This is a genomic window from Desulfovibrio intestinivivus, from assembly GCF_053570665.1.
Map to the genome: position 1 here is coordinate 2,853,751 of NZ_JBRBQT010000001.1, position 115,343 is coordinate 2,969,093.

The 115,343-nt window shown below is 56.8% G+C and carries 85 protein-coding genes, 1 tRNA gene, 1 other RNA gene, 1 pseudogene and 1 CRISPR repeat array (2 of these 89 only partly in view); of the genes and pseudogenes, 37 read left to right on the forward strand and 51 right to left on the reverse strand.

Going from position 1 to position 115,343, the window contains the following annotated elements:
- The 10 genes from lpdA to ACUZ9P_RS12255 all read left to right on the forward strand — a co-directional run.
- Positions 1-31, forward strand: the end of a protein-coding gene (gene lpdA, locus ACUZ9P_RS12210) for a dihydrolipoyl dehydrogenase (protein WP_449249914.1). Its footprint begins 1,334 nt before the window's first position; the window shows 31 of its 1,365 coding nt (coding positions 1,335-1,365); its start codon lies off the left edge, out of view; it ends in the stop codon at positions 29-31.
- A 106-nt stretch (positions 32-137) separates the two neighbouring features.
- Positions 138-1,727 carry a lipoyl synthase gene (lipA, locus tag ACUZ9P_RS12215; RefSeq protein ID WP_449249915.1) on the forward strand — a complete coding sequence of 530 codons (1,590 nt, stop codon included), beginning with the start codon at positions 138-140 and terminating at the stop codon, positions 1,725-1,727.
- A 10-nt stretch (positions 1,728-1,737) separates the two neighbouring features.
- Positions 1,738-3,717, forward strand: coding sequence for a cytochrome c3 family protein (locus ACUZ9P_RS12220; protein ID WP_449249916.1), 1,980 nt, complete (start codon positions 1,738-1,740; stop codon positions 3,715-3,717).
- Positions 3,718-3,748: 31 nt separating this feature from the next.
- Positions 3,749-4,174 carry a glycine cleavage system protein H gene (locus ACUZ9P_RS12225; RefSeq protein ID WP_209819309.1) on the forward strand — a complete coding sequence of 142 codons (426 nt, stop codon included), beginning with the start codon at positions 3,749-3,751 and terminating at the stop codon, positions 4,172-4,174.
- A 3-nt stretch (positions 4,175-4,177) separates the two neighbouring features.
- The gene (locus ACUZ9P_RS12230; protein ID WP_449249917.1) at positions 4,178-5,446 is read left to right on the forward strand and encodes a (Fe-S)-binding protein; all 1,269 of its coding nucleotides are present in this window, start codon (positions 4,178-4,180) and stop codon (positions 5,444-5,446) included.
- A gap of 144 nt (positions 5,447-5,590) precedes the next feature.
- Positions 5,591-7,171 carry a lipoyl protein ligase domain-containing protein gene (locus ACUZ9P_RS12235; RefSeq protein WP_449249918.1) on the forward strand — a complete coding sequence of 527 codons (1,581 nt, stop codon included), beginning with the start codon at positions 5,591-5,593 and terminating at the stop codon, positions 7,169-7,171.
- Positions 7,172-7,175: 4 nt separating this feature from the next.
- Entirely contained in the window at positions 7,176-8,246 is a 1,071-nt protein-coding gene (locus ACUZ9P_RS12240; protein ID WP_449249919.1) for a geranylgeranyl reductase family protein, read from the forward strand.
- Positions 8,233-9,270, forward strand: a complete 1,038-nt coding sequence (locus tag ACUZ9P_RS12245) for a hypothetical protein (RefSeq protein WP_449249920.1) — start codon at positions 8,233-8,235, stop codon at positions 9,268-9,270. Before ACUZ9P_RS12240 ends, ACUZ9P_RS12245 begins: the two co-directional genes overlap by 14 nt.
- Positions 9,271-9,341: 71 nt before the next feature.
- The gene (locus tag ACUZ9P_RS12250) at positions 9,342-10,430 is read left to right on the forward strand and encodes a radical SAM protein (protein WP_449249921.1); all 1,089 of its coding nucleotides are present in this window, start codon (positions 9,342-9,344) and stop codon (positions 10,428-10,430) included.
- Between the two features lie 96 nt (positions 10,431-10,526).
- Positions 10,527-11,123 (forward strand): GDSL-type esterase/lipase family protein, encoded by a 597-nt coding sequence (locus ACUZ9P_RS12255; protein ID WP_449249922.1) that lies wholly within the window; start codon positions 10,527-10,529, stop codon positions 11,121-11,123.
- Here ACUZ9P_RS12255 and ACUZ9P_RS12260 read toward each other — a convergent pair whose 3' ends face one another.
- From ACUZ9P_RS12260 to ACUZ9P_RS12270, 3 genes are all read right to left on the reverse strand, one after another.
- The gene (locus ACUZ9P_RS12260) at positions 11,124-12,008 is read right to left on the reverse strand and encodes a MerR family transcriptional regulator (RefSeq protein WP_449249923.1); all 885 of its coding nucleotides are present in this window, start codon (positions 12,006-12,008) and stop codon (positions 11,124-11,126) included.
- A gap of 167 nt (positions 12,009-12,175) precedes the next feature.
- Entirely contained in the window at positions 12,176-12,445 is a 270-nt protein-coding gene (locus ACUZ9P_RS12265) for a hypothetical protein (protein ID WP_449249924.1), read from the reverse strand.
- A gap of 6 nt (positions 12,446-12,451) precedes the next feature.
- Positions 12,452-13,540 (reverse strand): hypothetical protein, encoded by a 1,089-nt coding sequence (locus ACUZ9P_RS12270; RefSeq protein ID WP_449249925.1) that lies wholly within the window; start codon positions 13,538-13,540, stop codon positions 12,452-12,454.
- 571 nt (positions 13,541-14,111) lie between these two features.
- Between ACUZ9P_RS12270 and ACUZ9P_RS12275 the strand changes: the two genes are divergently transcribed.
- Positions 14,112-15,218 carry a 1-propanol dehydrogenase PduQ gene (locus tag ACUZ9P_RS12275; protein ID WP_449249926.1) on the forward strand — a complete coding sequence of 369 codons (1,107 nt, stop codon included), beginning with the start codon at positions 14,112-14,114 and terminating at the stop codon, positions 15,216-15,218.
- Between the two features lie 121 nt (positions 15,219-15,339).
- On the opposite strand, the gene ACUZ9P_RS12280 is transcribed toward ACUZ9P_RS12275, so the two are convergent.
- From ACUZ9P_RS12280 to ACUZ9P_RS12345, 14 genes and pseudogenes are all read right to left on the reverse strand, one after another.
- Positions 15,340-17,445 (reverse strand): right-handed parallel beta-helix repeat-containing protein, encoded by a 2,106-nt coding sequence (locus ACUZ9P_RS12280; protein WP_449249927.1) that lies wholly within the window; start codon positions 17,443-17,445, stop codon positions 15,340-15,342.
- Between the two features lie 3 nt (positions 17,446-17,448).
- Entirely contained in the window at positions 17,449-18,483 is a 1,035-nt protein-coding gene (locus ACUZ9P_RS12285) for a glycosyl hydrolase (protein WP_449249928.1), read from the reverse strand.
- Positions 18,484-18,561: 78 nt separating this feature from the next.
- Positions 18,562-23,484 (reverse strand): hypothetical protein, encoded by a 4,923-nt coding sequence (locus tag ACUZ9P_RS12290; RefSeq protein ID WP_449249929.1) that lies wholly within the window; start codon positions 23,482-23,484, stop codon positions 18,562-18,564.
- Positions 23,484-25,481: a hypothetical protein gene (locus tag ACUZ9P_RS12295; RefSeq protein WP_449249930.1), complete on the reverse strand. Its 1,998-nt coding sequence runs from the start codon at positions 25,479-25,481 to the stop codon at positions 23,484-23,486. The genes ACUZ9P_RS12290 and ACUZ9P_RS12295 overlap by 1 nt, the downstream gene beginning before the upstream one ends.
- A 3-nt stretch (positions 25,482-25,484) precedes the next feature.
- Positions 25,485-27,317: a glycosyltransferase gene (locus ACUZ9P_RS12300; protein ID WP_449249931.1), complete on the reverse strand. Its 1,833-nt coding sequence runs from the start codon at positions 27,315-27,317 to the stop codon at positions 25,485-25,487.
- A gap of 143 nt (positions 27,318-27,460) precedes the next feature.
- Positions 27,461-28,198 carry a hypothetical protein gene (locus tag ACUZ9P_RS12305; RefSeq protein WP_449249932.1) on the reverse strand — a complete coding sequence of 246 codons (738 nt, stop codon included), beginning with the start codon at positions 28,196-28,198 and terminating at the stop codon, positions 27,461-27,463.
- Between the two features lie 96 nt (positions 28,199-28,294).
- Positions 28,295-29,059: a malonyl-ACP O-methyltransferase BioC gene (bioC, locus tag ACUZ9P_RS12310; RefSeq protein WP_449249933.1), complete on the reverse strand. Its 765-nt coding sequence runs from the start codon at positions 29,057-29,059 to the stop codon at positions 28,295-28,297.
- Entirely contained in the window at positions 29,056-29,724 is a 669-nt protein-coding gene (locus ACUZ9P_RS12315; RefSeq protein ID WP_449249934.1) for a pimeloyl-ACP methyl esterase BioG family protein, read from the reverse strand. The genes bioC and ACUZ9P_RS12315 overlap by 4 nt, the downstream gene beginning before the upstream one ends.
- On the reverse strand, positions 29,714-30,883 hold the full coding sequence (locus ACUZ9P_RS12320; RefSeq protein ID WP_298994182.1) for an aminotransferase class I/II-fold pyridoxal phosphate-dependent enzyme: 1,170 nt from the start codon (positions 30,881-30,883) through the stop codon (positions 29,714-29,716). The genes ACUZ9P_RS12315 and ACUZ9P_RS12320 overlap by 11 nt, the downstream gene beginning before the upstream one ends.
- Before the next feature lie 341 nt (positions 30,884-31,224).
- A complete protein-coding gene (locus tag ACUZ9P_RS12325; protein ID WP_449249935.1) occupies positions 31,225-32,715 on the reverse strand; it encodes a 4Fe-4S dicluster domain-containing protein in 1,491 nt (496 codons plus the stop codon).
- Between the two features lie 3 nt (positions 32,716-32,718).
- Entirely contained in the window at positions 32,719-34,128 is a 1,410-nt protein-coding gene (locus tag ACUZ9P_RS12330) for an aldo/keto reductase (RefSeq protein ID WP_449249936.1), read from the reverse strand.
- Positions 34,129-34,357: 229 nt separating this feature from the next.
- Positions 34,358-35,122 carry a nickel pincer cofactor biosynthesis protein LarB gene (larB, locus tag ACUZ9P_RS12335; protein ID WP_449249937.1) on the reverse strand — a complete coding sequence of 255 codons (765 nt, stop codon included), beginning with the start codon at positions 35,120-35,122 and terminating at the stop codon, positions 34,358-34,360.
- Between the two features lie 120 nt (positions 35,123-35,242).
- Positions 35,243-36,079: pseudogene (locus tag ACUZ9P_RS12340) on the reverse strand (LarC family nickel insertion protein); the annotation flags it as partial.
- Between the two features lie 161 nt (positions 36,080-36,240).
- The gene (locus ACUZ9P_RS12345) at positions 36,241-36,777 is read right to left on the reverse strand and encodes a flavodoxin family protein (RefSeq protein ID WP_449249938.1); all 537 of its coding nucleotides are present in this window, start codon (positions 36,775-36,777) and stop codon (positions 36,241-36,243) included.
- A gap of 343 nt (positions 36,778-37,120) precedes the next feature.
- On the opposite strand from ACUZ9P_RS12345, the gene ACUZ9P_RS12350 reads away from it, so the two are divergent.
- The 5 genes from ACUZ9P_RS12350 (at position 37,121) to ACUZ9P_RS12370 (ending at position 44,111) form a co-directional block, all read left to right on the forward strand.
- Positions 37,121-38,074 carry an AraC family transcriptional regulator N-terminal domain-containing protein gene (locus ACUZ9P_RS12350; protein WP_449249939.1) on the forward strand — a complete coding sequence of 318 codons (954 nt, stop codon included), beginning with the start codon at positions 37,121-37,123 and terminating at the stop codon, positions 38,072-38,074.
- A 234-nt stretch (positions 38,075-38,308) separates the two neighbouring features.
- Positions 38,309-39,301: a MoxR family ATPase gene (locus tag ACUZ9P_RS12355; protein WP_449249940.1), complete on the forward strand. Its 993-nt coding sequence runs from the start codon at positions 38,309-38,311 to the stop codon at positions 39,299-39,301.
- A gap of 3 nt (positions 39,302-39,304) precedes the next feature.
- Complete coding sequence (locus ACUZ9P_RS12360) at positions 39,305-40,738, forward strand: vWA domain-containing protein (RefSeq protein WP_449249941.1); 1,434 nt, start codon at positions 39,305-39,307, stop codon at positions 40,736-40,738.
- A gap of 73 nt (positions 40,739-40,811) precedes the next feature.
- The gene (locus ACUZ9P_RS12365; protein ID WP_449249942.1) at positions 40,812-41,294 is read left to right on the forward strand and encodes a hypothetical protein; all 483 of its coding nucleotides are present in this window, start codon (positions 40,812-40,814) and stop codon (positions 41,292-41,294) included.
- Positions 41,295-41,657: 363 nt separating this feature from the next.
- Positions 41,658-44,111: a response regulator gene (locus tag ACUZ9P_RS12370; RefSeq protein ID WP_449249943.1), complete on the forward strand. Its 2,454-nt coding sequence runs from the start codon at positions 41,658-41,660 to the stop codon at positions 44,109-44,111.
- A gap of 614 nt (positions 44,112-44,725) precedes the next feature.
- Here ACUZ9P_RS12370 and ACUZ9P_RS12375 read toward each other — a convergent pair.
- The 10 genes from ACUZ9P_RS12375 to ACUZ9P_RS12420 form a co-directional block, all read right to left on the reverse strand.
- Positions 44,726-45,745, reverse strand: a complete 1,020-nt coding sequence (locus tag ACUZ9P_RS12375; protein WP_449249944.1) for a hypothetical protein — start codon at positions 45,743-45,745, stop codon at positions 44,726-44,728.
- Between the two features lie 240 nt (positions 45,746-45,985).
- Positions 45,986-46,062: transfer RNA gene (locus ACUZ9P_RS12380), tRNA-Arg, on the reverse strand.
- Positions 46,063-46,141: 79 nt separating this feature from the next.
- Positions 46,142-46,618, reverse strand: a complete 477-nt coding sequence (locus tag ACUZ9P_RS12385) for a hypothetical protein (protein ID WP_245170857.1) — start codon at positions 46,616-46,618, stop codon at positions 46,142-46,144.
- 198 nt (positions 46,619-46,816) lie between these two features.
- The gene (locus ACUZ9P_RS12390; protein ID WP_209819273.1) at positions 46,817-47,275 is read right to left on the reverse strand and encodes a PTS sugar transporter subunit IIB; all 459 of its coding nucleotides are present in this window, start codon (positions 47,273-47,275) and stop codon (positions 46,817-46,819) included.
- 1 nt (position 47,276) lies between these two features.
- Complete coding sequence (locus tag ACUZ9P_RS12395; RefSeq protein WP_022657414.1) at positions 47,277-47,720, reverse strand: PTS sugar transporter subunit IIA; 444 nt, start codon at positions 47,718-47,720, stop codon at positions 47,277-47,279.
- 33 nt (positions 47,721-47,753) lie between these two features.
- Positions 47,754-48,704, reverse strand: coding sequence for an RNase adapter RapZ (gene rapZ / locus ACUZ9P_RS12400; RefSeq protein ID WP_449249945.1), 951 nt, complete (start codon positions 48,702-48,704; stop codon positions 47,754-47,756).
- Between the two features lie 184 nt (positions 48,705-48,888).
- Positions 48,889-49,428, reverse strand: coding sequence for a ribosome hibernation-promoting factor, HPF/YfiA family (gene hpf / locus ACUZ9P_RS12405; protein WP_298994224.1), 540 nt, complete (start codon positions 49,426-49,428; stop codon positions 48,889-48,891).
- A 36-nt stretch (positions 49,429-49,464) separates the two neighbouring features.
- Positions 49,465-50,889 carry an RNA polymerase factor sigma-54 gene (gene rpoN / locus ACUZ9P_RS12410; RefSeq protein WP_449249946.1) on the reverse strand — a complete coding sequence of 475 codons (1,425 nt, stop codon included), beginning with the start codon at positions 50,887-50,889 and terminating at the stop codon, positions 49,465-49,467.
- Between the two features lie 47 nt (positions 50,890-50,936).
- Complete coding sequence (locus tag ACUZ9P_RS12415; protein ID WP_449249947.1) at positions 50,937-51,170, reverse strand: hypothetical protein; 234 nt, start codon at positions 51,168-51,170, stop codon at positions 50,937-50,939.
- 13 nt (positions 51,171-51,183) lie between these two features.
- Complete coding sequence (locus ACUZ9P_RS12420; protein ID WP_449249948.1) at positions 51,184-52,827, reverse strand: CTP synthase; 1,644 nt, start codon at positions 52,825-52,827, stop codon at positions 51,184-51,186.
- Between the two features lie 274 nt (positions 52,828-53,101).
- On the opposite strand from ACUZ9P_RS12420, the gene ACUZ9P_RS12425 reads away from it, so the two are divergent.
- The 14 genes from ACUZ9P_RS12425 to ACUZ9P_RS12490 all read left to right on the forward strand — a co-directional run bounded on the left by ACUZ9P_RS12425 (position 53,102) and on the right by ACUZ9P_RS12490 (position 70,074).
- Positions 53,102-53,911, forward strand: coding sequence for a phosphoribosylformylglycinamidine synthase subunit PurQ (locus ACUZ9P_RS12425; protein WP_227118514.1), 810 nt, complete (start codon positions 53,102-53,104; stop codon positions 53,909-53,911).
- Between the two features lie 365 nt (positions 53,912-54,276).
- Positions 54,277-55,068, forward strand: a complete 792-nt coding sequence (locus ACUZ9P_RS12430; protein ID WP_449249949.1) for a Nif3-like dinuclear metal center hexameric protein — start codon at positions 54,277-54,279, stop codon at positions 55,066-55,068.
- Positions 55,069-55,087: 19 nt separating this feature from the next.
- On the forward strand, positions 55,088-55,864 hold the full coding sequence (locus ACUZ9P_RS12435; protein WP_298994231.1) for a zinc ribbon domain-containing protein: 777 nt from the start codon (positions 55,088-55,090) through the stop codon (positions 55,862-55,864).
- 59 nt (positions 55,865-55,923) lie between these two features.
- Positions 55,924-56,286, forward strand: an RNA gene (rnpB, locus tag ACUZ9P_RS12440) — RNase P RNA component class A.
- Positions 56,287-56,303: 17 nt separating this feature from the next.
- The gene (ispD, locus tag ACUZ9P_RS12445) at positions 56,304-57,515 is read left to right on the forward strand and encodes a 2-C-methyl-D-erythritol 4-phosphate cytidylyltransferase (RefSeq protein ID WP_298994233.1); all 1,212 of its coding nucleotides are present in this window, start codon (positions 56,304-56,306) and stop codon (positions 57,513-57,515) included.
- A 48-nt stretch (positions 57,516-57,563) separates the two neighbouring features.
- The gene (locus ACUZ9P_RS12450) at positions 57,564-59,327 is read left to right on the forward strand and encodes a long-chain-fatty-acid--CoA ligase (protein ID WP_449249950.1); all 1,764 of its coding nucleotides are present in this window, start codon (positions 57,564-57,566) and stop codon (positions 59,325-59,327) included.
- A complete protein-coding gene (dtd, locus tag ACUZ9P_RS12455) occupies positions 59,327-59,809 on the forward strand; it encodes a D-aminoacyl-tRNA deacylase (RefSeq protein WP_298994236.1) in 483 nt (160 codons plus the stop codon). The genes ACUZ9P_RS12450 and dtd overlap by 1 nt, the downstream gene beginning before the upstream one ends.
- Before the next feature lie 33 nt (positions 59,810-59,842).
- A complete protein-coding gene (locus ACUZ9P_RS12460) occupies positions 59,843-60,196 on the forward strand; it encodes an STAS domain-containing protein (RefSeq protein ID WP_298994238.1) in 354 nt (117 codons plus the stop codon).
- A 41-nt stretch (positions 60,197-60,237) separates the two neighbouring features.
- Complete coding sequence (locus ACUZ9P_RS12465; RefSeq protein WP_449249951.1) at positions 60,238-61,371, forward strand: FapA family protein; 1,134 nt, start codon at positions 60,238-60,240, stop codon at positions 61,369-61,371.
- Positions 61,368-63,158 (forward strand): CgeB family protein, encoded by a 1,791-nt coding sequence (locus ACUZ9P_RS12470; protein ID WP_449249952.1) that lies wholly within the window; start codon positions 61,368-61,370, stop codon positions 63,156-63,158. The genes ACUZ9P_RS12465 and ACUZ9P_RS12470 overlap by 4 nt, the downstream gene beginning before the upstream one ends.
- The gene (locus tag ACUZ9P_RS12475; RefSeq protein ID WP_449249953.1) at positions 63,148-64,563 is read left to right on the forward strand and encodes a glycosyltransferase family 9 protein; all 1,416 of its coding nucleotides are present in this window, start codon (positions 63,148-63,150) and stop codon (positions 64,561-64,563) included. The genes ACUZ9P_RS12470 and ACUZ9P_RS12475 overlap by 11 nt, the downstream gene beginning before the upstream one ends.
- A 123-nt stretch (positions 64,564-64,686) precedes the next feature.
- Positions 64,687-66,717, forward strand: a complete 2,031-nt coding sequence (locus tag ACUZ9P_RS12480) for a flagellar hook-length control protein FliK (protein ID WP_449249954.1) — start codon at positions 64,687-64,689, stop codon at positions 66,715-66,717.
- 24 nt (positions 66,718-66,741) lie between these two features.
- Positions 66,742-67,494: a flagellar hook assembly protein FlgD gene (locus tag ACUZ9P_RS12485; RefSeq protein WP_449249955.1), complete on the forward strand. Its 753-nt coding sequence runs from the start codon at positions 66,742-66,744 to the stop codon at positions 67,492-67,494.
- A 99-nt stretch (positions 67,495-67,593) separates the two neighbouring features.
- Positions 67,594-70,074 (forward strand): flagellar hook-basal body complex protein, encoded by a 2,481-nt coding sequence (locus tag ACUZ9P_RS12490; RefSeq protein WP_449249956.1) that lies wholly within the window; start codon positions 67,594-67,596, stop codon positions 70,072-70,074.
- Between the two features lie 189 nt (positions 70,075-70,263).
- Here ACUZ9P_RS12490 and ACUZ9P_RS12495 read toward each other — a convergent pair whose 3' ends face one another.
- The 18 genes from ACUZ9P_RS12495 to rimI all read right to left on the reverse strand — a co-directional run bounded on the left by ACUZ9P_RS12495 (position 70,264) and on the right by rimI (position 97,666).
- Positions 70,264-71,289, reverse strand: coding sequence for a hypothetical protein (locus ACUZ9P_RS12495; protein ID WP_449249957.1), 1,026 nt, complete (start codon positions 71,287-71,289; stop codon positions 70,264-70,266).
- A 13-nt stretch (positions 71,290-71,302) separates the two neighbouring features.
- Positions 71,303-73,492 carry an HD domain-containing phosphohydrolase gene (locus ACUZ9P_RS12500; protein ID WP_449249958.1) on the reverse strand — a complete coding sequence of 730 codons (2,190 nt, stop codon included), beginning with the start codon at positions 73,490-73,492 and terminating at the stop codon, positions 71,303-71,305.
- A gap of 99 nt (positions 73,493-73,591) precedes the next feature.
- A complete protein-coding gene (locus tag ACUZ9P_RS12505) occupies positions 73,592-74,695 on the reverse strand; it encodes a transglutaminase-like cysteine peptidase (protein ID WP_449249959.1) in 1,104 nt (367 codons plus the stop codon).
- A 258-nt stretch (positions 74,696-74,953) separates the two neighbouring features.
- Positions 74,954-76,105, reverse strand: a complete 1,152-nt coding sequence (locus ACUZ9P_RS12510; protein WP_449249960.1) for a (Fe-S)-binding protein — start codon at positions 76,103-76,105, stop codon at positions 74,954-74,956.
- Position 76,106: 1 nt separating this feature from the next.
- Positions 76,107-77,486 carry an FAD-binding oxidoreductase gene (locus ACUZ9P_RS12515; RefSeq protein ID WP_449249961.1) on the reverse strand — a complete coding sequence of 460 codons (1,380 nt, stop codon included), beginning with the start codon at positions 77,484-77,486 and terminating at the stop codon, positions 76,107-76,109.
- Positions 77,487-77,798: 312 nt separating this feature from the next.
- Positions 77,799-79,904, reverse strand: coding sequence for a methyl-accepting chemotaxis protein (locus ACUZ9P_RS12520; RefSeq protein ID WP_449249962.1), 2,106 nt, complete (start codon positions 79,902-79,904; stop codon positions 77,799-77,801).
- Positions 79,905-80,357: 453 nt separating this feature from the next.
- Positions 80,358-85,404: direct repeats of the CRISPR family, unit length 32 nt; unit sequence GCTTCAATCCACGCTCCCGCACGGGGAGCGAC.
- Positions 85,405-85,673: 269 nt separating this feature from the next.
- On the reverse strand, positions 85,674-85,964 hold the full coding sequence (gene cas2, locus ACUZ9P_RS12525) for a CRISPR-associated endonuclease Cas2 (RefSeq protein WP_022659420.1): 291 nt from the start codon (positions 85,962-85,964) through the stop codon (positions 85,674-85,676).
- Positions 85,965-85,968: 4 nt separating this feature from the next.
- Positions 85,969-86,988 carry a type I-C CRISPR-associated endonuclease Cas1c gene (cas1c, locus tag ACUZ9P_RS12530; protein ID WP_209819254.1) on the reverse strand — a complete coding sequence of 340 codons (1,020 nt, stop codon included), beginning with the start codon at positions 86,986-86,988 and terminating at the stop codon, positions 85,969-85,971.
- Positions 86,985-87,626, reverse strand: coding sequence for a CRISPR-associated protein Cas4 (cas4, locus tag ACUZ9P_RS12535; RefSeq protein ID WP_449249963.1), 642 nt, complete (start codon positions 87,624-87,626; stop codon positions 86,985-86,987). Before cas4 ends, cas1c begins: the two co-directional genes overlap by 4 nt.
- A gap of 454 nt (positions 87,627-88,080) precedes the next feature.
- The gene (locus ACUZ9P_RS12540; RefSeq protein WP_449249964.1) at positions 88,081-88,233 is read right to left on the reverse strand and encodes a CRISPR-associated protein Cas4; all 153 of its coding nucleotides are present in this window, start codon (positions 88,231-88,233) and stop codon (positions 88,081-88,083) included.
- A gap of 8 nt (positions 88,234-88,241) precedes the next feature.
- Positions 88,242-89,093 (reverse strand): type I-C CRISPR-associated protein Cas7/Csd2, encoded by an 852-nt coding sequence (gene cas7c, locus ACUZ9P_RS12545; RefSeq protein ID WP_449249965.1) that lies wholly within the window; start codon positions 89,091-89,093, stop codon positions 88,242-88,244.
- Positions 89,094-89,095: 2 nt separating this feature from the next.
- Positions 89,096-90,964 carry a type I-C CRISPR-associated protein Cas8c/Csd1 gene (gene cas8c / locus ACUZ9P_RS12550; protein WP_449249966.1) on the reverse strand — a complete coding sequence of 623 codons (1,869 nt, stop codon included), beginning with the start codon at positions 90,962-90,964 and terminating at the stop codon, positions 89,096-89,098.
- A complete protein-coding gene (cas5c, locus tag ACUZ9P_RS12555) occupies positions 90,954-91,697 on the reverse strand; it encodes a type I-C CRISPR-associated protein Cas5c (protein ID WP_449249967.1) in 744 nt (247 codons plus the stop codon). Before cas5c ends, cas8c begins: the two co-directional genes overlap by 11 nt.
- Before the next feature lie 31 nt (positions 91,698-91,728).
- The gene (gene cas3 / locus ACUZ9P_RS12560) at positions 91,729-93,885 is read right to left on the reverse strand and encodes a CRISPR-associated helicase Cas3' (protein WP_449249968.1); all 2,157 of its coding nucleotides are present in this window, start codon (positions 93,883-93,885) and stop codon (positions 91,729-91,731) included.
- A 969-nt stretch (positions 93,886-94,854) separates the two neighbouring features.
- Entirely contained in the window at positions 94,855-95,913 is a 1,059-nt protein-coding gene (locus ACUZ9P_RS12565) for a Smr/MutS family protein (RefSeq protein ID WP_449249969.1), read from the reverse strand.
- 80 nt (positions 95,914-95,993) lie between these two features.
- A complete protein-coding gene (gene secG / locus ACUZ9P_RS12570; RefSeq protein WP_209819245.1) occupies positions 95,994-96,377 on the reverse strand; it encodes a preprotein translocase subunit SecG in 384 nt (127 codons plus the stop codon).
- Between the two features lie 51 nt (positions 96,378-96,428).
- Positions 96,429-97,193, reverse strand: coding sequence for a triose-phosphate isomerase (gene tpiA, locus ACUZ9P_RS12575; RefSeq protein ID WP_449249970.1), 765 nt, complete (start codon positions 97,191-97,193; stop codon positions 96,429-96,431).
- Between the two features lie 14 nt (positions 97,194-97,207).
- Positions 97,208-97,666 (reverse strand): ribosomal protein S18-alanine N-acetyltransferase, encoded by a 459-nt coding sequence (gene rimI, locus ACUZ9P_RS12580; protein WP_225529810.1) that lies wholly within the window; start codon positions 97,664-97,666, stop codon positions 97,208-97,210.
- Between rimI and ACUZ9P_RS12585 the strand changes: the two genes are divergently transcribed.
- Positions 97,665-98,180 carry an NUDIX hydrolase gene (locus ACUZ9P_RS12585; RefSeq protein WP_298994287.1) on the forward strand — a complete coding sequence of 172 codons (516 nt, stop codon included), beginning with the start codon at positions 97,665-97,667 and terminating at the stop codon, positions 98,178-98,180. The two genes, rimI and ACUZ9P_RS12585, sit on opposite strands and share 2 nt — an antisense overlap.
- A gap of 90 nt (positions 98,181-98,270) precedes the next feature.
- On the opposite strand, the gene ACUZ9P_RS12590 is transcribed toward ACUZ9P_RS12585, so the two are convergent.
- The 3 genes from ACUZ9P_RS12590 to ACUZ9P_RS12600 all read right to left on the reverse strand — a co-directional run bounded on the left by ACUZ9P_RS12590 (position 98,271) and on the right by ACUZ9P_RS12600 (position 101,244).
- Entirely contained in the window at positions 98,271-99,059 is a 789-nt protein-coding gene (locus ACUZ9P_RS12590) for an inositol monophosphatase family protein (protein WP_449249971.1), read from the reverse strand.
- A 119-nt stretch (positions 99,060-99,178) separates the two neighbouring features.
- Positions 99,179-100,204, reverse strand: coding sequence for a rod shape-determining protein (gene mreB / locus ACUZ9P_RS12595; RefSeq protein WP_022659408.1), 1,026 nt, complete (start codon positions 100,202-100,204; stop codon positions 99,179-99,181).
- Positions 100,205-100,206: 2 nt separating this feature from the next.
- On the reverse strand, positions 100,207-101,244 hold the full coding sequence (locus ACUZ9P_RS12600) for a GAF domain-containing protein (RefSeq protein ID WP_022659407.1): 1,038 nt from the start codon (positions 101,242-101,244) through the stop codon (positions 100,207-100,209).
- A gap of 274 nt (positions 101,245-101,518) precedes the next feature.
- Here ACUZ9P_RS12600 and ACUZ9P_RS12605 point away from each other — a divergent pair, with 274 nt between their 5' ends.
- From ACUZ9P_RS12605 to ACUZ9P_RS12620, 4 genes are read left to right on the forward strand one after another with little or no spacing between them, the layout of a single operon-like run.
- Positions 101,519-103,237, forward strand: coding sequence for a hypothetical protein (locus ACUZ9P_RS12605; protein WP_449249972.1), 1,719 nt, complete (start codon positions 101,519-101,521; stop codon positions 103,235-103,237).
- Positions 103,234-103,992 (forward strand): 16S rRNA (uracil(1498)-N(3))-methyltransferase, encoded by a 759-nt coding sequence (locus ACUZ9P_RS12610; protein WP_449249973.1) that lies wholly within the window; start codon positions 103,234-103,236, stop codon positions 103,990-103,992. The genes ACUZ9P_RS12605 and ACUZ9P_RS12610 overlap by 4 nt, the downstream gene beginning before the upstream one ends.
- Entirely contained in the window at positions 103,989-105,212 is a 1,224-nt protein-coding gene (locus ACUZ9P_RS12615) for a replication-associated recombination protein A (protein ID WP_298994295.1), read from the forward strand. Before ACUZ9P_RS12610 ends, ACUZ9P_RS12615 begins: the two co-directional genes overlap by 4 nt.
- 2 nt (positions 105,213-105,214) lie before the next feature.
- Positions 105,215-106,039 (forward strand): lysophospholipid acyltransferase family protein, encoded by an 825-nt coding sequence (locus ACUZ9P_RS12620; protein ID WP_449249974.1) that lies wholly within the window; start codon positions 105,215-105,217, stop codon positions 106,037-106,039.
- 152 nt (positions 106,040-106,191) lie between these two features.
- Here ACUZ9P_RS12620 and ACUZ9P_RS12625 read toward each other — a convergent pair whose 3' ends face one another.
- The 3 genes from ACUZ9P_RS12625 to ACUZ9P_RS12635 all read right to left on the reverse strand — a co-directional run bounded on the left by ACUZ9P_RS12625 (position 106,192) and on the right by ACUZ9P_RS12635 (position 113,226).
- A complete protein-coding gene (locus tag ACUZ9P_RS12625; RefSeq protein ID WP_449249975.1) occupies positions 106,192-109,512 on the reverse strand; it encodes an EAL domain-containing protein in 3,321 nt (1,106 codons plus the stop codon).
- Between the two features lie 247 nt (positions 109,513-109,759).
- A complete protein-coding gene (locus tag ACUZ9P_RS12630) occupies positions 109,760-111,202 on the reverse strand; it encodes a diguanylate cyclase domain-containing protein (protein WP_449249976.1) in 1,443 nt (480 codons plus the stop codon).
- A gap of 332 nt (positions 111,203-111,534) precedes the next feature.
- Positions 111,535-113,226: a bacteriohemerythrin gene (locus tag ACUZ9P_RS12635; RefSeq protein WP_449249977.1), complete on the reverse strand. Its 1,692-nt coding sequence runs from the start codon at positions 113,224-113,226 to the stop codon at positions 111,535-111,537.
- Between the two features lie 843 nt (positions 113,227-114,069).
- On the opposite strand from ACUZ9P_RS12635, the gene ACUZ9P_RS12640 reads away from it, so the two are divergent.
- Positions 114,070-114,981: a glutamate/aspartate ABC transporter substrate-binding protein gene (locus ACUZ9P_RS12640; protein ID WP_298994301.1), complete on the forward strand. Its 912-nt coding sequence runs from the start codon at positions 114,070-114,072 to the stop codon at positions 114,979-114,981.
- 106 nt (positions 114,982-115,087) lie between these two features.
- Positions 115,088-115,343 carry the start of an amino acid ABC transporter permease gene (locus ACUZ9P_RS12645; RefSeq protein ID WP_449249978.1) on the forward strand. The gene runs 494 nt beyond the window's last position, so 256 of the gene's 750 nt are visible here — the first part of the coding sequence; it begins with the start codon at positions 115,088-115,090; its stop codon lies off the right edge, out of view.

Below are 115,343 nucleotides of genomic sequence, written 5' to 3' on the forward strand. Positions count from 1 at the left end.
GTGGGCCTTGTACCTGCCCAAGCGGGGCTGACGCCATTGAAGGAACCGGCGGGGGCGCCGTTGGGCCCGGGGTACAGGCCTCCCCGGCCCCCCGCCGTAAACAAGCCGAATCTGTTCTGCATTACAAGGAAGCAGCCATGTCCGCCTTATCCCTTTGCCAGCAAGATACCGATGCCAGTTCCGCGCCCGGCCAGCATGTTCCGCTGGAGGTGCTGGATCTTGGGCGCATCGAATACGGCGAAGCCCTGAACTTTCAGAAGCGCCGCGTGGAGTCGCGCATCAGCGACGCCGTGGACGATACCCTTCTGCTGCTTGAGCACGACCCCGTCATCACCATGGGGCGCGGCGGCACAACGGCCCATCTGCACGTGACCGAGGAACAGTTGCAGCGTCAGGGCGTGGGCCTCTACTGGGTGGAACGCGGCGGTATGGCGACCTTTCACGGCCCCGGCCAGCTTGTGGCCTATCCCGTTATCCGCCTGCGGCAAAAAGACCTGCACCTGTATATGGAAAAACTGCTGGCCGCCATTGCCTCGGTGGTGCGCTCCTTCGGGCTTGAGCCACAGCTGGGCGTTCACGGCCCCGGCGTGTGGGTAAACGGCGGCAAAGTCGCCAGCGTGGGCGTGGCAGTGCGCAAGTGGGTGACTTTTCACGGCATGGCCCTGAATGTGAATACCGATGTGGACTGGTTCCGCCTCATCACCCCCTGCGGCAACCCTGCGGAGCGCATTACCTCCATAGCTGCCGAGCTGGGAAGTCCGGTTGATTTTGCTGAGGTTTCACGCCGCTTTGTGCAGGCATTTGCCCATGAATTTGATTTTGCGCCCCGCACCGGGCTGGCTGCAAGCCGACCGGCCTGGCTGACCGTCTCCCTGCGGCCTGATGCCGGGATACGCCCGGTGGAGAACATGCTGGCCGACCTCAATCTGCACACAGTGTGTCAGGAAGCCCAGTGCCCCAACAAGGGTGAATGCTATTCGCGCGGCACTTCAACTTTCATCATCATGGGCGACAGATGCACCCGAGGCTGCCGCTATTGCGCCGTTGCCAAGGGACATCCCGCGCCTCTCGATACCAACGAGCCGGACAACGTTGCGCAGGCCGTGCACAGACTGGGCCTGCACCATGCGGTCATAACGTCTGTTACGCGGGACGACCTGCCGGACGGCGGCGCGGATCATTTTGTGCGCACCATCAAGGCCATACGCCACAAAAGCCCGCAGACCAGCGTTGAAGTGCTGGTGCCGGATTTTCAGGGCGACCGCAACGCTCTTGATGCGGTGTGCGATGCCCGCCCCGATATGTTCAATCATAATCTTGAAACCGTGCGGCGGCTTTTTGCTCAGGTGCGCCCTGGGGCCAGTTATCAAACTTCACTGGAAGTGCTGCGCTACGCCGCCGATCAAGGCTTGCGCGTAAAATCCGGCATCATGCTGGGCCTTGGCGAAACATGGGGCGAAATTCGCCTCGCCCTGGCCGATCTGCTGGCGCATGGCTGCCGTTCCCTGACCCTTGGGCAATATCTTGCGCCCTCTGGCGCGCACGTGCCTGTGGCGCGGCATCTGGCCCCTGACGAATTTGACCACTGGAAGGCAATAGCCCTTGCCATGGGCTTTACGGGCGTGGCTTCCGCCCCGCTGGTGCGCAGTTCGTACCGCGCGGAGGCCATGCTGACCAGTCTGACAGACGCGGCCCAGCTGGCTGCCCATACTTGCGAAGCGTGCTGAGGAGAATGGTATGAAGCTGAGGATGCGCAAACGCGGCCCAACCATGGCCGCCCCGATGTTTCCGGCGGCCCGTACGCTGACGACCCATGCGGTTGCGGCCTGCATGATAGCGGCCTGTATCGTGCTGTTGGCGGCTGCGCTGCCCGCCCAGGCGGCTGACGGCCAGCAAAACACCGCCGTCAGACCGGGCAGAACGTGGTTTATAGATGAAACGGGCTTCCATGCCTCTGCCCACGCCAACATGTCGTGCGCAGACTGCCACGCCGAGCAGGCCGACCACCAGCACCCATGTGCAGACAAACTCAACAAGCCCGCCAGTACGGCATTTGACCGGGAGACCTGCCTGCAATGCCACGGCGAAATTGAAGAAAATCTGGCAAAGGGGATGCACGGCGGCAAACCGGTAATGAAAACGCAGGACTATAACAACTGCGTTACCTGTCACAACCCGCACTATGTTCTCGCGCCCGAGGCCAGAGCCAAGGGTCTGCGCCCTACGGGCGACATGAGCCAATCCTGCGGCGTGTGCCACAAGGCGCAGACAGACCTGCCCAAACCAGCGCCCGATGTGGCCGATTGCCTTTCCTGCCACGGTCTCAAAACCGGCAAGGGCATAGCCGCTGGTGTCTCTGCCGCAAATCCTCAGGGCGGCACAGCAGCGCCTGTGGCGTTCAAAAAGGACAAGGAGCCGCAGGGGCCGGTGATGTGCCTCTCTTGCCACGGGCCGGAATCAAGCGCTGCCGCGCCTGCCGGGAGCATGCCCAGAATCTCCGCCGAGGGCATGAAATCCATGACCCACGGTGACATGAACTGCCTCACCTGCCACAAGGATGCGGCACGGTATCCTCACAACAGGCAGGAGCGCGTCAACTGCCTCACCTGCCACTCACGACATGACGAAAAGAAAATCCACGATGTCCACAGCAATGTGAGCTGCGGCGCGTGCCATCTTTCCGGCGTTACGCCGGTGCTCAAAGACGGCAAGGTTGATTATGTCATCAATTCCGGGCCGCTCAGCGTGCACTCCATGACGCTTGCCAGCGGCACAGCCTCCTGCGTGCGCTGCCACAGCGCCGGCCCCGCTGCTGCTGGCGGCTCCACAAACGGATTTGCGGGCAACGGCAAGGTTGGCGCTGCCAACGCCATTCTGCCGCCCAAGAGCGTGCTGTGCATGGGTTGCCACGCGGCTACGTTCAGTGTGCAGGATACCCCCGGTCAGATCGGTCTTGGCGTATTTGTGCTGGTATTTGCTGGGCTGGGATTGTTCTGGCTCTCCTGCGCCAATCTGGGCAAGGGTTCGCCGCAAAAGCCGCAGGCTGCTGATGCCGCAACGGGCCAGAGCCACGGCTGCCCCGCGCCGCACCAGCACGCAACTGCGGAAAACCGCTGGGCTGCCCTGTGCTGCGATGTCTTCCTGCAACGGCGGCTCTACCGGGAGTCACCCCTGCGCTGGGCCGTGCATGCGCTCATATTCTTCCCCTTCCTGTTCCGCTTTGTCTGGGGCCTGCTTGGCCTGACGGGTTCGCTCCTGTCGCCCGCGCAGGAATGGCCCTGGCTGCTGCTGGACAAAAACTGGGGTGCTGGAGCCTTCCTCTTTGATCTGAGCGGGCTTGCCCTGTTGTTGGGCCTGTTGCTGGCCGCCGTGCTGTGGCGGCGCGAAAAGAGCGCGGCTGCAAACGCGCCGCGCCACGACTGGCCTGCGCTGTATCTGCTGCTGGGCATCACGCTTACGGGCTTTGTGCTTGAAGGCATGCGTATTGCCCTCACAGGCATGCCCGAAGGCAGCGGCTATGCCTTTGCCGGGCATGTGCTGGCGCTGGGCCTTGCTCCCCTTGGGCAGGCAACGCTGGCGCGCATCTACGGCTGGGGCTGGTACGTCCATGCGGTGCTGACCGCGCTGACAGTGGCTTACATACCCTTCAGCCAGTTGCGGCACATGTTCACGGCTCCCCTGTTCCTGCTTGTTCAGACCATTCGAGGCCGCCACTAAGGCCTTAAACCACCACATTAAGGAGTAAATCATGGAAATTGCCGGATACAACATGCCCGAGGAACTGTACTACGACCAGTACCACTTCTGGACCCGCGTTGACGGCGACGAGCTCGTCATCGGCATGGACGACTTTGCCGAAAAGCTGGCGGGCCAGATCGTGTTTGTGCAGCTGCCCTTTGTGGGCAAGGCCGTCACCGCCGGTAAAAAGTTTGCCAAGGTGGAATCGGGCAAATGGCTTGGCACCGTCTACAGCCCCGCCGATGGCGAAATCACCGCAGTCAACGAGGAGCTGGAGGCCAACCCAACCCTTATCAACGCCGACTGCTACGGCAAGGGCTGGATGTACAGGATCAAGCCCGCCGACAAGAGCCAGATCAATACCCTCATTCACGGCGGCAAGGACGTTCTTGAAGCATGGCTGCAAGAGGACATCAAGAAGTTCAAAAAGGATTAAATCATGCGTCACACAGCATTCAGCATACGACAGCGCATGGCGCTCGACGCCTGCACCGAATGCGGGCAGTGCCTGACAGTATGTCCGGCGGTGGCGGCATCGGGCGATGCGGATCTTTCGGCTCAGGTGCGCATGGACAACCTGAAAAAGCTCCTGCGCGACCGCAATTTCTTCTGGCGGGCCTTGGGCGAAGTGCTGGGGCGCGAACCTGTGGCCACGCCGGAGCGCCTCAAGGAATACGGCACTTCGGTGTTCCGCTGTTCGCTCTGCGGCGATTGCGAGGAAGTATGCCCCGCTGGCCTGCCCCTCAAAGATCTGTGGCTCGCCCTGCGCGAAGAACTTTCGCGCACGGGCGACGCCCCGGAAAAGATCCGCATGATCCGCACCAACCTTGAAGACAGCCACAACGTCTTTGCCGAAGACAACGACGAGCGCGGCGACTGGGTGGACGACATGCGTACCCCTCCCAAGGGCGGCGGTCAGAAAGCCAGGGCTGAAGTGGTCTATTTTACAGGCTGCGTGGGCGCGTACTTTCCTCTGGCGCAAAAAATCCCCATGGCCTTTGTGGAAATTCTGGAAGCAGCAGGCGTGGATTTTACCATCATGGCCGGCGATGAATGGTGCTGCGGCTTCCCCCTTGTGGGTTCCGGCCAAAGCGCCGATCTGCCCGCCATCATCAAGCATAATGTGGAGGCCGTGAAGGCGCGGGGCGCGCGCAAGGTCGTGTTTACCTGCCCCTCCTGCTACCAGATCTGGCGCGAATCCTACCCGCCGGAATTCGAGCTGGCGCATGCCTCTGAAATGGTCATGCAGCTTGTGCTTGAAAACAGGCTGCCCCTTGGTGAGCTGCCCATGACAGTGACCTACCACGACCCCTGCGATCTGGGGCGCGGCGGGCGCGTGTTTGACGAGCCGCGCGAGGTCATGGCGCGCATTCCCGGCCTGAAGCTTGTGGAAATGGAGCATAACCGGCGGCACTGCCTGTGCTGCGGCGGCGGCGGAAATCTGGAAATGATCGACCCCGATCTTTCAGCGGCCATGTCCAAGCGAAAGGTGGAAGAGGCCGTGCGCACCGGGGCGCAAGCCATTGTGACCAACTGCCAGCAGTGCGTACGCACCATGACCACCTATGCCAAGCGTAACAAGGTGAACATCGAAGTGCTGGACATGAGCCAGCTTGTGGCCCGCGCGCTTCAGGCGCACGCCAGTGAAGCAAAAGCCAGGGCCGCCAGTGCGGCGGAAGCGACTCAAGCGGTAAATGCCCCGGCTTGACGGCAAGGGCAAACCATAATTCCTGGCGGGCAGAACTGTGCAGCATGAACCGCAGCCGCGACAAAAACGCAGCACAAACAGGGTGTAGACGCGGTTAGGGCAACCCTGACCGCAGAGGCGCGTACACCTGATCAGGAGGCGCATATGCAGTGGCGATTGCTTGATCTGCCGCCGCTTACAGCGGCGGAAAACATGGCTCTTGACGAGGTGCTGCTTGAAATTCGCGGCAGTGGCCGCTCGCAGGACACACTACGTTTTTTGCAGTTCAAACCTGCAACGGTTCTGGTGGGTTTTCACCAGTCCATTCAGGAAGAAATACGCCTTTCCTACTGCCGCGAGCAGGGAATCGACATCAACCGCCGCATCACGGGCGGTGGCGGCCTGCTGTTTGATGAAAACCAGATCGGCTGGGAGCTTATTTGCGACAAAGCTTTTTTTGGCGTGGGCATTCCCAACGCCAATCTCTTCCGCCGCCTGTGCGAGCCAACCGTCACCGCCCTGCGCGGCATGGGCATTGACGCGGCCTTCCGCCCCCGTAACGACATAGAAGTGGCGGGCCGCAAGATTTCCGGCACCGGCGGCACGGACTGCGACGCGGCCTTTCTGTTTCAGGGTACGCTGCTGGTGGATTTTGACGTGGAAACCATGCTCAAATGCCTGCGCGTGCCTGTGGAAAAGCTGAAAGCCAAGGAGATTGATTCCGTCAAAAAGCGGGTCACATGTCTGGCGTGGGAGCTTGGGCATGTACCCGCCAGCGCCGATATCAAGGCTGCCCTTGCCGATGCCTTTGAGCGGCACATGGGCATAAGCCTTGTGCCCGGCGGCCTGACCGCCGAGGAAGAAGACCTGCTGGCAGAGCGGCTGCCCTATTTTCAGTCGCAGGAATGGATAGACATGGTGCGCCCCACCTATGAAAAAACAGAGGTGGTGCAAGGCGCGCGCAAATCGCCCTATGGCCTTGTACGCGTGACCATGCAACTGAACATGCCGCGCCGTGTGCTTAAAAACGTCTTTATTACCGGAGACTTTCTGTCTTTTCCCGCACGCGCCCTCTTTGACCTTGAGGCTGCCCTGCGCGGTCAGCCCCTGAATACGGAGCATCTCTGCGGCATCATCCACGACTTTTTCAACGAAGGGCATATCGCCATACCCGACATGAACGCGGAAGACATCTGCATTCCCCTGCGCATGGCCATGGAAAAAGCCGCCATTGCCCGCCACGGCATCCCCATTGAACACTGCAACCGCATCTTCACCACCAACGGCAACTTTGATCAGGTGCTGGCCGCCGGGCCGCAAGCCCTGCTGCTGCCCTACTGCGCCAAACTCAAGGACTGCGACCTCCGCTTTACCAAGGCCTGCCGCGCCTGCGGAGAGTGTTCCGTGGGCGAAGCCTGGGCTCTGGGGCATGAGCGCAAACTGCGCACGGTCTGCATAACCAATTTTGAAGATCTCATGGAAGAACTGGGCAAGCTCAAGGGGCAAGGCGTCTCCGCCTTCATCGGCTGCTGCTGCCAGCCCTTCTACATCAAGCATGCGGAAGATTTTGACCGCATGGGCCTGCCCGGCATTCTCATAGATATAGAAAACACCACCTGCTACGAGCTGGATCAGAGCGAGGCCGCCCATCTGGGGCAGTTCCGCAGCCAGACAAGCCTGAACATGCCCCTGCTGCACTCCATTTTGCGTGTGGCGCAGCAGGCGCAATGCCATGCCGGGAGGTAGCCCCATGCGCGTACTCAACTGCGATGTTCTTGTGGTGGGCGGCGGCCCAGCCGGGTCAAGCGCCGCACGGGCGGCTGCTCTGGCCGGGGCTTCCGTAATTGTTGCCGAGCGGCGGCGCATTGTGGGCAGGCCCGTGCGCTGCGCGGAATACATTCCAGCCATGCTGGTTGGTCAGGCCAACGTGGGGGACGAATATATCGTGCAGCGCACAACGGGCATGCGCAGCTTTCTGCACGGCCGCTGTATACAGGATATGAGCGCCCCCGGCTGCGTGATCGACAGGGAGATGTTCGATCAGGCTCTTGCCCGCGCCGCCGTCAGCAGCGGCGCGAGGATTCTTCCCGGTCACGCCGCTGTTGGCCGTGAAGGCGGCGCGGGCGGCAGAGTGCTGCTGTCCGCGCCTAACAGCGCCACTGTAGGCGTGTCGGCCAAGGTTGTTATTGGGGCTGACGGCCCTGTTTCGCGCGTGGCGCGCTGGCTGGGGCTGCCCCGCCCGCACTGCCTGCCGTCGATTCAGGTACGCCTGCCCCTGCTGGAACCTCTGGAACACACCCACATCTATTTTGATGAAAGCATCCGCGCTGGCTACGCCTGGGTTTTCCCCAAGGGCAATGTGGCAAACGTGGGCCTTGGCATGCTCTCCACCCCCGGCACGCCGGGCCTGCGCTGGGCGTTGCGGCGCTTTGTGCGTGGCATGGCCGGTCTTGGCCTTGTGGCCGACAGGCCGCTGGGCCTCACAGGCGGCTGGATACCAGCAGGATCACCCCGCCCTTGCGTGTATGGCGACACGGTGCTTGCAGGCGATGCCGCAGGACACACCCATCCCATCACAGGGGCTGGTATTTTTCAGGCTGTGGTGGGGGGCGAAATGGCTGGCCGCTGGGCCGCCAAGGCAGTGCTGGAGGGCGATCTGACTCTTCTGTTGGGCTATGAGGAAGAATGGGCCGATTTTTACGGCGACGCTCTGTCGCACGCGCACCAGCGCCGCCTTTTATGGGAGGCGCATACAGGCGCGCTCGACAAAGCCATCAACAAATTCTGGATAGGATTCAGGGAATACTATGCTGCAAGCTGAAGAATCCTGCGGTGTTTCCACCTCTGGCACTTACGGCGGCTACTATTCATCGTGGTCGGCGGATATCCCCCCTGAACTGCGGTGGGATAGTGCGCGGCTTAATGAAGCGAGTGAACTTTCGTGGAAAATCCACGGCAAAAAAATACTGTTCTATCTGCCCGGCATGTATGTGCGTGACGGCGTTCAGGGCCAGTACCCGGCGCTTTCCATCACCGGGGCCAACTGCAGCCAGCAATGCGCCCACTGCGGCGGCAAGCTGCTGCTCAATATGCCTGACGTCAGCTCCCCCCAACGCTTGTTGCAAAAATGCCGCGATCTGGTGGCCCAGGGTGCGCAGGGGGTGTTGCTTTCCGGCGGCTGCAACGGGCGCGGGCAGGTGCCGTGGCAGAATTTTACCGACACCATTGCGGCCATAAAGCAGGAAACCGGGCTCTACGTTTCCGTGCACTGCGGCATGGTGGACGACCGCGCGGCTCTGGCCCTGCGCAGGGCTGGCGTGGATCAGGCCCTGCTTGACGTTATTGGCAGCGAAAAGACCTATGCCAGCGTTTACCATCTGCCGGACGGCCCCAGACTGCTGGAGCAAAGCCTTGATGCCCTGGCTACGGCAGAGTTGCCTGTGGTTCCGCATATTGTGGCAGGGCTGCATTTTGGGCGGTTTGCGGGCGAAAACCACGCGCTGGAAATTCTGGCGCGTCACCCGCCAGAGCTGCTGGTGATCGTGGCCTACATGAACCTTGCTGGCACAGCCATGGAAAACGTGCGCCAGCCAGACCCGCGCGGCGTGTGCGGCCTTGTGATCCGCGCGCGCGAGCTTATGCCCCACAGCCAGATAAGCCTCGGCTGTGCCCGCCCGCGGCGGGATGCCAGCGCGCTGGAAATTCTGTCGCTACGGGCAGGCATCAACCGGATGGCCCTGCCCTCGCACGAGGCCGCCGCACTGGCGGCCCGCATGGGCTTACAGGCGGAATTTCGCAAAACATGCTGCTCGGTGCTGCTGGGCGAAGGAACAAAGGGCTGGTAGCCACCGCCGTTAGGCAGGCCTGACGGGTACCATACAACACTTGCCGCAATAACTTTTGCTGGAGACAACATATGAGCCAAGCCACCCAACTTGAGAACCAATGCCCGCCCTGCTGGCAACAAACACAGCCCCAAAGCCCCGAGGTTGCGCGCATGAGCCTTGCTGCCGCCATGACGCTCGACTTCGCCCCCGGTTCCTTCTACCGCAACGCCTGCCTTTCGTGCATCAATCTGCTGCTGACCTACCGCTCTGGCTGCGCGGCAAAGTGCGCCTACTGCGGCCTCTCTGGCGCAAAAGAAAAAAAGGAAAGCTCAAGCAAAAGCTTTATCCGCGTGACCTGGCCCGCATTTACCGTTGATGAAATTGTGGCGGGCATTGTGCGGCGTCAGGAGCGCGTCAAGCGCGTCTGCATTTCCATGCTCACCAATAGCCGCGCACCGCGCGACGCCGCAGAGATCTGCCGCCGTTTGCGTCAGGCCATTGATATTCCCGTTTCCATGCTGGTTTCGCCCACCATCCTTACCCGCAGAAACCTTGAGGAACTGCGCGAGGCCGGAGCGGACAAGATCGGCGTAGCCATCGACCTTGCCACGCCGGAACTGTTTGACCACTACCGGGGTTCAGGAGTTGGCGGCCCGCACTCATGGAAAAGATACTGGCAGTGCCTGGGCGAGAGCCTGGATATTTTTGGCCAGGGTATGGCCGGGGCGCACTTTATGGTGGGCATGGGCGAAACCGAGCAGGACATGTGCCGCGCCATGCAGCGAGTGCACGACATGGGCGGCAATACGCATCTATTTTCGTTTTTTCCCGAAGGGGGGTCGCCGCTGGCGCACCGCCTGCCACCACCCATTGACCAGTACCGCCGCATTCAACTGGCGCGCTGGCTCATCGACAACGACCACGCCCACGAACGGTTCTTCACCTATAACGACCGCCGCGCTCTCACGGGGTATGGCCTGCCCAAGGCCGATCTGGATGCAGTTATTGACACGGGCGAGCCGTTCCGCACCTGCGGCTGCACCGGACGCGACGGCGAGGTGGCCTGCAACCGCCCCTACGCCAACTCGCGCCCAGGGCCGGGAATCCGCAACTATCCTTTCAAACCTGAAGAGGCGGATGTACGCCACATCCGCCTGCAAATGGGCTTGCCCGCCTGATGCGGGCGCAGGCGGCCCTTGCCAGTACGCCCCTGCTGGCGCGGGCCGCCTGTCGCAAATATTGCCCGATCATCCACAAGGGAATACGCTGCAAACATGATTATTGCTTGTCTGGGCGACAGCCTCACATACGGCTACGGCATTCCACGCCCCAAGGTATGGACAACCCTACTGGCGCGGCGAACGGGCATAGACGTGCGCAACTGCGGCATCAATGGCGATACCACGGGCGGCATGCTGGCCCGCTTTCACCCCCAGGTGGTGCAGGCGGGCGCTGACGCGGTTCTGATCATGGGCGGGTTCAACGATCTGGCGTTGGGAACAGGGCTAGGGACAGTCAAGGCCAATATTTTTGCGCTGGTGCAGCACAGCTTCAGCGAACGGGTGCGCCCGGTGCTGGGGGTGCCCATTCCTGTGCATGCGCCCATAACCTTCCCCCTGCTGGGCAGCGTTGACCTGCCGCGCGCCTGCGCGGACTACGCCGCCCTGCACCAGTGGTTACGCGTGCTTGCCGAGGATTTCTCTCTGCAATGCGTGGATTTTTCGCAGACTTTTGCGGGTTTGCCCGGTCAGGCAGGCTCACCGGATGGCAATGCCTCTGACTGGCTCTCCGCACTCTACACAGACGGCCTGCATCCAAGCGAAGCGGGCCACGAGCTGATGGCGCAGCAGGCGGCCCGCATACTTGGCTAATTACAGATCGTCGACTGAATCAAAATGGAATTTGGGGGTGTGCACGACACTCCCTCGGCGGCTTACCTTGACCAGTACTTCTGTAACAAAGAGCGAATCGTTGTTGGTGGTCCAGAAGTCGGTAATATAGCGCTCGTGCGAGCCATTGTCGCAAACATAGTTGTTTGAGGCGCACCAGCGCTGCAATTTGCGGTAGGTGCTGCCGATGGTTTCGTGCGAACCTATGTGGTAGCAGCTTGCCGCCAGATACCCGCCATAATCCGCCATGTTATCTTCCCCGCAGGGGAACACGGTTTTTTGCAGCAGTTTGACGGGCTGTTCCTCGTTTTGCACCCTGTTTTCTATGGAAGAAAAATTGATGATGACCGGCCCGGTGATATTGTTGCCGACCTCTTCAACATAATTGGTAAAATCCATGTTGATAATGGCAGACTTGATATCAGAAACAAAGGTCTGGTCCATAAAAAGCATGCGCTCCGGCGGAATATACTTCACCGAAACACTCTGCTGGCAATTTTCCAGCACAATTTCTGCTTCGTGCAGCAGTTCAAGCCAGTCGCGCACAGATGTAAGCCGCAGAAACAACAGCTTTTCATCCTGCTGCAACAATTCAATCTTGCTCATGAATATTTTTCGCAGCGCGGAAAGCGAGGTATTGCTGCCCACTTCAAAAGCGGCGCGGATCTCGCTGAGGTTGAACCCCATCTGCTTGTAGTATTTCAGCGGCGGGATGGCGAGCAGTTCGTCCTGCGTGTAGTAGCGGTAGTTGTTGCCCCCGTGCCTTTTGCAAGAAATAAGGCCGAGGTCGTCATAAAAGCGCAGAGCCTTTTTGGAGATCTTTGAGATCTCGCTCATCTGGCTGATGGTGTACCCTTGTTTTGTCATGGCGTTGCCCGGATTTTTGAAGGGTGGGCAAAAAGGGATGATTATGCGCCTGCCCGAACCTCACAACATCCTATATCGAGCATTTGCGCCACCAGCCAGAAGCAAAAACGAGGCCGGGCACATCCCTTGCGCCGGGGAGAGGCGCACCCCTCCCCGGCAGTGGATACTTAGTTGGAAATGTAGCGGTTTATGGTCGCTGCACCTTCGGCATGGGCACGAAAGAACATGCGCACCTGGCCTTCATCATCCAGGTCATAGCGCGATTCTTCCAGCAGGCCGTTGGCTTCCGCGGTCAGGAGGGCGTTGAGCACGTCAGCCTTGTTGAAAGCCCGAAACGAACTGTACCCGTCTTTGAGCGCGCACAGCACATCTTCTGTGCAGGCCTCGTTAACCGTTGTCATATACTTGAGAATGGCGAAGTTAAGCGGCTTTTTCATGGCAAATTATCCCTTCTTTCTGAAAAAATCCAGCGGATTGACGGCAATGATAAAGATGCCGGCGATCATCACGACTGCGGCCAGCCAGGCAATGGGGGCAAGGGCGTAGCCTTCAATGCCGAACCACAGACCAAGCACCAGCCAACAGAAGAAAGGTCCCCAGAAAGAGAACGCGCCGTTGCACGACATGCCAAGCGCCGTGCCGCACATGGCGTTGCCCTTGTACCAGAGCATAAAGGCGAAATACGCGCCGAAACCAGCCACGATAAACCAGGGCATGGCGTCAACATCGGTAAAGACAGTGCGGATCATCCCAAAGGCCGAATCGCCGCCAATAAAGGCAAACAGGGGCACAAGGATCAGCAGGTTGGTCAGGGCCGAGGTAAGCTGGCGGATGGTGATGCCGATTTCAGGGTCAATCATGGAAGTGGCGTAACCGCCCACGCAACCTTCAAGCCCCCAGCCAAAAGCGGCCAGAAAGCCAAAGGCAATACCCACAAAGAGGTTCGGCGGCGCGTTGTCGGCAAGGCCTGTGCTGCCGATCATGGCGCTGGCCATGAAGCAGATGAAAATCCCCAGCAAGGTGCGCGGGGTCAGGGGCTGCTTGAAGAGAATGCGGCTCAGAATGGAACCGATGGCCGGGCAAAGCGCGCTGATGGGCACAATGATGGAACCCGCGCTCTGCAAGCCAAGCACGTAGCAGGTGCTGGCAAGGGGGCCGCCGATAACTGCGGCTGCCATGAGGATGGCGCCGGGCTTGGAGGCCATGCTGCGAAAAACATCGCCAAACTTGCCCTTGCCAATGGCAATCAACACAGCCCACACGGCGCTGCATGCGTCAGTGGTGGCCGCGCCGAGCGCGCCAAGCAAAAAGAGCTTGGAAAATTCAGAAAGAGTGGAATCGCCGCCGTACCATACGCCCCACACGCCCAAGGTCATGGCGAGCGTCATGAACGCGGTGTATGTTCCGTATGCTACCCCAGACATGGTGGCAGTAACCATGCCACGTCTTCTGAAACTTGTGGCAAGCTGCTTTTTGGCTGCCTGCGCCGAGGTTTCCATACCTGTTGACCCAAATTGTGCTGATTGCTCCATGGCATTCTCCTTCCCTCGGGAATTGGTGTCGGCTGCGGGCTGACCCAGCCCTCAACGGGAGGCTCGGCCCACTTTGATTCACCGTAAGCATTCTCCGCACTGGAAGATCAAGGCCTTTTACAAAAAAATGCCCCTTGATGGGCATCTTTTTACATAAAATTTGTCCCGGATGTCGATAATTAAAAATAGTAATTATATTTAGTAGATATAATTACTGCAACAATAATCACCTTAATAATCTGTTTTAATTTGAAATTCATAGTCAGGCCTGCTGGTTCATTTTTTCACACAAATTGGCATTGGATAGTAAAAAAGTTTGCAAAAACCCTTGACCTTCCCCCTAGGGGTAAAGGTTGACTTAGCATCATGCCCGTACTGCCCTTTTGCAAAAAGGCCGTGCAATGGCGGGTTATCACTGAGCTAACAGACTGGTATCTGTAGTAAAAATATCCACGCCCAGAATGCGTGAAAATGGCTGCCCAAGCGCAAGCAAGCGTGAACCGCTGACGATAAAAGAATACGCCGACGCCAAGATATCCTTTCTTTCTTTGCGCCGCCTGTGGAGGATGACGTGACCCAGTTTTACGGAAAAACAAAGATCTGTTACGGCCCTTACGCTCTGGAAACCCTTGAGACCTTTCCAGCCAGCCATGCCTTTGTGGTGACAGACCCCTTTATGGTCAAAAGCGGATTTGCCGATCAGGCAGTGAGCCATCTGAAACGCAAGGGCATTGGGCACACGCTCTTTTCTGGCGTGGAGCCTGACCCATCCCTTCAGGCAGTGGTTGAAGCCACGCGCCTTTTTTTGAGCAGCCAGGCAGACATGATTATCGCCCTTGGCGGCGGCTCGGCCATTGATATGGCAAAGGCCATCTCCTACTTCGGGCACAAGGCAGACAGCACCAGAAAGACAACGCTTGTCGCCATTCCCACCACCAGCGGCACAGGTTCGGAAGTGACCTCCATTGCGGTTATCACCGACAAGGTCAATTCGGTGAAAATTCCGCTGAATGACGAAATGCTCATTCCTGACGCCGCCATTCTTGATGCCCGCTTTACGCGCACCGTGCCCCCGCACGTGACTGCTGCAACCGGCATGGACGTGCTGACCCATGCGGTGGAAGCCTATACTTCGCGCTACAGCAACGTGTTTACAGCTATCTACGCGGAGCAGGCCATCCGCAATGTTTTTACCTACCTCAAGCGCGCCTATGACCACGGCGACGACATGACCGCGCGCGACAACATGCTCATCGGCTCGTGCATGGCTGGGCTGGCATTTACCAACAGCGGCCTTGGCGTTACCCACAGCATGGCCCACAGCCTTGGCGGCCTGTTCCACATTCCGCATGGCCTTGCCAATGCCGTGCTGCTGCCCTTTGTCATAGGCTTCAACAGCTTTGACGCGGGCGTCAAATACACAGAAATCGCGGCCTTTATCGGCCTTGAAACCACCACGGTGGAGGAAGGCACGCGCAACCTGATAAACGCCGTACGCGACCTCAACACGTCCATGAAGATCCCCGCACGGGTGCGCGAGCTTAAAGTGGACGAACAGGTCTACCGTCAAAGCCTGGATTCCATGGCCGTTAACGCCCTGGAAGACATCTGCACCAGCAGCAACCCGCGCATGCCCTCGCACGACGACATCGTCACCCTGCTCGAACAGGCTTGGTAGTACAGACCTCATAGCAGGTCTGCTGTATTTTCTGCAAACGCCCACAAAAAAAGGAGTTACCCAAAAGGTGACTCCTTTTTTGCGCCTGTGCGCGTGATGGCAGCGATAGCCTTGTTTGCCGTCAATACAGGCCAATATTAGGCCTCTGCCCTGCCTGCAAAGGCCTGCCCGCATAATCAGTGTTGAATTCTGTCGGCACGCCAGCGCCAATCAGGGGGGAATCCTGCCCCGGCCTGAACGATGTCTCGCCGCCCACAGGGCCAGATTGCGAGGGGCAGCGGTATGTCCACGGCCCTGTTGATTGGCACTGCTCCTTGACTATGGCGGCTATTTCCGCAAGCCCGGCTGTTTTTACAGAACGGTTTTCGCGCAACACCTCAAAGAGTTCTATCCACTGATTGGCTGTCCATTCGTTGGCTCCGTGGCTGTAGAGCCCCATGATGGAACCGTGGTACTTCAGATAATCCAGATACATGCGCAGCATTTCCTTGAGATTGGGCGTTGGCGCGCCGGGCACGATATCTTTCAGAGAAATGCTTTGCAGGGCAGAGAGATCGACGCGTTCTGCGGCGGATAGGAAGCGCTGCGCCATATGGCTGCGCGCAACCTGGAAGCCCGTAGCCTGCATGGCCTGCCGGATGTTTGCATTGGTCTCGCTGTAAGGGCACACAAAGGCCGCGCAGATCATTTGTGCGGCACGATATTCGCGTAGGCCCTGCTCTATCTTGCGGCGCGATTCTGACAGCATGTAGTGCATGTATGCCTTGGTATCCATGACCAGTTCCGCATTGTGCCGCGCAAAAAAGATATCCTGTTCCTGCACCGGGGCCAGCAGATAGGCGGGAATTTTCTCGTGGCTCAGGCTTACAAGTTCCGCCCTAAGGCCTTTTTCCTGCAACTGGCGCACCACCGCCCCCATGGAAAGATAGGGCTGGGCTGCAAGATCGATAACGCACAGCTCCTTGCCGTCCACAACCACCCGCAATTGCTCTGCCTGATCTATGGACAGGGTGGCTGATGTTCCCGCCGGATCAAACCAGCCCACACGCAATACCTCGGCAGAGGTAATGCTGGCATGCACGGCGCCGTGGGAGGCCACTTCAAATCCCGCGTTCACCTCAGGAATAATCATCTGCCAGTATTGCGGCGAGAGCGCATCCGTATTCAGGGCAAGGGTGATTTTCAGCCCCAGCTTTGCCGCAGCTGGCGTGAGCGAACGCCATACCGGGGCATTTACGGTGTCGTCCACGCAGAGGTTTATCAAGGTATTGCGCCCACCCACAAACCGGGGAGAGGCCGTAATGCTGTTAACGGCGCTAACTTCCGGTTGCTGGTCGAGAGGCCTGGCCTGCCATTTCATAAAATCGCCGGGCGCTGGCGCGTACAGGCAATTTTCAAGGCGCGCTTTGGGAGCGGAGGCAGACTGCAAAAACAGGCTCGGTTCCGGGCTGAGAAAAAACACGCTGTTGACAGCAGAAATCTGCGCTCCTACCCCGGCCTGACGCATGGCGACAAAACGGCAGGCGGCAAAAAGGCAGTTCACAAAACGCACATCCTGCTCGCCCCGCAGCAGCACAGCGCCGCCGGGGTTATCGCGGAACAGGCAGTAAGCCAGGGTCACCCTGCTCTTGCGCCCTGCCAGCCCATTGAGCGCCAGCATGTCCGTAGGCCCGGTGCCGCCCGTAAAGGTGCAGCCCAGAAATAAGGGATTGCCGCCGTATACCTCAATGCCCGGCACCGGATTTTCAGAGGTAAAATGGCAGAACTCAAACCGCCCGGTAAAACCACGCAGATTTACAGCGGCGCTGTCGCCAATACGAAAGGTAATGCCGCGCCATACGCTATCAGCGCTGTCGGCAAGCACAGGCCCTGGCTTTCCTGACGGAGCTGCGATAACAACCTGAGGTGCGTCTTGGCCTGGCGCGCTGCCCAGAATGGTAAGCCCCGCTGTGGAAACCCGAATGGATTCCCTGTATTCCCCCGGCGCAACAACGATGACATCACCTTTGCGGGCTTTTTGCAGCGCGGCGTTGATGCTGCCAAGCGGCCTGTCAGCACTAAGGCCATCACCACCGCTGAATCCCGCGCCCACATAGAGGCTCCGCGAGGGTTGAACAACTGCCGCAAAAACCGCGCAAGAACTGGCGCACAGCAGCAATAGCGCCAAGCACACAATGGTTCCAAAGGTGTGCAAACGCACCTGCATATCACTGCTTTGCGGTGTCATCACTTACTTCCCTGAAATTTTAGCCAGAGATTCCGGCGTATTGCCGCCAAGCCGCCACAGGCTCACATCGCCGAAGCCAAGGCTGCGCCCCACATCGGCCCAATGCGCAAGGGTTTCACCATCCGCATACCAGATTTCGCATACGCTGCCGTCGATGCCCCCCTTTGCAAGCAGGGGGCTGCCGGGCGTGTTGTCTGCCGCCTTGAAATACAGGGCATGGCTGGCTGGGTCGCGCTTGGGCTGTACGCCCGCGCCCTGCGCCCATGCGGCGGCCTTGCGCTCGGTAAGATCCACAACGCCCCGGCCCGTCCAGGCAAAACCGCCCGCAGAAAGCGCCAACCCCGGCTTTACAGACCAGTGGGCGCACCACTGGGCCAACTGACGCAAAAAGGCGTCGTCAGCCTTGGCCCCCGGCCCGTTATGCCCGCCGTGCAGGTTATAGGCCATCACCACATACTGCGGGCCTGCGGGCAGATTGCCTTGCAGGTACTTTTGCTTTGGCTCCATGACCAGCCGCAGTTTTTTGCCCTGAGCAGCCAGCGTGGTGGAAAGCTCCTGCGCAAACGTGAGCAACCGGGGCCAGTCATCCATGCTCACTCTTTCGTAATCAAGCTCCAGCCCGGTAAAGGGATAGGCCGTCAGCAGGGCCAGCAGATCGCTGCGGTGCGCGGCGCGGCTGGCGTCCGTAGCCATGAGCCTGCTCACGAGGGCGGGATCCTTTTGCACAGATTTGCCGGGGGCTTCAACCACGTCATTAACGACTGAAAGAAACACGCCCTGCGCCTTGTTGGAGCTTTGGCCCAGTGAGGCACCAAGCCCGCCGCGCAGGGCCTTTTTCATGTCATCGGTGAGGAAGGGTCTGCCCTGCCTGTCAAAATACGCGGCAAACATGAGCGCGTTTTTAAAGTTGCCCTGGCGCAGTTCTGCAAGCCCGTTGGGCATGTCCCAATCCGCCACCCAAGCATCGGCTGCCACCGCCGGAAACGCGCAACACAGCACAAGCAGTCCCGCAGAAGCGGCAGAACGCAGACATTTCATAGCAACCTCCCCGGCACTATGGCCCGGACGGATTTGGCGCATGGGCCAGACGGCCCGGCGCAGCACGCTGAATGCTTTTTAAAAAACGTATTGCAGGTTCAGCGAATATTCATCCATGTTGTAATCGGGCAGTTCCATACGCCTGTAGCCAAGGGCAAGGCTCCAGTTATCGGCAGGAACCCAGTTCAGATCAAGGCTGTAACGCAAGACCTGCTCCCAGTTTTTGTCCTTGGATATGGCTGTGCCATATCCGGCAAAGCCGCGCACGTGCATCTGGTCAAAAAGCGCCACATCAAACGAGGCCACAGCCATATGATTGACGTATTCCTGCGGCGCATAGTAGTCGGCAGGATTTCTGTCACTGTCGGCGGCGCTGAACAGATAGCCTATCTGGAGTTGCGGCTTGTCCCACACAATATAGCGGGGGCTGACGGTGCCGCCCACAGTGCGGTTGCCATCCGTGCGCTGTGTGCCGAAAATTTCGGCCTGAAGCACACCCCAGTCCAGTATGCGGGCCTCGGTATTCAGGCCAAGCCTGTCGGCGTACACACCCTTTTTGACGCTTTCCGCCGTCTCGATTGACTGCCGGCTGTAGCTGAGGGTGTACGGCCCGTTGATGCGCAGGGGATCGACCGAATACACGCCGCGCCAAGCGGCCCGCGCTTCCATAAAGGAAGAACCGCTGTCCGGCTGCACATCGCGCACCATCAGATCAAGCCAGTGCTGCTTGAAGGGGAAGTAGCGCAGCCCAATGCCGATGGCATGGCCGTGCAGCGAATTGTGGTCGCTCTTCCACCACAGATCGGAAACCGAAGCCTGGGCAGAAAGATTCTCCTGCAAAAAGGTGGAAGCCTTAAGTTCGTATTCCGCAAAACTACGTCCGGCATTGTCTGTCCATCCATGGGGGCTGAACGTAGCCCTGGGCCGCAAAAGCCGCTGCGCGCGATCGAGCAGTTCGTCCGTGCGCGGATTATCCGGGTCAAGCCGTTTTGCTTCGCGCGCAAGCTCGTTGGCATAGGGGGCATCTTCGTCAAACAGGGCGTTGCTGGCGCGGTAATAGGTGTTATCCGCAGGCGAAAGACCAAGCGAGGCCGCCCTGGCAAAGAGCATTTCCGCACGCGGCAACTGCCCGTGCCAGCTTGCCAGCAAACCCTCTGTCTGCACCGCAAGGCGCGTGGGATGGCTCTGCGGCATGGAGGCCATGGCCTTGGCGTCCAGCTGCGCATACACGTTGCGCACGGGCACAAACAGCGGATCAAGGCTGTTGGTGTGATAGCCGTTGGCCGTGGGCACAAAGGCCACAGTGAAGACCTCGCGGGCAGCTTCTGTATAGGCCTGCCGGATTTCCGCATCGCCGTCGAGGCTGATCTGCCCGTAATCGCCGCCGGGGTACATCCACGCAGTCACCGCAAAGCCCTGAGACTGCGCGAGCTGGCGCGCCTCGGCCATTGCCGAAGCCCAGCGGTTTTTCATTTCTTCGACAGTTTCAGGCCGTCCGTCCACCATTGCGCGCCGTGCCCAGAAACCGCCCCTGCGGCCTGTTACGTCCACAATAGTACGGCCCGAGGTATCCGTGAGCGCCAGTTCCCAGCGGCCTGTGGCCACAAGCCTGCGCAAGAGCGCAGCATTGGGCAGGTCGTCCGGCGTGCCGGGAATAAACGACTGCCTGCTCACCAACAGCACGGCCCTGCCGCCACGTTGAGCCAGAGCGGCGTCTATGGCTTGCAGTTCTTCAGGCCGCGTCTGCCCGATAACGAGCAGCAGAGGTATTTTACCCGGCGCAGCAGTGGCCGCGTCTGTGGGTGCAGGAGACAGAAATTCCGGCAGGGAAACAGGGCGATAGTTTGCGCCAAGCTGATCCAGATATGCAGCAACATCCTGCGGAGTATAGCTTTTACCGTCCGACTGCGAGGTAATGTTGGCAAAGCACAGGGCCATGCCCGCCCCATTTGGCCCACGGGCCGAAAGGGACTGCACCACAGGCAGGGCACGGTCAAAACGCGACACCGCGCCGGAATGCACGGCAGACTGCAACTGATAGTGCATGTCGTAGGGATATTCCTGCGCCATATGGCGGGAGATTTTGGCCGCTTCGTTATAGTTGTGCCGTTGCAGGGAGATATCCAACACGCTTTCCAGCGCGTCGCGCTGTATGGTGTTGCGGGCAAGCAGGCCTTCGGCATGCGTCTGCGCATCATCAAGGAGCGACCTGTCGGGTTCAAGCGCAGCTTGACCGCCGGAGCGCAGCTCTGCAAGTTTTTCCCTTTCCTGCGGTGCAAGGCGTTCAGGATCAAGCGTGCCTCGGGCAATTCGTATCTGCTCGCGCTTGAGCTTTTCAAGGCGGTCAGCCTGCATCCTGTACTCATCGCGTAGGGAGCTGTTGTACAGCGACTGCACATAGGCGGAATCCGGATCATCGGCCAGATAGGTCTGAGCGTAACCCCGCGCCGCAGGGTAGCGGGCTTCAGCCAGTGCGTCTTCGGCCTGACGGCGCAGAGCCGTGAGTTTTTCCGGATCTGGCAGGCCGCTTTGCTGCAAAATGGAGGCCGCCTCCGCCCAACGGTTCTGGGCGCGCAAAGCCGCCACCAGCAGCGGCGCCACAGGCCTTGTGGTTGCCCCCTTGGCCATGAGAGAACGGAAAATCGCCTCTGCCCGACCGGCATCGCCCAAGGCAAGGGCGCACTGCCCTTCATACAGCCGGGCGGTAGGCCCTGCGGCATTTTTAAATTCGCCGTAAAGCGCACGGGCGCGGGTGTAGTCTGCCAGCGACATAAAAATATTGAAAACTGCGTACCGCGCGGCAAGATTGCCGGGTTCCGCGCGCAAAAAGCTGTCAAAATGGCGCATAGCCACATCCGTCTGCCCCTCAAGCATCCTGATGCGGCCAAGAATGAATTCATGCCGGGGCGAAGCATTGACAGGTGCCGCGTTCAGATGAATCTCCGCAGCTGTCATATTTCCCTGCATGGCGGCGGCAAGGGCCATACCCAAGTGAGCTTCTGGCAGATCAGGGCTGAGCGTAAGCGCACGCTGCCACAAAGGCACCGCAGCCTGCGCGCTGTCGCCCACTGCAAGGCTGAAACCAGCTTCGCTCAGCATTTTAGCGGCCTGTGGCGCGGGTATGCCCTGAAGCTGTCTGCTGGCCAAAAGCTCAGGGATCAATGCGACATTCTGCTGATCCAGCAGCTTACCCAAATATTCCGAAAGCATGGAGAGATAGAGCGACCTGCTCAACTGCAACTGCCCTGCCCCCGCGTCAGCGGCGGGAATACTGACCGTGTGGCTTTCCTGCGGCGGATCAAGGGCGAGCAAGGCCTTGGCGCTGGTTTCCACTGCGCGGATGTCGCCGCCTTCAAGCGCGCCTGCGGCAAGGGCCAGCGCATACCATGGTGCATTGGCGCCCGAGGGGGCAGCCATAGACCGCAACAGCGGGTAAGCCGCAGACCACTGCTTGTCCTTTATCAGATACAAGGCAAGGGAGAACACGGGCATTTCAGGGTACTGCATGCGGAAAAGTTCCATGGCGTCCGCAGTTCTGCCCTGCTGCAACAAGACCGCGCACATGGAGGGGCCAACCTTCTGCCCATGCTGGGGATCAAGAGCAATGGAATCGCGCCACGAAACATAGGCGTCGTCTATTTTTCCGCTGTCCCACAGCTCCCAGCCGTTGTTGCGCATGAGTTCGGCCTGCTGCTCCTGCGGGGCCTGCGCACCGCTGAATCCAAGACTGGCAACAATCAGCCGGATGTCGTCCTGTGCGTGAACAGCGCTGACATCGTCAACATGCTCCACAACGGCCTGACGGGCTTTTTGCATGGCATCCCGATTTTTGCTCTGTCGGGCGAAGAGGAATTTGCCAAAGTTTACGGCAATGTTGCTGCCCCCGGCCTCAAGCCTCTGCTCAAGAGCCTTGAGTTCGACGGTTTTTCCGGCCTGGGCAAGGCGGTAATAGAGCTGCCCCTGCAAATACAGGTCGTGCGGGGCTATTTTTGCAGCTTTTTCAAGTATATCGCAGGCATCCTTGATGCCGCCAGAGGCGGCGTAGGCATCTGCCGCGCGCACCGCCCAGACCTGCGGGCTTGAAGCCATGCGCCAGCCCTGCTCGTAAACAGTGGCGGCCTTTTTCTGCTCGTTGAGGTTCAGGTAGGCCTGCGCCTTGATGGCGTTCAATGTTTCCTGACTGAAGCCCCGCGCTGCCGCCTGCCGATAAAAAGTTTCGGCTTCGTCCTGCTTGCCAGCCAGTTGCAAGGCGCGGGCAGTCATAGCCTCAAATAGGGCCCGCAGCGGTTCAGAGCCTTGCGGCCAGTCATTCTGACGGCGCAGCAAGGCGGCTGCCACGGTGCCGTTATTGGCAAGGCAAGCCTTGAGCACCGCCTGTTCCTCGTCCGTGAGTTTGCCAACGGCCCCTGCAGCGCGCAGGGCGGGCAAAAAGACCGCGTTGTTCTGATCCTGACGTTCCGCCAGCAGTTTGAGAAGCTCCGGCGTCACCTGCACGGAAAGGCCGCTGAAAAACCTTGCCAGATCAGTGGAAAGCCCTGCGGAATCACTGGCCCGGCTGCTCTGGATATTTTCTGCCGCAAGGGCCGCAAGCCGCGCATCGTCCGGTCTGGCTTCAAGCGCCAGCGAATAGAAACGCGCGGCATCCTCGTGCCGCGACAGGCGCGAAAGCACAAGGGCCTTTTGCGTGATGAAGGGCAGAAAGCCAGGGTCCAGATCCATGCCCTTATCTATTTCACCCAGAGCCTCCGCGTACATTTCGCGGCTGATGGCATAGTTGGCGCGATTGTAATAGTAGGCTGCCGAGAGCTTTTCCGGTTCCGCGCCACTTGTCTGCTCCTGCCCCTTTGCGGAGTTGGCGCTTTTGGCAGGTTCCAGACCTCTAGGCTGATCGAGGCGCGCCCGGCTATCCCCAGCTGGAAACTCCTGCGCGCACACAGCGCCTGCGGCAAAGCCGCAGCACAGGGCCAACAGCAGACTGGAAGAAAGGATACTAACGCGCATCAGTTGCCCCCCGCGGCGTACAAAACGCCCTTTTCTGCGGTAGCATAAAGGAAATTGTTTCGGTTATGCCTATGGGCAAGGGGCGTCCAGAGAGAGTCGGGGATTTCCGCCCGCGTAAAATCAAGCAGGTAATGCTCTGCGGGCAAGGTAACGCCCGAGGCCGCAAGCGCTGCCGCCGCATCACGCGTAAGGCGCACCACGGGGCGATAGCCTGCGGCGGCAATGGCCTTGAGGGTCGCCGCCACATCCTCCCACGAGCTTTGGGCAAGGGGCTGCACCATGATGCCGTCCCACAGCCTGCGGCTCTGCGCCATGCTGAAGGGCGCTATCAGCAGCATGCTGTCGGCCAGAACAAGATTGCCGGGGGCAAGAGCGGCAATGGTCATGCTGCCCTCTGCCCGTGCACGCAACACCTGACGCGAAACCCTTTCGGCATCTGCGCTGCCAGCACTGCCCCCGGCTGCCAACGGCACCACGCATGCAGTGACCTCCTGCGCCCTGGCCTGAGCCGCACTGCCAGAACTGGTGCTGCCTGTGGACTCGATGCGCCAGAGCGAAGGAATACGCACAATATTCAGCGAGCCGAAATGCCCTTCGTACCCTTCCACATCGTCAGTGCCCAGAGCAACTGCCCCAAGCCGCAGTGTGGGCGAAACTGGCAAAAATCCTGGGCCGAGCGCCTTTCCATCAAGCAACACTTTAAGTCTGTTGCCCTTGAGCAGGATATCAAAGCGCCAGGGCGGTTGGGTGGAAAGGGTTTCATCCGCAATAGTATACAGCCCCTGACCGGGAACGCGCTCCTGCACCAGCAGACGCGCCCCGTGCAGGGTCACGCGCAAAAAGGCGCTGGGCGTGGCATAGCGCAGGTAGACGTAGCGATCCACGTTTTCCTTCTGCGCAATGGTCATGGACAGCGAAACATTATCCCACAGGTTGCTGCCGCGCAGCATGACAGGGTCAGCCCTGCCCTCCTGCGGGGTCAGCACAATATCCTGCCCCAAGGCTTCTACCCTGGTGCGAAATGATACCCAGCTTTCGGCGGTATCGCCCTCGGCCAGAGAAAACCGCGTGCGCTTGGCAGTTTTGAGCGAGAGCACTTCCATGAGGTGTTGCTTCGTCCACTCTGGCTTGACCTGCACGCGCGTGAGCGCAAAACGGTCATCCACTGCTGAATTGAACGCCGCCCCTTCCCTGGAAAAGGTCAGCTCAAAATACTGCTGGGCCAAACTGCGATTGGCCTCCTTCACCGCAAACGGCATGGCCGCGTTGAAGGAGTTGGCGGGCATCATCACAAAAGCCTTGGGCGGTTCGGACATGAGCTTTGCCAACGGCTCGAACGATTCTTTATAATACGCCGCCAGCCGGTCACGCATCTGCTCTTCTGTTTCCGCTGGCAACCCAGTGGGATCACGCATAAAATCTGTCAAAAAGTAGCCGGGGGTCACCTTTGGCATGTTCTCGTTGATGGGCAACAGCCCAAGCCCCTGGCTGCCCACATCCCAAAACGGGCTTTTTGCCAGTGCCGCCACATTGGACTTGGTGATAAAAAAGTTGTTCCAGCTTTTAAGTGTGGCGGTTGTCGTAAACAGGGTGGCATGCACCCCTGTTTTACCCATGATCTCCTGCCCAAAGATGACGGAGTCCTTGCGGCCCCCTTCCATCATGAGGTACAGGGCTTTCTCTGGCAGCGGTTCGCCATCGCGATAAAAACTGATGACATCGTCAGTAGTTATCCACTGATAGCCAGCCTTTTCAATGGCTGCCACGTGCTCCGCAAACTGCTGGCGCGAGTTCAGCCCCGGCTTTTCATCGCGTGTGAGCGAACCGTAAGAAATGGCCGTAAAACCATCCCGTTGCGTCCACGATTCACGGTCAAACTGCGGCGGCCTGCCCCTCTCAATAAAGAGCTGAACAATAAATACGCACAGGCCGATCAAAAATGCCCATTGCAGGCATGACCGCAGGATCTTCCAGGTATCTTTAGAAAGCGCGCGCATGCCCTAGCCCTCACCGTGCTTGCCGTGATCGGCTGGCTGCCCCGCTCCTGCTGCAACGGCGCTTTCAGAGGGCATGACGAACATTTTCTGCTCGTAGCGCAGCTTTTCCTGCGCGGCCACGTCGGCGGAGGTATTGCGTGTGCCCCATTCCGACTTCCAGAACGTAAGCACTGCCACAGGGAGCTGCCACAGCAGCACCGCCAGATAAAACACGCAAAAAACAATGCCGTACGGCCACAGATTGCTACGCTTGAACAACAGATAGGAGGCGCTCATGAGCATACTGGTGACAAGAATGCCCGCAAGGTATTTGTAGGGAAACAGGCCAAGCTCAAGCGGAATGACGACCATGGTGCGCACTACCACCAGCGGGGCCAGCACAGGCAGCAAAAAACCGATGTAGAACGAAAGCGCCATGAAAGGCTCTTTTCTCCACATAAAGGAGCTGGCGCGCAGAGTTTCACGCAGCCATGAACGCTTCCAGCGCATTTGCTGCCGGATAAAGGTACGCATGCTTGAGGGCACAATGGTGGAACACACCGCCGCATCCTGATAACCAGTGCGGTGGTGGGCAAGGATGTAGTTTGTCAGACTTCTGTCGTCGCCAAACGTGGCCGGATAGCCAAAGAATTTCTGGTTGAGCCATTCATCGAGGTAGTGCAGCACAAGATCCTTGCGATAACAGGCAAGGGGGCCGGAAAGACAGGTCACACCGTCAAAAACGGATTCCGCCGCCTTGATGAACCGAAAGGCCACATAGTAGCGCACGGCCTGCATCTTGGTGAGGGCATTTGTCCATTTGTTCTGCACTTCTGTTCTGCCAGAGACAGCCCCCATCTTGGGGTCGCGGAAGGGCTGCACCACTTCCCGCACGGCGTCCGGCTCCAGAAAACTGTCCGAATCCACAAAGACCAGCAACTCAAATTTGGCGTGTTGGGCCCCAGCCGCAAGGGCGTGGCGCTTGCCCATATTGTAGGGCTGCTCAATAACCACAAAGCGGTCGCCGGTTATTTCCTTGCGAATCTGCTTTTCGATGCGCCGCACACGCTCCATGGATTTATCCGTGCTGCCATCGTCCACAAGGATAACTTCGAGTTTTTCCTGAGGGTAATCCTGATTGATGGCGCACTGGATGGTTTTTTCAATCCATTCTTCTTCGTTAAAGCAGGGAATGACAATAGTGACCCCAGGCGTAAAGTCAGGATCAACAGGAACGTTGCGGTAAAAGAAGGAAAAGACAAACCGGCTTACCAGAAAAACGGACGCAACAATCCCGTATGTAAATACTGGCACGTCAAACATGAAGTAAAACAGGCTTTCCTGCCGCATGTAGGCAACGGCATATACAGAAATGGCAAGCAGAATTACAGAGGTTGCAATCAGACGCAGCCACTTTTTCAGGCGCAGATAGTTATCCAGATTGCGCACAAAGTTGACGGCAACCTTTTTTTCACCATCCTCGCCTTCCACAATACGCACAACGTCTGCGGGAATACGCACGCGCGATTCATACCCTTCTGGCAGGGTGCCCGGCGGCATGGTAAAGCGCAGCACAAGCTTTTGCCCCTCGGCTGGAAGCGGTGCATCCTCAGCCCAATGCAGCAGCATGCCCGATGACGAGAGGTCTTCGCTCAGGCAGCGCACCGGGGCGGATTCTTCCGAAGCATCATATACCGACACCTGAAGCTGGGCTTCATAGCGCTGATGAGCTCCACGCCTCGACCCGCCCCGACCGGGAATGTTAGGGGCGAGACGGCGATCACTCTTGGCCTTGGGGTAAATTTCAACGTCCAAGGGCAACTGGGGAGTGAGCTTGGAAGAAGGTTTGGTGGACAAAAGCATTCGTTTAACCCGGTTCTGGTGCGGTGGCGAAAAATGTCAGCACAAATAGTCACGTTTTTGATAATGAATACTTAAAGCAAATTCCATACCTCGTCAAAAAAACGCTATCTGTCCGCATGCCCCCGCCAGCCTTGCCGCTACTGAAGTGCCTTGCAAATCTTCAACACTGCGGCGTCCGCCGCGTCATTTGCTGAAGGCTCAAAACTGACAATTTCCCCATTGCAGTATGAAACCTGAAACATTTTTTCCGGCGCAGAATCGTCAGCATCGTCCTTTTCCGTCAGGGCTATGGAATACAAAATGCCAAAGTCGCCCTCGGCATTTTTGTAGGGGATGGCCTTTTCTATCCGAATCCTGATGAAATCAGGATTTTTAAAGCCATACACCATGCTGTATGTTTCAAGATACCGCACAAGTACGTTACGTAATATATCTTCATCCATGACCTGATACGTATCGCGCGGAATGAACTTTTCCGTCATTGCTTCGTTATATGTCAAAAATTTATCCGCATTTTCCCTTTCTGCATTGTCAATATACAAAAAATCCTTGCAATATGCGGTCAGTTTGTCTGGTTTGCTGGCGGTCTTTTCGATGTTTTCCGCCAGTTTCAGTCTGTACAGCACATAGTTGGGAGGCAAGGCCCTATACTTGATATTAATGGCGTTTGCTTCATCAAGGTTTTGAAAAAGGTTGTTTTCAAATTTGCCTTGCGCGTCTGCCAGATCACGCCCCTGCATTTCAAGATAGGCCTTGGCAGATTCAAAACCATAGGCTTCGTCAGATGCTTCGGCAAAGGCGGCACAAGCCGCCTGACAGAGACATGCGAGCAAAAGACAGGCAAACCATTGCAGAAGTCTTGCTGATGGCTTCATGCAACTCTCCTTCCCGTGCTGGGTTGGTAGAATACAACGGAAATAGTAAGAAAGCGACCAAAAACAACGCATCAGGCAGCACAAATTGTTGCGTACCTACAGGTTGCGGCAAAGATTCCCCTTGCTTGCAGCAAGAACATACACAGGCCGATATGTCAGCCTGACGCCCTGCCCGGTGCCGTAGCGGGAAATGTAACCGTCAACAAACTCAAGGTATCTGCGTTTGTTCCAGCCTACAGACCTGATGCCTGTTACGCCAGTATGCCTGAGGTGCAGCAGCACGTCATGCGGGCTGGCAAATTGCAGCGTGATTTCGCCCTGCTCCATTGCAACCAGATTAAAATCCTGCTCAAGATAGCTTTGCAGGACGGCAGCATCGGGATAGTCCAGCCCAACACCCGTAAGCTCCGCAACTTCGTACAGGTTGCCAGGCAAAAAACTGCTGAAGGCCAGTAGCCCGCCCTTGGGCAGATACCGGGAGCAACGATGTAAAAATCCTTTGATATCCGCAAACCACTGCACGGTTGAGGCACTGCAAATGGCGTCAAACTGGCCGCAGAAGTCCAGCGTTTCCGCATCCCCCTCGCGGCAGAAAAGCACGTCTGGCCGTTGCTGCGTAAGGGCCTGCACTTGCGGGCTGGTATAAAGATCATTGACAGTGAGGCTTTTGGGCTGCGCGCTCAGGATATGCTGCGTCAGCATGCCCGTACCCGCGCCTATTTCCAGTATGGCTGCACCACTTGGAATGTGCGGCGCAGCAAGCGCCCAGAGGTGCGAAGCAATCTGCCGCTGGGCCTGAGCCTCAGCATCATAACTTGCGGAAGCAGCGCTGAAACGCCGCCTGACAAATGAAGCACTCATGGCAGTTCTACAGATACAAAAGGAATATCCGGCAGATAGTGCGGCTCGTCCAGCTCCAGCACCGGGATTGCAGACCAGGCTTTACGCATGTTTGCAATGGGGAATATCCTGTCTTTTTTGCTCAGAATTGCCATGTCCCAATCAGTAAACTGCGCTCTGTCTTTGTAGGCAGCGCATTCCTTGATATGCTTCAGCTCCGCCAGCAGAGAATCCACACCGCGTGCCAAACTGTGCGGTGATCTGCGCGCTTCAAACACTGCCCGGTGCGCGCCGCACATACGCCTGTTGAACCGTTCCACGCTTTCGGCGGAAAGGTTTTCAAGCGTGGCATCATAGACCGTCATCGGTATGCCAAGGCTATCATCAACAGGCGTGAGCGTTCCGTTAATGGCTATGGCGCGGCTCACAGCGCACTGCAAGCCCGGCAAGACCAAGGATGCCGCGTACACGCCAAGCGACCATGCCCGCACCCGTACCCTGCTGTAAGGACGCAGGGCCTCCGCATCCAGCGTCATATCGGTATAGTCGTAGCACACGGCAAAATCGCAGTGCGCCGTATGCGGCGAATCCGCAGCCCAGGCAAAGGGGCGGCTGTCCATGCCCCACCCGGCAAAAAACAGTTCCAGGGTCGGACAACCGGCGCGCCGCAGAAAATCAATATTCATGCAGCAACCTGCTCAGCAGGGCTATGAGGGATTCAACCTCCTCACGCGCGGTTCCCGCTGTGAGCGAAATGCGCAGGCGCGAGCTGCCCGCAGGCACCGTGGGCGGGCGTATGCCCATAATGTAAAAACCCTCGCGCTGTAAATGCCCGGCAATGGCAAGGGTGCGCTGGTTTTCGCCCGTAATGACGGGCACGATCTGCGAGGTGCTGCGCACCGACTGCCCAAGGCCATCAGTAAAAGCATGCATCATGCCTGCGAGCGCGGCAAGATGCTCCCTGCGGGCCGCCACCTCTGCGCTGGCAAACTTTGCAAGCACAAAGCGGCTCCAGGCAATGTTGACCGGGGGCAGGGCCGTAGTAAAAATAAACGGGCGCACGGTATTAACTAGGTATTCCCGCAGGGCTGACGAGCAAATCACATACGCGCCCAGCGAGGCCCAGGCCTTGCCCATGGTGCCCACCAGAAAATCAATGTCCGCCGCGCAGCCTTGCTCCTCGCAGCAGCCAAGCCCCTTTGCGCCGCGCACACCCACGGCGTGGGCCTCATCCACATAAAGCTGCACAGTGGGATTGGCCTTTTTCAGCGCCACCAGCCGGGGCAGATCGCAGGCATCGCCATCCATGCTGAAAATGGATTCGGTGACGATGATTATGTTTTCGTAGTCCGCAGCGTGCTTTTCCACCAGCATTTCGAGCTGAGCGTAGTCATTGTGCCTGAAACGGATGCACTTGCCCTCGCTCATACGAATGCCGTCAATAAGGCTGGCATGCACCAGCTTGTCCGCTAAAATAAGCGTGCGGCTCGTGCACACGGCTGGCAGAATGCCCTGATTGGCGTGGTAGCCACTGCCGAACACCAGGGCGGCCTCCGCGCCATAGGCCGTTGCCAGTTCCCGCTCAAAGGCCTCCTGCTGATCGCAGGTGCCCGTGAGCAGACGTGAGGAACACGCCCCCATGCGCAGGGAGGAAACATCCTGCTGCGCCCAGAACTCCTGCCTCAGGTCGGCATCGTCGCCAAGAGAAAGATAATCGTTGGAGCTGAGGTTGATAAAGGGCGCTCCGGCCCGCTCCCTCTCGCGCTGCACTGCATCAATATTGCGCAGGGCGCGCAGGCTGCCGTTCTGCTTCTTTTCATCAAGCCACTGTGTGTATTGCATCATTCTCTGTCCATTAGGCATATTTCGGCTGGCAGCAAGGGGCCAGCCGCATATCAAGGCATGCAGAAATTTTGTAAAAAGCGGCTCGGGCGCCATCCAACACAACGGCGCTCTAAACAAGGCCGCCGCTGCCCTAACTGGATATCGTTATCCCCAAAGGGCGGCAAGTCAATCATGACGCATGGAGGCTGCGCTGGTTGAAGTTGTCACTCTGGCCGTTGTTAAACTGTTTTTCTGTGAAATCAGGCAAAATTGCAAATGGCTACCTGGGCCGAAACCGCAAGCAGCCATTGTTAGTTACAAAGCCTGGAGGCCTGCCCGTGGCAGGTATGGTTCCAGCCAGGTCAGATGCGTCTCTGCTCCGCAACACCCTCCACATGGATTGCGGCAAAAGGACGCGCCGGGCAAACATATTCGCATGCGCCGCAGCCAGTGCAGCGCTCCGCATCTACAACCGGCTTTTTGGGGGCATCATCCGGCCCCACCAGATTTATCACCCGTGGCGGGCATATCTTGGCGCAGGCAGTGCAGGCTACCTTGTCCGTCACGGTTATGCAGCTCTCAAGGGCAATAACGGCCCGTCCGATCTGCATGGAGCTTTTTACTGCCGGGGTAATGGGCCGTATGGCCCCTGCGGGGCAGACTTCCGAACAGGTCACGCAGTTGACGCGGCAGTAGCCCCGCTCAAAAGAAAGCGCTGGGCGCAGCATGCCGCTGCCCATATCCGATGCCCGCAACACCTGATTGGGACAGGCAGAAACACAGAGCTGACACCCGGTGCAACGCGCGCCAAGCTCCTGCGCGGACTGCGCGCCCGGCGGCACAATGGCCGTTTGCCGCTCAGGGCTCTGCCTGCGGGTAAGCGCCGGAATGGCCGTAGCGCTTCTGCCAAAGGCAAGCCCGGGTACGGCAATGCCAACCAGTGCCGCAAGCACGCTGCGACGTGCACCGTTGTGCTTGCCCTGTGCCGCTGTTCCCGCAGGAGCTGTAGCCTGCGCCTGTGTGTGCTCCTCAGCATGTCCTTTTGACAATCTGGGGGCATAGCTGACGGCCCCGTGACGGCACACTCCCACGCAATTGAAACAGGCCACGCAACGGCTTGCGTCAACGCTTCCGGCTTCTGCGTCAATACAGGATGCCTTGCAGGCCTTTTCGCACAGGCCGCATTTTTTACATGCGCCTTCGTTTATGCGGGGCTGGAACAGCGAAAACCGGCTCAAAAATCCCAGAACAGTTCCCACAGGGCAGATGGTATTGCACCACAGCCGCCCGGAGCGCCATGACAAGACCCCAACCACGGCAAGAGTGACAGCCGCTGCTGCCAGTGCTGCCAAACCTTTCTGCCACACCAGTGTGGGGGCGACATCATAGTTTCCCGCCCGTTCCGAGGCCCAGGCAAACGCGTTGCTGCCCATTGCCCAAAGGGGGGCCAGCAGATCAGCCGCCATACGGCCAAAGGCGCTGTAAGGTTCAAGCAGCGAAAAAACCAGCGGCACGCCCGCCAGCAGGGAAAATACAAAAATGCCAAGAAGCGCCAGCCGCAGCAGGCTACGCGGGGAGGAATAGCGGAAGCGGTACTTGCCCGCCCTTGCGCCGATAATGTCCTGCACCACACCAAGCGGGCACAAGGCGGAGCAATAAATCCTGCCGAAAACCAGTGTCAGGAGGGTTATGCCCGCCACAACGCCAAGGCTGCCAGCCAGCACCGCAGGCACAAGCTGCACCTTTGCCATAAAGGCAAGCGATGGCGCAAACAACCCGCTCACATCCACAAACAGCAGGCAGATTGCAGCAAAACAGAGCGCGGCCAGTATGATGCGAACGATCCGTAACATTGGCTATCCCTGCCTTGTTCTCAGATTTTCAACAAACTTGCCCAGCCGGGCCATTTCATCCGGGATGGCGATCATCTGCGGGCAATGCGTGAGGCATTTGCCGCACCCTGTGCAGCGCGCCGCCTGCCGCAATTCGGGAACAGAACGTTCATATTCCACAAGGTAGGCGCGGCGGGCCTTTTCATAGTCAGGGTCGCGCGTTCCCTTGGGGATCAGCTCATCATCAAGGCAGCGGTTAAAATGGGCAAATACAGACGGGATATCCACGCCATAGGGGCATGGCATGCAATAGCCGCATGTGGTGCAGCGGATGTTTGACTGGGTCAGAAAAACATTCAGCGCCGCCTTAAGAACTTCCATTTCGCGTTCGGAAAGCGGCTCGTAAGGGGCCAACGCCCGCAGGTTGTCCTGAAGGTGTTCCATATAGGTCATGCCGCTCAGCATGGTGATCACGTTGGGCAAGCCCGCCACATACCTGAAAGCCCATGATGCGCCCGAGGCCTCGGGTCTTTCGGCCTGAAGGATGGCTAGCGCCTTTTTGTTCAGCCGGGCAAGCCGACCACCCAGTAGAGGCTCCATGACAATCAGCGGCAGGCCGCTTTGCTGCATTTTTTCAAACATCCACTGCGTGGGCGCAGGGTCTTTGGGAATGAACTTTGCCTGATTGGGCGCTATTTTGTATTCGTGCAGCATGTCGTGATAATTGAGCTGCACCATGGCAAAATCCCACGCGACATCACGCGAGAGCAGATATTCAAGCGTGGGCGCATTGCCGTGGAATGACCAGCCAATGTTGCGGATGCGGCCGTTCTTTTTCTCTTCAAGCAGATATTCGAGTACGCCGTTCTTTTCGTAAACGGTCTGATAGGCTTCTACAGACTGTATTGCGTGCAACAAATAGTAATCAAAGTAGTCTACCTTGCATTTTTCAAGCTGCTTTTCAAAAATTTCCCTGGCCTGCTCCCTTGTGGGCATGAGGAAGGTGGGCATTTTGTCGGCCAGATAAAAGCTCTTGCGGGGGTAGCGCTGCAAGGCCTTGCCGATGACGCTTTCTGAAACGCCGCGATGGTAGGGCCATGCCGTATCAAAATAGTTCACCCCGTGGGCAATGGCATAGTCCACCAGGGCAAAGGCCCCCTGCTCGTTCACATCCGGCCCGGTGGGGCTGTCTGCACCCGGCAGCATGGGAAAGCGCATGCAGCCAAAACCCAGCAGCGATACCTTGTCGCCATTTTTGGGATTGACGCGGCAGGTCATCTTTTCCGCAGGTGGCACAGGCTTTGGCTGCTCAAAGCTGGGCAAAAGGCGCAGCTTGTCCAGCCCGTAGAGCACCGCGCCCCCTGCAACGCCTGCCCCTGCCGCCTGCAAAAGACGGCGGCGCGATACCCCGGAAGACTTATCATTCTTGTCCATAACAGCTCCGCAGTGGAAATATGTTCAGGATATCAGCAGGCTGGCAGCCCGCTCTGTGCAATCGTACGACTGCCGTGCAGACGCCCCGGCATATATGCACGCCAAGCCCTGCGCCTGCGCGGCATATTGCCGGAAACAAAGACGCATGGCCTGACAGCACAGCGCAATCACGCTGACCAGATTTTGTGGGGGGGGGGAATATAAAGGCAATTGCCCGCTGCCGGACAGTTTAGGTTTTGCTGTTGCCCTCGCAGGCATTGATAATACGGCAGGCGGCGCAGGCAGCGCCGAACCCGTTGTCGATATTGGTTACAGTGACGCCGCTGGCGCAGGAGGTGAGCATGCCAAGCAAGGCGGACAACCCCGCAAACGATGCCCCATAGCCCACAGAGGTGGGAACCGCCACAACAGGTTGGGGCACCAGACCGCCGACCACGCTCGCCAGTGCTCCCTCCATGCCCGCAATCACAATAACGGCACGGGCGGCAAGCATCTCTGGCAAGTTGTTGATCAGGCGGTGGATGCCAGCCACGCCCACATCAGCAAGGATTTTGGCGCGCACGCCAAGCATGCGGCAGGTTTCACGGGCTTCTTCCGCCACAGGCAAGTCAGAGGTGCCCGCGGTGACAATGGCAACCTCGCCCTGCTTCCAGGCAATGGGTTTAACGACCAGCGTGAGGGTTCGCCCAAGAGAATTATATTCAGCATTGGGGCATACGGACTGCACATGGGCGGCCATTTCTGCCGAAACCCTTGTGGCCAGCACATTGCTGCGGTCGCCCACGCGGAGGAATATTTCGCCCACCTGCTCAGGGGTTTTGCCCTCGCCGTAAATGACCTCAGGAAAGCCATTGCGCGCCGGGCGCTGCAAATCAAACTTGGTGTGCCCAAGGTCAAGCACAGAACTCTCGCGCAGCAGATTCATGCCATCGGCAACAGAGAGGCTTCCGTCCCTGATATCTGTGAGCAGCTTTTCCAGTGAACCACCTGACATTTCTCTACTCCGACATGGTCGGGCTTCATTGCCCGCGATCTTTATTTGCCCCGTACAATCCCTAGCGTCAAGATTACGCCAGAGCAGGCAGAATCATCTGGCAGGGCCATCGACTGCGGCTTCGTCCGCTTCCGCAAGATGCACCCGCAGCATATTGGGCCGCTCGGTACGGCGATGCCCAATGCCGTATCCCGTGCTCAAGGTGATCATGGCCGGGGCTGCCGTGAAGGCGTCAGCCAGAGCGGCAATGATGGCCGCCCCGGTTGGGGTTGTGGCCTCATGCTCCACCCCGCCGCGAGTGGTGGGGATGCCATGAAGTATCTCGACTGTCGCCGGGGCAGGAACTGGCATCATGCCGTGCGCGCAGCGCACAAAACCGCCGCCAAGCTCCAAAGGCGAAGACCACACGGCATCAACATCAAGAGCATGAAAACAGATGGCCGCGCCCACGATGTCCACAATGGAATCCGTAGCGCCAACCTCATGAAAATGCACGTCTTCCAGAGCCTTGCCATGCACCTTGGCTTCTGCCTCGGCAATGCGGCGAAAAATACTCAGGCTCGTCTGCTTAACCGGGTCTGCCAGCGCGCTTTGCGTGATAATTGCCGCGATGTCGGCCAGATTTCTGTGCGGCAGGTGCCCGGCTTCCACGAGGCTGTGGTCATGCACGCGGTCAGGCGCACCAGTATGCGTATGTCCGTGTTCATGCCCGTGCCCGTGGATGTGTTCATGCCTATGTGTGTGCCCGAGCTGTTGGCCGTTCAAACACACATGAACCTGCATCCCCTGAATCCCGTTGCATTTTTCTGGCTGACACTGGAGCGCAAACTCGTCATCAATGGAGAGCTTTGCCAGTTCGGCCTTGAGGTAATCGGGGCTGACCCCAAGATCAATCAGGGCGGCCAGATTCATATCGCCGCTGATTCCGGCAAAACAATCATAATACAGTATCTTCATAAAGCCCCGGCAAGAGGTATGCATCTGGAAAAATAGGGACAGGCAGCCGCCGCCCGTGCGCAATATAGGTATTTTGCCCGCAACAGGGAATAGACAATACGGTTTGATTTTTGCCTATTCCTGCATGATGGCGGCGATCCGGCACACCGCATGTGCTGCCTCTACACGTTTTTGCCCAGCTCAAAAGCCTGCTCCATACTGGGAGAGCCTTTTATATCACCCTTATTCCACGCGCCAACGCCGTACACCACGCCCTTTTCCACCGATCCTTCAAGGCAGTAGGCAAAACCCCTGAAGCACTCGATGGTTCGCTCCATGTGCGACAAGTCAGTATCCGCAGCGGCAATAATGTAATACATGATCTTGTTCTTGATTTCAGTGTAACGAGCAACCGTCCTGTCCATGAGGGCTTTTATCTGCGCGCTCACAGAATAGAAATACACTGGCGAGGCCAGCACAAGAACATCAGCCTTGATCATTTTTTCCAGCATGGTTTCCATGCCGTCCTTTTGCACGCAAACACCCTCATGGCTCTGGCAATATCCACAGCCAAGACATGGAGCAATTTTATGCTCCTGCACAAAAATCTTTTCCACCCTATGACCTGCCTCCTGCGCTCCAGCCATGAACTGCTCGCACAGCAGATCAGAATTGCCGCCCTTGCGTGGGCTGCCGCAAAAAATCAGGATGTTTTTCATTACTCGCTCCATATGCTCTGCTTTGTAAGTATTTAATCCCTTGCCAGTTGCTGTTCAGACGCCGATTTTCAGCCATTCAAGCGCATCCCTGCAAACTTCAACCTGAATATTTAAACCATTACTTTAACTTTTTTGACAGGCATTTCACCGGGCAAAATGCCTTTGCGTCAGGCACGCAAACTTGCTCATATTGCCCTAGCCGCTGCTTTATTCTTTTAAGAGTCCTGACTAAAAGCGTATAGTCCGATTCTCTCAAATTATTGCCTGATTGTCCGATGATTCAAACTATTGTGTTGTTTTTATCCGTCCTCTTCTGGTAAAAAACCAGAAAGGGAGAACGACCATGCCTCAGCAAGACAAAGATAAATGCGACATGCTGAATATTCAGCGGCAGGCGCTGGCCCGCAACATTGCCCGCCAGACCGAGCAAAACCACCGTCTGGAAACGGCAGTGCCGGGGCTTGTGCTTGTGCGGTACGAAGCGCCGACCCAGCCCGCAAGCTGCATGTACGAGCCAACTATCTGCCTTGTTGCTCAGGGTGCCAAGCGCGTTATGCTGGGGGGTGAAGAATATCTGTACGATGCCAACCACTACCTGATTTCATCTGTCGGCCTGCCCGTAGTGGCAAATGTGGTGGAGGCCAGCCCGGAAGTTCCGCTTCTGGGCATGGTGCTCAAGCTTGATATGCGCATGCTGGCCCAAATGATGGTGGACAGCAATCTGCCGGTTTCACGCGCGGCAAAATCTGGGCGCGGCATGCGGGTCAGCGAGGTATGCATGCCCTTGCTCAACGCCTTTCAGCGGCTGCTTGACCTGCACAACAACCCGCAAGACATTGCCGTGCTCTCCCCGCTGATTCACAAAGAGATACTTTACCGCCTGCTGCTGGGCGAACAGGGGCATTATCTGCGCCAAATTGTGGCTGCCGGCAGCCACGGCTTCCAGATTGCGCAGGCTATTGACTGGCTCAAGAAAAACTACGTGCAGCCCTTGAAGATAGACAGCCTAGCCAGACAGATAGGCATGAGCACCTCGACCTTCCATTTGCATTTTCGCGCCATGACCAGCATGAGCCCGCTGCAATACCAAAAGTGGATGCGCCTGCACGAGGCCAGACGCCTCATGTTCATGGAGCACCTGGACGCCACCAGCGCCGCCTTTCAGGTGGGGTACGAAAGCCCCTCGCAATTCAGCCGCGAATACCGCCGCCAGTTCGGCACGCCGCCCTTGCGCGACATTAAGGGGCTGATCAGCACCCAAAGCGACTGCGCTTCCAGCAGCCACAAGACAATGTGAAGCCATCCGCACACTAAGGGCACTTTGAGTTTGCGATGCTGTGCGGTGGCAAGGCTCGCGCGGTTGCGGGGCTACCTCCCCCGCCATGCCTCTATTTCTTCGTGCTTCTCTCCCGCGCTCTGATTGATATTGACTTTCAAATTCTTTTTCTTCATCTTTCTAGTTCATCGGGTGCCTCAGACGCAAACAAAGGTAGGCTGCCCTCCTCCAATCACAGCTATTTCAGGAAGAAACATGACGCCTTCACAGGTTATTTCCGCTTTGCAGACCCTCACCAGCATTCATCAGCCCGTATTTTTGTGGGGCGCGCCGGGCGTGGGCAAAAGCCAGATAGTGTCCCAGGTCGCCGCCATGCGGGGCATGGCCCTGCGCGATATCCGCGCCGTGCTGCTTGATCCCGTTGATCTGCGAGGCTTGCCGCGCCTTACAGATGCTGGAACCGCCGTATGGTGCCCGCCAGCCTTTCTGCCCGGGCCGGGCGACCCGCCGCAAGGCATACTCTTTCTTGACGAACTCAACGCCGCCCCGCCGCTGGTACAGGCGGCCTGCTACCAGCTCATACTCGACAGAGCCATTGGCGAATACCGCCTGCCAGATGGCTGGTCCATCATAGCCGCAGGCAATCGGGAAAAGGACAAGGCCGTCTCGTACCGCATGCCTTCTGCTCTGGCTAACCGCATGGTGCATCTGGAGTTTGACGCCAGCCTTGACGACTGGCTCGCCTGGGCGCAGGGAGCGGGCATTCGCCGCGAGGTCTGCGCGTTTTTGCGTTTTCGCCCCCGGCTGCTGCACGATTTTGACCCGCAGCGCATGGAAAAAGCCTTTGCCTCGCCCCGTTCGTGGGAATTTGTTTCGCGCATACTGGAGGCCGCACCCGCCCGCGAGGTGGAGTACGAGTTGTTTCAGGGCACGGTCGGCCCCGCAGCCGCAGCGGAGTTCATGGGTTTTCTCTCTGTATGGCGCGAGCTGCCCACGGTGGATTCCATCCTGGCGCAACCGGATGCCGCAACCGTGCCGGAAGAGCCAGCCGCCCTGTACGCCACATGTGAGGCGCTGAGCCTGCGCGCGGCAGAAGACACCATGGATGCCCTCACCGCCTATGCCGAGCGCTTGCCCGCTGAATTCAGCGTACTGCTGATGCGCGACGCCGTCTGCCAGAATACGGATGTGGTGAACACCCCGGCCTTCAACCGCTGGGCAGAAAAAAACGCGGAAGTTCTGCTTTAAGCCATGCACACATTCGAGAACCAGCATCCAGACCAGCAAAAGGCAGCCCCTGCCATCACAGATGCAACCCTGGCAGCCCAGCACTGCATCACGCGCGCAAGGGCCGCTCTGGTCATGGAGCATCCCTTCTTCGGCTCTCTGGCCCTGCGCTTGCGCTACAAGGCAGACCCCTCCTGCGCGGATATGTGGACAGACGGCAAAACCCTTGGCTACAACCCGGCATTTTCCACCGCCCTTTCGCAAAAATCGCTGGTGGGGGCAATGGCGCACGAGGTTCTGCATCTGGCCTTCGGGCATCATCTGCGCCGCAAAGGCCGCGATGCAAAACTGTGGAACCGCGCTTGCGATCTGGCAATCAACCACATCTTGGTGGAGTCCGGCTTTACCCTGCCCCAGGGCTTTGCGCACAATCCGGCCTATGCGGGCATGAATGCGGATGAAATCTTTGACGCATTGGCAAGCCTGCAAGACGCCCCCACCAACAAGGGCGCGCAAAACGCGCAGGTTGCGCAGGGCGCGGAACAGACAGAAGGCGCTGGCGCAACCGCCTTTGATGGCGGCAAGCAGACAGAGCAACCAGAGCAGCCCACCCCGCCGCAAGGCGCGCAAAACAACAAGCAGCAAAAGGACGCAGACGCCGACCCGCAATCCGCCGCTGGCAACAAGGCCGCAGCCAAGCGCGAAAAAGGTCGCCCGGAGCAATCAGAGGGCACAACCAGCTTCACCGGCGAGGTGCAGGATCACCCCGATGCGCAGGGCATGCAGAACGATCAGGCCCTCAAGGCCGCCGAGCAGGAGGCGGATATAGCCATGATGCAGGCCATGCAGCGCGCCCGCAACATGGGCAGCATGCCCGCAGGTCTGGCCCGGCAGCTTGACCGGGCGTGGCGGCCCAAGCTGGACTGGCGCACGCTTTTACAGCGCTTTTTGGAGCAGTGCGCGCAAAACGACTATTCGTGGACAACGCCCAACCGCCGCTATCTGTACCAGAACATCTACCTGCCTGCCCGGCGGGAGGCCCGCCTGCCCCATGTGGCGCTGGCTGTGGACTGCTCCGGTTCTGTGGACGAGCAGGCGCTGGCCATGTTCTGCGCAGAGCTTGCAACCGTGCTTGAGGCCTACGACACCACGCTCACGGTGCTGTTTCACGACACCAAGGTGCAGAAAACCCTCACGCTTACGCGCATGGACATGCCCGCCAGCCTAGCGCCCGTGGGCGGCGGCGGTACGGATTACCGCCCTGTGTGCGCGCATATTGAAGACGAGCGGCTGGCCCCTACCTGCCTGATCTGGTTTACCGATCTGGAGTGCGACCGCTACCCCGCCGAGCCGGAATATCCTGTGCTGTGGATTTGCAGCGCGCCGCACGAGCAGCAGCCGCCATTCGGCCAGGTGATATGCCTGACGGAACCCGCAGCCGCGCAGGTCACGGCCTGAACAGACCGCCTGAATCAGGTGCCTTAATTGATGCCAGCCCCCAAGCAACACCCCAGCCCCACACGAGGTCGCCATGCATATTGAATGGAAAATCACCAAAAAACGCGGCTACCTGCGGCCCATTCTGCAATATTCTGTGCATCTTGAAGAACACGAAAAAGCTCTGGCCCTGCCCATAGTAAGCATAGTTTCAACCATTCCGCAGCCGGAAGAAGAACGGCAGGATTACTGCTATCCCGGCCTGTTCGAGCGGGCGCAGGGTTACACCCCCACCCGTTTTCACACTCTTGAGGCCCCATCGCACAAGGGGCACTCGTGGACGCGCAGCCTCACCCTGCCCTGGCGCGAAACCAACGAATACCCGGAAGTGGATGAATCGTTTCAACACCTGCGCGCCGCCCTGGAAGCAGAAATTGAAAAGGCAGACAACAGCCAGCCCATGAGCGTGAGCGGCAGTGTGCAAACTTCTGCCGCCGCCAAGGTAATGCTTGCCCCCAACCTGCTTGCCGAGCGCTTTTTGCGCCTTGCCGCCGGGGCCCAAGCCTCCGGCCAATAAATATAATGATGTGTTGCGGCAGATATGTGAACATGGACATGCTTTTAATTAGCAGCCTAACAATAAAAAATGGCTTATATCTCGCACACAAAATTCATCACGCATCTATCAGCATAAAATATATGATTTTTTAAATATTGAAATAAACTCATAACATATGAGTATTATTTTGACATAATCATCATACAACTGTATGTTCATAAAAATTCTGATTCATACAGACATTACAAGTTATCTTCCACATCATAATTTGTTGCTTGTCTGTTTTTCATGACTCATCTTCATGCATCATTAGATACGATGATATCCCAAGACCACAGGCCTGAGACTGATAACGTGCCATAGACTCACTGAGAGGCTGCGATGCGCATCAAGTACAAGGTTTGGTGCCTTACCGCTGCAATTATCAGCATAATCGTTTGTGCTGATATCTATTTTGGTTATCGCGAAATTGAGTCTTCCATCCGCACAGAATTGCTGCGTGATGCAGAGGACTTTCGCGCCATTATCATGTCCACCCGCAGTGTTTATCAAAAACAGTTCATTGATAGCGGCCTGCCCGTAACCGATGCCACCATCGGCTTTTTGCCTGCGCATGGGCTCGCCAGGATTTCAATAGAATTCCATAACTGGAGTACCAGCGGGCTCAGGTTCAGCAATGTGTCTGACAGGCCGCGCAATCCCGCCAATATGGCAAATCCTCTTGAGCTTGACGCCCTGGCATGGTTCCGGGCCAACCCTTCCGCCAAAAGCCGGATGGTTGAAGTGAAAGAGAACGGCCTTTCCTTCTATCACTATACCAGCCCCATCAAGGTTGAAGAATACTGCCTGCGATGTCATGGCAAACGAGAAGACGCGCCGCAGCCCATTGCTGCGGCCTATGCTGATTCATACGACTACAATGTTGGCGATCTCCGTGGGATTTTGAGCATTTTCTTGCCGTCAGAAGAACTACGTCGCCAGTATTATTCTGAATGGATATTCCAGATTGTGATGCACATTCTGGGATATCTTGTACTTTTGCTTGCACTTGGCTGCCTGCTCAACAAATACGTTGTTGCCCGTTTGGCGCGGTTGGAAGAAAGCACCCAAAAGCTCGCCGCAGGCGATTACAGCGCGCGGGCCGACACAATGGGCAAGGATGAAATTGACGATCTGGCCGAATGCATCAACAGGATGGGCGCTGAAATCCAGAAGCGCGAGCAAACCCTGCGCGAGAATGAGGAGCGCTTCCGCCTGACCACAAACAGCATCAAGGACGCGCTGATTCTGCTGGGTTGCTCTGGGCGCATCATCTTTTGGAACAGGGCGGCAGAGACTATTTTTGGCTACACGGCAGAGGAGGTTATGGGGCGGGTTTTACACGAATTTTTGGTGCCGCCCCGCTACCGAGATAATATGGCCGAGGGCCTGAAAGAATTTTGCCGCAGTGGTCAGGGATTATTTTTGGGTTCTGGCATGGAGCTGACTGCCCTGCGCAAGAATGGGCAGGAATTTGCCATTGAGCTTGCGCTGTCTACCATGAACATGCAGGGCAAGTGGGTGGCTATCGGGTTGGTTAAGGATATTACGGAGCGCAAGCAGGTTGAGGCCGAGCTTGCGGCCCACCGTGAACGGCTGGAGGGGCTGGTGGAATCGCGCACCCAGGATCTGATTATTGCCAAAAACGCCGCAGAGGCTGGCAGTGTTGCCAAGAGCGCCTTCCTCGCCAACATGAGCCACGAAATTCGCACGCCCCTGAACGCCATCACGGGCATGATCCATATTTTGCGCAAATCGGGCCTCACGCCCAATCAGGTGGAAAAGCTCACCAAGATCGAGATCGCCAGCAGTCACTTGCTGGAAATCATCAACAATGTACTGGAATTATCAAAAATTGAAGCCGGAAAATTCGTGCTGCAACATGTTCCCGTGCATATTCCAACCCTGCTTGAGAACATCACTTCCATTCTGGGCCAGAAAGCGCAGGAAAAAGGCATTGAGCTGCTTATGGATGCCGCGCCAGAGACCTGCCCCGTTTATGGCGACGACAGCCGGTTGCAGCAGGCCCTGCTCAACCTCGCCACCAATGCGCTCAAGTTTACGGATCACGGCTATGTTAAGGTATCCGTGCGGCCGGAATCGCAGACAGACAGCACCGTGACATACCGCTTTGAGGTGGAAGATACAGGCATCGGCATCAGCCCGGAGATGCAACCGCGCCTTTTCAGCGCATTTGAACAGGCGGATAACTCCATGAGCCGCAAATACGGCGGCACGGGCCTTGGCCTTGCCATCACCAAAAAAATTGCGGAACTCATGGGCGGCAAGGCGGGGATGACCAGCGTGGAGGGCAAGGGCAGCACGTTCTGGTTCACTGCCGTGCTGCGTAAGGACGCGCCCACACACAACGAGCCGACCAGAGTCAGCGCTGAGGAAGCAGAACGCACCATCCGGCAAAAGCTTGGCAGCAAGCGCATTCTGCTGGTGGAAGACGAGCCTATCAACCGCGAGATCGCACAAGCCCTGCTGGAAGACGTGGGCTTTATCGTCGATCTGGCAGAGGATGGAGGCAAGGCTATTGAGCGGGTGCAGGCCGCTACCTATGATCTGATTCTTATGGATATGCAGATGCCGCACATCAACGGCCTGGAAGCCACCCGGCAGATACGGCTGCTGCCGGTGGGGGCTACCATCCCCATTATCGCCATGACTGCCAACGCCTTTGCCGAAGACCGCGAACTGTGCATCGAGGCTGGCATGAACGACTTTATCGCCAAGCCCGTTTCAGTGTCGCTGCTCTACCAGAAGCTCTGCGCGTGGTTGCAGAAGAGGTGAGGGGGGAAGCACTGGGGCAGAATGAGGAAGGCTGGAGCCAAAGACAAAGACAGGGTTCGCCACGAAGCCCCAAAAAAGACAAAAACGCCACCCGCAGAAAAACCTTTTCCGCAAACAGTTTTTCTTACCTACCACTTAAATTTCGATTCTAAGCGTATGTTTTTCTAGCCCCTAATGGTCCGACTTTTAAATTCTAAACGCTTACATTCAAAATATGGGCCGTTTTTCGTGTGCATTCTCCCGGCCCCAGCCTTCCTTCCCTCCACCCCTAGTGCGTCTACACACCCACTACGCGCCTGGGTACCCGGCGGGCAAAGCCCGTAAGGGTAGGCGCGCGTTTTCATCATGAAAGTCTTTCCCATTACCGCTTCTTCTCCCACAAAGCCCCGTTCGTGTAGATTCTTCTGCATACGTTTTGCCGAATTGAATGGTAACAGTTACCCAGATTGTCTTACACAATTTGATCTAATCGAGACCATTGCCGGACATTTCGTTTCCTAGTTACCCCGATTGTCTTACACAATTTGCCGAAATCAATATGAACGGGATTGCCCGCAGCTTCACTGCTCGTTTCAAAAATCAATAGGATTACCCTTTGAACATTTTGTCATGTGTCATCCAAAAGGGACAAGGTTGCCATTCAAAAATGTTCCGTAGCTAAACCTGACGTGTGGAAATTTGCGCCGCTCAGGTGGCAACTCAATTGCATAAACCTGAAGTCCACCAACTTGTTTTACATTTCGGGCACACAAGAACACAATCATATACTCTACAACGCTGACCAATATTTCAATTGTATCAATAAAAAAACGACCAACTGGACACGCCTCCATCGGTGTTTTGGGATGCACTACCTCGATCGTCGGTGGAACTAGAACGTTGTTTGTGTCTAGTTTAAAATCCAAGACAACTAATCTTTGCTCTAGGCGGGGATGTTCGGCACAGTTTCTGGCGTTTCTGATATGTTTAAAAAAATCGGTTGCCTCAGCAAGGAACTGAGCAAAGTTATCAAAATCTTGCGGGCCAGCGTCAACTTTGGCCTTCAATCCATCCCAAAAACCCGTTTTTACATCTGAAAAGAAGAGCTGCGCAATCTTGAATAACTCACGCTGCGCATGATCCATACGCTGAAGAAATTCGTTACAAGTTGCTTCAACGTTGCTGATAGATGGCAGCACAAACGAATGATCAAGACCGATTTTTGGGTTAACTGACTGCTGAGCCTCCGCCTCTTGCTGTAAATACCTCTGAAGTATTGCCTTAGCTCCAGCGATGTCCTGAGCCACTCCCAGTAAAAAATTGAAGGCATTGCGACCAATTTCCTGATCGAAGCATGAACTTAAGAAAAAAACACGAGCAGTCAAAACAACCGCACCTACCCAGGCATCCTGAGCGCCAAAAGGTAATAATCTTTGAAGTGTATTTGGCACTGACGGATTTGTTCGTTTGGGATCTGTTTGGTCGGCAAGAAAAATTTCATAAATCCCCCTGTCCTTCACTACAAAAAGCCTTTCCTCTATCGAAATCATGTCTCGGATAGGCGAGTCGTCATCCGGCGGGGTAATTGTAATTGAGCAGCTACCTTCCCGCAGCCGATCAATATGGCGTGGTCTTTCCGGTGAGGCGTTTTTCATCGAAGGGTGGCTCCTACTTCACAAGCATATGCTATATAGCTAAGCAGCACTCTACACCGTAGTGAAGATATCCGATGCCAAGTGAGATTTTTTAGAAAGTATCTGCGAATTTACCTTATTTTTCAACAAAAAAGCCTGTAATATATGATTGATTTGAAGCACGTTTTCACTAGGTGTGGGGCTAGTGTGGGGCAAAAGAAAAAGGGCTTACGGAGTGTTTCCGCAAACCCTTGATTTCATTGGTGCGCCCGACAGGAATCGAACCTGTGGCCTACAACTTAGGAGGTTGTCGCTCTATCCAACTGAGCTACGAGCGCAATCCGGATTTTGTAGTGATTCTTTAGGGTCATGTCAAGCTGAGCATGGCGCAGCGGCTCTTACAGCCCAACTCCCCCGCTAGTTGCCGCCCCAAATGAGCAGGGCCAGCGCGCCCAGCGTGCCCACAAGCACGGCATAGGCCTGCCGTGTGCGCAGCGACAGCACCGCCCCAAGCAGAGCCGCCACATACAGGGCCGACCACGTCACCGCCCGCAGGGCCGGTATGGCATGATGCGCAGAAAGCACCGCCAGCAGCATATAAATCAGCCCAAAGCACGCAATATACAGTGCCGCCTGCCACAAGGCGCGGCACAACCCGGCCCGCAGAATGACGCGCCCCGGCGATGCTTCCCCGCTGCCGCTCCCCCACGCCACCACGGCGTCCACCATCGGGTTCAGGCTGATGCGCTGGCGCTGTTCACACCAGCTCGCCGTGTAGGCCGCCATCATGGCAAGTATGAGCGGTAAAAGCGCCATACCGGGCTGATCCAGCCCAAACTGTCTGCACAGGGGAAACACCAGCAGAAAGCTCAGGCTGCCATACGGCGGCACCACGCTGCCAAGTTCCAGCGCGTCAAGCCAGAGCAGTTCGATGATTATGCCAAGGGGGAGAGCCAGCGACCAGTCGCCGGTAAAAAAGCCCGCGAACAGGGCCAGACAGATGGGGCGGTCTACAAGGCCAACGATGCAGGTTGAACGCGCAGCGCCAGCCAGGGCAAAAAAAAAGCGTAGGGAGCCCCAGCAGCGAATAAATCAGAAAAGTTGATCATTGGGGCCTCGAACTGTCTCTGTGGGAACGCAGCGAAAATCAAGCTGCACAAGATGATCCTGTATAACGTGCAGGTCTTCCCTGTCCTGTGCAGAAAGGGCCACATGGGGCAGCACCTGTAGCTTGTCCGGCGCGTAGTGCAGGTTGCCCATGTTCAGCACCAGCATGAGGATGCCCGCGTCACAGGCGCGCCGCGCATCCTGACAATTGGCAAACAGCACAAAACAGTCATCTCCGCATGAATTGAGCGTGGCCGCCAGTTCCTTTACGCTGATGAAGTGGGTCATCACGCGCTGCGGCACTGCCAGTTCAATTATCTGCTGCCGCATTATGTCGTCCGCAAGTTCGTCGTTGGCTACCACCAGATGCCGCGCCCCTGTGTAGGGTAACCAGGCTTCGATGACCTGGCCGTGAACCAGGCGATTGTCCACGCGAAACCACATACTAGCTATCGGCTTTGTCACGGGCTTTGTTGCGCAGCATGCTGCCCGCAACCACAATACCTTTTGCCCCTGCCTCGCCAGCGATGCGGGCAACTTCTTCAAGCTCCTTGTCGCGCGAGGTAAAGACCTTGAGCAGCATGGGCAGGTTCACGCCAGTAACAACCTCGACCTTGTGGGTTGCCAGCAGCGAAAGCGCAAGATTGGTGGGCGTGCCGCCAAACATATCCGTAAGAATAATGACGCCCGCGCCCTTGTCGAGCCGCTGGGTTGCGTCCGTAAGACGGCGAACGGTTTCGGAAACCTCGTGCGCCACGTCAACACTGATGGAGCTGCAATCGCTCTGCTGCCCGAGTATGAATTCGGCGGTGCGCAGCATGGCCGAACCATAGTCGGCATGCGAAACCAGAATGATTCCAACCTGAGTCTTCTTGTTTTCGTCCGTCATGACAACCTCACGCAACAGAACGTGCCAGCTTTTTTAGCCAAGTTCAAGGTGCCGATGCTCCAGAAAAGCCGGATAATCAGCCTGCCGCAGCGCCTGTAAAATTTCTTCGGCCATTGCCACCGAGCGGTGGCGGCCGCCGGTACAGCCCACGGCCACTGTTATGCGATAGCGGCCTTCGGCCTCCATGAGCGGCAGCATAAAAAACAGCAGGTCAACCAGCTTGTCGCGGTATTCTCGGGCATGGGGAGAGTTGAACACATAGTCGGCAACGGGTTTGTCCTTGCCGCTCATGGGCCGCAGCTCGTCCACAAAATAGGGGTTTGCCAAAAAACGCAGGTCAAAAACCAGATCAGCCTCGCGCGGCACACCATATTTGAAGCCGAAAGAAATCACGTTGACCCTGATGGCCCGCAGCTTGCCTTTGTTGCCGCTCCAGCGCTTCTGGATGGCGCGCCGCAGGTCGTGGATGGAAAAACGCGAGGTGTCGATGACCAGATCAGCCATTTCACGCAGAGGGCGCAGGCTGCTGCGCTCTGCCAGCAGCGCCGCTTCAAGGCCCATGCCCTCGCGCTCCAGCGGATGCGGGCGGCGGGTCGAGGCATAGCGGCGAATGAGTTCCTGATTGTTGGCCTCAAGAAAAAGCAGCATGGGGCGGATGTTTTTGCCCGCGAGCATGCTCAGGCAGTCGTTGATGTCTTCCACAAAATTGCTCTGGCGCAGATCCATGCCCAAGGCAATGCCCTTGAAGTGGCTCATGGAGGGGCGGGACATCATGTCCACCATTTCCATGACAAGGCTCACGGGCAGCCCATCGACCACAAAGTGGCCCATGTCTTCAAAAACCTTGAGCGCCGTGCTTTTGCCCGCGCCGGAAAGGCCCGTGACAATGCACACCTGCACGTCCACGCCGGGAACGGGCGCGTCCGCATCAGGCTTTGCGTCAGGGGTGGAATCTGTGGGGGGTATCTGCGCGGAATCCTTCATGACATTCGCCTCTTCGGGGTCAGATCGCCGTTTGCAGCCGGGGTTATGCGCCACAGGCTTCTGACGGACGTTGCCAAATCCGCGCCGCGCTCAAGCCCGTGTGAAGGCCATTGCGCGGCAACCGGCAGGGGGGTGCGCCTGAACGGGGGCGAGCCGTTGCCAGCCCGCCCCCCATTATGAACATTTACAACACGGGGTCAATGAGGGCATAGCCGTTCACCTTGGTGCGGTATACCACATTGATGCGGTTGTTTTCTGCATTAAAGAACACCAGAAACTCGCTGCCGATGGAATCAAGCTGCATGAGCGCTTCATCCAGATGCAGGGGCTTGGTGGCGAGGCGGTCGGTGCCGTCAACGGGCTGCTGCACGTCGGCTTCGGCATCGAGGTTGTAAGTAAACACGTCCACATCCGTATTGCGGGCGTGCCGCCGCTGGGCCTTTACGCGGGCCACCTGGCGCTTGATCTGCGATTCAACCTTGTCTGTCACAAGGTCAATGGCGGCGTACATGTCCGAAGTCTGCTCCGTGGCGTTGATATGCAGGCCCTCGCCCGTAACGGTCACTTCGCAGCGATGACGGAACTTGTCGACTGTCAGCACAACGGCAACGTCAAGGCCAGAGGCCTTGCCAAAAAACCGTCCCAGCTTTTCCATGCGGCGACGGGCATACTTCTTCAGATGTTCGGAGGCTTCAAAATTCTTGAAAGCAAATGAGATGTTCATAAGTTCCTCCTAAGTATTGAGCCACTCGACGGGGAATCAGAAATGCTCCTTGCGCCTTGACGAAGATGGAATATCAAGCGCCGTGCGGTATTTTGCCACCGTGCGCCGCGCAATATTGACCTTGAGACGCTCCTTGAGCATTTCGCCGATACGCTCATCGCTGAGGGGGGATCGGGTATCTTCCTCAGAGATGAATTTCTTGATCAGAGCCTTGACGCTTTCTGAGCCTACCTGACTTCCGTCATCGAGTTCAAGGCCGCTGTTAAAGAAAAACTTCAATTCAAAGATGCCGTGGGGCGTTGCCACATACTTGTTGGTGGTAATGCGGCTCACCGTTGATTCGTGCATGCTGATGTCGTCTGCAATGTCTTTGAGAATGAGCGGCGCGAGCTTGGTCACGCCGTCTTCAAAAAACGGCTGCTGATGGCGCACAATGCTTTCCATAACCTTGTAAAGCGTGCGCTGGCGCTGATACAGGCTCTTGATAAGCCATGAGGCGGAGCGGATCTTTTCGGAACAGTAGTCCTTTTCCTTCTCCGAGCCGCCTATGTTCATCTGGCTCATGGCCGAAAGCTGCAACTGGGGCAGGCCGTCATCGTTGAGCAAAATCACAAATTCGCTGCCCATCTTGTACACAAATACATCGGGGCTTACATAAGTTGGCTCACCGCCGCCAAAACTTGCGCCGGGCAATGGGTCAAGGCTCTGGATGATATCCAGATATTCCTTGAGCTCTTCCATATCGAGCTTGAACTTTCGCAGCAGGGGCTTGTAGCGCTTGGCCTCAAGGTCTTCAAGGTGGGATTCCACCAGCTCCACAAGGATGGGATCGCGGGCGTAATTAAGGTTCTTGATCTGCACCATCAGGCATTCGCGCGCATCACGCGCGGCAACGCCGATGGGGTCAAAAAGCTGCACCCTTTCAAGCACGGGCAGCACGGCCTCGGGCGCAACCTCAGCCATTTCGGCCACTTCTTCAATGGTGGCTTGCAGATACCCGGCTGAGGAGAGATTGCCGATAATGACCTCGCCAATGGCCTTCTGCTCTTCTGTCAGCGAAGAAAGGCGCAACTGCCAGAACAGATGTCCCTCAAGGGTGGGCTTGGCCGCATAGCGGGCTTCAAGAGGCGAAATTTCTTCGGCAAGTTCATATTCGCGCGACTGCGAAAGGCGGGGGGTGCTGGCAAACTCACCGAGGTAATCTTCCCAGTCGGCGTCCTTGGCCAGTTCCCTGTCGTATACTTCCTCCTTGGGCGCTTCGCGGCTTTCCTCGTGCTGCTCCTGGGAGGCATCGTCAGTAAGTGAAGATTCTTCGAGAAAGGGGTTTTCAAGCAGTTCCTGCTGCACAGTTTCCAGAAGTTCCACGCGTGAGAGTTGCAACAGCTTGATTGCCTGCTGCAATTGCGGGGTCATTACCAGTTGCTGTGACAGCTTGAGTTGCTGCCGTAGTTCCAGTGCCATGTGTGCTCTTTTGCCTTAACTAGCCATAGGACTATAGAATTATCTGTTTACAAGTACTGTGCCACATCTGCAAAAATTATGCAATAGCTAACAGTTGCAAGATCAGGTTCACGGCATCCCCAGCCTGCGGCAGGGGCTGCCAGCGCAAAAAACCTGATTTGGCGCAGTTTTTGCGCCGTTGAAATAATCTGCGCACAAAAAAAGAGGAAGGCAATGCCCTCCCCTTTTTGCGCGATTTTGCGATACCCAAGCTTGGTGAAAACCAACAAGCCTCGCTGCATTAACGCTGCGAAATTACACCTTGGCGAACTTTTTCGCCGCTCCGATAAATTCGCGGAACAGCGGATGCGCGTTCATGGGCCGGGACTTGAATTCGGGGTGGAACTGGCAGCCAAGGAACCAGGGATGGTTCTTCAGCTCTATGATTTCCACAAGCGAATCGTCAGGGGCGGTGCCGCTGAAAACCATGCCCTTTTCGCCCAGCATTTCCTTGAAGGCATTGTTGAATTCGTAGCGGTGGCGGTGACGTTCATCAACCATGCCCTTCTTGTAGGCCACAAAGGCCTTGGTATCGGGCTGCACCTTGCAGGGGTAGGAGCCAAGGCGCATGGTGCCGCCCTTGTCGCTGCCCGCGTCACGTTTTTCAACGTTCTTGGTGCGGAAGTCGAACCACTCGGTCATAAGGTAGATAACCTTGTGATCAGAAAGCGGGTTGAATTCTTCCGAGTTGGCATCGTCAAGGCTTGCCACGTGGCGGGCAAATTCGATAACCGCGCACTGCATGCCAAGGCAGATGCCGAAGAAGGGAATGTTGTTTTCACGCGCATAGCGGATGGCGGCAATCTTGCCTTCCACGCCGCGATAGCCAAAGCCGCCGGGCACAAGAATGCCATGACAGCCCTTGAAGGATTCCACGCAGTTGCTTTCGTCCACATTCTCGGAATTGACGTAGCGCAGTTCCACCTCAACACGGTTGGCAACGCCGCCGTGAATGAGGGCTTCGTGCAGGCTCTTGTAAGCTTCCTTGAGGTCAACGTACTTGCCCACAATGGCAATGGTGACCTTGCCCTTGGGGTTGGCGCAGTCGCTTACGAGCTTTTCCCAGGCTTCAAGGTGGGCATTGCGCGCGGGCAGGCGCAGCATGATGGCCACCTTCTGGTCAAAGCCTTCCTCATAGAACTTGAGCGGCACTTCATAAATATTGTTCACGTCCACCGAAGAGAACACGGCGTCCTGATCCACATTGCAGAACAGGGCGATCTTGCGGCGCAGTTCTTCGGGGATGCTCTGCTCGCAGCGGCACAGAATAATGTCGGGCTGAATGCCGATGGAGAGCAGTTCCTTGACGCTGTGCTGGGTGGGCTTGGTTTTGTGCTCGCCAGCGCTGCGCAGGTAGGGCACCAGGGTAAGGTGAATGTTCAGGCAGTTGTCGCGTCCAAGGTCGGAACGCAACTGGCGGATGGCCTCAAGAAAGGGCAGACCTTCGATGTCGCCCACGGTGCCGCCGATTTCGATAATGGCGACATCGGGCGCGTCTTCGCCTTCTGAAAGGGAGAGCACCACGCTCTTGATTTCATCAGTAATGTGCGGGATCACCTGCACCGTGGCACCCAGGTAATCGCCGTGACGTTCCTTGGCGATAACGTGGTTGTAAATGGCGCCGGAAGTGGTGTTGTTCTTCCGCGACATGGGCACGTTGAGGTAACGTTCGTAGTGCCCGAGATCCAGATCCGTTTCCGCGCCGTCATCGGTAACAAATACTTCGCCGTGCTGGAACGGGTTCATGGTGCCGGGGTCAACATTGATGTAAGGATCAAGCTTCTGGATGGTTACCGTAAGCCCGCGCGTTTGCAGCAGCGCGCCCAAAGACGCAGCCGCGAGGCCCTTGCCTAACGACGACAGAACGCCGCCCGTCACAAAAATGTATTTAGTTTTCATGCACTTCCACCTGTACTTGGGTATGTTGAATAGTTCAACCAAACAGTCTTAACCCAAATTGAATTTTTTGGCTAGCATTGACTAAGTAAAACAAGCTAAGTAATGTGTTATTCCCTTTTCAGCGTGCGTGCCCACCACAAGCGGCCCGTGCGCCGGTCATCTGTTGTGCCCGGCGCGGGTCAGCCAAGGTTTCCAAGGCAAAAGCACGTCCGGCGCACACCGCAAGGCATGGCCGGGATTATCCGCGTTGCAAAGCCAAGGAGGCTTCCCCCGCATGGGTACGGTCAACACACTGGTCATCACCGGCTACGGTACAAATTCGCACATGGAAACAGCCCACACGGCCCGTCTGGCCGGTGCCGACAAGGCCGATGTGGTGCATTTTTCCGATCTGGTGGCGGCCAAGGTTCGCCTTGCCGACTATCACTTTTTGATTTTCCCCGGCGGGTTTCTGGATGGCGACGATCTCGGCGCGGCCCAGGCTGCGGCCATGCGCTGGCGTTACCTCAAGGACGACGCGGGCGCGGCCCTGTTGCAGAGCTTGCGCGAGTTTTTGGATGAGGGCAAGCTGATTTTGGGCATCTGCAACGGTTTCCAGTTGCTGGTCAAACTAGGTGTGCTGCCTGCCCTTGGCGGCCAGCGCTTTGAGCGCCAGGTTTCGCTGGGCAACAACGATTCCGCCCGGTTTGAAGACCGCTGGGTGCACCTGCTCCCCAATGCGGCAAGCCCCTGCGTGTTCACTAAAAACCTGCCCCTGCTCTCCATGCCCGTGCGCCACGGCGAAGGCAAGCTCGTTGCCCGCGATGCGGATTGCCTACGCCGCCTGGAGGAAGAAAACCTCATCGCCCTGCAATATGCTGACCCCGCAACGGGCAAGCCTACGCAGGAATATCCGCTCAACCCCAACGGCTCCACTCTTGCCATTGCGGGCCTGACAGATCCCACGGGCCGGGTGCTCGGCCTTATGCCCCACCCCGAGGCATTCCACCACGTGACCAACCACCCCGGCTGGACGCGCGGCGAGCTGGATGCCCCCGGTACGCTCATTTTTGTGAATGCCGTGCGCTACCTGCGCGGTCAATAGAGAGATACAGCTGAGCCTGATGCCGACAAACATTATATAATGCTCTGCACAGTCCGGCTCACTTTGTCGCCATGATTATTTGGGGAGGCTTTACTAAGCCTCCCCTTTCTGTATACATTTTGCGACACGGCGCGGCCTTGCGGCAGGCAGCTCGTGCGCAATGTTTATTGACAAAGCACACGGGCTTCGATAGATTCTTTGATTCCGAAGAGCTGAACCCCCTTTGGATTTTCCTGCGCGCACGCGTCAGACAAGGTGCGAAACAACATTGCCACAACACGTTGCACATTTTTTTACGCCGTATTCAACGAGGCGCTTTCTCTGCACCAGCAAGAAAGTGCCTTTTTTTATGGTGGGTGATATCCATGCAACCTATTGAAATTATTAAGGCGATAGAAGAAATTGCACCTCTGGCTGCTGCCGCTGGATGGGACGTTTCGGGCCAACAGGTGGCGGCGCACAGGCAGGATGTTGCCAGGCTTGCCGTCTGCCTCGACCCAACGCCCGCATCCGTGCGTACAGCGCTGGAAAAGGGTGCGCAATTTGTGCTCAGCCATCACCCGCTGCTGCTCAAAGCCGTGCTGCCCAACAGGCTTGACGACTACCACGAGGTGCTGCGCCTGCTTTTTCAGGCTGATGTGCCGCTGTACGCGGCCCATACCTCGCTGGATGTCAACGCTTACGGCCCGGCAGGCTGGCTGGCCCGTGCGCTTGAGCTGCGCAATCTTGCGGTACTGGAGCCTGTGGCCCCGGCTGTGGGCGAGGATCTGCCGCTGGGCTTCGGCCTTGCGGGCGATCTGCCAATGCCCATGACCGTGGCGCAGATTGCAGGCATCATTGCCCGCAACGCCCCCCTTGCCACAGCCACAGTGAGTGGGCCGGAGCCGCAAACAATTACCCGCGTGGCCTACTGCACGGGTTCGGGTTCATCGCTGCTCGGCGCGGCGCAAGCTGCCGATGCGCAGCTTTTCATAACCGGTGATGTCAAATACCACACGGCGCTTGCCGCGGAAATCTGCCTTCTGGATGTGGGCCACCACAGCCTTGAGGAAGAAATGATGCTGCGCATGAGCCGGTTGCTGCAACAGCGCCTGCCAGAGACGGAAGTGTTTTTTGTTCCTTCCGCCTCGCCCTTCCGCCCTGTTGCCCTGTCATGATTTTATCAGGAGGACTCTCATGAGCAATGCCGTATATTTTGACCAGATCAAGCAGCTTGTTGAGTTGCAGAAGGTCGATGACGCCATCCACGCCGTCAAGCAGGACCTGAGCAGCGCCCCGAGCGAGCTTGTTTCCCTTGAGCAGCGTTTTGCCGCCATCGAAACCCAGCGCAACTACATTCTGGACAAGCTTTCGCACCTTCAGGATCAGCAAAAGCGCCTCTCGCTCGAGATTGATGACGACTCCGCGCGCATCAAAAAGAGCAAGAACAAGCTCATGGCAGTTGGCAATCAGCGTGAATACCACGCCATGATGCGCGAAATGGACAGCATGGAAAAGGTCAACCGTTCCCGTGAAGAAGAAAAAATGACCCTTCTTGAGGAACTGCAATACCAGAACGACGCGCTGGCCGAAATCGACCTGACCTACACCGCCATCAAGGCCGAGCTTGAAGTAAAGCGCGATGGCCTTGAAGAAAAGCTGCAAAAGGGCAACGCCGCCCTTGAAGGCCTGAACGGAAAGCGCACTTCAGCCAGTAAGAATATTCCCCAGCCCGTGTTCATGCGCTATGAATTCATCCGCAGGCGTCTTGAGCATCCCGTCATCGTTGCCGTGAAAGAAGGCATCTGCTCCGGTTGCCACATTGCCGTGCCGCCGCAGTCTTTCATTGAATTGCAGCGCGGTCAGCAGATTCTGAGCTGCCCCAACTGCCAGCGCCTCATTTTCTGGTGCGAGCACTTCTCTATTGAAGAAGCCCCGCAGTGCGCCCAGAAGCCGGTGACCCTTACCGACTAAAAATCACCTTCCGGCGCGGCCTGTTCCGCAAGCCGCGCCGGAAACAAGATCAACAAGTGGGAGTCGGACAGACCGTCGCTGCGGGCCGCAAGGCCCGGGGAGGAAAGTCCGGGCTCCACAGGGCAGAACGCTGGGTAACACCCAGGAGGGGCGACCCTCGGACAGCGCCACAGAAAGCAAACCGCCCCGCCTCGCGGCGGGGTAAGGGTGAAACGGTGGGGTAAGAGCCCACCAGATGCCGCGGTGACGCGGCATGCTCGGCATACCCCGTTTGGAGCAAGACCAAATAGGGAAGGTGGTCGGCCCGACCATTGCCTTCCGGGTAGGTTGCTTGAGGGCGCAGGTAACTGCGCTCCTAGAGGAATGACGGTCTGGTGCGGGCAACCGCATGACAGAACCCGGCTTATCGTCCGACTCCCACTTGTTAACAAGGTATGTAATGTCAGAAAGTTCCGGCACATCATCTGTTGCGGCAAAGCCCTGGGCGCTCATACTGGCTGCCGGGCAGGGTACGCGCATGGCCGATGCCGCTGGCGGCACGGCAAAACAGTTTTTGCCCTGGCAGGGCGTGCCGCTTTTCTGGCATGCCGCCCGCGCCATGAGCCGCAGCGCCTGTGTGGCCGGAATTGTCTTTGTTTTTCCTCCCAGCCAGCTTACGGAAGCCAGCGAACTTTTGGCAGACCTGCACAGACACGATGATCTTGGGCTGCCCTGGGTTACGGCCTGCGGCGGGCCTTTGCGACAGGATTCCGTACGCCTTGGCCTGGCCGCCCTGCCCCTGCGCCCCGCCAGCGTGCTTGTGCACGATGCAGCCCGTCCCTTTCTTTCCCCGGCGCTTGTACGCCGCGTGTGTGAGGCGCTTGCTGAGGGCGCTGCTGGCGTTATCCCCGCCATATCAGTTACCGACACCATCAAGACGGTGGAAAATGGCCGCGTAACGGCCACCCTGCCGCGTGACGGGCTTGCGGCTGTGCAGACCCCGCAGGGCTTTCAGCTTGAAGCGCTGCTCTCGGCCCACGCCCACGCGGTTGAGGCGGGGCTTGCCGTAACCGACGATGCGTCGCTTCTGGAGGCCCTCGGCCTTGAAGTGCGTGTCATACAAGGCGAGGCTGCCAACGTGAAGATTACCCGTCCTGAAGATCTTGACCTGCTGCAAGACGAAAATCCCCTTCCTTCCATCCGCACGGGCATGGGCTACGATGTTCACCGTTACGGTCAGGGCCGCCCCATGCGCCTTGGCGGCGTGAGCATTCCCAACGCGCCCGAAGTACTGGCCCACTCTGACGGCGATGTGCTTCTGCATGCCCTGTCCGACGCTCTGCTCGGCTGCGCCTGCCTTGGCGACATTGGTCAGCACTTTTCAGACAAGGATCCCCGTTTTGACGGCATTTCATCCGCCATTCTGCTGCATCAGGTCTTGGACATGGTGCGCGAGGCGGGCTGTACGCCCTGTCACGTGGATATGACCATAGTGGCGCAGGTTCCCAAACTCGCGCCCTACCGGGAAGAAATCAGAAAGAACGTCGCTCGGCTCATGGGGTTGCCCGCATCATGCGTGAACCTCAAGGCTACCACAGAGGAACATCTGGGCTTTACCGGGCGTTCCGAAGGTATCAAGGCATATGCAGTTGTGACCGCGCGGGGGCGCTGATTAGCTCCGCCTCCCCTGCCATAACGATTCGACACCATAAGGAAGGACATGAACACAGAACTCAGCAGGCCCTGGTTTGCCCACTATGACTCCTTCGTTCCGCGCACTTCCGAGGTGTGGAACAAGCCGCTCTATGCCTTGCTGGATGAGGCCGCAGACAAATATCCCAATCGACTGGCCGTCATTTTCCAGAATACGCGCATCACCTACAAGCAGTTGCGCGAGCAGGCGGAGCGTTTTGCAGGCGCGCTGCGCCGCATCGGCGTTAAGACAGGGCACCGCGTTGCCCTGATGATGCCCAACATGCCGCAGACCGTGGTGGCCTTCTGGGGCATCATCAAGGCCGGGGGCGTGGTGGTCATGACCAACCCCCTGTATATGGAAAAGGAAATCATGGCCAACATGCAGGATTCGGGCGCAGAACACATGGTGCTGCTCGATCTGCTCTGGCCCCGCGTTTCCGCCCTGCGCGACCGCCTGCCCCTGAAAAACTTCATTGTTACCGGCGCTGCGGATGCGCTTTCTTTCCCGCTCAACTGGCTCTATCGCCTCAAAAAGAGCCGCAGCGTCAAGGAACCCGTGCCCTACGACGGCAAAAACGTTCATGAGTGGAAACACTTCTGCAAGGGCGCGGAGCGTTATTCCGCTCCCATTGCCGACCCGCTGCGCGACCCCATCATGTTGCAATATACCGGCGGCACAACGGGCCTGCCCAAGGGCGTTACCCTGACGCACAGCAACGTGGGCACCAACTGCCGTCAGGTGCTGGACATCATCCACGTCAAGGCGGAGGACAAGCACACCTTCATTTCCCTGCTGCCCTTCTTCCACGTGTACGGCCTCACCACAGGCCTGATTATTCCCATCGCCCTCGCGGCCACCACCCTGCCCCTGCCGCGCTATGTGCCGCAGGATGTGCTGCGCCTTATTGCCAAGTACAAACCCACGGTCTTTCCCGGTGCGCCCTCGGTCTATATTTCGCTGCTGCAACAGAAGAATCTGGCGGAGTTTGACCTGCGCAGCATCAAAATCTGCGTTTCAGGCTCCGCGCCGCTGCCGCGCGAAATATTCCGCAAATTTCAGGAAACCACCGGCGCCGCCATTCTGGAGGGCTACGGCCTTACAGAAGCCTCGCCCATTACCCATTGCAATCCGCTTGGTCAGGAAGGGCAACGCCCCAATTCCATCGGCATGCCTGTACCTGGCACTGATGCCCGCATTGTGGATATGGAAGGCGGCTCCCTCACCCTGCCCCCCGGCAAAATGGGCGAGCTGATCGTGCAGGGGCCGCAGGTTATGCACGGCTACTGGCGCAAGCCTGACGAAAGCGCCAGCGCCCTGCGCAACGGCTGGCTGTATACGGGCGACCTTGCCACCATGGATGAAGACGGTTATTTTTATATTGTTGACCGTAAAAAAGACATGGTCATTGTGGGCGGATACAACGTGTACCCCCGCGAAGTGGACGAAGTGTTGCTGGAACACCCCAAGGTGCTTGAAGCCGTCACTGTCGGCATTACCGACGAGATGCGCGGCGAGATACTCAAGGCCTTTGTGGTGCGCCGCCCTGACGAAGAACTGACCAAGGCTGACGTCATCGCCTGGTGCCGCCAGAAGCTGGCTGGCTACAAGGTGCCGCGCCTTGTGGAATTTCGCGAGGAACTGCCCAAAACCATTGTGGGCAAGGTTCTGCGACGTGCTCTGCGCGAAGAAGAAGAGCAAAAAATGGCCAAAAGAAAGAACCGGCGCGCCGCAGCCGCTGCCAGTGCTCCTGCCGCCAACGGCGAGGATGACCAAGTGGGCCATGCCTGATGCGGATTGTCGCGCAAAGGGTTAAAGAAGCTTCTGTTAGTGTTGATGGCCGTCTTGTGGCGGCCATCAACACTGGCATCATGGCCCTTGTTGCCTTTGGGCAGGAGGATGGGCCAGAATTTCGCTCCTCACCGGCTTTTACGGGCATGGCCCGCAAGCTTGTGGGGCTGCGCATCTTTCCCGGCACAGGAGAGTATGCCCATAAGTTCCACCTTTCATTGGATGAAATCGGTGGTCAGATATTATTGGTGCCGCAGTTCACCCTGTACGCCGATTGCCACAAGGGCCGCAGGCCTTCCTTTACTGATGCAGGCGACCCCGCCTGGGCCAAAGACATGTTTACGGATTTCGTTCAAATGGTTGACGAAACTTGCGCCGTCAGCGTATCGTCAGGCATCTTCGGAGCGGACATGGATGTGCGCCTGTGCAACTGGGGGCCTGTAACCATATCTCTGGACTCTGCCAACCTGTTTTCCCGTTGAAGCGACCTGTTGCCTTACGGAGGAAATACAGCCATGTTTGAGCTGAAGGCGGAATCGCACACCAACGTCACGGTATTGCGTTTTTCTGGCAATCTTCTGCTGCCCGATGTGGCCGAGTTCAGCAAACAGCTTGAAGCGCATCTGCTGGCGCCTAATATTCGCCAGGTGGTGCTTGATCTGAGCCACGTTGAAAAAGTGGATACTTCCGGGCTGGGAGTGCTGGTAAGCGCCAGCACAAAGGGCCGGGGGCGGGGGCGCAGGCTTGTACTGCTGATGCCCGCGCCACATGTGGCCGAATTGCTGCGCAAAGCCGAGATCGAGGGATTTTTCCCCACATTCGAGAGCGAAGATGAACTGAAAGGCTATATTCCCGATACTGCTGAGTAACAATATCACGGGGTTTTGCCCTTCAGCCCGACGGATGGTGCATGGTGCAATACTATCTGAGGCATTACTTCAATCCCGATTTCGATTATCTCAATCTCAAGCCGGGTGGAGATAATGGAAAGTCCGATGTATACAGTCTGGGCTACGTCCAGAATGTCATCGCCGGGCAGGTGCTTGCTGAGCTTGTACCTCTGGACGCCGCCGGGCCCAAGGTTGACCAGCGCTTCATACTTGAAAATGAAGCCTTCCCCATGGGTGGCAACACCCGCGTAGATCCGCGCTATCCCAACTATCTGCTTGCCGCCGCCAAGGGCTATGTTTTTTACCTTAACGGCAAAATTACCGTAAAGACCCTGCTCAACGTGCGTCAGGACGTGAGCTTTCAGACCGGCAACATCTTTTTTGTGGGCGATATGGCCGTGCACGGTTCCGTGCGCGCCGGATTTTCCGTTCAGGGCAACAACGTACGCATCATGGGCATGGTTGAAGGCGGCGTTGTGCGAGCCCGCCGTGATCTCATGATTGATGGCGGGGTGCGGGGCGGCGCTGGCAAACACAGCAAGGTTGATGCCGGCGACAAGCTCATGACTCCCTTTCTGGAAAGCGTGGACGCCCGCGCGCGCGGCAACATGGTTATTGAAAAAACCTGCCTGTACAGCACAGTATACGCCGGCAGCAACATGGTTGTGCGCGACAAGCTCTACGGCGGCACAACCAATGCCTACGGCAGCGTTTATGTTGGCGGCCAGCTAGGCAACAAGGCGGCTCTGAGCACCAAGGTTTATCTGGGGTACGACCCCTTGAGCATCCGCCAACTTGAAAAAATCGATAAGATTATCGCACAGTTGTCGCAAACAATTACCCACCTCAATGCCATCGCCGGGCATCTGCCGCCGGAAACCAACGATGCGTCCCGCAAGCTGCAAGCCCTGCGGCTACAACGCAGGCAACTCATCAACAGGCGCGACGAACTGTGGGGCAGACTGGCTCAGGACGAAAACTACATGCAGAACTGCCGTCTGCTCTGCCAGGGCACCGTATACCCCGGTGTGGAAATCTCCATCGGACGCGCGTTTATGGTTGTTGAACAGGTATACAAGTGCACGCTGTTCCGCCTGGTGGACAACGAAATCATTGCGGAACCCATGCAGCCCTCGCAGATGAGTCCCAAATGATGAAGCAGACTGAAACGCCGCATTTTTTGGCGGTGTATTCCGAGCATTCCGCACATCAGGGCCAGAACGCACAACAATCCGGGATACCAGACGATATTGAAGTCAGGCTGGGCGAGCGTGTTTTTCACATGCTGCGCCCCGGCGGAGCTGAGCGTGAAACCGCAGTTGTATCCGGGCAGATGCAGGAATTACAGCGCGATTGCCTGCCGGTTCTGCTTGGCTGTGGCCTTGGGCACGCACTGCGCCAGGTGTTGAAGCGCCTTGACGGGCCTGTGGCCGTGGTGGAAAAGGAAACCGGGCTTCAGGCCATCACAGGAGTGCTGCAAAGCCTGCCGCCTGATCAACGTGAGCGCATTACGCTTATCACCAGCCCGCGCCCTCAGGATGCCCTTACAGAGCTGACCCACTGGCAGATGCTCCACGGCGGCCTGCGTCTGCTGCCTCTGGCCCTGCCCTTTTATCTGCGCCTTGACCGCGATTATTATGGTTCCCTGCAAAAAGATCTGCTCGCCAGCGCCAGGTTTGACTTCTGGAGCCGCGCAGCAGGGCCGCGCTTTGCCGATGCAAGCCCCCGCGTACTGCTGCTGACCAGCAAATATTTCCTCATGGGTGAAATCGAGGGCGCATGCCGCAAGCTTGGCATTGAATACAAGCTGGTTGTCATCGGCGATGAAGCCGTGGCCCGCGCGGATTTTGTGCAGCAGCTGCTGGAAGCCGTGATTGCTTTCAGGCCAGACTGCTGCATTACGCTCAACCATATGGGCGTGGACGTAGAGGGCGTGCTTATGGACCTGCTGGCCCGTTTGCAGTTGCCTCTGGCCTCGTGGTTTGTGGATAATCCCCACCTCATCATCCATCTGTACTCTCGTTGCGTCAGCCCCTGGACGACCTTGTTCACCTGGGATTCTGACAATATTTCATCCCTGCGCGCGGCGGGTTTTGAGCATGTGTTCTACCTGCCTCTGGGCACAGACCCGGATCGATTTCACCCCTCCAAGGGAGCATCCGCACCAGCCGCATGGAAGGCAGACATCTCCTTCGTGGGCAATTCCATGGTCTACAAGGTTGGCGGCAGGCTGAAAAACGGGCATTTTCCCCGCCCGCTGCTGCTCTCCTTTTACGCCGTGGCCCAGGAGTTCATGGACAGCCACCACCGCTCGGTTGCTGATTTTCTGCGCGACTGCCAGCCAGAAGCCTATGCTCACTATCAGGCCCTGCCGGACAACGAAGCCAAGCTGGCCTATGAAACCGCCGTCACCTGGCAGGCCACCCGTCTGTACCGCAACGGTTGCGTGCGGCGTCTGCTGCCACTGCGCCCGCTTATTGTGGGCGATGCAGGCTGGCAGAAGGTGGAATTTCGCCACGAGCCCTTGCAGCCCCGCTATCTGGACGCCCTGAGCTATTATACGGAACTGCCCCTCTTTTACGGGCACTCGGCCATTAACTTCAACTGCACCAGCAAGCAGATGAAGGGCGCGGTCAACCAGAGGGTATTTGACGTGCCCGCCGCAGGCAGTTTTGTGCTTACCGACTGGCGCGAGCAGATGGAGCAGCTTTTTGAGCCGCACGAAATCGTCTGCTACCATGAGCCGGATGAAGCCCCTGAACTGGCGCGCCACTACCTCGCCCGTCCAACAGAGCGCCGCCGCATTACGCAGGCGGCCCGGCAGCGTGTGCTTGCCTGCCACACATGGCAACACAGGCTGCAGACCATGCTGGAACGCATGCGCGAGGTTTACGGCACACCTGCGCCCGTCAGGCCGTCCGGGGCTGATAATGGCTGCTGATCCAATTCTGGTGCTGCAACTGCACCGCATGGGTGACCTGATCCTCACCTTTCCCCTGCTTATCCGCCTGCGCCAGCTTTGGCCCCACAATCCCCTGTGGGTTGTGGCAGAACCGGCTTTTTTTCAGCAGCTCATGCCCCTGGCGCCGGATGCCGTGTTTTTTCCCCCTTCGCACTGCCAGGAGCTTGCCCGCCAAACATATGCGGCGGCAATTAATCTGAGCAGCAGTCCGGTCGCGGCCCAGCTTATGGCGCGGCTTGAGTCTCCCCTCAAGCTTGGGCCTGTGGCCGACAGCGATGGATTACGCGTTCAGGGCTTCTGGCAATTGTACCGCGCGGCCCTGACGCAGAATAACCACGCCAATGCCTTTCACTGGGCCGACCTGCACCTGCTGGATATTTCCCCCACTCCCAACCTTGCCGTTGTGGGGCATTCGCGCCCCAAACCAGCGGGAACGCGCCGCGTTGGTTTGGTGCTTGGGGCCAGCGAGGCAGCCAAAAGGCCGGATGCGGCCTTCTGGGCGCGACTTGCCATGCGCCTCGCGGCAGCAGATCTGGCCCCGGTTTTTCTGGGCGGCAAGGCCGAGCAGGAACTGGGCGACGAAGTGGCGCGCCGTTCCGGCCTTGCGCAGGCAAACCTGTGCGGCAAGCTTGACCTGCGCGAAGTTGCGGCCCTCATGGGCACGCTTGATTTGTGTATAACGCCAGATACCGGCCCCATGCACCTTGCCGATTACATTGGCGTACCTGTGCTCAATCTCTCTATGGGGCCGGTACACGCCCGCGAAACAGGCCCATCCGCACCTGGTCAGTGGGTCCTGCGCGCCGCCATGAGCTGCGTGGGCTGCTGGCAATGCAGGCGCAGCCGTCTTTTTTGCAAGCAGGCGTTCATACCCGCTTCTGTAGCCCAGCTTGCGCTGCAGATTCATCAGGAGCTTGCTACCGGCAAGCCCTTCTGCAAGGCCCCAGGCAATGGCCTTACGCTTTACCGAACCGGGCGTGACGCTCTTGGGCTGCACACCTTGAAACCTTACCCTGAGCCATGCGGCAATTCCTGTCGCCCCCAGCTCGAAGACGTATGGCAGGCTGCCTTTCTTTTTCTGTATGATCCAGGCCAACAAACCATGCTGCGCCAACGGCTGACACGCCTCCACGCGGAACATCCCGCGCTTGCTGAGCGTCTTGCGGCCCGTCTTGCCCACCTTTGCGCTCTGTGCAGCGATCATCTGAAACAGCGCACTCCCCTGCCCGATGATTTCTGGCGTGCTCAGCCCGGCATGATACGGCTGTTCACCGGACATCTGCACATGTTTTTGCAAAATGAAGGTTTCAACGAGCAGGGCTGGCGCACAGCAGTGCACAGGCTTGCCGCTCTGGCTCCGCTTTTTGCCAACCCATCCTCCTAGCGCACTCCCGATTCGGCAAGTATTGCCCTTTTCCCGCAATTCTCATTTATTTAAAGCATTGAATTAATTACACTAATAATTTTGGAACACTCCTTGTATAGCTCAGCACGCAAGGAGTGAACCATGCAGATTATTCCCACAAGCGTAAGCACTAACGAAACGCTTTGGAACGTTGCCACTAACAACCGCCCCAATGACGAGCGGACGTCTTCCTTTATGGACGCCCTCAACTCCAGTCTGAAGGCCGTTGAAGAGGCTGACGTATCTGCCGATGTTTTTGAGGGCAAGTCAGAATCCAAGCCCAGCACTCCTTTTACGCCCACCGCCAGAGCTGCCGCGCAGGTGCAAAGCCCTTATTCGCGCAACACCAGCAACGGCGTCACCTACACGCTGAACGAAGTCTGTTTTACCAAGCAGGAAGTGCAGGACATGCACAGCAAGCTTATCAAGGCTGGCGCTACGCCTGAAAGCCTTGCCAAGCTTGCGGCTCTGGCGGAAATGCCCGACGGCGCAACCCTCGCGCAGATAACGGCCAGCGTTAAGGGCGGCGGAGACATCCCTGTTCTCACTGATGAGGACAAGGCCAACATCACCTCGCTGCTTAAAAAGATCGACCCAACCGGCGTTCTGGATACCAATGTTCAGGCCATGATGTTGCAGGGCAACACGCAGCAGGCATTCAACACCATATCGGCCTTTGTGAGCAAGCTTGACCCGGCGGGCAGCCTTGAAGTGAGCCAGGGTGAGGCCATTTCGCTCGGGCGCGGCCTTGGGCTTGGCACTGCCAACCTGCAAACCCTGGCCAACAGCTTTGGTAACAGCGCCTCCGTCACCTGCCTGAACGAACAGTTCGGCACGCTCATGGCCCCGGTGACAGACTTTTTCACCACGCAGGCCGCTGCGCAAAAAACGCTTGATACTGCCCTCAAAACCACGTTGCAGCCCATTATCAGCAAGGCGCGGGCCCGCACGGAAAAAGAGAAGCAGGCCAGTTCGCTGCGCGACCGCACGGTGCAACAGAGCAAGGCTCTCATAGACAAGACCGTTCAGAAAAAAAGCAGCAATATTCTTGGTGAAACCCTTGAAGCAGGCCAGAAGGCCGAGCCGGGCGATATCAAGGTCGCTGCGCAGAGCGAAGCCATCGGCAAGGATGCGACCGCCACAAAGCATGAGGGGGATCGCACCACAGCCGAAAACAAGGCCACAGTGACCCAGCGCATGCCCGCAGAAAGAACTGCCGACAACACAGCCGCGAAGCAGCCAAACACGCAGGCGGCGCAGCAGTCTGGGTCGCAGGCAGCTTCCCGCGCAAATTCGCAGGCAGACGTGCAAACGGGTAAAACAGCTGCGCAAAACAATGTGCTGCCATCTTCGCAATCGGACAAAACTCCCGCAGCCAACCAGATTCACGCGCAGTCTGCCACTCAGCAGGCCGCCGTTCTGGACGACAAGGGTCAGAAGAATGCTGACAGCAATTCCGGACAGAGCGAATCTGACAAGGATCAAAAGGGCAAGTCTGCGTGGGGCGATCTGCTGGGCAAGGTAGACACGCAATCCGCTGCTGTTGCAGCGCGCGGCTCCACACCCGCCTACGCGGCAGCGCAGGCCATGCAAGCTGCCCATACAGCCCAAAACACAACTGACGTGCAGGTTCCCTCAGCCGTTGCCCCCATCGGGCGGCAGGTGGCGCAGCAGGTTGAACAGGGCATGCTTTCAACCGTCAAGGGCGGCGGCACCCGGCTTGACCTGCAACTTAACCCGCAGGAGCTGGGATCCATCACGGTTTCCCTTTCGGTTCGCAATGGCGAAGTCAGCGCGGTAATCCGCTCTGAAAAGTCGGAAACCAACGACATGATCAGCCGTCAGGTCGATGCAATCCGCATGAATCTTGAGCAGCAGGGCCTCAAGGTCGATAAGCTGGAAGTACGGCAGGAAACGCGGCAAGAGCAGAGCAGCGCCTCCTGGCAGGACTTCAGCCAGCACAATTCCCGGCAGGAAGAAGATGCCCGCAGGGAAGAACTTTCCCGGCTGAAGAATCTTGCAACAGTCCGAAATTCCAGCTTAAATATGGACATTTCAACTTTGGAACAGCCTGTGCATTCTCTTGGCAACACGGCAAGATATACCACCAGCAACCTCAACGTGGTTGCCTGAACCGGGCCGTGAGGAGAATGAAGTATGGCCAGCAGCGTATCATCAGCAATCACCCAGGCTAACAACGAGTTCAATGCCGTTGTTGGCAAGCAGAAAGGTGGCGCGAACCTCGACAAGAACGCCTTTATGCTGCTTCTGGTGACGCAGTTCAAGTATCAGGATCCGCTGAACCCTATGGACGACAAGGAATTTGTCTCCCAGATGGCGCAGTTCTCCAGCCTTGAACAGCTCATCAACCTGAATACCAGCATGGGTTCGCTGACTGACGCGTCCAACAACCAGCAGATGATCAACGCCACATCCTACATCGGCAAGGAAGTGACCGTTACCGGCAACAGTATCGGCAAGACTACGGACGCGACCACAAAGACGACGTCCATCACCAAGTTCCGCTACGCGCCCAACGATGCCGTAGCCAGCGGCACCATCACGGTGCGCGATGCCGACAACAACGTCATCTACACTGAAACTGTGGATCCCAAGGCTGCCGGAACCACCTACGACTTCAACTGGAACGGCAAAAACGGCAACGGAACCGTTGCCCCGGATGGCGTGTACACTGTCAATCTGGCCCTGCTCAACACCGCTGGAGAGGCTGTTATTGCCGACCAGGTGGTGGACGCAAAGGTTACGGGCGTGGTCAACAACAAGGGTGTTGTGTATCTGGGGCTTGATGGCGGCCAGTTGATGGAGCTTTCAAAGGTGCGGCAGGTTACAGAGCCGACCACCAGCAGCACAAAGACGTCTGGTACCTCGGGTTCTTCGGGTTCTTCCTGATCATCTGGCGGTTAAACAGAATAGTTAACATTGCGGGCAGGCAGCCAAACTGCACTACCCGGAAAAAATATCCCCCTATCCCAAGACACGGAGGAAGATATGAGTCTCTCATCCAGCATGTGGGCAAGCGTTTCCGGCCTTATGGCGCACGGGAACAAAATGAACATCGTCGGCAACAACATCGCCAACGTCAGTACCCTGGCTTACAAGGGTCAGCGCGCGGACTTCAGCGACTATCTCTACACCGACGGCGGCAGCGTCAGCGGCACCACCCAGATTGGTCAGGGCGTCAGCACCTACGCGGTGCTTGGCGACTACTCGCAGGGTTCTTTTGAATCCACCAACTCGGTGACAGACCTTGCCATTGACGGCAACGGATTTTTCCAGGTGCGCAAACAGAACAGCGACCAGATGTACTACAGCCGCGCCGGGGACTTTTATTTCAACAACAGTCGCGAACTGCAAAACCCCGAAGGCTATCTGCTGCAAGGCTGGAAAGTCGACAACAGCAAATCCCTGAGTTTTTACGGCGGCGCCACGAGCACAGGTTCCACAGCAACGACCAACTCTGCGTACAAGGGCACAGGCACGCCTGTGGACATCGTTCTGGACAGCTGGAACATTCCGCCCCAGCAGACGACCAACGTCAGCTTTACCATGGGTCTGACCAACAACGGCACGGGCGACAAAACCACCAGCAGCACCAGCCCCATGACCGCACTCTTTGACCTGTGGGACGCCAGAAGCACGCCGCCCATGGCAGATTCTGCCTATGCCACGCAGTCAAGCATCAAGGTGTATGACGAGGGCGGCTCCACCCACAACCTCACGGTCTACTATGACCAGGTTGACGCCTCCAAGACGGACACCAACGGCAAGACCGTCTACAGCATTGAAGGTCTGCCCGCTGGCTACACCATGTATGAATACATGGTGACCATTCCCCCGGCTGAAGACCAGCGCGGCTACGGCGGCCAGGGCTACAACGCCACTACCAACACATGGGGAACGGAGCCTACCAAATTTTATAACGACCCCGTCATGGGCACCAACAAGCAGGCCGGCGTACTCATGAGCGGCGTCATGATTTTTGACGCCAGCGGCAAGCTCGTAAACCAGACCGCGTACTCCTACGGCGCTACGGAAACGCCCGCCGCCAACAGTCAGGTGGCGGTTGACCCTTCGCTCAAGAGTTCCTGGCAGCCCACCAAGACCTCCAGCAACGGTCTGCCCGTGTTTTCGGCCAACTTCACCGGGCAACCGCTTGCCAACAGCGTCAGCGAAACCATGACGCAGGGCACTACCACTGTCAGTCAGGTTGAAAAGCAGATCACAGAACTGGACTTTGGCCTGAAAGATATCGGCAACCCAGCGTGGAGCAACCCCATTGTCACCACTGTTCAAAAGAACAGCGCTGGTCAACCCATGGGCACCGTTGGCTGGCCTGCCCCCAATACTCCTGTAGCACTGGGAATGGATGCGTACGGCTACCACACTCTTACGACGCCTCCGCGATACGGCACCAAGGGCGCCAATGCTGTCTACGCAGACAGCAAGGGCTACTACTGGCATGACAGCACGGCCACGGGAGCTGTTCCTGCAGATGTTTACGGTACCCTCACAACTGGACTTGGCACCATTCCCGTTGGCAATAACAACGGTGTGTACTATGTTGGCGCGGGAACTGGCGCAAGTGCTGTTACTTACACCAACCTCACCAAAGACGAAACTACGGGCAATACATACGCTAGCGGCTCCGACAGCTACGGCAACTATTACCAGGCCACAGCCTGGCCGCCAGCGGCCGGCAATCCCAAGTACTACGGCTACTTTGATGACGGCGGTACAAAGCGGCGGGTATACCACGATGGCACCAATTACGCCTACGATGATGGTGGCGGCACGAAGCACACGCTTGCAGGCACCAATGCCTTTGTGGTCAACGTGGCCAAGGCCATCACGCCCGATACGTACACCCTGCCCGATGCAGGTACCCGGCCCGTCCCGACCATGGTAACCGGCAACAACACTCTGGGAAGCTTGACCACCGAGTCCAAGCAAACCAGCGTTTCGCCCAGCACTGGCGTGCCGGTCTACAAAAACGTGATCAACTACGGCAACATGGTGCCCACCATGACCTCTGTTCAGCGTGAAGACTCGGCCAGCGTGAGCAATACCACAACCTACACCGTGCAGAACAGAACACAGGACGGTTACGCCTCCGGCACACTGAGCAACGTAAAAATCGACAACAATGGTGTTGTCTACGGCGTGTATTCCAACAGCAAGACCCTGCCGCTGTACCAGATTGCGCTGTACGATTTCAAATGTACGCAGGGCTTATATCGCGAAGGCAGCAACCTTTATTCGCAGACAAATGAATCTGGCGAAGCCAACCTTGGCGTTGCGGGCGATAACGGCTTTGGCAGCACAAAGGCCTACAATATTGAACAGTCCAACGTGGACATGTCGCGCGAATTTGTGCAGATGATTTCTACACAGCGCGGCTTCCAGGCCAACTCAAAGACCATCACCACGGTGGACAACATGCTGGAAACCGTTATCGGTATGAAGCGGTAAAACAGAGATTGCAGTAGAAAGAGGGCCGGGGGGCCGCAAGGCCCTCCCAGCGTTGGGGATAGCGCTGCAAACCTTTCTTTCCCGTGTCGGGCGTCGGCCATTTGGTCGACGCCTTTTCGCGTTCCAGACAAACCTGCGCTTCAGCTTTAAAAAAACAGAAAGGGAAGGAATTTCACAAATGCGGAAAAACTATCGGCCTCTGTCGCTCACGCCGAGCGGCTTGTTGCCGATGGTGCCGCGCAGCCAATCGCAGTAATCGGGAAAGGTGGTCAGCAATATCTTGAGGGCATTTTCCTCTGCCAGAGCATATAACCGGGCGGTTACCTTGCCCGTGCCTACCCAATGCTTGAGGTGGCGGGAAAGATCGGCATGCCGGGCAGTCATGCCGCGCGCATGTACCCCCCGGAACCACTCCACGCCAGTATCAAGGCAGACAGGCCCACACTGCCTGAACGCGCCTGGCGGCAATATCGGGCCATGCGGCACGCACAGGGGCCGCGTTTTTTCCAGATCAAGCAGGCAGGCCCATTCATTGACGCGGCATTCCGGAAGGGGCCAGGGTTGGGCATCAAAAATGCCTGCAAAGGCACGGTCATACGGCCTTGCAAAAATGCCCCTCTGGTGCGCCAGAGCATAAAGCTGCTGCAATTGACTGTAAGTGGGCCGAAAATCCAGATACCCCTCAGGCCCACACGGTTCACAGCCCATAACCTCGCGTGTCAGCTCCGCCACACGAGCCGGGCAATTCCAGCATTGGCCAAGGTGGCCCACAGCCACGGCGTCCCCCATGAGGTCGCCCAAATAGCCAAGCACATCCTTGAGCACAACTATATCGTTGTGCATGAGAAACAGCCTGCGGCTCGTGCTGTGCTCAAAGGCATACTGGTAGCGGATGCTGTAGCGGTAGGCATTATCGGCAAAGCGCGCCGGGTCAGCGGCATTGAGATCAAGCCAGTAGTCTGGCTGAAAAACCCGCAATCTCTCCCCTATCTGGCTGCTCAGGTACTGCACCAGCGCATAGGGGCTGACGATATCATACTGCGAGCCATAAGGCTCAAACTGCAACCAGATAGTGCCAATATGCCTGCCGCTGTGCTTGATCAGCGACAGAACAGAGAGCGCTGTCTGATACGGCTTGGCGAAAATGTTTATCGCCACGTCTATCTTTTCAGAGCTGTCCGGTTGCATCGTCAGCTGTTGCACTGCGCCCGTCATACCGCCCTGCTCTCTATTCGGCTGCGGCAGGATTTGCAGGCGCTGCACCTGCGGAATTTTCCTGCTTATTTTGCCCGCCCTGCCCTTCCACAGCGGCAGATTCTGCGGCAGGAGCAGATTTTTTGCTGGCCGCATCGGCTGTGGCAATGGCCTGCTGCAAATCTGCCGCAGCAACATTGGCAAGAGCGCTGACAACCAGGCTGTCAAAGCCCTTGTCCTTCATGAGCAGGGCAACGGCTTCTTCGGGCTGCATGCCCGCTCGGTAGGAACGTGGGCTGACCATGGCGCAGAAAGCGTTGACCACTGCCAGAATGCGCGCATTGTGATTGATGGTCTCCCCGGCAAGATGCTGGGGCAGGCCCGTGCCGTCCATGCGCTCGCCCATCTGGAAGACGGCGTCCGGCACTGGCAGGTTGAACTGCATGTCGCGCAGGATGCCATAGGCATACTCCGGCGCGCGCATAACTTCCGCCTGTTCCTCGGGGGTGAGCTTGCCCTTCTTGGTGAGCAGCTCGCGCGGCACAAAGATTTTGCCCACCTGCGAAAGGCGGGCCGCAAGCCGCAGGGTTTCCCTGTCCTTGTCGGGCAGGCTCATGGCGCCGGAGAGCAGGTCTGCCACATGCTCCATCTTCATGGAGTGCCCAATGAGGTTCACGTCCACACTTTCAATGGCCCGCACAAGGGCGGCAATGCTGTTGGCCTGACGTTCACGCGCGGCCTCGGCACGGCGGCGGAATTCCGTAATATCCTGAAAAATGCCCACGCAGCCGCCCTTGCCTTCTTCCCCTGGATTATCGTGATCTTCAAAGGGAAACAGGGTCACGCGGAAAAGGCGCACATCCCCGGGTTGAGGAACAGAAATCTCGATGCTGCCTTCCTTGTCGCTGGCGCTCACCTGAGCCATGCCCTCCATGAGCCGAAGGGCGGCATCTTCCGGCAGGGCCTCGCCCACGGGGATTCCCTTGAGGGAATCCTCATCCTTGCCCGCCATCTGGCAAAAGGCCGGGTTGCACATCTGCAAGCGACCGTTTTTGTCCATGAGCATAAGCCCAGCCTGCAATGAGGCATTGACGCTGTCGAGCATGATCTTCTGCTGGCGGATAAGCGTGTACAGATGCTTGAAATGCTGGGCAGTGGCCCTGTGCGAGCGACTTACAAGCGAAGCCCAGATAAAGGCCAGCAAAAGCGCCGTGCCAAGACTGCCAAGAATGCCCAGACCGTATATCTGCTTTGCCTGGCTTTCCACCAGCGCATCAACCATGTCTGCCGGGGCCTCAATGGTCACAAGCCAGCCCAGACTGTTCATGTAACTGCCGAGGGAATAGGCCTCGCCGCCGCCCACAAGCCCCTGCCTACGCTTGAAACCAAGACCGTCAGCCAGAGCCACCTGCTGCACTGGCTCAAGCGCAGGTTTGCCATCGCGCAGCAGCACGGCCTCTGTGCCGCTGCCGCCAGCCTGCAAAATGCGCGGCAGCAGTCCGCCGTACTGATCCTGCCGCTGGGCAAGAAATGCAGTCAGCACCCTGTCCACAGGAAGAGTGGCAAAAAGCACGGCAACGGGAAGACTTTCTCCCCGCCCCAGCACTTCGTACATGGGATCGGCCAGATCAATAACCATTACATCGCCAAGGGCGCGCACAGGGCCAAAAACAACAGTTTTTCTGTCCACGGCGCGAGTCACAAGGCCCACCTGGGCCTCGCCAAGGGGCGCGTCCCCTTTGCTCGCCACAAAGGGGTTGCCCTTGGGCGAAACAATCCGTGCAGAAACCCAGTTTTTGCCGCGCGCAAAGTCGCGCAGCAAATCCTGCATATAGCCCATCTGCTCGGCAAGATTGCGCAACGATTCATCGCCGTTTTCCATGGCATCAGGCGCGGAAAGGCGCGCCTCGCCATCGGAGCCAAGGTTGCGCACATCCACGGCAAACAGGCGGAACATCTCCGCGCTGCTCACAAGCCGCGCCTGCTCAACAACGGTTGCATGCCACGCGCGGATGGATTCCAGCGATTTATCCACCCACGATTGCTGCATTTCACGCTGGTTATTCAGAATATCCTGCGTAACGTTCTTGAGCTGCAAGGTGCAGAGGCCGTAGGCCACAGCCGCCGCCACAGCAAAAAGCGACAGGCTGACAGCAGCTACGGCGGCTTTTTTCAGACGGTAGCGACCAGCAACGGACTGCTCATTAAGTTCCTGCGTTTTCATAGGCTTATCCTATAGTACATTGCGCATTAACGTACCTTTTGCGGTGAAACACCGCCCACACAAAGGGTGCGGGCTGCGCGCTGCATGCCTGCAACGGCTCTAGTTTATCTTGCGGCCCTTCAGATGGGCCCAGCGACCGAATTCATTGACCGAATACTGCGGGCTGTACTGCCGCACCTTGGTGTGCGAAAGCACTGAATTACTGAGATTATCCAGAATAAAGGCATCGTCGTTCAGGTACACGACCAGAACAGCATGGGCAAAATTTCTGATTGTGTCACGCACAACCACAACACGCATGCTTTCGGGCGGAATGCCCAATTCCTTAAGAGTAAAATACTTGATAATGGAATAGTCTTCGCAGTCGCCAGACTTTTTAAGAAACTCCGCCGGAATTTCCCAATAATCTTCCTGCCGCCAGTTGACGATGTCTTCCACATAGGGCCACGTATTCCAGAAAGAATTTACGTAGCGCAGCAGTTCCATCTTGTTGTTAAGCGGGGCTTTTGACTTGAAGGTGTCCCAGGTAACGCCTTTTTTGAACACTTTGCCGGGTATGAATATGGGATCCATCTGGTTGCGCTTGAGCAGATCAAGCCAGCCCGGCAGAGTGGATAAGGGGCGTTTGAACTCCACAGTGCCGAAAAGCTGCACCTTGGAATCGTGCGCTGCTGCTGGCTGTGCTGCGGATTGCGCCGCGCCTTTTGCGGCATCCGGTGCCGCGACCTTGGCGGGGGCGTTGACTGCGGCGGAAGAATCTGACTTTCCAGTTGATTGCGATGGATCCGGGGATGGGAGCTGATCTGCGTTATCAGCATCCGGCTGCATCTGAGCGCTGGAATCAGCGCCTGCCTGCTGGATTGTCTGGGGGACTGGCTGCCTATCTGGTTGGAGGCCTCTTTGCTGGTCAGCAGGGGGCAAAACAGCGTTTACCCCAGTATTGACGTTCTGTTCAGCTCCCGTGCTCGCCTGCTCAGTGGCGACAACAGGCGGCGCTGCATTATTTTCCGCAGCAGCGGAAGATACGGCAGGCGGCTCGGAAACTTCGGCATTGCCAATGGCTGCGCGGGGTTGCAGATTGAGCGAACCTGCCAGAGCGGGGTTCCAGCCATAGGCCCAAAACAGCAGACACGCCAAAAGGGCCGCCATACCCCCAGAAAGGGCCGCGACCAAAGCAAATTTGGAATATCGAAGTTTGGGCATAGGCTAACCGATTACAGGTATGCATGTTGCGGCATACTATACTGCCGCCTATGGGGCGTCCAGTGTGCCAGCGGCGTTTCGGCTTATTTTTCGGCAGGCTAGGCCCCAGCGCCACCTAGTGCCGTGCCCATGCACCATTCCTCAATAAAGCATTGCAGAATATTGCGGCGCACATCTGCCAGAGGCAACCATACCCGCCCGGAAGCTGCAAAATTTCACAATACTGCCGCAAGAGCCAGTATGGGGGGGCGGATGCGCCTAAGTGCGAGCTTCTGCCAGCGCTGTCACATCAAGCCAGTGCCGCACCTGTACATCCTTGCCCGCCGCAGCTGAAAGCTGCATGACGCAACCGCTGCACCCGGTGACAATGTGCCGGATTTCAGGGGCAAAGCCTTCAAGGCATTTGCGCGCCATGTCTGCTGAAAGGTCGGGGTTGGACATTTTCAGTATGCCGCCCATACCGCAGCACAGGCCAGTGCCTTTTTTCAAGCCCGGCAGCCCCGCCGTGAGCAGGGGCAAATCAGGATCATCAGAACCCCAGTGGCAAGGTTGATGATAACCCACCGCTGCCGGGGCCTTTCCTGTGGGGCTGATTTGCGACCCCACAAGCAGGGAGGAAAGCCCAACGCACTTCTGCTTCCACTCCTTGCCCTCCTCCGCCGACATAACGGCGGTGTAGCCATCCAGGCTGTGCTTGCACGAGGCGCAAAAGCTCGCCATTACAGGCTTGCCAGCCTTGCGCCAAAGCTCAAGGTTGCGCTCGCGCACTTCTGCCAGGGCCCCCAACTGCCCGGCATGGTGCAACGTGCCGCCGCAGCAGGCAAAATCCGCTATGTCCACAAGGTCGTATCCCCAGCCTGCCAGCAGTTGCCGGGCAGTGGATATCCAGTGGGGACGGGCATTTTTAGCCGTGCAGCCGCTGAACAGGGCCACCCTGACGCCGCTGACCTTCTGGCTGGGCCGCAGGGTCATCCATGGTTCGCAAGGCTCCAGATCAACCAGCGCGCGGGCGGTTTCTACAGAAGACCGCAACACGCCGGGAATAACGGAATCCGGCGCAAGCATGGCGATTTTGCCCGCCATGGGCCACAGTGGGCCTGCGCGGCGAATCCACATATCCCAGAGAGTTTGCGTCCAGTGAGGATTACGTGCCCGCGCCTCGGCCAGCAAATCACAGGTGGAAAGCTTGCGCGCGCAGGCCTGCTGGCATCGCTCGCACCCGGCGCAGAGACGCGCCAGTTCGCGGATATCCTCCCAGGGCAGGGACGAATCCGGGCTGCCGCCGAACTCGGGATCAATCTGCTCCAGAAGCAGGCGCTTGCCCTTTGGCGCGTATTCCTCACGCTTGAAGAGCGCGTACACAGGGCAGACGTTCAGGCATTCGCCGCATTGCGTACAGCCGCGTTTCATTTCAGTACCCCTTGCCGGGATTGAGAATGCCGTTGGGATCAAAGACACCGCGTAGACGGAGCATGAGGGCATGTTCCTTCTGCCCGAGCTGCTTGCCAACTTCTTTCAGGCATCCGCCGCCGTGCTCGCCAGAAAGACTGCCGCCACATTCAAGCGCTGCCGCATCCAGTTCGTGGTGGGTTTTCAGCGTGCGGCGGGCATCGTCAGCGTCAGAGGCATCGTAATGCAGATTGGCGTGGATGTTGCCGTCGCCCGCATGCCCAAAGGCGATAAGGCGCTTGCCGTTGCTGGCGGCAATTTCTTCAAATCTGCGCACGGCCTTGAGAATGGAGCCGCGCGGCACGGCCATGTCGCCGCCGATGCGGTCTGGGCCGAGCACGTAGGAGGCCGCCGAAACCCTGCGTCTGTAGGCCCACAGTTTGTCTTCCTCTTGCTTGCCTACGCCCTCCATGCGCCACAGGGCGTCATCAAGCTGGTTGGCAAGGCGGATATTTTCTAGCGGCACAGTCTCCTTGCTGCCGTCCACCTGAAACAGCAGCAGCGATTTGACGCTGTCCGGCCACGGCACCTCGCCGGTTCTGGCAAGGATTTCCAGCACGGTTTCATTCATGAATTCCACCGCGCAGGGCAGAATACCTGCGGCAAAAACCTTGCTCATGGAGGCCAGGGCGGTATCCAGCGAAGGATAACCCACAAGCACCGATGCCGAGGCCTCGGGCCTGGGCAAAAGCTTGAGAATAAGCCTGGTCACAATGCCAAGGGTGCCCTCGCTGCCCACAAAGAGCCGCCCGAGGTCAAGGCCTATGACATCCTTGTGGGAGCGGCCCCCGAACTTCACCAGTTCGCCGCCGGGCAACACGGCCTCCAGGCCAAGCACGTAATCGCGGGTGACGCCGTATTTTACGGCGCGCAGGCCCCCGGCGCAGGTGATGACATTGCCGCCAACGCTGGTTGCCTTGCCGCTAGCCGGATCCGGCGGGTAAAACATGCCCAGCTTTTCGCACTCGGCCTGAAGCAGAGCCGTATTAACGCCCGGTTCCACCACGGCAACAAAATCTTCCTTATTGATCTCGATAATTTTATCCATGCCCAGCATGGAAACCACAATGCCGGGAACCGTGGGCACGCACCCGCCGGAAAGGCTGGTGCCGCGCCCTCGCGGATGCACAGCCACATGCTCCGCATCTGCCCATCGCATAAATTCGCACAGTTGCCCGGCACTCTCGGGCCGAACCATGGCCAGCACCGTACCTGTAAGCAGGCTGGCATCGGATGCGTAAACGCGCAGCACCTTGGGGTCAAAGGACACGCCGCCCTTGAACAAATCCACAAGAAACTTCTTGTGCTCAGGGGTGAGCGAGGTCAGAAATTCCCCTGTCATGGCATACTCCAGTGCGGTTATTGCTGCGCAGTAATATTCATTCGGCGGGCTGCCGAAAGGGATACACAAAAAACCTGCTCTGCATGCCCCCGCCTGCCGCACAGGGCGCAATCTGCCATGCAGCGCCACTGTGGAGGATGAGCCAACGGGCAGCAGAAAAGCCTCTGATTACGGGCCATTGGCGGCAAATTATCAGACGCTGACCAGTTGCGACAACATAGCGCAGGACGAAAATGATGTCACTCCCGCACGAAAAACGGCAACCGCAGAACGGTTGCCGTTGTCCTTTTCTGGCGATCGAGCTTTGTCAGTCTATGCCGACTGGTCTTTCAGCTCCTTGATAAGACCGGAAAGCGACAGAGCCAGATCTTCCAGCCGCCGGGTGGCCTGGAGCGAGGCCTCGGCGCGCTCGTCCGTCTGCCCGGCAATGGCGTTGATTTCGTCAATGGACTTGTTGATTTCTTCAGATGTGGCGGCCTGCTGCTCTGCCGCAGTGGCGATGGACTGAATCTGCCCTGCCGACTGGTTTGTGCTGGTGACAATGTCGCCCAGCGCCGCGCCGGATTCGCCCGCCAGCGATGAGGCGTGGTCAAGCCCCTGCACGGCTTCTTCCACAGACTGCACGTTGATTCCGGCTACCCGCTGGATGGAGAGGATGGAGTCGCTCACTTCCTTGGTGGCATGCATGGTCTTTTCCGCCAGTTTGCGCACTTCATCGGCCACAACTGCAAAGCCTCTGCCCGCCTCGCCCGCGCGGGCGGCCTCAATGGCCGCATTCAGGGCCAGCAGGTTTGTTTGATCGGCTATGTCTTCAATGGTGGTCATGATTGCGCCGATGCCGTGGGCCTGTTTATCCAGATCACCCATGGCTTCGCGCAGTTCAAGAGCCTTCTGCTCCGAGGCGCGCATGGCCTCAAGCGACCGCCCCACTACCTCGGCGCCCTGATTGGCCTTGTCCCTCGCATCCGTGCCCTGGGCCGCGGCATGCGAGGCGTTTTTGGCGACCTCAAGCACGGTGGAGTTCATTTCTTCCATGGCCGTGGCGGTTTCGTGGATGCGCTGCCGCTGCACGAGCGTGGCCTCGCGGATGTCTTCTGAACTGCTTGAAAGGGTGCTCACTTCCTGGTGGAGCATCTGCACCATATGTTCGAGCTGGCGCGCTGCTTCAAGCATGCCTTCGGCCTTGGCGCGCTCGGCGTGCAGGCGGGCGGCCTCGGCCTCGCGCGTGGCGTCATTTGCTGCTGCGGCCTGTTGCTGCGCTTCAACAGTTTTGGCTTCAATTTCAGAAATATTGGATTTAAGGGTGGCGCTCATGGAATTAAGGGACTCAAAAATCACGCCCATTTCGTCAACGCGGCGGTTGACGAGGCTGCCATACACACCAGCGGAAATATCCTTGAGAAACACGCCCACGGTCTTCAAAGGTGTAATGATAAGCCGCCCGGCCAGCACCCAGATACCTATGCAAATGCCTAAGAGGCTTGCCAGCATGCCGGTGGCAAACTGCCACAAGGCGGCGTTGACAGGCTCCATGAGTTCACTTTTTTCAATGAGGCCGATAAACTTCCACTTGAGCTCCGGCGAGTTGTACACCACAGCTTCATACTGCTTGCCGCTGATGACAGCCTCGCCCGTTGCCCCGCCGGATTTGAACAGCGTAGCCAGAGCATCGTTGCCGATGCCGTCTATTTTCTGAAAATTGTGCTGCGGAGTTTTGGGGTCGGAAATAACCACCCCGTCATCCTGCACCAGAACAACAAAGCCCGTGCGGCCAATATGCACGTTTTTAATAAGGTCTGTGAGGGTGCCCAGCGTAATATCTATGGCCGCAACGCCGGTAACTTTGCCGCTGCTGTCGCGCACGGCGCGGCAGGCGCTGACCATGGGTTGCCCATCGGTGCTTCTGTAGGCGCTGGTAATATAGCTTTTGGCAGGATCAGACACTGCCATGCCCCACCAGGGGCGCTTGCGCGGGTCGTAACCACCGGGCTGGGTTTTACCGACTACGGGACTGTTGAGCACAAATGCGCCTTCCATATTGCCCGCATAAACATTGGTATATGAGGGGTGCGATTCCCGATACAGACGGAACAGGGCATCCAGCGCCTTGCCAGCAGTATCGTCCGCCGCAGCACTTGATGGCGTGGGTTCAGTTGCTGTTACGTGACTTGTGGTCATCTGGGGCAATTGCGCCATCAGGGGATCAGCAGCCAGCATGCCAACGTTGAGCTTGTATTCATCAAACATGGCTGTGACAACATTGCTGACCTGCCGCAGTTCGCCAATGGCGGACTTGGCGAAGCTTTCTTCTGAAAGCGTTGCAATGCCCCGCGACGTAAGGGCAAACAGTATGCCCATGGGTATGATGATGATTGCCGCAATACCAAGCATCAGCTTGAGCGATATGGATCTGTTCATAACAAGCCCTTTTGCAAGTGTAGAATTCTGCTTACAGTATCCACAAGATACGTTGCTATTGTTGCAGCCATCATACAGTTCTGGGACACTTTTGCTCATATAAAATTTTTGTCTGCAAGATCAGCCCCTTCAATGGAGAATATTGAGGGGGGCAAAATGCAGAGATGCCGCTTCTGTATTAATCGGAAGACGGCGGGAAAGGATTATGGTGTCAGGAATAAAAATAAAGGAAACGAAGGCGATTAATACCAGCACAATATTTATAACAAACCTGCAAAATAGGTTATATATTTTACACAAGACATCTTTAAAACAAAACAATTGATAAATCAGAACAGCAGGTTCCAGTTGCTGCGGTATGTCTGGGTTGTGCTTATGACAATATAAATCCACATGAGTCGCTCCCGCACGGGGAGCGACGCTGACCTGCTGCGTGTAGAAGTTCTTCTTGATGCTTCAATCCACGCTCCCGCACGGGGAGCGACCGCATATCTTCCGTAAGAGCCGATGTTGTAATCTGCTTCAATCCACGCTCCCGCACGGGGAGCGACACCACACGCGCAGATTATTGCGCCTACCCACCAGCTTCAATCCACGCTCCCGCACGGGGAGCGACCAAAAGAATTTGAAGAAGCGCGCAGATCCACAACGCTTCAATCCACGCTCCCGCACGGGGAGCGACTGTAGTCAATGCCGACGACAAACGCTTGCAACGTGCTTCAATCCACGCTCCCGCACGGGGAGCGACCATTCATGAGCGTGTTGTATTTGCTGTAACCAGCGCTTCAATCCACGCTCCCGCACGGGGAGCGACCGCCGAACTCCAGCACACGCCCCTGTGTGGCGCTGCTTCAATCCACGCTCCCGCACGGGGAGCGACCCTCGCTCCACGATGTTTTTACCGGGTCGCTTGAGCTTCAATCCACGCTCCCGCACGGGGAGCGACCTTCGGCCACAGGGTTAAGCAGCATCTGACAGGCGCTTCAATCCACGCTCCCGCACGGGGAGCGACCCCCCTGACCATCCAGCGGCCCATGAGCGCGGGCGCTTCAATCCACGCTCCCGCACGGGGAGCGACACTGGCGGACAAATCTTATCTCCTGCCGCTGAATGCTTCAATCCACGCTCCCGCACGGGGAGCGACGTTTGTGACCGCCCTGAATGTGTCGACAGGCACAGGCTTCAATCCACGCTCCCGCACGGGGAGCGACGTGGGAAACCGACAAGGCGACTGCGCAGGTCGATGCTTCAATCCACGCTCCCGCACGGGGAGCGACTGCATATTCGTGCAGAAGCTTTACCATCTCCGTTGCTTCAATCCACGCTCCCGCACGGGGAGCGACGCAGTGATTGTTGAAAATGAGATTCCTTTAACTGCTTCAATCCACGCTCCCGCACGGGGAGCGACAATATGCCCGATATGCTTGCCCAAAGTAATGGTGCTTCAATCCACGCTCCCGCACGGGGAGCGACGTAGCCCCGTATTCGGACATGCTTTCCCATGTCTGCTTCAATCCACGCTCCCGCACGGGGAGCGACCAAACGACATGGGCGGGCGCGGGGATGTGCAAGTGCTTCAATCCACGCTCCCGCACGGGGAGCGACTGGTGCCTATTTTATCGGCGCTTATGCACACGATGTGCTTCAATCCACGCTCCCGCACGGGGAGCGACACAGCGCCTGCGCGGTATGTGCGGCCAGGCCTGGCTTCAATCCACGCTCCCGCACGGGGAGCGACGTAGCATCACAGGCCCCACACTCGGTTGCCGGGCTGCTTCAATCCACGCTCCCGCACGGGGAGCGACTCAGATATCCTTCATTGCGGTGCGTGTGGCAAAGCTTCAATCCACGCTCCCGCACGGGGAGCGACCAAATACGCCGAAGACCTTACCAGGGCTGATCTTGCTTCAATCCACGCTCCCGCACGGGGAGCGACCTGAGATTATTTTGACCACGAGCGGCGAGGCCGAGGCTTCAATCCACGCTCCCGCACGGGGAGCGACGCACATGCGCAACGGCTGCCATCTTCCCAACGTTGCTTCAATCCACGCTCCCGCACGGGGAGCGACGCGGCGATTGCTGCCTTGTGTCTGGTCTACGGGGGCGCTTCAATCCACGCTCCCGCACGGGGAGCGACTATGCAGCAACCGCGCTGCCCTGCGCGTCAGCGTGCTTCAATCCACGCTCCCGCACGGGGAGCGACGAGCAGGCGCGTGGAGCCTTTGCGTGGATGTTTGCTTCAATCCACGCTCCCGCACGGGGAGCGACCCATTCCACGCAGGACATACGCCGTAGTGGGGCAGCTTCAATCCACGCTCCCGCACGGGGAGCGACGTGCGCGAGGCCGGAAAGCTGCTCGACCACCTCGTGGCTTCAATCCACGCTCCCGCACGGGGAGCGACGCTATATGGACAGGCCAGAATCTGAATTAGTTGAGCTTCAATCCACGCTCCCGCACGGGGAGCGACCCACGGCTGGCGGTGTGCATGCTCTCAACGCTGGCGCTTCAATCCACGCTCCCGCACGGGGAGCGACAGTACAGACGGCCTGCTTGCCCTGCACTGTGCACAGCTTCAATCCACGCTCCCGCACGGGGAGCGACTTTTTGCCGTGGCAGCACTGGTCGTCATGTGGTGGCTTCAATCCACGCTCCCGCACGGGGAGCGACCGTTAGAGGCTTCCCGCAAGGGCGTTTTGCTCTTGCTTCAATCCACGCTCCCGCACGGGGAGCGACCTTAAGGCGCAGATGTTTGAACGGCAGGTTCAGGCTTCAATCCACGCTCCCGCACGGGGAGCGACTGCCGCGATATGGAATTGCTGTGTAGTCGTCAGGGCTTCAATCCACGCTCCCGCACGGGGAGCGACAAGTAAACGGATAAGTAAACGCGGAATTTGGTGCGCTTCAATCCACGCTCCCGCACGGGGAGCGACTGTGCAGGAAATGCGCAATATGACCGCGCACAGGGCTTCAATCCACGCTCCCGCACGGGGAGCGACCATCCCCTTTGGCGGTGAACTTACCGCCTACGGTGCTTCAATCCACGCTCCCGCACGGGGAGCGACAGACGCCACGGCTGCATCTTGGGGTGTGCAAAATGCTTCAATCCACGCTCCCGCACGGGGAGCGACAGAGGCCTTGAAGCCGCGCACGGCCACCTCGTTGCTTCAATCCACGCTCCCGCACGGGGAGCGACCCCGGAAAATCTCGCCACGCCGAGCGCCCGTATAAGCTTCAATCCACGCTCCCGCACGGGGAGCGACACATGCGACGACGACGCCAAGTCGCTTGAGTGGGCTTCAATCCACGCTCCCGCACGGGGAGCGACACTTTTGACCATGTTCCGCAGCTTTGCTGACGTGCTTCAATCCACGCTCCCGCACGGGGAGCGACGCAGGCCGTCCGCTTGTTGCGTCCATGCGCAGCGCTTCAATCCACGCTCCCGCACGGGGAGCGACCCGTCAAAGCCAAAACGGCGCGCAACCTGCGCCAGCTTCAATCCACGCTCCCGCACGGGGAGCGACCTTGGCGATCACGTCAGGCTCAGGTTTTCCGGGGCTTCAATCCACGCTCCCGCACGGGGAGCGACACCATATAACGATGGTGGCGCGACCTGGGCGCTTGCTTCAATCCACGCTCCCGCACGGGGAGCGACCGCATCAACGGCGGCGTTCAGGGCGTCCACGTCGCTTCAATCCACGCTCCCGCACGGGGAGCGACGCTCAGTGTGCTTTCCAATAGGTTATGATCTTCAGCTTCAATCCACGCTCCCGCACGGGGAGCGACCTTCCCTCACGGGACTTTCCTTCCCTGTACGCGTGCTTCAATCCACGCTCCCGCACGGGGAGCGACCGCTAACTTCCAGACTTGTATACACATTATCCGGGCTTCAATCCACGCTCCCGCACGGGGAGCGACGCGTGTCGTGGCTCCCGCGATGGTCGCCATCAATGCTTCAATCCACGCTCCCGCACGGGGAGCGACTGGGTATGGGTCATTGAGTTTTCCAAGGTCGACCAGCTTCAATCCACGCTCCCGCACGGGGAGCGACACAGCCCATGACCGCATGGGGCTTGTTTCCGCTGCTTCAATCCACGCTCCCGCACGGGGAGCGACCAAGGCGTCCCCGGTGTTGCGTGGTATCGCTGCGGCTTCAATCCACGCTCCCGCACGGGGAGCGACCAAATTGCACCCGGCAAACAGCGGCACCGCGCGCGCTTCAATCCACGCTCCCGCACGGGGAGCGACCGTGCAGCATATCGGCTTGGCGGCGAGTGCATAGGCTTCAATCCACGCTCCCGCACGGGGAGCGACTTACGGCAATGCTCTCTCCGATTGGGCCGTGTTGCTTCAATCCACGCTCCCGCACGGGGAGCGACACCGCTTCCGCCGCAAATTGGGCAGGGGATGGGAGCTTCAATCCACGCTCCCGCACGGGGAGCGACTGCCTCGTTTTTAGCGCAAATATTATTTTACAAAGCTTCAATCCACGCTCCCGCACGGGGAGCGACCCAGGCGTAGCACGAAATCAACTGGCGCCACAAGCTTCAATCCACGCTCCCGCACGGGGAGCGACTGAGCATGGTGAGCATGCCACAAGGGCGTGACATGCTTCAATCCACGCTCCCGCACGGGGAGCGACCGGAGCAGGGGAAGGGGCAGGCGCGGGGGCATCAGCTTCAATCCACGCTCCCGCACGGGGAGCGACAATTTACGCCATATTGCAAGCTTGTGTACGCGATGCTTCAATCCACGCTCCCGCACGGGGAGCGACACGGCTGTACATGCTGCGCGGTGCCGGAGCAGGGGCTTCAATCCACGCTCCCGCACGGGGAGCGACGCCGATGAGGAGGCCGCAATACTGCTCAAAGGCGAGCTTCAATCCACGCTCCCGCACGGGGAGCGACTTTTTGCAGTGGCCGCGTTGGTCGTGATGTGGTGGCTTCAATCCACGCTCCCGCACGGGGAGCGACTGCTTGCGCGGCTGGGGGCGGCGGCGGTTACGGGGCTTCAATCCACGCTCCCGCACGGGGAGCGACTGCGCGCCACAACGCCGGAAAAAGCAATTGTGCAGGCTTCAATCCACGCTCCCGCACGGGGAGCGACCAGGGGCTTACGCCAACGGCGCTGGCGCTGGTGGAGCTTCAATCCACGCTCCCGCACGGGGAGCGACACTCTGGCATGGTGCCACGTTGAAAACTGCGTCTGCTTCAATCCACGCTCCCGCACGGGGAGCGACATTATGTTGCTAAAAACTGGTCAATGTATGTTGAGCTTCAATCCACGCTCCCGCACGGGGAGCGACTGAAGCTTATTTATTAAATATTATCAATGAATCTGCTTCAATCCACGCTCCCGCACGGGGAGCGACGAAAAAATGTTGTATTATTTACATTAGAAATGAGGCTTCAATCCACGCTCCCGCACGGGGAGCGACTCTTTATTTTTAATATAATTATTTTTTAAGAAAGCTTCAATCCACGCTCCCGCACGGGGAGCGACTGTGACCATTTTTCGCCTTTGCCCTGCAATGATATGCAGGGCATTTTTCGAGAGGGCCACGAACCTCGAATAAAATTTGCACTAAGCAAAACTACTCAAAAAATTTACTACAATAAAATCATATTGTTAAAAAATCGAGTACCTCCCAGAAAAATGCTGTGCGCTTCAGGTTCTCGCGGGTTGTCTACCAGAAGTACACATATCTCCTCCTCTGCCACTCTGGTCTCTGCTGACACTCTCAGCCTGCCACTTCGTATTATATTCGTTTTCTACAGAATCAGCGTTCCCTGAGGATCATATGATGGTTTTGCCCCAACATGCTCCACGCGATTTTTCCAGTTCGCGCCCAAAAAGTAAAAGCGCAGGCTATCTTTTTCCTCATCCATGCAGTCCAGCAAATTATTGCGTAAGGCAACCCATTGGGCAGGATCAACCACGCACTCAAAAACAGAAAACTGCACGCGCTGCCCCCAATTTTCACAATGACGGGCAATTTTGCGCAGACGGCGCTTTCCAGCCGCATCCTGTGTATTTACATCGTAGCTTACCAGCACAAGCATGACGTCACCGAATCACAAAGGGTGGGTAAGCATCCAGATCGCCACGCAGGTATCGGGCGAGCAAACGCGCCTGACAATGATATAACAGGCCTGCCGCCATTTTTTCCTGCAAAAAAGGATGCTCCACAGTCTCCTGTTTTCGCTCCTGCCATGCAGAGATCACATCTTTGCGCGTGGCATCGTCCATAATCACCGCGCCAGATTCTGTTTTACGAAAGCCTTTGGCCTTCACTTGCCCGCGGTTGATAAGCGTGCAAGCCAGGCGATCTGCCAAATACGGGCGAAATTCTTCCATTATGTCCAGAGCCAGACTGGGGCGTCCGGGCCTGTCGCGGTGCAAAAAGCCCACAGCAGGATCAAGCCCGCAGCTTTCCAGCGCCCCGCGAACATCGTGCGCCAGAAGTGTATATAGAAAGGAAAGAAGGCAGTTAACAGCATCGAGAGGTGGACGGCGGTTGCGGCCATCAAAGCGGAAGGCGGTGTCTTTTGCCTGAATAAGGTTGGCAAATACGCCAAAATACACTTGCGCCGCCTCACCTTCAACGCCGCGCACCATATTGAGCGGCAAAGGCTCGCGCAGGCGGGCAAGGCATTGGGCCAGCCGGGCCACTGCTGCGTCAAGACTTGCAGTCGGCCTCTCGCGCGCTGCGCGCATCAGCACCGTGCGACAATTGGCGATTTTGCCGATTACCATAGCGGAGGCAATGGCGGCAGACGCCGCATCATCATCCGCACGGCGGTATTGCTCACGCCGCAACAGCACATTGCCGCTCACTGGCCCGTGCATGGATGCCAGAAACCGCCCATATTGGGTCAACCACGACACTGTTACACCGTTTTCCGCGCAGTGACCCAACAAAAAAGGACTGCACGAAATCTGCCCAAACAGCACAAGCCCGCCAAGCGTGTGGATGGGGATTTTTCCTTTAAGCGCATCTCCCTGGTACACGGCCACGCATTCGCCGTCTTTAGCCAAATAACTTTCTTGAGTTGTAACAAACAGTGTATTGAGCAGCGGTTTCATATGCTCTCCAGCACGGATTGCAGATAGCTCGCAGCCGAGGTCTGCGGAGCAAGGGGCAGGCAGGCGTCGCTCAGCGAGCACGCCGGGCAGATGTTGTTGGATATTTCCAAAGGCGGAGGCGCAGGGGTAAGCCCTTTATTCAACAAATCCTGCACGGCAAGAATAGTGGCGCGGGTTTCATCCCGCAGGGCGTCGTCAAGAGCGACTACTTGCCGCCGCCGGGTTTTGCCGTAAAACAACGCCCCTTCAGGAATGGAGACTCGCAGCATTTCTTCGAGACAGAGGGCTTGAGCGCAGAGCTGGATACGGTCTGCCGCCATGCTTTTGGGGCGGCCCCGCTTGTATTCGACAGGGTACGGCTGCCAGACATTGCCGTGCCGATGAAACTCCACAATGTCTGCCTGCCCTGTCAGGCCAAGAGCGCGCGAGCAGAGCAGCAGCCCTGAAACAGTTTTGCAGTCGCCGCGACTTTCAGATGCGTTGCTGTGGGCTTTTTCGTGCAGCTGACGGCCCTCGGCAGTGTACACGTTTTCCGTCCAGAGCTGTTCCAGATGGATGAGCGCACACTGCCGGGGGCAGAACAGATAATGCTGCAAAGCCGATATGGGAATGGAATCGGCTGGGGGATGGTGATGCATGGTGGCTTCCTTGATAAAGGATGAGTGCCCCCTCCCATCGGGAGGGGGCCTGTATGCCACAACTAATCACTTCAAACACGTTTCAATCCACACTCAATACTTGAGCGACTGCCAAATTCCAAAGAGATGGCACAACATGATTCAAGGTATGCATATCTAACTATTGACAGACCAAGAAAGCACACCGTATTGAAAACGGGAACTTGGAGAGCCTTCCGTTCGATCCCCAAAACCTTACTGGAAGGCTCTCCCCTTTAACGGCGACCGCCACGTCCCCATAGAACAGCCGCCTTCGACTAATAAGACTCTCATTCTGTCCTCCCGAAAACAAATAGCTAACCTTACGGGTAGCCTCTAACGGGAAAAATAATTTTTTTAAAAACTAAAGTCAACATTCGTGTTTGAAGTTATTAAAATAAAATCATTCTAAAAGGAAAAAATGCTTATAACCCCGTTAGCTGTGGGCTTTTTCGTGCAGCTGACGGCCCTCGGCAGTGTGCACGTTTTCCGTCCAGAGCTGTTCCAGATGGATGAGCGCACACTGCCGGGGGCAGAACAGATAATGCTGCAAAGCCGATATGGGGATGGAATCGGCTGGGGGATGCATGGCTGCCCTTACAGAAGGCGCATCAACGTTATGCCGTTGGGCAAACCTTTTTCCTCGACAGAGATCACATAGTCGCTGAATGCACGAGGGGGATTGGCCGCGTTGGGTGCATGGCTTATCGCCACTCGTTCAAAAAGTTCGCCAGAACGGGCATTACCAAGGTGGCTATCGTGTTTGAACACAATCAGTCCGCGTGGGTTCATTTCGCCACGCGCAGCTGCCCTGTCGTGCTCAAAAGCATTAAGGAGCGATTCCCACAAAAGTTCCAGATCGTCCTGACAAAACTTTGTTTTTGCGGCATCGGTGGCAGAAATAAAGCCGTGCATACGGTACAATGCGTATGGAACAGTGTTTTTTCTGCCAAATGTCGAAGCAAATTCCCTGTTCTTGTCTTCCTGTTTTTTTGCGTCATCTTCCGTAGTGACGGCACAACGCGAAACTGTATGTTCGGCCTGATAGATACGATCTTGTGAACGGGCAAACGTCAGCTGCACCGGGCCTCTAACCGTTCCGGCAGGCTTTTTACCCGTACTGAGCACTGCGCCAAATGTGCGAATATCAAAATAATTTTCGCAAAGATTTTCCTGCCGCTGTTTTGGTGTTTCACCCTCTGCGGCTTCAATAATTGTATTCAGCACTGATTCTTGACGAATAAAAATGTTATATGGCTTTGCATAGGCATGCTTCAATTGCACATAATTGCGCACTTTGCGTTTGATGCACACATCCGTAACCAGCCCTTCCTGATTTTCTGCATCTGCACGGGGCAAATTGGCTTGGTCAGGATCACCGTTAGGGTTGCCGTCCTTGACGTCAAAAATAAAAACAAAGTCATACCTGTTTTTAATGGGTTCAGACATGCTTAGACTCCCGTGCTGCTGGTTTCAATGGTGTCTTTGTTCTGCTTGTCGCTATCGGCAGTACCCTTGCCGGAAAAGTATGCCTGGCGCTGGTGATAGTAGCCAATTGCAAATTGACCCTGCTCTTCCAGAGAAAACGTTGCTGGAAAGCTCTGGATACGAGTAAACAGTTCACCAAGTTGACTATCAAGGGTCACATACAATCCTCTATTTTCATTACGCAACTTACCAAGATGCGCTTGAGATAGCTTCATCAGCCTGCCAAATGCTGGCGCCGGACTGGTGGACGCCGATGAATAAAAACGGTCACGCAGTGGCGCATTAAGATCTTTGCCCAAGGCAGCCGTTTGAATATTCTCCAGTACGGCAAAAATGCGACCAGCAATGTAGGCCACATTCGTATTTTCAGTATCCAGTTGCGGTTGCATCCTTTGCCCTCCTGCAATTTTCATGGCGGAATTTCTGTTGAGTATAAGCCTCAGCACGGCAACGCGCGCGGCTGTCACCCTGCCTTCTTCAAGGCGGATGCGGCGCAGAACGCGATCCAGCAAAGTATACGGCGGCGCTGCTCCAAGCAGGGCGCAATTCCAGAGCATTGTTGCAGCGCGGCCAAGAAATGGATCTTCCCTATCGAGCACAAACATGGTTTGCCCGCTCATTTCCTTTTTACGGTGAACGCCGCACGCCCCAGCTAGCCTGTTGAGAGAAAAAAACTGAACTTGATTTTGCTTACTTTCAAAATCCCGTTCTATAATGGCGATGTCATGAAACCATGTGGCCAGATTGGCACGCACTTTTGGAGTGGTGGTTTCAATCCAGTTACGTATGGCAATACGCGCGGCAGCACCAGAAAGCATGCAGGAATAAAAAAGGTCAGGATCCACGCTTTTGAGGCTTTCTTGCTGGGCAGTGAAGGGGGTGTTGAGCAAGGTGTGCAATGCATCATCGCGGTGGACTTTTGCCGTAGCTGACGTTGACCGGAGCAAAGAAAGAATGTCAGGAACATGATCCTGGGAGTTCTCCACAAAGGTCAACTCTGGAACAGCAGTAAGATTGCGCGTCCAAAAAATCATGGCCGTATCAGCAGACAAATTTTTGCGATTAGAATACTGCTTGTAGGGCTTGCCTTTTTCTGGCGTGCAGATGACGCCGTTATTCAAAAGGTAATTCAATCCTTCAACATACTTGCGAGCACAAGCTGTGCAGATGGAGGAATTTTCATTGCCTGTAAGGCCATAAGATTCAAAAGCGGGAGTGTTATACGAAACCAGAGCGCAACCAGAAGTTTGCCCCGCTGGAACATTTTTTATCATACCGTGGGGTTGATCTAGAATCGGGTAATCTGCCGTACCGCACAGAGAACACAACTGCCCATCTGACCGGGTGTTCTGTTTCTGCTGTGCTTCAAAGCATTCGATAACAGCTTCTTGCACATCCTTTTTTTCATGAATGCGCTGCCCTTCCCCCACAAGACAAAAGGCAAAGTTCCCTTTGGGCTTTTCTTTATCCGGCATGCTGGCAAACCTTGCAGCGGCCTTATCTATGCCATTGGCTTTATTGGCACCGTAGAAAAGCAGCACAGGATTTACTGAAGGCACATGATGAAACTGTTCAAGCTTTTGCATGAACAGCTGGTGTTTTTTCGCTTCCAATCCAAAAACTTCTTCTGCCTTATCAAGAAGCAGTCGGGCTTTGCCCTTTTTTGACAAAAGAGCTTCAGCCTTGGTTGGTTGCTTGTCTACAATTGTGATCTCAAAAAAATTGCCTTGGGCATCAATCACAATATCCGCGGTGACCACTTCTTGTTTTAGAGCATCATGGTCGCCCGGCTTACGAATGCGCTTGCCCAGTTCAACAAGTTCATTGAGCATGGGCTATCTCCTCTTCCTGCGCGGCATAAAACGCCAGCAGTTCCCGTACGCCATCACTGAGGGGGGGGCGTAGGTGGGATGAGGTCATAATTTTTTCAATCAACGAGCCATTCGCATTGCAGGCGTGTTCACAATCCAGAATGCCCGCTCGCACTGCGACATCCTGAGCAAACAAAGGCTGAGGCTTGCCATCGGCCCCGTAGTACATATCAAAAAACATGCTGCCAATTGGTATTGTATCCTCTATGGGTCGGTCGCTTTCTGTCGGCTCCATGAACTGGCAGGAGAACTCGCGCATGCCAAGAAAAGGCTGGCGGAAGCATTGCCCCTGTCGTACACGTCTGCGAAACATTTCAGCATATTTTTTTAGAGGATTTTTGGCATCATAACTGTCCTGCCATATTGAGGCTTCAATAATATAAGCAACATCACGCAAAACGATACTGGAACGCTGTGCGCGGTGTTCCTCAACATATATTGGAAAAAGCCCTTGCTTTGCATTAATTTCGTTACGTTTAATTGATGCAAAAGCGATTGAGCGCAACACCTTGATGCGGCGCACGTACCACTTGAATTCCGGTTTCCACAAAATGCAGTCAAGAATCCCCCTTGCTGCTGACTGGGTCATGCAAGGATAGGTCATTCTTTCTACCTTGAGATCCGGACGGGTAAAGCAGGCAAAGTCGCCTGTCACCTTTACGGCAAGGATGTTTTCATCCAAGTTTGCTGCCATAGGCTCTCCGGGGGTATAGGCCTGAACTTGCTCACATGATTATTCCGTCTGCATTTTGCGGTAAAACGTGCAGGCCTGTGTGTGCACTGTATTCGCCGTTCCAAATTAACAAGCCGGAATATGCCTGTTCCCAACTACCTTCACTTTTAAAAAGATCAGTATCATACACTTGTACAGAATACTGTTGCATGGCCCTAAATTCATCACGCGAAAGGGGAAGTTTTTTACGCTCTTTGGCTCGCAATGTTTCATACAGCTTGCGGCTGTCTTCATCATAATTCCACACAAATACGGGCTGTGTGTTGTTGCTGATAATTCTGTACATCGCAGATGTTGTGGCAAAATCCTGCTTTTCACGCTGTTGAGTGACGGGCTGGGGGTCTACATATAACCCCATTATCTGAGCATAATAGCGCTGAAACGTCTCGTAGGTATACAGACAATCAGGTGCCGCGGCCAGCAGCGTCGCCACTACTCCAGACTGGGTTTTGTAGAAATTGTCAGGGAATTTAGCTTCGTCCAGACAAAACAGCGTCACAATTCCTTCTGACAAAAGCCCTTCTCTGTTGCAGCGGCCTGCGGCCTGAATAATTGACTCCAGAGGTGCGAGTTCTCGAAACACACAAGGGAAATCAAGGTCAACGCCAGCTTCAACCAGTTGAGTAGAAAAGACCAGAATTTTTTTTGACTTATCTTTTACAATCGTATTTATCTTAGAAATAATCTTTTTGCGGTGGTGTGGACACATGCCAGTTGAAAGATGGTATACTGCATCCCAACCTTGCCATGAAGCTGCCTCTTTATACAACTCAAGCACAAGGCGTTTTGTGTTGGCTATTACAAGGGTCGATGAAGGCTGTACCTGAAGATTTTCAAGCAGGAGAGCCTTATTGGCCTGCCGCAAGCCGTTCAAAAACGAATAACGCACACGCTGCGTCCTGCCGAACAAATCAGCAGGATTATCTGCAAGTTCGACGATATTTTCAATTCCAGAGAATGAATCCCTCTTCTCAAATGCTGGCATTGTCGCAGTGCAAAACACAAAACTTGTATCCATGAAGTCTTGCATATCTTGCAACATATCTAGAGTCGGGAGAACTATACTCTTGGGCAAGGTTTGAACTTCATCGAGTATTACTACTGACTTGGCTATATTGTGCAATTTTCGGCACTTGCCAGGATGATTACTGAAAAGCGTTTCAAAAAATTGCACGGAAGTTGTAAGAATTATGGGAAAATCCCAATTTTCGCAGGCAAACTTTTGCTGCTCGTCTTGGTCTTTATCATCGCTCTTGAATATATAGCTGGAGTGATGTTCCAGAACGGAATCCTGACCAAGAATAGCCTTTAACCTCTGTGCCGTTTGATCTATAATATTTGTATATGGTAAAACAATAATTATTCGTTCAAGCTTGTTGGCTTTTGCATGCTCCAGAGCCCATCGAAAAGATGTAAGTGTTTTGCCAAGCCCCGTTGGCAAATTCAATGAAAAAAATCCGGTTGGCAATGTCGCCTTTTTCAGGGCTTGCTGTAGAGCTTTGGCTCGTAATTCGTTGATGGATTTTGAATCATCAAAAAGTCTATTCAATTCTGAATCTACAAGACAGATTGCTGTTGTTGCATCAAGGATTCTGTGTTCGCGTCTCTGCGATTTTTCAAGAGAAAAGTGCTTTTCAGTGTCAAGCCAATCAGCATCTGTCAGGCATGAAAATATATATCTTGTGTTGATATCCCATTCACGACCGGCTTCGACACCACTATTAGTGAGATCCAGAATATTTTTATCTGTCAATCCAGTGTCAACAATGAATCGTTTAAAAAGTTCTTCTACCTGTCTATTTATGGCATCATCATGAAAAGTATGCTCATATTCCCATTTATTAAAATCTGGCAATCCTGCGTGATGACCATCAACAGCAAAAGAGACATCCGTTGAACGCAAGAGTTTTGCAAGCAATGCTCCCCATCGAGCATGCGGCACTGATGATCCCTTGCCACGCAAATAGTGCTGAAACTTATCAAGATATTTACCAAAATCATGAAGCAGTGCCGCGAGAACAAGACTTTTTTTAAATTTATCCGTGCAGGCCCAGTTAGTTACCCTTTCTTCTACTCCTCGAAGATGGTCCTTGAGTGCATGGGATTTACCAAATGAGTTTTCAGAATGTGCAAGAAAAATTTCTGACATGAGAACTCTCTTTGCAGCTCATTTGAGTCTGACTTTTGGGATAACCAAAGGTAGGACGGATGTTATCATCGCTTGAATAGTTATTGCCTATATGACTCAAAAAGTAACGTTGCAATAATACAAAACGATACAATACATGTTGTCTTATTGTTTATAATTTAAAATAAATACATTTGCAAATAAAAAAGGCCAAATTCACAGAGTTCCACTGATAGCTATTTTGGCTTTCGATGCAAGTTCGGGCGTCGCACAAGTGGCGGTCTGTTCGCCTCAACGGGGAATTATTTCAGTTACCAACCCCAAAGCTCCTGCTTTTGGGCTTAACCCAGAAAATAGACAATAGAATAAAACGCCTCTCGACATGCAGCTGAGTAGGAGAATATTCGCGAGGTGAATCTATTGATGAGGGACGCAGAAGAAAAACACCTATATCTGGAAGTTGCCAAAAAACTAATTTTGCGTCTATTGAAGAAGAACTCGTCTCTGTAGTAACGACTGAAATAATTGCTCAAAAAGGTTATATCTCTTCCGCTTCTGACATGAATATGGAGCGCACAAGAATAAAACCCTTCAAAGTTGTGATAAATTGAGCGAACGATATCACTTGATTTTTCTTTCTGTCCACTCAGCGTAATCAATGTCTGATATTATAAATTTATGAAAGACAATAGTAATGGGAAAATATTGGAGATATTTAGCAAACCACTTTGGCAATACAGTTTGCGCAACAATCTTGCCCCAGTATTTGCAGCTTTGGACAAATATCCATCACTGTGTGGCACTGTACTACACACTAATCAATGATTTCAGCACACTGATAAGTCATATCAGAAACGAATACGTACAGCACATATCTTTTGGTGGAGGTATAACCTCTCAGACACTTGCTGCAAGTGAAGCCAAAGGCAGCTCCATGTCGAGTTGACTTGTCAAACACTTGCAAGTGTACATTTTCAATAGCAAGAAGTTCTAGTACAGATCAGAATCCGCAGGCATTCTTTCCCAGTAAATACGGCCTTTTTTGCGATACTTGCGTAGCAGCACATAAACGCTGCCCGGCCCACCGTCGTGAGGCTGGGCGGTGCAGAAGGCCAGCACCACCCGCTTGAAAGGATCCTGCGTCAGCCAGCTTTGCAGCTTTTCGCGCAGGACGCCCATGCCGTCAGGCGAATTGCGGCCACGGCCCGGCACCACCAGCACTGTGCGCAGGCCCTTGTACCAGCTTCCTTTAAAAAAGCCGCGCAGGGCTTCAAAAGCCTGCAAAGCATTGAGGCCGTGCAGATCAAGGTGAGCCTCCGGGCTGAGGCCGCCACCGCGGAGCTTGTTCAGAATCATCTGGTCAAGGCCGACCACATGACCCTCGAGGTATTCATCGGAGAACGTCAGCGCAAATTCCAGTTTGCCGTCCATGAAATCCTGAAGGCTCAGCTCACCATGCGGCGGTGGAGTTACCGGGGCAGGAGCCGGAACAACATCCCGCCCGCCGCCAGTAAGGGGGCTTACTGTGCCCATGGCGGCAAGAAAGGCCGAGGCCTCGTCATCCTCATCATCTTGAACGGGTGTGGCTGCGGCAAAGCTGCCAGATGGCACCTTGCCAGATGACGCCTGGGTAGGCGATGCATGACCGCTCGATATTTGGGCCGTTCCCAGAGCCACGCCCTTGGATTTGCCAACATCCTGCGTTGCGGCCTTAGTCGCATTTTTTTTGCCCTTGCTGCGTTCCTCGGCCAGGGCATCTGCCATACTGGTCATGGTGCCTCGTTCTTCCAGTGAAAACCCCGGATTTGCAGCCTTGCGGCTGTTTTTGGCGGGTGTCACGCTGCTCACGGCGTTCAAAAACAGATCGCAATCTTCATCCGAAATTTCAGCAGCCTGCGCAGTGCCAGCAGACGCGATAACGCGCTTGCCCTTGCCCTGCCCGTGGTGCGCAGGCTTGCGCTCATTGCCGCCGTTTTTTTGCTTTTCGGGAAATTTTTTTGCATTGAGCGCGCGGAACGGATTTGCCCCAAAGGCGTCTGCGTCAGACATAACGGCTCCACTCATGGGTTATGCGAATAAAAAAAGCCGCAGCACAGGCCGCGGCTTTAACAGTAAAACAGGTGCTGCGCTTATTGAGCCGCAGGCGCCGGGGCCTTCTGCTCGGCAGGAGCAGCGGGAACCACAGGAGCCGGGGTCGCTTCCGCACCGGGCTTAACAGCCGGGGCGGCGGGCCTGGGAGCAGCAGGCTCTTCAATCTTCACGTCAAGAATCGTAGACTGACTGGAAGGACGCGAGCTGGTCACGAGGGTGTAGCTGAGCGACGTGATAACAAAAATCACGGCCATCAGGGCTGTAAGTTTGGCAAGAATGCCGCCTGCGCCGCCGCTGCCGAACACAGAGCTGTTGCCACCGCCAAAAATCACGCCCATGCCTTCCTTGCCCGCCTGAAGCAGCACAAGAATAACCAGCAACACGCACACAATGATATGCAGCGTAAGAATGAGAGTCTGCACGAATTCCTCCTCGCCGTCCGGCCACTGCCCGATGGCGCGCCCGAAGTGGGGTTAGGCCCCGATAATTTGTAAGAAGCTTTGCGCTTCTAAAGACGCTCCACCTACCAGAAGGCCATCCACATTGTCAAGGGCCATGAGCCCTGCGGCATTGTTTGGCTTAACGCTGCCGCCATAAAGAATGGGCAGCTTGTCTGCGGTTTCACCCACAATTTTTTGCAACAAGGCCCGCGTGACGGCGTGGGCATCGAGCACTTCTTCCGGCCCGGCAACCTTGCCCGTGCCAATGGCCCACACAGGCTCGTAGCCAATGGCGAGCTTGCCCACAAGGGCAGCGCCGCGCAGGCTCTCGGGCATGGCCGAGAAAACGGCGGCAAGCTGGCGCTCAAGCACGGCGTTCAGCTTGCCAGCTTCGCGCTCGTCAAGGGTTTCGCCAATGCAGAACAGCACCTTGAGGCCGTGCTCAAGGGCAAAAATTGTTTTGCGGGCCACAAGGGCATCGTCCTCGCCCATGATGTGCCGCCGCTCGGAATGCCCGGTCAGCACCCAGCTTGCACCAGCGTCAAGCAGCATGGCGGGCGAAGTTTCGCCCGTAAAGGCCCCTTCCTCAGCAGGATAGCAATTCTGTGCGCCCGCCGAAAGCGCCGCAACGCCCTTAAAGGCGTCCGCCACGCAGTTTATGGACGTAAAGGGTGCAAAAACAACCACATCCTGCCCCGCAGGCATATGCCCGAGGCCTTTAGCCAGATCGCTGGCGCTTTGGGCAGCCTGAGCGCGGGTTTTATACATCTTCCAGTTGGCGGCAAATATTTTTTGCATGACGTCCTCAAGGATCAGATGGAACAAAGATAAATGAGCGCGTCTTCGCCAGTATCGGTATAATACTTTTTGCGCACGCCCTCACGCTTGAAGCCGCAACTCTCATACAGACAAATAGCGGGCCTGTTGCCCACTCTGACTTCAAGCAAGATTTTGTTTATAGCCATTTTACGCGCAAGGCGCAAGACCACGCCCAATATACGCCGCCCGTGGCCTCTGCGACGTTCATCCGGCAAAACTGCAAGATTGAGTATTTCCAGTTCATCCAGCGTGTGATACACTGATATATAGCCAATCAGCGCCTCATGCCGAAACATTCCCAATGCCGAAAAAGCCTTTTGTCCAAAGGCGGCAGCGCACTGCTCTTCTGACCAGGGCAGAGGAAAGCACTGGCGCTCAATCTCGTACATGGCGGCGGCATGCTGCGGCCCAAGCATCTGAAGGCGTTCGTCCCGCACTGTGGAAGCATTCATGAAAATCAGCCTTTATCCTTCATTAGGCAACACTCCTGACTTGCAGGAGGTTGTAGACCACAACAATATACCGCTGTGCATCATGCGCGGCGAGGACATACTGCGGCAGAACCTGCGGCATCGGGCAGTGGGCCTGCTTGTGCGCGACCGGCTTGGGCGCGCCCTGCTGACGAACCGCCCTGGCCTTGGGTGGGGATTTTCGTCCTTCGGGAGGCTGCCCGCTGGGCAATCAAGCGAGCACAAGGCGCAGGAGCTGTTTAAAAACGACTGGAACCACGAGGGGCGCATACTGCCGCTCGGCGTTTCCCCGCCTGGGCCGGACAACTTCAACGCCTTTGTGGCACTGTATGAAGGCCGCATGCCCGCCTCGCTGGCTACTGCCGCCGTGCGCGACCCGGATCAGCACATGCTGGTCGATTATGACGAGCTGCGGGGCCTTGGCGTACACTTTGGCGAACTGCTATCGCCTTTTTTGCGGCAGGCGGTGCAGTCTGGCCTTGTGCGCCCGCGCTGACCTGCCCACACTCCCTCAATTTACCCGCGCGCAAGCCTGCCAGTTGCAAAAAACTGCTGCCAAGGGCGCAGGTCGTGCAACGCTGTGTTCTTATACGGCTGTAGGGCCGAGCAGATCAACAGCCTCCTGGTGCACCAGCCCGTTGGAGGCCATGAGCACATCACCAAAATGCAGGGCCTCGCCGCGCAAATTGGTAACCTTGCCCCCGGCTTCTTCCACCAGCAGCAGGCCAGCGGCAAAATCCCAGGGTTTCAGCCCTTCTTCATAAAACATATCCAGCCTGCCGCAGGCCACATAGGCCATATCCACCGCCGCCGCGCCTATGCGGCGCAGGCCCTGGCTTTTGGGCAGCACAAGGGAGAGGCGTTCCAGTATTCTGTCGAGCCGTCCGCCAAAGTCATAAGGAAAGCCCGTGGCCACCAGCGCATCACCCAGAGTTTCAGCCTTGCTCACGCTTATGGGCGCGCCATTGAGGTACGCGCCCTGCCCGCGCTGCGCGCTGAAGCATTCGGTCATCATGGGAATGTTGACCACGCCAAGCTCCACATGATCCTTGTTCCAGAGCGCCACTGAGGTCGCCACCTGCGGGATGCGGTGCACAAAGTTGGTTGTGCCGTCCACTGGGTCGATAATCCAGCACAGGCCGTCCGGTTCCTTCTCGCTCTCGCTGCTTTCTTCCGCCATAAAGGCGGCGCCGGGCACAAGGTTTGCCAGTTTCTCCTTCAAAAAGGCTTCCACCGCCAGGTCGGTCTGCGTGACCAGATCAATGCGGCCCTTGTGGCGCACGTTGCTGGGCTTTGCCCAGTGCTCGCGCACGATGTCGCCGCTCTGGCGCACAATTTCCAGACATCTCTGCAAAATATCCTGTGATGCAAACATGGGGCTTCCTTTACGCGTGCGGGTTCTGCAACGCAAAATGCCGCAGGGTGGTCACCCCGCAGCAGACAGTTTTCAAAAGATGGATTGTCGCGGCCTCTCGGCAAGCAACGTGGACGCAGCTAGTTAATGAAAACCGAGTGATAGAGCTGGCGGTCAAGCATGGCGCGGGCCGTGCCGCGCAGCACGGTGGTCAGGGGGTCTTTGTCCACAAAAACCTTGAGGCGCGTTTCTCTGGCGATAAACTGATCCAGCCCCTTGAGCAGAGAACCGCCGCCCGCCATGAGCATGCCGTTACGGTAAATATCCGCTGCCAGTTCAGGCGGCGTTTTTTCCAGCGCGCGCATCACTGCGCCAAGGATTGCCAGCACAGGCTCGCGCAAGGCTTCGCGCACATGCCCTTCCGTAACCTTGACCACGCGAGGCGCGCCGCGCACCAGATCCTTGCCCGAAACTTCGAGCACCGGCGCATTGGGCATGGGCATGGCGGAACCAAGAATCTTCTTCACGTTTTCCGCTGTATTGTCGCCAACTTCCATGCGAAAAACATCGCGCATGTAGCGTTGCACGGCCATATTCATGGCATCGCCAGCCACGCGCACAGACTGCGCATTGGCAATGCCCGCCATGGTGATAACAGCCACCTCGCTTGTGCCGCCGCCAATGTCGAGCACCAGATTGCCCAGAGGCTCATGAATGGGCAGGTCAGCGCCGATTGCCGCCGCCATGGGTTCCTCGACCATGGCCACATCGGCAGCACCTGCCAGAATGGCCGAGTCGATGACCGCGCGTTTTTCCACCTGGGTGATGCCCGTTGGAATGCAGATGACCATGGAGGGCTTAACCAGCCGCAGCCCGGTAATGGCCTTGCGCACAAAGTAGGAGATCATTTCGCGGGTGATGTCGAAGTCGGCGATGACGCCGTCCTTCATGGGACGCACGGCCTTGATGCGCTGGGGTGTGCGGCCCAGATATTCCTTGGCTGAAGCGCCCACGGCGAGAACAGAATTCTTGTGCGTGTCTATGGCCACCACCGATGGTTCATTGATCACAATGCCATCAGCCCTAGTGTAAAGCAGGGTGTTGGCAGTGCCAAGATCCATGGCAATGTCTTTGGACAAGAATCTGAAGAAACGCCGTAGAATCATATTTAGTATTCTTTTGTTGGCGGAATGGGCGCAGTGTCGGGGTCATAGGCCTGGGGGCCGTCGTTGTGCACCCGCGCTCTGGGCAACATGGTTCTGAGTCGCATTTTGAGATACAGATTTTCCAGAAACAGGGCCAGATGATCCACAGACTGACGCACAAAACTGCGCAGGGATTCGTCTATTTGCCGAGGATTGGTGTGCGCAAGGCAAAGTACGCCGCGCGTACTTTTGTTGACCATGACAGGCATGCATATGGCAGCCTGAAAATCAGGCATATCCGGCAGTTTGCCAAACAGCACAGTGGCGGGCGCGCCTTCGACGCCTTCGGCTATCACCGGCTGGTCGTTACGAAAAACCCAGCCTGTTATGCCGCTGCCCATGGGCAGGATAAGCGGTTCTTCACCGGTCAACAGCAGGCGGGCCGATTCGCTCTCAACGCAATATGTTTCGCCCGGTTCGTCCACCGAGGCAAAGGCGCAGTAGTCAAAGCCCGTGGCTTCAACCATGATGCGCAGATAGTTTTGCAAAAACTGGGGCCAGCGCTTGTAGCGAAAGCGCAGATCCTGAATAACGGACAATTCCGCAAAATAACGCGGAATATCCCCTGCAAGCTCCTGCCGTCCGGTGGAACCCTGCTGGCGCGAGATAAGCTCTGCGAACATTTGCAGGATCTTGTGGTCTTTGTCAGAAAAAGAGTACTGTCGCTTGCTGTCAACGCAGAGCGCGCCGCCGGTGGGCACGGGGCAGCCCATAAAGGCCTTGATGTTGGCCTCTTCGCCGCCGGTGTAGTAGCCAAGGTTGCTCTGGCGCTGGTCAAAATTTGGCACAAGCAGAGGTTGCCGGTTACGAACAATCCAGCCGACAAGGCCCTTGCCGGGCAGCACCGATGCGTTGGACGCAATCCTTTCACCCAGGCTGAAGGCAGCCGCAAGGTGGTGCGCTTCGCCTTCTTCGTCAGGCAGAAAAAGGACTACGGAATAAGCGTCAAAAACGCTGCAAACGATGCTCAGAATATGCTTTTCAACAGAGTTGGCGGTCATGGGCACATGGGGTTGATGGTGATGCCGCCCACAGGCGTGACGGCTCTCGGGTAACGCATTTCTTGTAGCAAAGGGCATGCGCCGCCGCAACTTCTTTTGCGCTGTTCCTGCTCGTTGATCCGATGCTGCGGGCCGAGGCTGGCAGCGCTGCGCCCCTAACATCGGGCTTGGCAGCCCCGGTTGATGCCGTTTTTCGGGGAACCTGCATCATTCCTACTGGAAAATATTCTAAAAAGCAGGTAGTAAATAACAAATTTCTATAAGGGATGTGCGGATGATTAAATGGCAAGAGGTATTCAGCAAGGACGGTCTGCCCTGGCAGGACGCTACCCAGTTGTCCTCTTCGCTTGCCCTAAGCGACCTGACACAGCTCAAGAAAATGCTCGATGCCGTGCATATCCGCCTGTGCCTGGTCAAACCATATCAGGAAAACAAGAACTACCCCCTTGTGGAAGCACGCGAGCTCCTGCCCTCTTTTGACAACGACATGTTTGAATACAAAGAGCTGCCCGGCTTTGCCATGGTGGCCTTTGCCCGCCAGCTCGACTATTTTTCAGAAATTTTTCAGTTCGACCGCCTTCACCCCGTAATTACCGAAGGCGACGGCGCCTGCTGCCCGCTGGAAAATCAGGTCATGGTGCAGAACCTGCAGACACTGGCCTCGCGGCTGCCGCGCGTGCATCAGGATATTTTTCGCCAGCAGTTCCGCTCGTCAGACACGGTTGTGCTTGAAACATACCCGGCCCTCATGCCCTACCTGCTCAGCATGGACAGGGCGCACGTGCTGGCCTGGGGCGCTGACAAGCAGTTTCATCTGGCCGGAATATTCGCCTCCTTTCCTTCGGATATCGACAGCGAACTGAAGCGCTTTGGTATCCGCATCGGCAAGTTCGTATACGGCGACAGCGATATTTACGAACGCAACCGCATGTTTGTGTACCAGTACCTCATGGAACTTTACGGCTTCCCCATTGTTTCAGAGCGCCGCACCTCGAGCGCGCTTTTTGCCCGCAAGCTGCACAAGATGGGCGAGCGCTTTTTGCTGCGCGTGCTGGGGCAGACGGACAGAACCATCACCACCTACATGGCCAATGGCGAGAACACGCGCTATCCCCTGCTGGAAAAAGTGGCCCTTGTGGCTGTGGACGCCGATCAGGACGAAGCATTGAGCGCCATTGACCGCGATGGATTTTTTCTGGACAAGCCGCGCCGGGTGGTCATTCTGCGCATCAAATACCGCCAGCACACCTTTGACGCCAGCAACGTGCGGCAGGACCGCGCCCTCTCCGTGGTGGCGCAGGAGGTGCTGCACCCCATCACGGGCGAAGCGCTCACCGGGCTTAATATCATCAAGGACACCTCCAACATGTTCCTGCGCCTCAACGACATTGTGCGCGGCGAATACACGGGGCGCATCATTTACAAGCGCACTGAAGTGGTGGAAAACACGGGCACGCACGAAAAGCGGCTCAAGTTCCTCTACAGCTGGCTGACCAAGCATCAGCGGCGCATGATCAGCTACAGTGACGAATTTTTCTCCAATGTAAGCAAGGTATTGACCAACTACCTCTTTTCGCCAGACAATGACGAGGCCTTTGAAAACCTGCGCGAACTGTATCAGGAAGTCTGCACCCGGTTCAGCTACATCCAGCAGGCCCGGCGTGTGCGCATACTGGAAGACCTGTGCCTGCGCACCTTCAAGGGTGCGCGCATCACCTACCAGCAGATGTTCCGCGAGGCCCTGAACCTGCTCAACGAGCTGAAGTTTGAAATCGTCAGCTTTTTCCCAGGGCTGGTTGACGCCGTCATCGACTGTGTGGAAAGAATCCTGCGCGACAGTTATCTGCAACGCAAATACGTAGAACCGCCGGAAGATACCCTGACCCCGGCAGGTCAGGAAATTCGTAAAAATTACAGACGTCTTGTTTCATTGCAGGACGGGTTCAAGGCTGTGCGCAAGGCGCGCAGCGGCAAGGAAAACGTGGTGGCATGAGCGTACCGTTTTTTTATCTGGCCCCTGAACACTGGGGCGATACACCTCTTCTTGAAGGGCAGGAAGCCCGGCATCTGGGGCAGGTTCTGCGCGCGGAACCCGGCACCGAAGTGGGCCTCCTGGATGGCCGGGGCCGCTCGGGCATATTTGTGGTGTGCAAGGTGGGCAAAAAGAACGTGCAGCTCCAGCGCGTTTCTGAAACTGTCACCCCTGCTCCGCATTCGCGGGCCATTGTGGCGCTGGCCTACAGCAAGGCCGTGCGGCGCGGCTTTTTTATGGAAAAGGCCGTGGAACTTGGCGCGCATGGCGTATGGCTGTGGCAGGGCGACCACAGTCAGGGAAAACTTTCTGCCGCCGCAGAAGAAGCCTGCCTTGGACAGATGATTGCCGGGGCAAAGCAGAGCGGCAACCCCTGGCTGCCTGAAGTGCGCGCCCTCTCGGGCGGCGTGGATCAGCTCATCCATCTTTCGCACAGTGCCGACCACCGCATTCTGCCCTGGGAACTCCAGGACGGCGTGCATATGCTCACCCCGGAAATGGCGGGCCAGCCCGGCCTTACCGTCTATGTTATCGGCCCGGAAGGCGGCTTTTCGCAACGTGAACTGACAGCCCTGAAAGCCGCCCACTTTGCCGCCGTGAGCCTTGGTGCGCGCGTATTGCGCTGTGAAACAGCCGCAACGCTCTGCCTTGGCCTGCACTGGTGGGGTTCGCAGCTTAGCGGCAAGGCCGATGCCACCCAAGGGAGCGGAAAGTGACCGTAAGCAAGCCGCTGCCGGAGCGCATGCGGCCCGATGATCTGGCGCTTTTTCTTGGTCAGACCCACCTTGGCGACCGCCTGCGCTCACTTATGAAGTCCGGGCGTTTGCCCAGCCTGCTGTTTTTTGGCCCGCCCGGCTGCGGCAAATCAACCCTCGCCCTGCTGCTGGCCAAATCATCCGGCAAGCCCTATCTGCGCTTAAGCGCGCCCGAGGCCGGATTGCAGCATCTGCGGCGCTCGCTGACGGGCGTGGAAATTCTTGTGCTGGACGAACTGCACCGGTTTTCCAAGGCGCAACAGGACTTCTTTTTGCCGCTGGTGGAATCGGGCGACCTGACCCTGCTGGCCACAACCACGGAAAACCCCTCGTTCAGCGTCACGCGTCAGTTACTTTCACGCCTGCATGTACTGCGGCTGCGCCCCCTTGGCCGCCCTGAACTTATGGAGCTTGCCCGGCGCGGCGCAAAAGACATGCAGCTTGAAATGACCGATGAGGTGGCCGACCTGCTGGCCGGGGTTTCGCACGGCGATGCCCGCACCCTGCTGAATCTTGTGGAGTACGTTGGCGCCCTGCCGGAAGACAGGCGCGATCTGGAGCATATCAAGGCGGCGCTGCCCGAGGTGCTCATCCGGCACGACAAGGACGGCGACAACCACTATGAACTGGCCTCGGCGCTCATCAAGTCCATTCGCGGCAGTGATGTGGATGCGGCCCTGTACTATCTGGCCTGCCTGCTTGAAGGCGGCGAAGACCCGCGCTTTGTGTGCCGCCGCCTGATACTTTCCGCCTCCGAGGATGTGGGGCTGGCCGACCCGGACGCTCTGGGGCTGGCTGTGGCCTGCCAGCAGGCCGTGGAATTTGTGGGCATGCCGGAAGGATTCATTCCGCTGGCGGAAACCGTCACCTATCTGGCCCTTGCCAAAAAGAGCAACACTTCCTACGCGGCCTATCTCAACGCCGCTCGCGAGGTCAAACTCAACGGAGCGCGCCCGGTGCCGCTGCACCTGCGCAATCCTTCCACCCAGTTGCACAAGGAATGGGGCTACGGCAAGGAATACAAGTATCCCCACAACTACCCGGAATCGTGGATCGAGCAGTCATACCTGCCGACAGAACTGGAAGGCCGCAGGTTCTACCAGCCGCGCGACAATGGCGAAGAACCCCGCCTCAGCCAGTGGTGGCGCAAACTGCATAAAATCAAAAAAACGGATGAATAGGCATGAACCCCTTTGTTGACGGCGCATTTGAAGCCAAGTTTCTCACGGGCGACACATACAGCAGTCAGCCTGCAAGTGCGGGCTTTTTCAGCCGTATGCTGCCCTCGCTCAGCTTTTACAGCCGCCTGTTTCTCGGCCCGGTGCGCTGGCTGTGCTCCAGAGCGTCCAAAGGGCAGTGCGACGATGCCGCCTGGGTATATGCCAGCGCGTGGGTGGCAGACCTTATGGAGCGCATGGGCTGCCCCATCGAGATTGAAGGCATGGACGCCATTGAAGCCGTGGACGGCCCCTGCCTGTTTGTGGCCAACCACATGAGCACGCTGGAAACATTCATGCTTCCGGCCATGATCCGGCCCCGCCGCCAGGTGACCTTTGTGGTCAAAAAAAGCCTGACAACCATGCCGTTTTTTGGCCCGGTGATGTGCTCGCGCGACCCCATCGTTGTTGGGCGCGCCAATCCGCGTGAAGACCTCACAGCAGTGCTGAACGGCGGGCTGGAACGCCTGAAAAAGGGCATCTCCATCATTGTGTTTCCGCAGCATACCCGCTCGCGCCAGTTCAACCCGCAGCAGTTCAATTCCATCGGCGTCAAGCTGGCTAAAAAAGCCGGAGTACCCATTGTGCCGCTGGCCCTCAAGACCGATGCCTGGGGACAGGGCAAAAAGATTAAAGAGCTGGGCCCGGTAAAACCCGGCCTGACCATACGCTACACCTTTGCAAGCCCCCTCACCGTTGCCGGGCAAGGCAAGGAAGAACAGGCGGCAATCTGCCAGCATATTGAAAGCCACCTCGGCAAATGGCAGCAACTGGACGGCATCAACGAATAACTGAATTTTTGTGGATATTTTGCGGATATGACGTTCAGGGGCGGGGTTTACCCCGCCCTTGTTATTTGGGAAGCACTCAGTTTTTTTCAGGCATGGCTAGGCGCTCAGTAGGCCTGCACTTTGCCCTGCCCAAGTTTTTCACCCTGCTCAGGCTATTCCCAGCCCTCGCCCGCCGTTGCCTGTTCGGTGCTTTTGGTCTTTTCAGCGCTCTCGGTCTGGTTACCATGTCCCTCAGCGGCTGCCGCTGCATTCCTGCGCGCCAGATAACGCTCAAAGTCCTTCACCGCCAGCGGTACGCTGAACAGGAACCCCTGAAACAACGTGCAACCCATGTTCAGCAGGGCCCTTTTCTGCTCGCGTGTTTCCACGCCCTCGGCCACGGTGGTTAAACCAAGGCTTTGCGAAAGTGCGATGATAATGCTGGCGATGGCGGCATCGTTGGGATCTGTGAGCAGATCGCGAATGAAAGAACGGTCAATCTTGAGCTGATCCAGCGGGAGTAGTTTGAGATACGCCATGGATGAATAGCCGGTGCCAAAGTCATCCAGCGAAAACCGGATGCCCAGATTGCTCAACTTGACCATGGACGCTATGATTTCCTGCATGTTCACGGCCAGCTGACTTTCGGTCAGTTCCAGCTTCAGCAGACCTGGGTCAATGCCAGTTTGCCGCACCGCTGCCGTAACATCTCGTACAAAATCACTTTCACGGAACTGGCGGGCGCTTACGTTGATGGCAATTGTCAGATTTGAAAACTCGGGTATCTCAGCCCAGCGCCCAAGCTGGCTGCACGCCTCCCGCACCACCCATGCGCCGATGCGGGCAATCATGCCGTTTTCTTCCGCAAGGGGAATAAAATCAGCAGGCGGCACAATACCACGCTTGGGGTGTTGCCAGCGAATCAACGCTTCTGCGCCAAACACAGTGTCATCCACGCTGATCAGCGGCTGATAATACAGCACAAACTGCTCAAGGCGTATGGCTTCCTCAAGATCCCGCTCAAGCTCTATGCGCTCCATGACGGTTTGCTGCATGGCCGGATCAAAAAAACGCACGGTATTTCTTCCGGCATCTTTAGCCTGATACATGGCAAGATCCGCCTGCTTGAGCAGTTCATCGGGAGTGATGCTCTGCTTGCCGAACAGGGCAACGCCGATACTGGCTGTGCAGTTGCAGGTAATGCCCTCCAGAAGAATTGGCTCGCGTACGGCAGTGAGAATTTTGCGGCAGACAAGCGCCACGGCCTCAGCAGCCTCCTCGCTGTTGCCCGACAGACCGTGCAATAACAAAACAAATTCGTCGCCGCCAAAGCGCGCCACAGTGTCGTCTGCTGGAACAATGGCAAGCAGGCGCTGCCCAACCTGCTTGAGCAGATTGTCGCCGTGTGCGTGACCAAGCGTATCGTTGATCGTCTTGAACCGGTCGAGGTCAATAAACAGCATCGCGCTGAGCTTGTCCGTGCGCATGCCCACCGCAACTGCCTGCCGGATGCGGTCAGTAAGCAGGGGGCGGTTGGCAAGACCGGTCAGCTGATCGTAGTAGGCCAGCTCATTGATGCGGGCTTCGTTGCGGCGACGCTCTTCTTCCCAGGTAAAATTATCCAGCGCAAAACTGACGTTCAGGGCCATTTCCCCCAAGAGCTCGCGCACCTCTGCATCAAAGGTTCCGGCATCGTCGGCGTAGAGCGTCAAATTTCCAACAACTTCTCCCCGTTGGCGCAAGGGGAGCGCCCCAACAGTAAGAAAACCCGTTTTGCGCACAAGCTGCCACCAGGGCGCAAGCCTGGGGTCAGTTGTGGTGTCGTCTGACCAGACAGGTTCGTTGTTTCGGATTGCACAGCCAGTTGGCCCGGACCCTTTGGGGTCAGACGCCCATACAGATATGTCGAGCTTTTGCAGATCGGCATTGCTCAGGCCAAATGACGCAACGGGCTGCACGTTGCCTGTCTGCTTTTCAACAAGACCAATCCAGGCTCCCTTCATGCCGCCAGCTTCCACAGCAGCCCGGCAGACCTCTGCAAAAAGGTCGTTTCTGCCAGAACAGCGCACAATGGCCTGATTGCATCTGCTGAGCGCCGCGTACATTTGTGAAATACGGCTTGCCCGCCCCTGCGCAAATTTTCTTTCACTTATATCCGTACACAAAAATGCTATGATTCCAGCTTCTGAGCGATAGGCAACAATATCTGCCCACAGGTTATTGCCAGCAAGGTAAAATTCAAAATGAGACGGTTCACCGGTATCCGCAGTGGCTATGAGCGGATTCACCCAGCGGGCTGTTTCGCTGGTTTTGGGGCTGATTCTTTCCAGCAGCGTTTTGCCGATAACGTCTTCCCGCCCCGCCTTGAATACATCGCAGTAGGCCTGGTTGATCTCAACCAGTCTGAAATCGCAAATTTTTCCATCTGGCGCAAAGACCGGCTCGCACAGGGCCATGCCTGCCTGCATATTGTCAAAAAGGCCTTTATAGCGCTTTTCGCCCAATTCAAGTGCCTTGAGCTGCCGGGTGTAGCTCATGCCGCTCCAGAATGAAATAAACACGCAGACTATCCATAAAAAACCCAGTGAAAAAATGTCCTGCCGCCATTTGGCGAGTACGGCGTGCTCATACAGGCCAATAGAAAGATACAGGGGCCATTGGCGAAGCTTGCGATAAAACGCGATCCTTTTTTTATCACCAAAATCTGCACGCCTGTGCTGGTAGATGCTTGGGGCGGCATCGTGTTCAATGAGTTTTCGCAACGGGGGCGACGGTTTGGCGTCAAGCCAGAAACGCCCGCGCGGGTACTGCGTGACAAGGCCCAGCTTTTTGTCCCACAGGGTGGCCACGGCGCTTGAGCCCACAATGACGGCTGAAGCCATGATGTCCGAAAACATATCTATGGAGACCGCGCAGGCCACAACGCCGCCAAACGAACCATCGGGCAACAAATAGCGCATGGAAAGCACAATGATGGGGCGCGTCCACAACTGGCTGTAAAAAGGATGGGAAATAACAAGCCCAGGGGAGGGATTATTGCGCAGCTGAACAAAGTGGTCGGCGTTGGTGATGGACATCTCGCCAGAAAGCGCGCGGGGAGAAGCGTACACTACCCGCCCCTGCGTATTTGTCAGCAAAAAGCCAAGAGTGTCCGGCAGGCGATCATCAAGGTTTTTCCCATAGGCTTCAAAGCGTTCCCAGGAAACATCGCCGCGCAGTGCCTGCTGTTGCGCTTCATCAACCGCGCCCAGCAGGGCAAGATTGATTTTCTCAAAACGCCAGGAAAGAACATCATCAATGGATCGGGAAACGCTTTCAAGCGTGTTGGCGGCCTTGGCGAGTTCCTGCTGCCTGCTGCCCACCAGCGCAAAAATAATAATGCCCAGAACAAGCAAATTGATTGTGGCAATGACCCATAGCTGCTTGTGGGAATGCAGCCGGGATGATTTGTTGCGTTCAGACTCTGAACGAAGGTTTGGCTGGGAATCCGTCATATGAACCCCGCATCGGCAGAATGCGTCAACTCCCAAGAAACAGAACATCTGGCAGCGAATGGAGGCAAAGGAGGCCATGCAGCATTCAACAAAAAGTGAACGTCAAAAGGCTGTTACGGAAATATGAAAATTAAAAACCTATAGCAATAAACCTACTCCAAATATTTGTTCCAAGCAAGTTCATGACCCGATATTATAAACTGGTATGGCATAATTACGCAATTTAAAACCTCAAATGCACAAGGAATCAGCCCACTGAAACTCGATTTTTTCCCATTCTTTTTGCATGGTAAAGCGCAGTATCCGCCCTGTGGATCAGGCTGTCCTGAGTATCATAGGGGCGCATTTCTGCAAGGCCGATGCTCACTGTACAGTGCAGGCCGTCTGCAAAGCTGAACTCTTCAACCCGGCGGCGAAGCTTTTCTGCAATTTCTCCGGCTGCATTGGCATCTGTTTCAGGCAAAAGCACAAGAAACTCCTCCCCACCCCAACGCCCGGCAATATCCTGCGGGCGCAGCACATCGACAGCCAGGGCGCTCAGGGCCTGCAACACAGCGTCACCAGCAAGATGCCCAAAGGTATCGTTGACATTTTTGAAATTGTCCACATCCAGCAACAGCACGGAAAGAGGAACTTCTCGCTGGTGCGCACGCAGCATGGCCTCGGCCATATCGCCAGAAAGTTTTTGCCGGTTGGCAAGGCCTGTGAGCTTGTCGGTATTTGAAATATGCAGCAGCACTGCATTCAGCCGCCGTAGCCGATACGTCCAGTAGCCCCAGAGCAAGGCAATGACAGCGCCTATCCCGCCGCCAAAAAGAAACCACATGGGGTTGATGGCTGACTGCACATTGATGGAAATGTGCTGATTTACCACCCTTCCCCGTTCCTGCGGTGTTATGGACATCACGCCCTTGTCCAGAATATTGCGCAGGGTGACATCACCCTTGCTTACGCCAATGCGCAGGTGGTTCATGTACATGGGCAATTGCCCGGCAATTTTCAGATTGAACAGCCCGTTTGTGCGTATGGTGTAGGCGGCCACCATCAGGGAACGCATGGTCATGGAGCTGCGGCGGCTTGAGACCATTTTCATGGCCTCATCCTCTGACCGCACAAGCTTGATCTCAAGATTGGGATACCGCTCCCTGATCAAACCTTCCATTGCCGTGCCTTCGGGAAAGACGATGGATTCGTGCTCAAGCGCTGCCGGGTCAGAAATATAATGATGTTCTTCGCGGGTTATGAACACGTTGGGGTCACTGAACAGGGGCGAGGTAAAGATAAGCCATTCACTGCGTTCAGTGGTCTGATTGAGAAAACTCAGCACCTTGCACTGTCCGCTTTTGGAAAAAGCCAGGCTTTCATTCCAGTCGGCGGTGCGCACCAGCTCAAACTCAAGGCCGGTTCTGTCTGCGACCAGGGCCAGAAGATCGGCTGCAATGCCCACGTGTTTGCCCGATGCGTCTATCTGCTCATAAGGAACCCAATCAGGGTCAACGCACAGGGTAACTTTTCTATGTTCGCGCAGGTAGGTCTGCTCGGTGGGGGTGAGGCTCACATCACCAATATGCGCGATAGCCGTATCGAACGCGCATGCCCCACCTGGCAATGCCTGCAAAATGAGCCAGACAAGCCCACAGCACAATATTTTGGAGACGCGGTTGATTGCAGCAACGAGTTGAATTGGCATCCACTCTCCCAGGCTTGAACACAGACCGCTTTTTACAGCAGCGAGATCACTTGCTTGTACAGCCATAAAACCGTGCGAACCAAAAAATCCGCTTACGACCTGCCCCCGGCGGTGAAACAATCATTCCATAACCTGCATATGAATGATTTTCGCCAGTCCTGCAATGGTGGAAAGGGGATCTACGCTATTTTCACAAACTTGGAAACGAGAGGTGGGAGAGCAAGAGAACCTGCCACTACCGCATGATAAAAGCCCGCTCTGGCCTGAAACCGCAGGCTACTGCGCTTTCCTGAACCGGAACGGGCTTTTAACAAACAGCCGGAATAGTGGAATCAGGCAGCCCGCACCTTGCGGGTCGTGCCAAGCCTGGCAGCTTTTTTGACATAGGGCGCGTACTGCGCATCCATGCCCATAATGTGCTCCACAAGCCAGTCTTTAAGGAAGGAAAGCAGATCCATGCTCAGGGTTATTGTTCCCTGCTTGAGGCCCTGCTCCACTTCATTGACCTTGGCCTCAAAGTCACGGTGGATCTGAAGATGTTCCTTGGTGGAGGGGTAATCGGAGTGGACAAAGTGCTTTTCTTCATCCCTGAAGTGTGTACTGGTGTAGTCGCGGAGCTTGCGCAGAATGCCGAGCATTTCCTGCGCGCTGCTATTATTGGTCATGGCGCTGTGCAGATCGTTAATATAGTCAACAAGCAGGCGATGCTGGCTGTCTATATCATTTATGCCAAGATCCATATTACGCGTCCACTGCACAAACTTGCTTGAAGATGCACGATCATAGTCGCCGCTTGCCAGGGCGCTTACAATCATGTCCAGCTCTTCCATGCCGCCCTGAAATGTCAGAAGCGCAGCAGTAAAGACCTTCATATTGCCAGAGGTCTGCTCCGCCACTATGCGGATTTCGTCCAGGGCATTATTGGCGTCTTCAATATTTTCCGACTGCACTCCGGCGGTGGCGGCCACAGCCTGCAAATGCTGGGCTGTGCCGGACATGGTCTCCAAAATTTCGCGCATGCGCTCGCCAGCCACAGAGGCGGAACTGGCGCCTTCAAGGCTGAGACGCGCGGCGGCATCCACAGTTTCGGCATTACGGTGGGCCTCATGCTGAATTGCCTTCACAGCGTCTTCAACTTCCCGCGTGGCGCCCATGGTTTTTTCTGCCAGCTTGCGCACTTCGTCAGCCACAACGGCAAAACCGCGCCCGGCTTCACCAGCCCGCGCCGCCTCAATAGCGGCGTTAAGGGCCAGCAGGTTGGTCTGGTCGGCAACTTCATTGATGACAGCCATCACCTTGCCAATATTGCTGGCTTTTTCTCCAAGACCTGCCATGGCTTCCTTGAGCTGCACAATGGTATTTTTGAGTTGCTCAATGGAACTAACAGCGCCGTCAACCTGCTCCTTGCTGGCGGATGCGCTGCCGCTGGCCGTTTGCGCGTTTTCCGAAAGCTCGCGCACGCGCATGGATGATTCGTGCGCACCCTGAGAGACTGCGTCCATAGCGCCGCCGGTTTCGTTCAGGCGGTCGCGCTGCACGGCAACCCCCTGGTTCACTTCCGTAACCAGGGTTGCAAGGTTCTGGGCTTCGGCAGAGAGTTTGGCGCAAACAGTATGCGCCTTGCGCAGCACGGTGTCGCCCTTTTCAAATTTCTCACTCAAGGCTGTATTTTCGGCCTGCGCCGCTTGCAGCTTTGCCTGAAGCGCCGCATTGGCGGCTTCAAGCCCGACAGTGCGTTGCCGCTCGGCAGCCAGATTATCTTCTGCAGAACGCAGCCGCCCAAGGCAATAGGCAAGGCGTTCCTTATTATTGGCGCCCCCGGATTCGCCAGCGCGGCCGGCGACTTCATCCATCTGCTCGCGCAGTTGCCTGGCCTCCGCCAGGGCGCGCAACCACATAATTGCATCCACCGCCAGGCAGGCAGCCACACCACCCAAGGCAAACCACAACAATCCGTCAATTTTTCCAACAACCGCAAAAATAACCAGCATGGCCAGAGCAAACGCATGGGAAATAAAAACCATAAACCCATCCTTGTCGGAAAACGGATAATTGTGCCCGAGGCTGAGAAAAACAGCCTCCCAGTAAACCAAGCAGAATGATCATATTATCGTTTATCGGACAAAACAAGCGGCACCAATAGCGCAAAGTTTGAAAAAAATGTTACATTTAAGCGTCTACCAAAAATCTGGAGGGCAGCACGCGCGAGGTCAGCGCAAGCGGATGTCATATTGACACCAGGGCTAATATTTATAATGATGCCGAGGTATTTTAATGAAAATTTTGACGCAGGTGTTCTGCCGCAAGCATAACCGCTTGTGGTTCCTGCACTCTCGGGAGCGATTTCACCTTGTAATCGCTCTTAAGGCTGTGTGAGCTTTTTACCCGCACGGGGTAAACGCCTGAACATGTGACGTAAAATTTTGCGAATGCATTTTCGCATCATTTACTTGCTCAAGAGCGCAGCGACGCCTCCCCCCCAAGGCACCAGTCAGCGATGGATCATGCACCGCTAAGCGCCGCATGGTTTGATGTATTTTTCTTTGCCGGTTGCCGCGTATCGTTCACAGAAGCGTGAAGCGGCGTGCGCTGAACCATGATAGCGCACCCGGCTTTCTTGCCTGCCAGCATCGGCGCGCCCGATGAGCGCAGACACTGCACTCTGGCAGGAACTCAGGGAAACTGTTTGCCGTGGACGTGCCCTTGCACACCGGCACCCCATCAAAACCAGAGCACCGTAGATACTGAATGCGGGGCTTGGCTTTCATGGGTCTGGCAAACACCATTTTCCGGATAGTTTTCTTGGGCGGCGCTGCTATTTGGCAACGGGGCGCCGTCTTCCGTAAATGCCATTCCAGGAGGAAACCATGGCGCTGAAGAAATCCATTTTGTCCGCTCTTGCGGCTCTGCTTCTGCTGACCTCTGTTCAGGGCGGTCAGGCGCAGGCAGAGGAACTCACCGGGACCTTGAAAAAAATCAAGGATACAGGCGTGATTGTTGTGGGTCACCGTGAATCTTCCGTGCCTTTTTCCTACTACGATCTTCAGCAGAACGTTATCGGCTACGCACAGGACTATTCCAACAAGGTTGTGGAAGCCGTTAAAAAACAGCTGAACATGCCCAACCTCCAGGTGCGCTTTGTGCCCATCACCTCGCAGAACCGCATTCCCCTGCTGCAAAACGGCACCTTTGATTTCGAGTGTGGCTCGACCACCAACAACCTGGAACGTCAGCAGCAGGTTGACTTCTCCAACACCTTTTTTATCATCGGCACCCGCTTGCTGGTCAACAAAGACTCCGGCATCACGGACTTTGACGGCCTGAAGGGCAAGAACGTTGCCGTGACCTCCGGCACCACATCTGAAAAGCTGCTGAACAAGATGAATGACGAGAAGGGCCTCGCCATCAACATCATCAGCGTAAAAGACCACGGCGATGCGTTCCGCACTGTAGAATCTGGCCGCGCTGTGGCCTTCTTTATGGATGACGCCCTGCTTGCCGGTGAACGCGCCAAGGCCAAAAAGCCCGCTGACTGGATCATCGTGGGTACCCCGCAGAGCTTTGAAGCTTACGGCTGCATGGTGCGCAAGGGTGACGCCCAGTTCAAGAAGCTGCTTGACGACGTGATTGCCGCGGAACAGGGCAACGGCAACGCCGAAAAGTCCTTTAACCGCTGGTTCATGCAGCCGATTCCGCCCAAGAACATGAACATGAATTTTGAAATGTCTGACGAAATGAAGGCTCTTTTCAAGGCCCCCAACGACAAGGCCCTGAACTGATTTTAGGCATGCCCGGGAGCTTCAGGCGCAAGCGGGCGCTCCCGGGCATGCGTTTAAGCCCGCTGCACCATGAGATACGTTTTTTACACAGGGATGGAACCAACGAATGCAGGCTAACTGGAACTGGGGCATTTTTTTTGAGCAGGCGCCGTTCGGAAACGTCACCTACTTTAGCTGGCTGGTGGACGGCTTTTTGACGACAGTGGCCCTGTCTGTCTGTGCCTGGATTCTGGCTTTTCTTCTGGGCTCTTTTTTCGGTATTCTCCGCACTCTGCCCAACAAGATTCTGAGTACCATTGGCACAGCCTATGTGACCATTTTTCGTAACATACCTCTTATCGTTCAGTTTTTCATATGGTACC

Excerpts from the sequence above, each read along its gene's own strand:
- lipA (WP_449249915.1), top strand. The coding sequence starts at position 138 with ATGTCCGCCTTATCCCTTTGCCAGCAAGATACCGATGCCAGTTCCGCG.
- ACUZ9P_RS12220 (WP_449249916.1), top strand. The coding sequence starts at position 1,738 with ATGAAGCTGAGGATGCGCAAACGCGGCCCAACCATGGCCGCCCCGATG.
- ACUZ9P_RS12225 (WP_209819309.1), top strand. The coding sequence starts at position 3,749 with ATGGAAATTGCCGGATACAACATGCCCGAGGAACTGTACTACGACCAG.
- ACUZ9P_RS12230 (WP_449249917.1), top strand. The coding sequence starts at position 4,178 with ATGCGTCACACAGCATTCAGCATACGACAGCGCATGGCGCTCGACGCC.
- ACUZ9P_RS12235 (WP_449249918.1), top strand. The coding sequence starts at position 5,591 with ATGCAGTGGCGATTGCTTGATCTGCCGCCGCTTACAGCGGCGGAAAAC.
- ACUZ9P_RS12240 (WP_449249919.1), top strand. The coding sequence starts at position 7,176 with ATGCGCGTACTCAACTGCGATGTTCTTGTGGTGGGCGGCGGCCCAGCC.
- ACUZ9P_RS12245 (WP_449249920.1), top strand. The coding sequence starts at position 8,233 with ATGCTGCAAGCTGAAGAATCCTGCGGTGTTTCCACCTCTGGCACTTAC.
- ACUZ9P_RS12250 (WP_449249921.1), top strand. The coding sequence starts at position 9,342 with ATGAGCCAAGCCACCCAACTTGAGAACCAATGCCCGCCCTGCTGGCAA.
- ACUZ9P_RS12255 (WP_449249922.1), top strand. The coding sequence starts at position 10,527 with ATGATTATTGCTTGTCTGGGCGACAGCCTCACATACGGCTACGGCATT.
- ACUZ9P_RS12260 (WP_449249923.1), bottom strand. The coding sequence starts at position 12,008 with ATGACAAAACAAGGGTACACCATCAGCCAGATGAGCGAGATCTCAAAG.
- ACUZ9P_RS12265 (WP_449249924.1), bottom strand. The coding sequence starts at position 12,445 with ATGAAAAAGCCGCTTAACTTCGCCATTCTCAAGTATATGACAACGGTT.
- ACUZ9P_RS12270 (WP_449249925.1), bottom strand. The coding sequence starts at position 13,540 with ATGGAGCAATCAGCACAATTTGGGTCAACAGGTATGGAAACCTCGGCG.
- ACUZ9P_RS12280 (WP_449249927.1), bottom strand. The coding sequence starts at position 17,445 with ATGACACCGCAAAGCAGTGATATGCAGGTGCGTTTGCACACCTTTGGA.
- ACUZ9P_RS12285 (WP_449249928.1), bottom strand. The coding sequence starts at position 18,483 with ATGAAATGTCTGCGTTCTGCCGCTTCTGCGGGACTGCTTGTGCTGTGT.
- ACUZ9P_RS12290 (WP_449249929.1), bottom strand. The coding sequence starts at position 23,484 with ATGCGCGTTAGTATCCTTTCTTCCAGTCTGCTGTTGGCCCTGTGCTGC.
- ACUZ9P_RS12295 (WP_449249930.1), bottom strand. The coding sequence starts at position 25,481 with ATGCGCGCGCTTTCTAAAGATACCTGGAAGATCCTGCGGTCATGCCTG.
- ACUZ9P_RS12305 (WP_449249932.1), bottom strand. The coding sequence starts at position 28,198 with ATGAAGCCATCAGCAAGACTTCTGCAATGGTTTGCCTGTCTTTTGCTC.
- bioC (WP_449249933.1), bottom strand. The coding sequence starts at position 29,059 with ATGAGTGCTTCATTTGTCAGGCGGCGTTTCAGCGCTGCTTCCGCAAGT.
- ACUZ9P_RS12315 (WP_449249934.1), bottom strand. The coding sequence starts at position 29,724 with ATGAATATTGATTTTCTGCGGCGCGCCGGTTGTCCGACCCTGGAACTG.
- ACUZ9P_RS12320 (WP_298994182.1), bottom strand. The coding sequence starts at position 30,883 with ATGATGCAATACACACAGTGGCTTGATGAAAAGAAGCAGAACGGCAGC.
- ACUZ9P_RS12325 (WP_449249935.1), bottom strand. The coding sequence starts at position 32,715 with ATGTTACGGATCGTTCGCATCATACTGGCCGCGCTCTGTTTTGCTGCA.
- ACUZ9P_RS12330 (WP_449249936.1), bottom strand. The coding sequence starts at position 34,128 with ATGGACAAGAATGATAAGTCTTCCGGGGTATCGCGCCGCCGTCTTTTG.
- larB (WP_449249937.1), bottom strand. The coding sequence starts at position 35,122 with ATGTCAGGTGGTTCACTGGAAAAGCTGCTCACAGATATCAGGGACGGA.
- ACUZ9P_RS12345 (WP_449249938.1), bottom strand. The coding sequence starts at position 36,777 with ATGAAAAACATCCTGATTTTTTGCGGCAGCCCACGCAAGGGCGGCAAT.
- ACUZ9P_RS12350 (WP_449249939.1), top strand. The coding sequence starts at position 37,121 with ATGCCTCAGCAAGACAAAGATAAATGCGACATGCTGAATATTCAGCGG.
- ACUZ9P_RS12355 (WP_449249940.1), top strand. The coding sequence starts at position 38,309 with ATGACGCCTTCACAGGTTATTTCCGCTTTGCAGACCCTCACCAGCATT.
- ACUZ9P_RS12360 (WP_449249941.1), top strand. The coding sequence starts at position 39,305 with ATGCACACATTCGAGAACCAGCATCCAGACCAGCAAAAGGCAGCCCCT.
- ACUZ9P_RS12365 (WP_449249942.1), top strand. The coding sequence starts at position 40,812 with ATGCATATTGAATGGAAAATCACCAAAAAACGCGGCTACCTGCGGCCC.
- ACUZ9P_RS12370 (WP_449249943.1), top strand. The coding sequence starts at position 41,658 with ATGCGCATCAAGTACAAGGTTTGGTGCCTTACCGCTGCAATTATCAGC.
- ACUZ9P_RS12375 (WP_449249944.1), bottom strand. The coding sequence starts at position 45,745 with ATGAAAAACGCCTCACCGGAAAGACCACGCCATATTGATCGGCTGCGG.
- ACUZ9P_RS12390 (WP_209819273.1), bottom strand. The coding sequence starts at position 47,275 with ATGTGGTTTCGCGTGGACAATCGCCTGGTTCACGGCCAGGTCATCGAA.
- ACUZ9P_RS12395 (WP_022657414.1), bottom strand. The coding sequence starts at position 47,720 with ATGACGGACGAAAACAAGAAGACTCAGGTTGGAATCATTCTGGTTTCG.
- rapZ (WP_449249945.1), bottom strand. The coding sequence starts at position 48,704 with ATGAAGGATTCCGCGCAGATACCCCCCACAGATTCCACCCCTGACGCA.
- hpf (WP_298994224.1), bottom strand. The coding sequence starts at position 49,428 with ATGAACATCTCATTTGCTTTCAAGAATTTTGAAGCCTCCGAACATCTG.
- rpoN (WP_449249946.1), bottom strand. The coding sequence starts at position 50,889 with ATGGCACTGGAACTACGGCAGCAACTCAAGCTGTCACAGCAACTGGTA.
- ACUZ9P_RS12415 (WP_449249947.1), bottom strand. The coding sequence starts at position 51,170 with ATGCAGCGAGGCTTGTTGGTTTTCACCAAGCTTGGGTATCGCAAAATC.
- ACUZ9P_RS12420 (WP_449249948.1), bottom strand. The coding sequence starts at position 52,827 with ATGAAAACTAAATACATTTTTGTGACGGGCGGCGTTCTGTCGTCGTTA.
- ACUZ9P_RS12425 (WP_227118514.1), top strand. The coding sequence starts at position 53,102 with ATGGGTACGGTCAACACACTGGTCATCACCGGCTACGGTACAAATTCG.
- ACUZ9P_RS12430 (WP_449249949.1), top strand. The coding sequence starts at position 54,277 with ATGCAACCTATTGAAATTATTAAGGCGATAGAAGAAATTGCACCTCTG.
- ACUZ9P_RS12435 (WP_298994231.1), top strand. The coding sequence starts at position 55,088 with ATGAGCAATGCCGTATATTTTGACCAGATCAAGCAGCTTGTTGAGTTG.
- ispD (WP_298994233.1), top strand. The coding sequence starts at position 56,304 with ATGTCAGAAAGTTCCGGCACATCATCTGTTGCGGCAAAGCCCTGGGCG.
- ACUZ9P_RS12450 (WP_449249950.1), top strand. The coding sequence starts at position 57,564 with ATGAACACAGAACTCAGCAGGCCCTGGTTTGCCCACTATGACTCCTTC.
- dtd (WP_298994236.1), top strand. The coding sequence starts at position 59,327 with ATGCGGATTGTCGCGCAAAGGGTTAAAGAAGCTTCTGTTAGTGTTGAT.
- ACUZ9P_RS12460 (WP_298994238.1), top strand. The coding sequence starts at position 59,843 with ATGTTTGAGCTGAAGGCGGAATCGCACACCAACGTCACGGTATTGCGT.
- ACUZ9P_RS12465 (WP_449249951.1), top strand. The coding sequence starts at position 60,238 with ATGGTGCAATACTATCTGAGGCATTACTTCAATCCCGATTTCGATTAT.
- ACUZ9P_RS12470 (WP_449249952.1), top strand. The coding sequence starts at position 61,368 with ATGATGAAGCAGACTGAAACGCCGCATTTTTTGGCGGTGTATTCCGAG.
- ACUZ9P_RS12475 (WP_449249953.1), top strand. The coding sequence starts at position 63,148 with ATGGCTGCTGATCCAATTCTGGTGCTGCAACTGCACCGCATGGGTGAC.
- ACUZ9P_RS12480 (WP_449249954.1), top strand. The coding sequence starts at position 64,687 with ATGCAGATTATTCCCACAAGCGTAAGCACTAACGAAACGCTTTGGAAC.
- ACUZ9P_RS12485 (WP_449249955.1), top strand. The coding sequence starts at position 66,742 with ATGGCCAGCAGCGTATCATCAGCAATCACCCAGGCTAACAACGAGTTC.
- ACUZ9P_RS12490 (WP_449249956.1), top strand. The coding sequence starts at position 67,594 with ATGAGTCTCTCATCCAGCATGTGGGCAAGCGTTTCCGGCCTTATGGCG.
- ACUZ9P_RS12495 (WP_449249957.1), bottom strand. The coding sequence starts at position 71,289 with ATGACGGGCGCAGTGCAACAGCTGACGATGCAACCGGACAGCTCTGAA.
- ACUZ9P_RS12500 (WP_449249958.1), bottom strand. The coding sequence starts at position 73,492 with ATGAAAACGCAGGAACTTAATGAGCAGTCCGTTGCTGGTCGCTACCGT.
- ACUZ9P_RS12505 (WP_449249959.1), bottom strand. The coding sequence starts at position 74,695 with ATGCCCAAACTTCGATATTCCAAATTTGCTTTGGTCGCGGCCCTTTCT.
- ACUZ9P_RS12510 (WP_449249960.1), bottom strand. The coding sequence starts at position 76,105 with ATGAAACGCGGCTGTACGCAATGCGGCGAATGCCTGAACGTCTGCCCT.
- ACUZ9P_RS12515 (WP_449249961.1), bottom strand. The coding sequence starts at position 77,486 with ATGACAGGGGAATTTCTGACCTCGCTCACCCCTGAGCACAAGAAGTTT.
- ACUZ9P_RS12520 (WP_449249962.1), bottom strand. The coding sequence starts at position 79,904 with ATGAACAGATCCATATCGCTCAAGCTGATGCTTGGTATTGCGGCAATC.
- cas2 (WP_022659420.1), bottom strand. The coding sequence starts at position 85,964 with ATGCTTGTGCTGGTAAGCTACGATGTAAATACACAGGATGCGGCTGGA.
- cas1c (WP_209819254.1), bottom strand. The coding sequence starts at position 86,988 with ATGAAACCGCTGCTCAATACACTGTTTGTTACAACTCAAGAAAGTTAT.
- cas4 (WP_449249963.1), bottom strand. The coding sequence starts at position 87,626 with ATGCATCACCATCCCCCAGCCGATTCCATTCCCATATCGGCTTTGCAG.
- ACUZ9P_RS12540 (WP_449249964.1), bottom strand. The coding sequence starts at position 88,233 with ATGCATCCCCCAGCCGATTCCATCCCCATATCGGCTTTGCAGCATTAT.
- cas7c (WP_449249965.1), bottom strand. The coding sequence starts at position 89,093 with ATGTCTGAACCCATTAAAAACAGGTATGACTTTGTTTTTATTTTTGAC.
- cas8c (WP_449249966.1), bottom strand. The coding sequence starts at position 90,964 with ATGCTCAATGAACTTGTTGAACTGGGCAAGCGCATTCGTAAGCCGGGC.
- cas5c (WP_449249967.1), bottom strand. The coding sequence starts at position 91,697 with ATGGCAGCAAACTTGGATGAAAACATCCTTGCCGTAAAGGTGACAGGC.
- cas3 (WP_449249968.1), bottom strand. The coding sequence starts at position 93,885 with ATGTCAGAAATTTTTCTTGCACATTCTGAAAACTCATTTGGTAAATCC.
- ACUZ9P_RS12565 (WP_449249969.1), bottom strand. The coding sequence starts at position 95,913 with ATGTCTGACGCAGACGCCTTTGGGGCAAATCCGTTCCGCGCGCTCAAT.
- tpiA (WP_449249970.1), bottom strand. The coding sequence starts at position 97,193 with ATGCAAAAAATATTTGCCGCCAACTGGAAGATGTATAAAACCCGCGCT.
- ACUZ9P_RS12585 (WP_298994287.1), top strand. The coding sequence starts at position 97,665 with ATGAAAATCAGCCTTTATCCTTCATTAGGCAACACTCCTGACTTGCAG.
- rimI (WP_225529810.1), bottom strand. The coding sequence starts at position 97,666 with ATGAATGCTTCCACAGTGCGGGACGAACGCCTTCAGATGCTTGGGCCG.
- ACUZ9P_RS12590 (WP_449249971.1), bottom strand. The coding sequence starts at position 99,059 with ATGTTTGCATCACAGGATATTTTGCAGAGATGTCTGGAAATTGTGCGC.
- mreB (WP_022659408.1), bottom strand. The coding sequence starts at position 100,204 with ATGATTCTACGGCGTTTCTTCAGATTCTTGTCCAAAGACATTGCCATG.
- ACUZ9P_RS12600 (WP_022659407.1), bottom strand. The coding sequence starts at position 101,244 with ATGACCGCCAACTCTGTTGAAAAGCATATTCTGAGCATCGTTTGCAGC.
- ACUZ9P_RS12605 (WP_449249972.1), top strand. The coding sequence starts at position 101,519 with ATGATTAAATGGCAAGAGGTATTCAGCAAGGACGGTCTGCCCTGGCAG.
- ACUZ9P_RS12610 (WP_449249973.1), top strand. The coding sequence starts at position 103,234 with ATGAGCGTACCGTTTTTTTATCTGGCCCCTGAACACTGGGGCGATACA.
- ACUZ9P_RS12620 (WP_449249974.1), top strand. The coding sequence starts at position 105,215 with ATGAACCCCTTTGTTGACGGCGCATTTGAAGCCAAGTTTCTCACGGGC.
- ACUZ9P_RS12625 (WP_449249975.1), bottom strand. The coding sequence starts at position 109,512 with ATGACGGATTCCCAGCCAAACCTTCGTTCAGAGTCTGAACGCAACAAA.
- ACUZ9P_RS12630 (WP_449249976.1), bottom strand. The coding sequence starts at position 111,202 with ATGCCAATTCAACTCGTTGCTGCAATCAACCGCGTCTCCAAAATATTG.
- ACUZ9P_RS12635 (WP_449249977.1), bottom strand. The coding sequence starts at position 113,226 with ATGGTTTTTATTTCCCATGCGTTTGCTCTGGCCATGCTGGTTATTTTT.
- ACUZ9P_RS12640 (WP_298994301.1), top strand. The coding sequence starts at position 114,070 with ATGGCGCTGAAGAAATCCATTTTGTCCGCTCTTGCGGCTCTGCTTCTG.